105 protein-coding genes, 1 tRNA gene, 1 other RNA gene and 3 pseudogenes (1 of these 110 cut by a window edge) are annotated in these 114097 nt (G+C 63.3%); 55 read left to right on the top strand and 55 right to left on the bottom strand.

What is annotated here, in order from left to right; translation table 11 throughout:
* The 5 genes from BDD21_RS00540 to BDD21_RS00520 all read left to right on the top strand — a co-directional run.
* Positions 1-9: the end of a TrkH family potassium uptake protein gene (locus BDD21_RS00540; RefSeq protein WP_147430943.1), read on the top strand. Its footprint begins 1425 nt before the window's first position; the window shows 9 of its 1434 coding nt (coding positions 1426-1434); its start codon lies beyond the left edge, outside the window; its stop codon occupies positions 7-9.
* Positions 10-287: 278 nt separating this feature from the next.
* Positions 288-932, top strand: a complete 645-nt coding sequence (locus BDD21_RS00535; RefSeq protein ID WP_120795491.1) for a potassium channel family protein — start codon at positions 288-290, stop codon at positions 930-932.
* Positions 933-1147: 215 nt separating this feature from the next.
* Positions 1148-2620, top strand: a complete 1473-nt coding sequence (locus tag BDD21_RS00530; protein WP_120795490.1) for a circularly permuted type 2 ATP-grasp protein — start codon at positions 1148-1150, stop codon at positions 2618-2620.
* Positions 2620-3585: an alpha-E domain-containing protein gene (locus BDD21_RS00525; protein WP_120795489.1), complete on the top strand. Its 966-nt coding sequence runs from the start codon at positions 2620-2622 to the stop codon at positions 3583-3585. The genes BDD21_RS00530 and BDD21_RS00525 overlap by 1 nt, the downstream gene beginning before the upstream one ends.
* Entirely contained in the window at positions 3582-4484 is a 903-nt protein-coding gene (locus tag BDD21_RS00520) for a transglutaminase family protein (RefSeq protein WP_120795488.1), read from the top strand. Before BDD21_RS00525 ends, BDD21_RS00520 begins: the two co-directional genes overlap by 4 nt.
* A 186-nt stretch (positions 4485-4670) precedes the next feature.
* On the opposite strand, the gene nikR is transcribed toward BDD21_RS00520, so the two are convergent.
* Together nikR and BDD21_RS00510 are read right to left on the bottom strand one after the other, a co-directional pair.
* Positions 4671-5108, bottom strand: a complete 438-nt coding sequence (gene nikR, locus BDD21_RS00515) for a nickel-responsive transcriptional regulator NikR (RefSeq protein WP_120795487.1) — start codon at positions 5106-5108, stop codon at positions 4671-4673.
* Between the two features lie 10 nt (positions 5109-5118).
* Positions 5119-5724 (bottom strand): DUF2076 domain-containing protein, encoded by a 606-nt coding sequence (locus BDD21_RS00510; RefSeq protein ID WP_120795486.1) that lies wholly within the window; start codon positions 5722-5724, stop codon positions 5119-5121.
* A gap of 398 nt (positions 5725-6122) precedes the next feature.
* Between BDD21_RS00510 and cbiM the strand changes: the two genes are divergently transcribed.
* The 4 genes from cbiM (at position 6123) to BDD21_RS00490 (ending at position 9969) form a co-directional block, all read left to right on the top strand.
* On the top strand, positions 6123-6776 hold the full coding sequence (gene cbiM, locus BDD21_RS00505) for a cobalt transporter CbiM (RefSeq protein WP_120795485.1): 654 nt from the start codon (positions 6123-6125) through the stop codon (positions 6774-6776).
* Between the two features lie 131 nt (positions 6777-6907).
* On the top strand, positions 6908-8095 hold the full coding sequence (locus BDD21_RS00500) for an MlaE family ABC transporter permease (RefSeq protein WP_245969350.1): 1188 nt from the start codon (positions 6908-6910) through the stop codon (positions 8093-8095).
* Between the two features lie 51 nt (positions 8096-8146).
* On the top strand, positions 8147-8947 hold the full coding sequence (locus BDD21_RS00495; protein WP_120799666.1) for an ABC transporter ATP-binding protein: 801 nt from the start codon (positions 8147-8149) through the stop codon (positions 8945-8947).
* Positions 8944-9969, top strand: coding sequence for an MlaD family protein (locus BDD21_RS00490; protein WP_120795484.1), 1026 nt, complete (start codon positions 8944-8946; stop codon positions 9967-9969). The genes BDD21_RS00495 and BDD21_RS00490 overlap by 4 nt, the downstream gene beginning before the upstream one ends.
* Positions 9970-10079: 110 nt before the next feature.
* Here BDD21_RS00490 and BDD21_RS27660 read toward each other — a convergent pair whose 3' ends face one another.
* Entirely contained in the window at positions 10080-10253 is a 174-nt protein-coding gene (locus BDD21_RS27660; RefSeq protein ID WP_170164652.1) for a hypothetical protein, read from the bottom strand.
* A gap of 286 nt (positions 10254-10539) precedes the next feature.
* Between BDD21_RS27660 and BDD21_RS00485 the strand changes: the two genes are divergently transcribed.
* The 14 genes from BDD21_RS00485 to BDD21_RS00420 all read left to right on the top strand — a co-directional run bounded on the left by BDD21_RS00485 (position 10540) and on the right by BDD21_RS00420 (position 26654).
* Positions 10540-10869, top strand: a complete 330-nt coding sequence (locus BDD21_RS00485; RefSeq protein ID WP_120795483.1) for a sulfur globule protein CV3 — start codon at positions 10540-10542, stop codon at positions 10867-10869.
* Between the two features lie 298 nt (positions 10870-11167).
* Positions 11168-12142 carry a glucokinase gene (gene glk, locus BDD21_RS00480; RefSeq protein WP_120795482.1) on the top strand — a complete coding sequence of 325 codons (975 nt, stop codon included), beginning with the start codon at positions 11168-11170 and terminating at the stop codon, positions 12140-12142.
* Between the two features lie 471 nt (positions 12143-12613).
* Positions 12614-12823 carry a CopZ family metallochaperone gene (locus BDD21_RS00475; RefSeq protein ID WP_120795481.1) on the top strand — a complete coding sequence of 70 codons (210 nt, stop codon included), beginning with the start codon at positions 12614-12616 and terminating at the stop codon, positions 12821-12823.
* A gap of 289 nt (positions 12824-13112) precedes the next feature.
* Entirely contained in the window at positions 13113-14885 is a 1773-nt protein-coding gene (locus tag BDD21_RS00470) for an autotransporter assembly complex protein TamA (protein ID WP_245969349.1), read from the top strand.
* Positions 14882-18931: a translocation/assembly module TamB domain-containing protein gene (locus BDD21_RS00465; protein WP_120795480.1), complete on the top strand. Its 4050-nt coding sequence runs from the start codon at positions 14882-14884 to the stop codon at positions 18929-18931. Before BDD21_RS00470 ends, BDD21_RS00465 begins: the two co-directional genes overlap by 4 nt.
* A complete protein-coding gene (locus tag BDD21_RS00460; protein ID WP_120795479.1) occupies positions 18928-19845 on the top strand; it encodes a lysophospholipid acyltransferase family protein in 918 nt (305 codons plus the stop codon). Before BDD21_RS00465 ends, BDD21_RS00460 begins: the two co-directional genes overlap by 4 nt.
* Entirely contained in the window at positions 19842-20858 is a 1017-nt protein-coding gene (locus tag BDD21_RS00455) for a lysylphosphatidylglycerol synthase transmembrane domain-containing protein (RefSeq protein WP_425470199.1), read from the top strand. The genes BDD21_RS00460 and BDD21_RS00455 overlap by 4 nt, the downstream gene beginning before the upstream one ends.
* Positions 20859-21184: 326 nt before the next feature.
* Positions 21185-21559 (top strand): succinate dehydrogenase, cytochrome b556 subunit, encoded by a 375-nt coding sequence (sdhC, locus tag BDD21_RS00450; protein ID WP_120795478.1) that lies wholly within the window; start codon positions 21185-21187, stop codon positions 21557-21559.
* Positions 21556-21900, top strand: coding sequence for a succinate dehydrogenase, hydrophobic membrane anchor protein (sdhD, locus tag BDD21_RS00445; RefSeq protein ID WP_120795477.1), 345 nt, complete (start codon positions 21556-21558; stop codon positions 21898-21900). The genes sdhC and sdhD overlap by 4 nt, the downstream gene beginning before the upstream one ends.
* 7 nt (positions 21901-21907) lie before the next feature.
* Complete coding sequence (gene sdhA, locus BDD21_RS00440) at positions 21908-23671, top strand: succinate dehydrogenase flavoprotein subunit (protein ID WP_120795476.1); 1764 nt, start codon at positions 21908-21910, stop codon at positions 23669-23671.
* 183 nt (positions 23672-23854) lie between these two features.
* Positions 23855-24547, top strand: a complete 693-nt coding sequence (locus tag BDD21_RS00435) for a succinate dehydrogenase iron-sulfur subunit (protein ID WP_120795475.1) — start codon at positions 23855-23857, stop codon at positions 24545-24547.
* Positions 24548-24554: 7 nt separating this feature from the next.
* Positions 24555-24893, top strand: a complete 339-nt coding sequence (locus tag BDD21_RS00430) for an FAD assembly factor SdhE (protein ID WP_120795474.1) — start codon at positions 24555-24557, stop codon at positions 24891-24893.
* Between the two features lie 131 nt (positions 24894-25024).
* Positions 25025-26107, top strand: a complete 1083-nt coding sequence (locus BDD21_RS00425; RefSeq protein WP_120795473.1) for a cytochrome-c peroxidase — start codon at positions 25025-25027, stop codon at positions 26105-26107.
* Between the two features lie 82 nt (positions 26108-26189).
* On the top strand, positions 26190-26654 hold the full coding sequence (locus tag BDD21_RS00420; protein WP_120795472.1) for a protein YgfX: 465 nt from the start codon (positions 26190-26192) through the stop codon (positions 26652-26654).
* A gap of 1453 nt (positions 26655-28107) precedes the next feature.
* Here the strand turns inward: BDD21_RS00420 and BDD21_RS00415 are convergent.
* From BDD21_RS00415 to BDD21_RS00405, 3 genes are all read right to left on the bottom strand, one after another.
* Complete coding sequence (locus BDD21_RS00415; RefSeq protein ID WP_120795471.1) at positions 28108-28605, bottom strand: riboflavin biosynthesis intermediates N-glycosidase; 498 nt, start codon at positions 28603-28605, stop codon at positions 28108-28110.
* Positions 28606-28920: 315 nt separating this feature from the next.
* Positions 28921-30324 carry a ribonucleotide-diphosphate reductase subunit beta gene (locus tag BDD21_RS00410; protein ID WP_120795470.1) on the bottom strand — a complete coding sequence of 468 codons (1404 nt, stop codon included), beginning with the start codon at positions 30322-30324 and terminating at the stop codon, positions 28921-28923.
* A 210-nt stretch (positions 30325-30534) separates the two neighbouring features.
* Positions 30535-31020, bottom strand: a complete 486-nt coding sequence (locus BDD21_RS00405; protein WP_120795469.1) for a hypothetical protein — start codon at positions 31018-31020, stop codon at positions 30535-30537.
* Between the two features lie 182 nt (positions 31021-31202).
* On the opposite strand from BDD21_RS00405, the gene BDD21_RS00400 reads away from it, so the two are divergent.
* Entirely contained in the window at positions 31203-31466 is a 264-nt protein-coding gene (locus tag BDD21_RS00400; protein ID WP_120795468.1) for a ferredoxin, read from the top strand.
* An 82-nt stretch (positions 31467-31548) separates the two neighbouring features.
* Here BDD21_RS00400 and BDD21_RS00395 read toward each other — a convergent pair whose 3' ends face one another.
* From BDD21_RS00395 to BDD21_RS00380, 3 genes are all read right to left on the bottom strand, one after another.
* The gene (locus BDD21_RS00395; RefSeq protein WP_120795467.1) at positions 31549-33276 is read right to left on the bottom strand and encodes a potassium/proton antiporter; all 1728 of its coding nucleotides are present in this window, start codon (positions 33274-33276) and stop codon (positions 31549-31551) included.
* A 363-nt stretch (positions 33277-33639) separates the two neighbouring features.
* On the bottom strand, positions 33640-33987 hold the full coding sequence (locus BDD21_RS00390; protein ID WP_120795466.1) for a hypothetical protein: 348 nt from the start codon (positions 33985-33987) through the stop codon (positions 33640-33642).
* Positions 33988-34893: 906 nt separating this feature from the next.
* Positions 34894-35247 carry a YMGG-like glycine zipper-containing protein gene (locus BDD21_RS00380; RefSeq protein WP_120795464.1) on the bottom strand — a complete coding sequence of 118 codons (354 nt, stop codon included), beginning with the start codon at positions 35245-35247 and terminating at the stop codon, positions 34894-34896.
* 374 nt (positions 35248-35621) lie between these two features.
* Between BDD21_RS00380 and BDD21_RS00375 the strand changes: the two genes are divergently transcribed.
* The gene (locus BDD21_RS00375) at positions 35622-37403 is read left to right on the top strand and encodes a SulP family inorganic anion transporter (protein WP_120799663.1); all 1782 of its coding nucleotides are present in this window, start codon (positions 35622-35624) and stop codon (positions 37401-37403) included.
* An 89-nt stretch (positions 37404-37492) separates the two neighbouring features.
* A complete protein-coding gene (locus BDD21_RS00370) occupies positions 37493-38950 on the top strand; it encodes an NAD(P)/FAD-dependent oxidoreductase (protein WP_120795463.1) in 1458 nt (485 codons plus the stop codon).
* 329 nt (positions 38951-39279) lie between these two features.
* Here BDD21_RS00370 and BDD21_RS00365 read toward each other — a convergent pair whose 3' ends face one another.
* The 7 genes from BDD21_RS00365 to BDD21_RS00335 form a co-directional block, all read right to left on the bottom strand.
* Positions 39280-40725 (bottom strand): sigma-54-dependent transcriptional regulator, encoded by a 1446-nt coding sequence (locus BDD21_RS00365; RefSeq protein ID WP_120795462.1) that lies wholly within the window; start codon positions 40723-40725, stop codon positions 39280-39282.
* Between the two features lie 405 nt (positions 40726-41130).
* On the bottom strand, positions 41131-41358 hold the full coding sequence (locus tag BDD21_RS00360) for a rubredoxin (protein WP_245969348.1): 228 nt from the start codon (positions 41356-41358) through the stop codon (positions 41131-41133).
* Positions 41355-42215 carry a hydrogenase expression/formation protein gene (locus tag BDD21_RS00355; RefSeq protein ID WP_211334948.1) on the bottom strand — a complete coding sequence of 287 codons (861 nt, stop codon included), beginning with the start codon at positions 42213-42215 and terminating at the stop codon, positions 41355-41357. Before BDD21_RS00355 ends, BDD21_RS00360 begins: the two co-directional genes overlap by 4 nt.
* Before the next feature lie 181 nt (positions 42216-42396).
* On the bottom strand, positions 42397-43065 hold the full coding sequence (locus tag BDD21_RS00350) for a HyaD/HybD family hydrogenase maturation endopeptidase (RefSeq protein ID WP_120795460.1): 669 nt from the start codon (positions 43063-43065) through the stop codon (positions 42397-42399).
* On the bottom strand, positions 43062-43754 hold the full coding sequence (cybH, locus tag BDD21_RS00345) for a Ni/Fe-hydrogenase, b-type cytochrome subunit (RefSeq protein WP_120795459.1): 693 nt from the start codon (positions 43752-43754) through the stop codon (positions 43062-43064). Before cybH ends, BDD21_RS00350 begins: the two co-directional genes overlap by 4 nt.
* A gap of 370 nt (positions 43755-44124) precedes the next feature.
* On the bottom strand, positions 44125-45915 hold the full coding sequence (locus BDD21_RS00340) for a nickel-dependent hydrogenase large subunit (RefSeq protein WP_120795458.1): 1791 nt from the start codon (positions 45913-45915) through the stop codon (positions 44125-44127).
* Positions 45912-46994 (bottom strand): hydrogenase small subunit, encoded by a 1083-nt coding sequence (locus BDD21_RS00335; RefSeq protein WP_120795457.1) that lies wholly within the window; start codon positions 46992-46994, stop codon positions 45912-45914. The genes BDD21_RS00340 and BDD21_RS00335 overlap by 4 nt, the downstream gene beginning before the upstream one ends.
* Before the next feature lie 421 nt (positions 46995-47415).
* Between BDD21_RS00335 and BDD21_RS00330 the strand changes: the two genes are divergently transcribed.
* Entirely contained in the window at positions 47416-47958 is a 543-nt protein-coding gene (locus BDD21_RS00330; protein ID WP_120795456.1) for a DUF1415 domain-containing protein, read from the top strand.
* 222 nt (positions 47959-48180) lie between these two features.
* Positions 48181-48999 (top strand): arsenite methyltransferase, encoded by an 819-nt coding sequence (locus BDD21_RS00325; protein ID WP_120795455.1) that lies wholly within the window; start codon positions 48181-48183, stop codon positions 48997-48999.
* Between the two features lie 230 nt (positions 49000-49229).
* On the opposite strand, the gene BDD21_RS00320 is transcribed toward BDD21_RS00325, so the two are convergent.
* From BDD21_RS00320 to BDD21_RS00305, 4 genes are all read right to left on the bottom strand, one after another.
* Positions 49230-49613, bottom strand: a complete 384-nt coding sequence (locus BDD21_RS00320; RefSeq protein ID WP_120795454.1) for a DUF1640 domain-containing protein — start codon at positions 49611-49613, stop codon at positions 49230-49232.
* Positions 49614-49680: 67 nt separating this feature from the next.
* Complete coding sequence (locus BDD21_RS00315; protein ID WP_120795453.1) at positions 49681-51873, bottom strand: cytochrome c3 family protein; 2193 nt, start codon at positions 51871-51873, stop codon at positions 49681-49683.
* On the bottom strand, positions 51870-52535 hold the full coding sequence (locus tag BDD21_RS00310) for a cytochrome b/b6 domain-containing protein (RefSeq protein WP_120795452.1): 666 nt from the start codon (positions 52533-52535) through the stop codon (positions 51870-51872). Before BDD21_RS00310 ends, BDD21_RS00315 begins: the two co-directional genes overlap by 4 nt.
* The gene (locus tag BDD21_RS00305) at positions 52535-53590 is read right to left on the bottom strand and encodes a cytochrome c3 family protein (RefSeq protein WP_245969347.1); all 1056 of its coding nucleotides are present in this window, start codon (positions 53588-53590) and stop codon (positions 52535-52537) included. Before BDD21_RS00305 ends, BDD21_RS00310 begins: the two co-directional genes overlap by 1 nt.
* Positions 53591-53917: 327 nt before the next feature.
* Between BDD21_RS00305 and BDD21_RS00300 the strand changes: the two genes are divergently transcribed.
* Both BDD21_RS00300 and BDD21_RS00295 read left to right on the top strand, forming a co-directional pair.
* A complete protein-coding gene (locus tag BDD21_RS00300) occupies positions 53918-55780 on the top strand; it encodes a phosphoenolpyruvate carboxykinase (GTP) (protein WP_120795451.1) in 1863 nt (620 codons plus the stop codon).
* 82 nt (positions 55781-55862) lie between these two features.
* Positions 55863-56552, top strand: a complete 690-nt coding sequence (locus tag BDD21_RS00295; RefSeq protein ID WP_120795450.1) for a hypothetical protein — start codon at positions 55863-55865, stop codon at positions 56550-56552.
* 229 nt (positions 56553-56781) lie between these two features.
* Here the strand turns inward: BDD21_RS00295 and ppsA are convergent, their stop codons facing one another.
* Positions 56782-59160, bottom strand: coding sequence for a phosphoenolpyruvate synthase (gene ppsA, locus BDD21_RS00290; protein WP_120795449.1), 2379 nt, complete (start codon positions 59158-59160; stop codon positions 56782-56784).
* A gap of 354 nt (positions 59161-59514) precedes the next feature.
* Positions 59515-61143 (bottom strand): L-aspartate oxidase, encoded by a 1629-nt coding sequence (gene nadB / locus BDD21_RS00285; RefSeq protein ID WP_120795448.1) that lies wholly within the window; start codon positions 61141-61143, stop codon positions 59515-59517.
* A gap of 268 nt (positions 61144-61411) precedes the next feature.
* Between nadB and rpoE the strand changes: the two genes are divergently transcribed.
* The 5 genes from rpoE to BDD21_RS00260 all read left to right on the top strand — a co-directional run bounded on the left by rpoE (position 61412) and on the right by BDD21_RS00260 (position 65735).
* Entirely contained in the window at positions 61412-61990 is a 579-nt protein-coding gene (rpoE, locus tag BDD21_RS00280; protein ID WP_120795447.1) for an RNA polymerase sigma factor RpoE, read from the top strand.
* Between the two features lie 148 nt (positions 61991-62138).
* Positions 62139-62699 carry a sigma-E factor negative regulatory protein gene (locus tag BDD21_RS00275; RefSeq protein WP_120795446.1) on the top strand — a complete coding sequence of 187 codons (561 nt, stop codon included), beginning with the start codon at positions 62139-62141 and terminating at the stop codon, positions 62697-62699.
* Positions 62683-63654, top strand: coding sequence for a MucB/RseB C-terminal domain-containing protein (locus tag BDD21_RS00270; protein ID WP_170164651.1), 972 nt, complete (start codon positions 62683-62685; stop codon positions 63652-63654). Before BDD21_RS00275 ends, BDD21_RS00270 begins: the two co-directional genes overlap by 17 nt.
* 7 nt (positions 63655-63661) lie before the next feature.
* Positions 63662-64141 (top strand): SoxR reducing system RseC family protein, encoded by a 480-nt coding sequence (locus BDD21_RS00265; RefSeq protein WP_120795444.1) that lies wholly within the window; start codon positions 63662-63664, stop codon positions 64139-64141.
* 175 nt (positions 64142-64316) lie between these two features.
* Positions 64317-65735 (top strand): DegQ family serine endoprotease, encoded by a 1419-nt coding sequence (locus BDD21_RS00260; protein ID WP_120795443.1) that lies wholly within the window; start codon positions 64317-64319, stop codon positions 65733-65735.
* Between the two features lie 56 nt (positions 65736-65791).
* Here BDD21_RS00260 and BDD21_RS00255 read toward each other — a convergent pair whose 3' ends face one another.
* Positions 65792-66865: an AI-2E family transporter gene (locus tag BDD21_RS00255; RefSeq protein ID WP_120795442.1), complete on the bottom strand. Its 1074-nt coding sequence runs from the start codon at positions 66863-66865 to the stop codon at positions 65792-65794.
* 577 nt (positions 66866-67442) lie between these two features.
* On the opposite strand from BDD21_RS00255, the gene BDD21_RS27655 reads away from it, so the two are divergent.
* From BDD21_RS27655 to BDD21_RS28975, 4 genes are all read left to right on the top strand, one after another.
* Positions 67443-67793: a hypothetical protein gene (locus BDD21_RS27655; protein ID WP_170164641.1), complete on the top strand. Its 351-nt coding sequence runs from the start codon at positions 67443-67445 to the stop codon at positions 67791-67793.
* Between the two features lie 56 nt (positions 67794-67849).
* On the top strand, positions 67850-68098 hold the full coding sequence (locus tag BDD21_RS29140; RefSeq protein WP_211335173.1) for a type I restriction-modification enzyme R subunit C-terminal domain-containing protein: 249 nt from the start codon (positions 67850-67852) through the stop codon (positions 68096-68098).
* Complete coding sequence (locus BDD21_RS00245) at positions 68095-68364, top strand: hypothetical protein (protein ID WP_120795440.1); 270 nt, start codon at positions 68095-68097, stop codon at positions 68362-68364. The genes BDD21_RS29140 and BDD21_RS00245 overlap by 4 nt, the downstream gene beginning before the upstream one ends.
* Positions 68365-68500: 136 nt before the next feature.
* Entirely contained in the window at positions 68501-68629 is a 129-nt protein-coding gene (locus BDD21_RS28975) for a hypothetical protein (RefSeq protein ID WP_281269111.1), read from the top strand.
* A gap of 270 nt (positions 68630-68899) precedes the next feature.
* Here BDD21_RS28975 and BDD21_RS27310 read toward each other — a convergent pair whose 3' ends face one another.
* Entirely contained in the window at positions 68900-69106 is a 207-nt protein-coding gene (locus tag BDD21_RS27310; protein WP_147430939.1) for a hypothetical protein, read from the bottom strand.
* A gap of 586 nt (positions 69107-69692) precedes the next feature.
* Positions 69693-69896 carry a DUF2177 family protein gene (locus BDD21_RS00235; RefSeq protein ID WP_281269169.1) on the bottom strand — a complete coding sequence of 68 codons (204 nt, stop codon included), beginning with the start codon at positions 69894-69896 and terminating at the stop codon, positions 69693-69695.
* Positions 69897-69970: 74 nt separating this feature from the next.
* On the opposite strand from BDD21_RS00235, the gene BDD21_RS00230 reads away from it, so the two are divergent.
* Together BDD21_RS00230 and BDD21_RS00225 are read left to right on the top strand one after the other, a co-directional pair.
* A complete protein-coding gene (locus BDD21_RS00230) occupies positions 69971-70231 on the top strand; it encodes a hypothetical protein (protein ID WP_120795438.1) in 261 nt (86 codons plus the stop codon).
* On the top strand, positions 70228-70614 hold the full coding sequence (locus tag BDD21_RS00225) for a type II toxin-antitoxin system VapC family toxin (protein WP_120795437.1): 387 nt from the start codon (positions 70228-70230) through the stop codon (positions 70612-70614). The genes BDD21_RS00230 and BDD21_RS00225 overlap by 4 nt, the downstream gene beginning before the upstream one ends.
* A 153-nt stretch (positions 70615-70767) precedes the next feature.
* Here BDD21_RS00225 and BDD21_RS00220 read toward each other — a convergent pair whose 3' ends face one another.
* A complete protein-coding gene (locus BDD21_RS00220) occupies positions 70768-71181 on the bottom strand; it encodes a DUF2177 family protein (RefSeq protein ID WP_120795436.1) in 414 nt (137 codons plus the stop codon).
* Between BDD21_RS00220 and BDD21_RS00215 the strand changes: the two genes are divergently transcribed.
* Positions 71180-71815: an alpha/beta fold hydrolase gene (locus BDD21_RS00215; protein WP_245969346.1), complete on the top strand. Its 636-nt coding sequence runs from the start codon at positions 71180-71182 to the stop codon at positions 71813-71815. The genes BDD21_RS00220 and BDD21_RS00215 overlap by 2 nt on opposite strands.
* 291 nt (positions 71816-72106) lie before the next feature.
* On the opposite strand, the gene BDD21_RS00210 is transcribed toward BDD21_RS00215, so the two are convergent.
* From BDD21_RS00210 to BDD21_RS00190, 5 genes are all read right to left on the bottom strand, one after another.
* Positions 72107-74488, bottom strand: a complete 2382-nt coding sequence (locus BDD21_RS00210) for a nitric oxide reductase activation protein NorD (RefSeq protein ID WP_120795434.1) — start codon at positions 74486-74488, stop codon at positions 72107-72109.
* Between the two features lie 187 nt (positions 74489-74675).
* A complete protein-coding gene (locus BDD21_RS00205) occupies positions 74676-75029 on the bottom strand; it encodes a four helix bundle protein (protein WP_120795433.1) in 354 nt (117 codons plus the stop codon).
* A 38-nt stretch (positions 75030-75067) separates the two neighbouring features.
* Positions 75068-75874, bottom strand: a complete 807-nt coding sequence (locus BDD21_RS00200) for a CbbQ/NirQ/NorQ/GpvN family protein (protein WP_120795432.1) — start codon at positions 75872-75874, stop codon at positions 75068-75070.
* A gap of 125 nt (positions 75875-75999) precedes the next feature.
* A complete protein-coding gene (locus BDD21_RS00195; RefSeq protein ID WP_120795431.1) occupies positions 76000-76356 on the bottom strand; it encodes a ribulose bisphosphate carboxylase small subunit in 357 nt (118 codons plus the stop codon).
* A gap of 146 nt (positions 76357-76502) precedes the next feature.
* On the bottom strand, positions 76503-77921 hold the full coding sequence (locus tag BDD21_RS00190) for a form I ribulose bisphosphate carboxylase large subunit (protein ID WP_120795430.1): 1419 nt from the start codon (positions 77919-77921) through the stop codon (positions 76503-76505).
* A gap of 365 nt (positions 77922-78286) precedes the next feature.
* Between BDD21_RS00190 and BDD21_RS00180 the strand changes: the two genes are divergently transcribed.
* From BDD21_RS00180 to BDD21_RS00165, 4 genes are all read left to right on the top strand, one after another.
* On the top strand, positions 78287-79213 hold the full coding sequence (locus BDD21_RS00180) for a LysR family transcriptional regulator (protein WP_120795429.1): 927 nt from the start codon (positions 78287-78289) through the stop codon (positions 79211-79213).
* A 304-nt stretch (positions 79214-79517) separates the two neighbouring features.
* Entirely contained in the window at positions 79518-80834 is a 1317-nt protein-coding gene (locus BDD21_RS00175; protein ID WP_120795428.1) for a thioredoxin domain-containing protein, read from the top strand.
* A gap of 85 nt (positions 80835-80919) precedes the next feature.
* Complete coding sequence (gene dxs, locus BDD21_RS00170) at positions 80920-82896, top strand: 1-deoxy-D-xylulose-5-phosphate synthase (protein WP_120795427.1); 1977 nt, start codon at positions 80920-80922, stop codon at positions 82894-82896.
* Entirely contained in the window at positions 82893-84290 is a 1398-nt protein-coding gene (locus tag BDD21_RS00165; protein ID WP_120795426.1) for a DUF945 family protein, read from the top strand. Before dxs ends, BDD21_RS00165 begins: the two co-directional genes overlap by 4 nt.
* Before the next feature lie 222 nt (positions 84291-84512).
* Here BDD21_RS00165 and BDD21_RS00160 read toward each other — a convergent pair whose 3' ends face one another.
* The 6 genes from BDD21_RS00160 to BDD21_RS27650 all read right to left on the bottom strand — a co-directional run bounded on the left by BDD21_RS00160 (position 84513) and on the right by BDD21_RS27650 (position 91956).
* Positions 84513-85790: a DUF3322 domain-containing protein gene (locus BDD21_RS00160; RefSeq protein ID WP_120795425.1), complete on the bottom strand. Its 1278-nt coding sequence runs from the start codon at positions 85788-85790 to the stop codon at positions 84513-84515.
* Positions 85787-89224, bottom strand: coding sequence for an ATP-binding protein (locus tag BDD21_RS00155; protein WP_245969345.1), 3438 nt, complete (start codon positions 89222-89224; stop codon positions 85787-85789). Before BDD21_RS00155 ends, BDD21_RS00160 begins: the two co-directional genes overlap by 4 nt.
* Positions 89196-89336: a DUF29 family protein gene (locus BDD21_RS00150; protein ID WP_211334947.1), complete on the bottom strand. Its 141-nt coding sequence runs from the start codon at positions 89334-89336 to the stop codon at positions 89196-89198. Before BDD21_RS00150 ends, BDD21_RS00155 begins: the two co-directional genes overlap by 29 nt.
* A 269-nt stretch (positions 89337-89605) precedes the next feature.
* Positions 89606-90256, bottom strand: coding sequence for a DUF4194 domain-containing protein (locus BDD21_RS00145; RefSeq protein ID WP_120795423.1), 651 nt, complete (start codon positions 90254-90256; stop codon positions 89606-89608).
* 2 nt (positions 90257-90258) lie between these two features.
* The gene (locus BDD21_RS00140) at positions 90259-91713 is read right to left on the bottom strand and encodes a DUF3375 domain-containing protein (RefSeq protein ID WP_120795422.1); all 1455 of its coding nucleotides are present in this window, start codon (positions 91711-91713) and stop codon (positions 90259-90261) included.
* A 69-nt stretch (positions 91714-91782) separates the two neighbouring features.
* Positions 91783-91956: a hypothetical protein gene (locus BDD21_RS27650; protein WP_170164650.1), complete on the bottom strand. Its 174-nt coding sequence runs from the start codon at positions 91954-91956 to the stop codon at positions 91783-91785.
* A 115-nt stretch (positions 91957-92071) separates the two neighbouring features.
* Here BDD21_RS27650 and BDD21_RS00135 point away from each other — a divergent pair, with 115 nt between their 5' ends.
* Positions 92072-93322, top strand: a complete 1251-nt coding sequence (locus tag BDD21_RS00135; protein WP_120795416.1) for an ISL3 family transposase — start codon at positions 92072-92074, stop codon at positions 93320-93322.
* Positions 93323-93412: 90 nt separating this feature from the next.
* Here BDD21_RS00135 and BDD21_RS00130 read toward each other — a convergent pair whose 3' ends face one another.
* The 15 genes from BDD21_RS00130 to BDD21_RS00060 all read right to left on the bottom strand — a co-directional run bounded on the left by BDD21_RS00130 (position 93413) and on the right by BDD21_RS00060 (position 107336).
* Complete coding sequence (locus BDD21_RS00130; protein ID WP_120795421.1) at positions 93413-93748, bottom strand: helicase-related protein; 336 nt, start codon at positions 93746-93748, stop codon at positions 93413-93415.
* Entirely contained in the window at positions 93736-94440 is a 705-nt protein-coding gene (locus BDD21_RS00125; protein WP_211334946.1) for a TOTE conflict system archaeo-eukaryotic primase domain-containing protein, read from the bottom strand. Before BDD21_RS00125 ends, BDD21_RS00130 begins: the two co-directional genes overlap by 13 nt.
* Positions 94424-95488 (bottom strand): type I restriction enzyme subunit R domain-containing protein, encoded by a 1065-nt coding sequence (locus tag BDD21_RS28455; RefSeq protein ID WP_245969344.1) that lies wholly within the window; start codon positions 95486-95488, stop codon positions 94424-94426. The genes BDD21_RS00125 and BDD21_RS28455 overlap by 17 nt, the downstream gene beginning before the upstream one ends.
* Before the next feature lie 3 nt (positions 95489-95491).
* Positions 95492-97468, bottom strand: coding sequence for a type I restriction endonuclease subunit R (locus BDD21_RS28450; RefSeq protein WP_245969343.1), 1977 nt, complete (start codon positions 97466-97468; stop codon positions 95492-95494).
* 50 nt (positions 97469-97518) lie between these two features.
* Positions 97519-97881 (bottom strand): hypothetical protein, encoded by a 363-nt coding sequence (locus tag BDD21_RS00115; protein WP_147430938.1) that lies wholly within the window; start codon positions 97879-97881, stop codon positions 97519-97521.
* Positions 97882-98070: 189 nt separating this feature from the next.
* Positions 98071-98646, bottom strand: coding sequence for an ATPase (locus BDD21_RS00105; protein ID WP_120795418.1), 576 nt, complete (start codon positions 98644-98646; stop codon positions 98071-98073).
* Positions 98643-99395, bottom strand: a complete 753-nt coding sequence (locus BDD21_RS27305; RefSeq protein WP_147430936.1) for a restriction endonuclease subunit S — start codon at positions 99393-99395, stop codon at positions 98643-98645. The genes BDD21_RS00105 and BDD21_RS27305 overlap by 4 nt, the downstream gene beginning before the upstream one ends.
* Complete coding sequence (locus BDD21_RS00095; protein ID WP_120795416.1) at positions 99368-100618, bottom strand: ISL3 family transposase; 1251 nt, start codon at positions 100616-100618, stop codon at positions 99368-99370. Before BDD21_RS00095 ends, BDD21_RS27305 begins: the two co-directional genes overlap by 28 nt.
* Before the next feature lie 71 nt (positions 100619-100689).
* Positions 100690-101448, bottom strand: a complete 759-nt coding sequence (locus BDD21_RS00090) for a restriction endonuclease subunit S (RefSeq protein ID WP_120795415.1) — start codon at positions 101446-101448, stop codon at positions 100690-100692.
* A complete protein-coding gene (locus BDD21_RS00085; RefSeq protein ID WP_120795414.1) occupies positions 101445-101636 on the bottom strand; it encodes a hypothetical protein in 192 nt (63 codons plus the stop codon). The genes BDD21_RS00090 and BDD21_RS00085 overlap by 4 nt, the downstream gene beginning before the upstream one ends.
* A gap of 155 nt (positions 101637-101791) precedes the next feature.
* The gene (locus BDD21_RS00080; RefSeq protein ID WP_211334945.1) at positions 101792-103261 is read right to left on the bottom strand and encodes an ATP-binding protein; all 1470 of its coding nucleotides are present in this window, start codon (positions 103259-103261) and stop codon (positions 101792-101794) included.
* Complete coding sequence (locus BDD21_RS00075; RefSeq protein ID WP_120795412.1) at positions 103258-105417, bottom strand: type I restriction-modification system subunit M; 2160 nt, start codon at positions 105415-105417, stop codon at positions 103258-103260. Before BDD21_RS00075 ends, BDD21_RS00080 begins: the two co-directional genes overlap by 4 nt.
* 293 nt (positions 105418-105710) lie before the next feature.
* Positions 105711-106148, bottom strand: coding sequence for a type II toxin-antitoxin system VapC family toxin (locus BDD21_RS00070; protein WP_211334944.1), 438 nt, complete (start codon positions 106146-106148; stop codon positions 105711-105713).
* A 196-nt stretch (positions 106149-106344) separates the two neighbouring features.
* Positions 106345-106587 carry an antitoxin gene (locus BDD21_RS00065; RefSeq protein ID WP_120795411.1) on the bottom strand — a complete coding sequence of 81 codons (243 nt, stop codon included), beginning with the start codon at positions 106585-106587 and terminating at the stop codon, positions 106345-106347.
* A 374-nt stretch (positions 106588-106961) separates the two neighbouring features.
* Positions 106962-107336 carry a hypothetical protein gene (locus tag BDD21_RS00060; protein ID WP_147430934.1) on the bottom strand — a complete coding sequence of 125 codons (375 nt, stop codon included), beginning with the start codon at positions 107334-107336 and terminating at the stop codon, positions 106962-106964.
* A gap of 281 nt (positions 107337-107617) precedes the next feature.
* Here BDD21_RS00060 and BDD21_RS00055 point away from each other — a divergent pair.
* Positions 107618-108647 (top strand): annotated as a pseudogene (locus BDD21_RS00055) (Fic family protein); the annotation flags it as partial.
* Positions 108648-108726: 79 nt separating this feature from the next.
* On the opposite strand, the gene BDD21_RS00050 reads toward BDD21_RS00055, so the two are convergent.
* The 3 genes from BDD21_RS00050 to smpB form a co-directional block, all read right to left on the bottom strand.
* Positions 108727-109176, bottom strand: a complete 450-nt coding sequence (locus BDD21_RS00050) for an LAGLIDADG family homing endonuclease (protein WP_120795409.1) — start codon at positions 109174-109176, stop codon at positions 108727-108729.
* Positions 109177-109519: 343 nt separating this feature from the next.
* Positions 109520-109855, bottom strand: a transfer-messenger RNA (tmRNA) gene (gene ssrA / locus BDD21_RS00045).
* A gap of 54 nt (positions 109856-109909) precedes the next feature.
* A complete protein-coding gene (gene smpB / locus BDD21_RS00040) occupies positions 109910-110386 on the bottom strand; it encodes an SsrA-binding protein SmpB (protein ID WP_120795408.1) in 477 nt (158 codons plus the stop codon).
* Between the two features lie 273 nt (positions 110387-110659).
* Here smpB and tpiA point away from each other — a divergent pair, with 273 nt between their 5' ends.
* From tpiA to BDD21_RS00005, 7 genes and pseudogenes are all read left to right on the top strand, one after another.
* A complete protein-coding gene (tpiA, locus tag BDD21_RS00035; protein ID WP_120795407.1) occupies positions 110660-111424 on the top strand; it encodes a triose-phosphate isomerase in 765 nt (254 codons plus the stop codon).
* 21 nt (positions 111425-111445) lie between these two features.
* A pseudogene (secG, locus tag BDD21_RS00030) lies at positions 111446-111817 on the top strand (preprotein translocase subunit SecG); the annotation flags it as partial.
* A gap of 182 nt (positions 111818-111999) precedes the next feature.
* Positions 112000-112084 (top strand) — tRNA-Leu (locus tag BDD21_RS00025).
* A gap of 182 nt (positions 112085-112266) precedes the next feature.
* The gene (locus BDD21_RS00020; protein ID WP_120795405.1) at positions 112267-112623 is read left to right on the top strand and encodes an NADH-quinone oxidoreductase subunit A; all 357 of its coding nucleotides are present in this window, start codon (positions 112267-112269) and stop codon (positions 112621-112623) included.
* Positions 112614-113090, top strand: coding sequence for a NuoB/complex I 20 kDa subunit family protein (locus tag BDD21_RS00015; RefSeq protein WP_014780136.1), 477 nt, complete (start codon positions 112614-112616; stop codon positions 113088-113090). Before BDD21_RS00020 ends, BDD21_RS00015 begins: the two co-directional genes overlap by 10 nt.
* 16 nt (positions 113091-113106) lie before the next feature.
* Positions 113107-113820, top strand: coding sequence for an NADH-quinone oxidoreductase subunit C (locus tag BDD21_RS00010; protein WP_120795404.1), 714 nt, complete (start codon positions 113107-113109; stop codon positions 113818-113820).
* A pseudogene (locus tag BDD21_RS00005) lies at positions 113813-114097 on the top strand (NADH-quinone oxidoreductase subunit D); the annotation flags it as partial. The gene BDD21_RS00010 and the pseudogene BDD21_RS00005, both read left to right, overlap by 8 nt.

Genomic DNA, 114097 nt, shown 5'->3' with positions numbered 1-114097 from the left:
AAGCCTTGATCGGCGTTCGTCGCGAAGCGACGACACCTCCCGGGGAGCGCCGCTTCGCGACGACCGTTGGCATCACTTCCGGCCGAATCGTCTGCGCAGTCGGGATGCTGATTCCCGGAAATCACCTAAAGTAACGCCTAAAGGCTAACGGCTAACGGCTAACGGCTGGGCGCTGGAGGCTGGAAGCTGGAAGCTGAAAGCTGAAAGCTGAAAGCTGAAAGCTGAAAGCTGGAGGCTGGAGGCTGGAAGCTGGAAGCTGGAAGCTTTCCCCCAATGAGAGACTCGACATGCGATTCGTCTTCATCGGCAGCGGAACCCTCGCGGTGCTCACCGGCCGGATGCTCGTGGAGCGCGGTCACGAGGTCGTTATCGTCGAGCGCGATCCGGAGACGATCGAGCGGCTTCGTGACGAGCTCGACGTGGGTTTCATTCACGGCGACGGGACTCGGCCGGCGATCCTGCGCGAGGCCGATCCCGAGAATACCGATCTGCTCTTCTGCCTGACCCACGACGATCAGTCCAACATCATCGCCAGCTTGGTGGCGCGCTCCCTCGGCTACCGACGGGTCGTGACCAAGATCGAGGATCCGGACCTGGAGCATATCTGCTCCGAGCTGGGTCTCGCCGACTCGCTGGTGCCGATGCACACCGTCGGCCGTTATCTCGCCGACATGGCCGAGGGTCAGGACATCATCGCCATCTCCGACATCCTGCGCGGCGACACCCGGATCTTTTCCTTCAAGGTCGACGAGGCGTCGGCGACGGCGCTGGAGAAGCTGTCCATCCCGGATGTCGCGCGCGCCATCTGCATCTATCGCAACGGCGAGGAGCTCAAGTTCGCCGATCCCCAGATGCGTCTCCATGTCGGGGACGAAGTGGTGTTGTTGACGCGGGCGCGGAGTCTGAAAGCACTCCGTCAGCGGTTCGGGTAGGGCCTTGCTCGATCTTCGTGCGTGGTGGTCCGATTTTGTGGTTCTTTCCTGTATGGGCGCACCCGGATGGTGCGGGGCTCTGTTGCGACGCCAGCGCTCCAACGGAGAAGTCCCATATGAATAAAGGGGTTGGCGTCGGATCGTGACGAATGCACTGTTGGCGCGTTTCTTGACTGGTTTCGTCCGTTATGGGCCATGTTGTGGGGTTCACGGAGATGCTTAGACAATTCCAATCCGGCGGTGCCGGCCAGATCCAGATGCAACGCGCGGGACAATCGATGGCCTACCACGAGTTCTATCAGGACGACTTTCGTCCGCGCGAACACTACCTGCCGATGTGGGAGCACATCCAGACCACCGGCCAGCAGATCCTCGGGGCCAAGGCACGCGATGCCCATCTGACGCTGCACACCGAAGGGGTGACCTTCACCGTTTACTCCAACGACGAGGAGGGGATCGAGCGCGTCTGGCCCTTCGACATCCTCCCGCGCATCATCACCGCCATCGAGTGGGCGCAGATCGAGGCCGGACTCAAACAGCGTATCCGCGCCTTGAATCTCTTCCTGAAGGATCTCTATCACGGTCAGCGGATCCTCAAGGACGGCGTCGTGCCGCCCGAGCTGATCTACCGTGGCAAGGACTTTCGGCGCGAGATCATGGACATCACCCCGCCGCACGACATCTACACCCACATCAGCGGGGTCGATCTGATCCGCGACGAGGACGGTCGCTATCTGGTGCTCGAGGACAACCTGCGCACCCCGTCCGGTGTGTCCTACATGATCGAGAACCGGATCGTGGAGCGGCGCATCCTGCCCGAGTTCTTCGCGCGCTATCGGGTCCGCCGCGTCGAGCACTATCCGGCGCTGTTGCTGCAGGCCCTGCGTCATCTCTCGCCGCGCGGTGCGGAGGACGCGACCATCGTGGTCCTCACGCCCGGGATCTTCAACTCGGCCTATTTCGAGCACACCTTTCTCGCCAAGGAGATGGGTGTGGAGCTGGCCGAGGGGCGCGATCTGGTCTGCAAGAACGACAAGGTCTATCTCAAGACCACGCAGGGCCTGCGTCAGGTCGATGTCGTGTATCGGCGGGTCGACGACGACTTCCTCGACCCGCTGGTGTTCCGCTCGGACTCCGAGCTGGGCGTGGCCGGGATCATCAACGCCTGGCGGGCCGGCAACGTCGCCTTGGCCAATGCACCGGGGGCGGGCATCGCCGACGACAAGGCAGTCTATGCCTATGTCCCGGACATCATCCGCTACTACCTCGGCGAGTCACCCATCCTGCCGAGCGTGCCGACCTATCAGATGACCGATCACCAGGACCGGATGTATGTGCTCGACAATATGGAGAAGATGGTCATCAAGGCGGTCGCCGAATCCGGCGGCTACGGGATGCTGATGGGACCCTCGTCCACGACGGCGCAGCGCGCGGAGTTTGCCCGCAAGATCGAGGAGAACCCGCGCAACTACATCGCCCAGCCGGTGATCCAGCTCTCGCGCCATATCTGCTATCTCGACGGCGAGCTGGAGTCGCGTCATCTGGATCTGCGTCCCTTCAGCATCTACGGCAGCGATATCGAGGTGGTCCCGGGGGGCTTGACCCGGGTCGCCATGACTAAGGGATCCTTGGTCGTAAACTCCTCGCAGGGCGGGGGCAGTAAAGACACCTGGGTGCTGGCCGACTAATGTTGAGTCGTATTGCGGAGTCGCTGTACTGGATGACCCGGCACCTGGAGCGCGCGGACAACACCGCGCGCGTGCTGGACATCAATGTCGTTTACATGCTCGAGGCCGACGAGGGTGCGACCGAGGAGATGCAATGGCGTCCCTTGCTCACCATCATGGGTGCCGACGAACTCTACGAGGAGCTGCATCCTGACGGGCGCGTGACGGTGCAGCGCGTCATCCATCTGCTTACCCAGGACCGCAACAATCCGGGTTCGCTCCTGCTCAGTCTGAAGCTCGCGCGCGAGAACGCGCGGGTGGTGCGCGATCGCATCTCGAGCGAGATGTGGGAGGCGCTCAACGAGCTGTGGCTCTCCGCCGACAAGCATCTGAAGACGACGCTGCAGCCTTGGCGTGCGGCCGAGTTCTACGCCTTCATCCATCGCCAGGTCGCGGCCTTCTTCGGTCTGACCCAGAGCACCATGATGCGCGGCCAAGCCTATGGCTTCATGGCGCTCGGCAGCCTCCAGGAGCGCGCGGACATGACCGCGCGTATCCTGGATACGCGTTACCACCTGCTGCTGCCGGATCTGAAGCTCGTCGGCTCGCCGTTGGACTACTACCAGTGGGGCGCGCTGCTCAAGTCGCTCTCCGGTTTCGAGGCGTATCGCAGAAAATATCAGGGCGGCATCCGCCCGATCGACGTGGTTGAATTCGTGGTGCTCGACACGGATTTCCCACGTTCGCTCGCCTACTGTGTGGACGGTATGGAACGCGCGCTCGAGCGCATCGGGAACCTACCGGACGGAGCGGTACCCGAGCGTCTCGCGGCGCTGCGTCGTCATCTCGACGGCGCAACCCCTCAAGGGATTCTCGATCTCGGTCTGCACGAGTATCTCGATGACTTCCTGGGGCTCTTGGCCGATCTCGGCGCGGCGTTGCAGAGTGACTATTTCGAGGCGCACCTCGGGGATGATGCTCAGTGAGATATCAGATCGAGCGGGTTTGTCGGATCCACTTCGCGGCCCCTGCACGCGAGCACCACGTCCAGATCCGACTGGCGCCATGGGACGACGAGAGTCAGTCGCTCCTGCAGATCCAGCTCTCGGTGGCACCCGACGCCGGCGTTGCCGCCTGCCGGGACGGGTTTGGCAACCTCTCGCATCATTTCGCGGTGATGGGGGCGCACCGGGAGCTTGCCTTCACCATGCGGGCGGAGGTGGAGACCCTGCGCAGCAATCCTTTCGATTTCCCGGTGATTGCGCAGGCACGCGAACGCGCCTGGATCGACGACGCCCTCCATCAGGCGCCGCGCCTGTGGGACTTCGTCCTGCATCAAGGGCCACTGACCCCCGCGCTGCCCGATCAGATCTGCGGACACCGGGTGCCGATCCTGCGTGATGATCGACCACTCCTGGACCAGGTGCAGGAGGCGAGCGCATGGATTCAGTCGGTGACGCCGTTCGACCCGGAGGTCGAGCGGCCGGTGAGGGCACTGCCGGCGCTGTTCGATGCCGGGCGCGGCTGCGCCGCCGATCTGGCGCACCTCTTGATTGCCCTGATGCGACAGTGGTCCATCCCGGCGCGATTCGTCTCCGGGTATCTGGACGCAAGCTATTTCGACCCGGACGACGAAGATCCGCCGGGCACGGAACCCCGCGAGCAGAGGCTCCATCACTGGGCCGAGGTGCTGATCCCGGGTGGCGGCTGGCGGGGCGTCGACCCGTCGATGGGCCTGCTCGCCGACGCGACCTACATGCGGGTAGCCGTCGGGCGCGATGCAGGCGACGTGCAACCGCTGCGGCAGACCTGCCGCAGCGACGGATCGGTGCCGGAGCTCGAAGAAACCCTAGCCGTCACGCCGATTGAACCGCGTCCGTCATGACCTTTGGACATCTCGGATAGGGTCGCTCTTGTTCCGACTAAAAGACGCCGGAGTCGACGCGGTTCAAGAATTATAAGATATTGCTTTTCTTATCCTAAACCGCGTCGGCTCAAGCGCATCAAGGTTATTTCAGCATCTCTATCGACTCGGCGATCTCCGATAACACCGGACGCGGTTTAGCGCGGTTCAGTTCTGGATGCGCGAGGCCCGCGTCAACTCCGAGAACCGCACCCCCCGCAACCCCCCGATCTCCAGACTCATCCGCTCGATCTCGGCTGGCATGCCGCGGATGATGATGGTCTCCAGACAGTTGTGATGGTCCATGTGGACATGGGTTGTCGCGACCACGTGGATGTACTGGCGATGCTGGATGTCCAGAATGTGCTGGGTGAGCTCGCGTTGATGATGGTCGTAGACGATGGTGAGCACGCCCGCGACCTCCACGTCGCCGCGCTCCCAGGTCTCTTCCACGATCCGCTCCCGGATCAGGTCGCGCACCAGCTCGGAGCGCGAGGCGTAACCCTTCTTGACGACGCGTCGATCAAGCTCGTCCAGCAGGGCGCGGGGCAGGGAGACACTGAAGCGGATGGTCTCCTCGCGATCGGTTTCCTCGACAGTAGACATGTCGGGCCTCTCAGAAGTCATCGAAGCCGTCGAAGTCGCCCATATCGCCGTCGTCCAGCATCTGTTGGTCGTATTCCGAATCCAGCCCTGGGTCCTCGACAGCCCCCTCAGCTGCCTGCGCCTCCTCGGCGGTGAAGAGGCCGGTCAGTAGGTTGGCCATCATGACGCCTCCGGCGACCGCAACCGCGGTCTGGAGAGCCGATCCCAGGAAACCGCCGCCCGCACGGTTGGCTTGGCCGGGCTGCATGCCGCTCGTCTGAAACGCACGCCCCAAGGATCGGCCGGCCGGAATCCCCGGGGCACCCGCACGCGGATTCGGGGCTCCGAACAGGCTGTCGAGGAAGCCGCCCCCGGCCGGTCGGCTCGCCAGCTCCTGCTCGAGCTCCTGTACCCGTTGACCAAGCGTCTCGAGGGCACGTTCCTGGACCAGGATCGCTTGGGCCATGTAATAGGGCGCCGCCGGCTGATGCTCGACCGCCGCGGCGATTTGCTGCTCTGCGGCCGGATCGCGCGCTCCGGTCTGATGCTCGGCCTGCCTCAGCTTGCCGAACAGGTCGTCGATGATCCGCTGCTCGTTGAGTCTCTGCTCGTCTTGGCTGTGCTCGTTCTGGCCCATGGCTCGCCTCCGATGGATGAATCAGGTCGACTTGCTCCTAAACCGCGTCCGGAGCGAGATGCGTCGTTTTCATTTCGTATGGCTTCGGAGATGTCCTCGACCCCGGTGAGACGCGGTTTAGAGTTTAATATTTTTTAAGACTTTAAACCGCGCCAGCTCCGACAGTCGTCGGGGCTGGCGCGGCCAAGCCATTCCAACACATGACGCATATCGCACCGGGCGCGGTTTAACACCAAAGATATCCGGTCGGACACCGAGACTCCAATGGTGAGTCCCGCCGAGGGACTCGCCGTCGCCCCCGGTAGACGCATGCAAGGCCGAGTGCTACCTTCGCGGGTATTACCACTTGCGCCAAGGTACTACGCGCCTTGGCCATGATTCAAACAGCGACAACAGTCATGCACATCGTCGACGGTGTTCTCGGTGCGCCGGTCTTGATCGGCGCATCCATGCTTGCGGTTGCCGGCGTCGCTCGGGGGTTGAGCGCGCTCGATACCGAGTCCATCCCGCGTGCCGGGCTTCTGACGGCCGTCTTTTTCATCGCATCTCTCATCCATGTACCGGTCGGTCCGTCGAGCGCCCATCTGATGCTGACCGGACTGATGGGCTTGCTGCTCGGCTGGGCCGCCTTTCCGGCGATCCTGGTCGGGTTGCTGCTGCAGGCGGTCTTTTTCGGGTTCGGCGGTCTGACCGTGATCGGGGTCAATACACTCAATCTAGCCCTTCCGGCGGTCGTGATCGGCTTGCTCGCGCATCGGTTCTTGGTGCGCTCGGACGTCTCTCCTCGCTCGGCGACGGTGCTCGTCATTGGTTTCCTCGTCGGTGCCTTGTCGTTCGGCGTGTCCGCCGTGTCGGTGGCCGGCGTCCTTGCGCTGAGCGGAAGCGAATTCCTGGTGGCGGCCAAATTGATCCTGATCGTTCAGATCCCGGTCATGCTCGTGGAAGGTGCGATGACCGCTGCGACCTTGCGTCTTCTCTTGACCGTGCGTCCCGAGCTGCTCCCGGTCGTTGCAAGCGATCGCCTTTTGACGGTCGAGCGTACGACCGTGTAGGGGCGATGTAGGGGCGACGTAGGGGCGACGTAGGGGCGACGTAGGGGCGACGTAGGGGCGACTTCAGTCGCCCACCGCGATCAAATCCGGCCTGAACCCCGCGTTCCGGCGCTTGCGCTGCATGGCCCTGCATGCGCATCCTTGTCGGTGCCATGACCGACGTCGTCTCCAATCCCGTCAAGCCGCAGCCCGCCGCGCGGATCGCGCTTGCGCGCGACCAGGCCGGCCGTGTGTGTGTGGCGATCGGCGGCGCTTGGCAGCTCGACGCGGCTCTGCCGGACCTGGATCGGATCGATGCCGAGCTGTTCGCCGAGCCGGTACCCACGGCTATCGCCTTCGAGACCTCCGATCTGGTCGCTTGGGACTCCGGCCTTGTGAGCTATCTGGCGTCCCTGGCATGGCGATGCCGGGAACGCGGCATCGAGGTGCAGGAGGATGGACTGCCCGGCGGGATTCAGGCCCTGTTGCGTTTGGCATCGACCGTGCCGGAGCGTCGCGCCGAGGGTCGCGACGAGCATGCCGATCCCTTTCTGATGCGTTTCGGTCAGGACTTTATTGATCTGGCCCGCTCCACCGGCGAGATCCTCGCCTTCATCGGCGAGGTCGCACTGGCACTGCGCTCGATGCTGTCGGGGCGCGCGCGTTTCCGGCGCTCCGAGCTGTGGCTGCTGGTCGAGGAGGTCGGTGCCGATGCCCTGCCGATCATCAGTCTCGTCAGCTTTCTGGTCGGACTCATCCTGGGCTATATCGGTGACCAGCAGTTGGCCCAATTCGGTGCACGGATCTTCGTGGCCGACCTGGTCGGGCTGGCCATCGTCATCCAGATGGGCGCGCTCATCACGGCGATCGTGCTCGCCGGGCGGACCGGGGCGGCCTTTGCGGCCCAACTCGGGAGCATGCAGGTGAACGAAGAGATCGATGCCCTGCGCACCATGGGGATCTCGCCGGTCGAGTTCTTGGTCTTGCCGCGACTGATTGCCTTGGTGGCCATGACGCCCCTCTTGGCGATCTATGCAAACCTCATGGGGCTTCTGGGCGGTGCCTTCGCCGGCACTGTGGTGGGTGGTCTCAGCCCGACCGAGTACTTCACTCAGACGGTTGCGGCGATCGGCTGGAACCACATCACGCAAGGCTTGATCAGCGCGACCGTCTTCGGGGCGATCGTCGCGGTGTCGGGGTGCCTGCGCGGGATGCAGAGCGGACGCAGCGCTGCCGCGGTCGGCGAGGCGACGACCTCGGCCGTGGTCACTTCGATCGTCTTCATCGTGATCGCCTCGGCGGGCCTCACCATCGTCTTCGACGCGATCGGGCTGTCGTAACCCGCTGCCCCGCCGATGTCGACCCCAGCCGCAGAGGACACGACCGACCGCATGTCTGCCGAGGCTCCGACAACGCTGCCGAGCGCCGCGGCGACATCCCCGCCGGCGGATGCACATATCCTGCTCGATACCGTGTCGGTCGGCTACGGCGAGACGGTGATCCAGCACGATCTGAGCTTTGGTGTCCGGCGCGGCGATGTCTTCATCATCATGGGCGGCAGCGGCAGCGGCAAGAGTACCCTCATGCGCAGCTTGAGCGGACTCCTGGCACCGCAGGCCGGGCGAATCCTGTTCGATGGCGAGAGCTTCTGGGACGCGCCCCTACGCGAGCGCACCCGACGGATGCGTCGCAACGGGGTGATGTATCAAAGCGGCGCCCTCTGGAGCTCCATGACACTCGAAGAGAACGTTGCCCTGCCGCTCGAGCAATACACCGACCTGCGGCGCAGTCAAATCCACGACATCGCGGTCTACAAGCTGGCCTTGGTCGGGCTTGCGGCCTATTGCGACTACTATCCCTCCGAGATCAGCGGGGGGATGCGTAAACGCGTCGGGGTCGCCCGTGCGATGGCGCTGGATCCGGATATCCTCTTCTTCGACGAGCCTTCCGCGGGTTTGGATCCGCTGAGCGCGCGTCTGCTCGATGACTTGATCCTGGAGCTGCGCGAGAGTCTGGGGACAACCATGGTCGTCGTCACACACGATCTGGCCAGCATCTTTGCCATCGCGGACGACTCGGTGTTCCTCGACGCCGCCACGCAGACCATGCTGACCACGGGCAACCCCCGCGATCTGCGCGAGCATTGCGAGATCAAGCTCGTCCGTGATTTCTTGAGCCGAGGAGGCGAATGAGCAAACAGGCCAATCCGACCGTGATCGGCGGCTTCGTGCTCGGGGCTTTGACGCTGGTCGTGATCGCGATCCTGGTGTTCGGCAGCGGTGCACTCTTTCGCGAGCGGGTGCCGATGGTGACCTATTTTCCGGGATCGGTGCAGGGGCTGAGCGTCGGCGCCGGTGTTCAGTTCGAGGGGGTGACGGTTGGGCGTGTGACGGGGATCGAGCTGCGTTTCTCGCCGGAAACCGGGGTCTTCAGCGTGCCCGTGACCTACGAGGTCTGGCCCGACAGCGTGAGCATCCTCGGAGCCGGGTCGGATGATTCGCCGGCGCAGATCCTGCGGCGCTTGGTCACGGAGCGCGGTCTGCACGCCCGGCTCGAGTCGGTGAGCTTCGTGACCGGTCAATACATGATCGCCCTGCAACTGGTTCGCGACCGCCCGCCGCGGCTGATCAAGGATCCCGATGACGTCGTCGAGGTTCCTGCGCTCGAGGCAACGCGCGACCGCATGTCCGAGATGCTCGAGAACCTGCGGCTCGATGATCTGGTCAACGAGGCATCGCTGACCCTGGCCTCCATTCGGCAGTTGATCGGCTCCGGGGAGGTGCTGAGGTTGCTCGAGACCCTGAACGGGACCCTGGACGAGGCCCGGATCCTGTTGGGGGATCTCGATCGGGAGGTGCAGCCGCTCGCTCGACGCTTGGATTCAACCCTCGAGGAGTACAGCGCGATGGCGCGAGCGGTGCAGTCCGGCGTGGTTCCGATCGCGGAGAACCTCGAGGCGGTCACAGCATCGTTGGCCGTATTGGTGCGCCGAGTCGACGAGCAGGTGGTCCCGATCTCGGGCTCGACACAGGCGGCGCTCGCCGAGATGGAGACTGCGATGCGCGCGCTGGGGTCGTTGGCTGGCGATGCGACCGGGTCTCGGATTCAGTTCGAGCGGTTTCTCGTCGAGGCATCGGCTGCGGCCCGATCACTCCGGGTTCTTGCCGACTATCTGGAGCGGCATCCCGAGGCGCTGGTGCGCGGTAAGCGGTAGCGCCGAGACGCTTGCAGCCGGCGCCGCCGATGGCGGATCTCGGCGGCCCTGAAAACAATCAGGCCCGGGACGCAAGCGTCCCGGGCCTGATTTGCCGAGGCTGGACTCGATTAGAAGTCGAGGAAGCTCACGGTTTGGGTCGAGTCGGCGGAAACCGCCTGCACTTCGACGACCGGCTCTTTCGACGCTTCGTTTGCGAGACGCTCCGACTCCGGCATGACCATCGTGGTCTGAACTCCGCCGACGAGCAGAGCGACTGCGGCAAGAACACCTAAGGCACCCATGGTACATCTCCGATTTCGCGTGGTTGCTGATATGTTTATCATTATATAAGCATACTCTAATTAATCAAGTCCTGATTTGGGTGTTGGTGCCTCATCGTTTCCGGTACCCCGTCCGTCCGTCCGCTCGTCGCGTCGGTTTCAAGGGCACTTGAAGTGATCGCTAATATTAGCAATTCTTGATCAAGATCAACCCTCTATCCGGGATTCTGTCCTAATCTTGGCCCCACGTCGGGGCGAATCGTGCTCACGGCGTGCTCAACAGGTTTCTCGAGACGGGAGAAATGTGATGACGACAACAAAACGCGTTGTGCTTGCTGCGGCGGTCGCCGCTGTTTCGGCGTTCGGCTCCATGTCCGCGAACGCCTTCTGGGGTTCCGGCCCCTTCGGGATGTTCCCCGGCGGTTGGGGGGGACCCTGGAACTCGCCTTGGTACGGACCTTACGGCGGCTATCCCTACGGTGGTTACGGATATCATCCCTACGGCCTCTACGGTGCACCTTACGGGGTCGGTGCTCCTTACGGATGGGGCGCACCTCTGTACGGCTATCCGGCCTATGCTTATCCGGCCTATAGCTACCCGACGACCACCACCTCAAGCCCAAGTACCAGCAAGTAAAGCCCCCAATCCACCCGGTTGAGTCCCTGAGGATCCTCGCCCCGACGCCGCTCGGCGTCCGGGCGAGCATCTATCTCGGTGTCCGAGACAGGCGCTCGCATCATCCGATCGCCGGCGGCGCCGTTCACGGCAACCTCGGTCGCCGTATGAGATGGTCGCTCCGTTGAACCTCCGCCGCTGTTGCCCCGGCAGCGTCCCCCGCCTGCTATGATCCGCCTCGGTTGGCCGGCCGACACGGGGTCGGCAGGGGGTCGCGAGCGGATACGCGCCCCGGTAGCCACGTGACCGGAGAAGCGACATGCGTGTACTCGTTGGCGATATTGGGGGAACCAAGACCGCTCTGGGTCTTGCGAAGACGCATCGAGACCAGGTCGATCTCGAGCAGACGAGGCAGTATCCGAGTGCGGATTTCGCCTCGCTCGACGACATCGTACGACGCTATTTGGAGGACACGGCCGTGGGCTGTCGGTTCGCGGCCTTCGCGATCGCCGGACCCGTTCGGGATCGGCGCAGCCAGGCGACGAATCTGCCCTGGACGTTGGATGCCGACGCCATGGAGCAGGCGCTCGGATTTGCCGGAGTGGCCTTGCTCAATGATCTCGAGGCGACGGCTTGGGGGCTTGCGGCTTTGGGGCCGGAGGATCTGGCCGAGATCCATCCGGGCGAGTCGGTCCACGGCAACGCCTGTGTCGTGGCCGCAGGCACAGGGCTCGGCGAGGCCGGTTTGTTCTGGGACGGCCTGCGTCATCACCCCTTCGCGACCGAAGGCGGTCACGCGGACTTTGCGCCGACCGACGAGCGCGAGTGCGCTCTCCACGCCTTCCTGAAGCAGCGGTTCGCGCACGTCAGTTGGGAGCGCGTGGTCTCCGGGCTCGGGATCCGGAATCTCTACGATTTCCTGTCCGAATGGCGCGGTATCGCGTCGCCCCCGCCATTGCGCGAGGCGATCGAGACCGGCGACGCCGCTGCGGTCATCGCTGCGGCCGCTTCGGACAACGCCTGCCCGGTCTGCACCGAGACGATGGAGCTGTTCTTTCGGCTGTACGGCCGCGAGGCCGGGAACATGGCGCTCAAGCAGATGGCGCTCGGCGGCGTCTTTTTGGGCGGCGGCATCGCGCCGAAGAACCTGGACGCCCTGAGCCGAAGCGCCTTCCTGGACGGATTCTTCGACAAAGGTCGGCTGGAGCCCCTGATGCGCGCGATGCCGGTTCGGGTCATCGTGCAGCCGAACGCGCCGCTGATGGGGGCTGCGCTGTTTCTGGAGTCGCAGTAGGGGGAGCCGCCAGCGGCCAGCCTCCGGCTCTCAGTGATAAGGCGATTTCCGGGAATAGTCATCCCGACAGCGAGTGCCTGGAAGGCATTGAGGCCCTGATGCCGTCAGTCTTGAGCAAACCGCCGCAGTATTTGTCGTTGTCGTTGTCGTTGTCGTATTCGTCCGGAATCCGACAACGACAACGACAACGACAACGAGAAGAGCCCTCGACCACTTGTCCTGGTTGCGGCTCTCCCGGGAGATCCTTTTCCGGAAATCACCTAAACCGCGTCCAGAGCGAGATGCTAACTTTCGAGTGAGTTCGAAGTTTGGTGAATCCACGACCCTTGGCGAGGGGTGCGGTTTAAAATTTTATATTTTTTAATACTTTAAACCGCGCCGGCTCCAGCGGTTCTGAAATCCGCCGGGGCCGATCCCATCCAAAAACATCGCATACCGCACTGGGCGCGGTTTAAACCAACGAGGAACCCTATGACACAAACACTCCGCATTACCGGAATGACCTGCGGCCACTGCGTTCGCGCCGTAACCGCCGCACTCGAGTCTGTTGACGGGGTGGAATCCGTTGCGGTTGACCTGGAGTCCGGTCGTGCCGGCGTCGAGGGTCGGGCCGATGCCGATGCCTTGATCGCGGCCGTCGTGGCCGAGGGTTACGGCGCGGAGCCGGCGCCTCTCGAATGACCCTGAAATCGAGTCGACCCGGGAGATGACATGTTCCCCGCGCAGATCGCGTCCCGACTGTCCGTTCGCCCGCGAGGCCGTTTTGGTACTATGATACGTATTGTCTCTTTTGAGATGCGATGTGTTGTAATTTTTAAACATCGGAGTGCCGGCGCCCCGGGGTCTCGATCTTGCGGTTGCGGATTCGAAACCGCGCGTCCGGTCGTCTCCCAGTGTCGAGAGGTCGAGCTTGGATCGAGCGCGGAGAGGTCGGGCGGTGCAATCGAGGACGGCGACTCGGACCGGTGCCGTGTTCACGAGTCCGGGTGCATGCCTGCTCCTTTTTGCGCTGCTCCTCGTGTCCGGCAACGCAGCCGCCATGAAGCTCGATGTGAAGGTGACCGGGCTTGCGGGCGAGCAGGAGACGAACGTCCTCGCCTTGCTGTCGATCCATCAGGAGCGCACGGAGGCGGATCTCACGCCCGCCCGTGTCGAGGCGCTGCACAGATTGGCGCCGGACCAGATCCGCGATGCCTTGGCGCCCTTCGGCCTCTATCAGGTCGAGGTCACGGATCGGCTGGAAGTGCCCACGGATCCCAACGGGACCTGGATCGCGACCTACGCGGTGGTGCCCGGACCGGCGGTGAAGATCGGTCGCGTCGACTACGCGGTCATCGGCGAGGGGGCCGATGACCCTGCCTTTCCGAAGACCTTTCCGATGCAGGTCGGCGACGTCCTGCTCCACGCCAAGTACGAGGCGGCCAAGTCGGATCTGCGCTCGCGCGCCTCTTCGGGTGGCTACCTGGACTACACCCTCGTGCGCCACCGTGTCCTCGTCGACCTGGTGGCCTACGAGGCGATCGTCGAGTTCGAGTTGGAAACCGGACCCCGCTATTATCTCGGCAAGGTGAGCTTCAAGCAGGATCTTCTAAACGACAAGTTCCTGCGCTCCTTCGTGAATTTCGAGCCCGGGGTCGTCTACGACCCGAATCTCCTTCTGTCGCTCCAAGGGCGGCTGCTCGGTACCGAGTACTTCAGCGACGTGGAGATCGTGCCCCGCAAGGATGCGACCGGCGACGACACGCTGGTGCCGATCGAGATCGTCGCGACCCGCAACAAACGCGATAAGTACCGTATCGGTGCGGGCTTCACGACCGATACGGGGCCGCGGGTGAGTGCGGATTGGCGTCGTCGCTATGTCAATCAGTGGGGGCACAATTTCCGAACCGAGCTGCAGCTCTCGCCCGTGCTCTCCCAATGGAGCTTCGATTACCGGATCCCGATTCAGGATCCGACGCGCGACTACATCATCATCAAACCCCAGTCGACCTGGTCCAACGTCAAGACGCAGAAAGGCTGGCTCAATTCGCTTCAGGTTGCGCACTCCACGCTCACGCCGAGCAACTGGCGCCGCACCGTCGGTATCGACTATCTCTACGAGGATTACGAGATCAGTGACATCCAGACCGGCATCACCTCGGAGCTGGCGCCGAACATTTCCTGGTCGAAGACCGTCGCGGACGACCCGATCAACACCAAGCGCGGATACCGAATCCGCTACGGTCTCCTGGGGGCGGTCGAGGGCGTCGTATCGAATGCCACCTATCTGAGCGCAGCCTTGCAGTTCAAGTGGATCCACGGTTTTGCGGAGAAGTATCGCTTTATCACCCGAGCCGATCTGGGTGCGACCCTGGCGGACGACCTGACCGAGCTCCCGGCGAGCCGCCGCTTCTTTACCGGCGGCGACAACACCATCCGCGGTTGGGGCTACAACACACTGGGACCGACCGAGCCCTTCAACGACGACACCGTCGGCGGACGTTTTCTGGGGGTCGGCAGCCTTGAGCTCGAGCGCACCATCCGTGGTCCTTGGAGTGCGGCCGTCTTCACCGATTTCGGAAACGCCTTCGATCCGGACTACGAGAACAAATTTCAGCAGAGCGTCGGCTTCGGCGTGCGCTGGGCCTCGCCCATCGGCCAGGTGCGTGTGGATCTCGCCTTGCCTTACACCCAAGACAACTACGAGTTCGGCGACGGCTGGCCCCCGGCACGCCTTGTCTTCGTCATCGGACCTGATCTATGAGCGAGATCGACACGGCTGCGACAACACCCCCCGAGGGGTCCAAGCCGGCTGAGCCGACGGCCGTCGCACCCGCACCCGCGCAGACGCGGCGGCGTCGGCGTGTGCGGCCGCTGCGTCTGATGCTCGGGCTGCTCGTGTCCTCCGCGCTCCTGTTGGTCCTGATGCTGGGGCTGGTGCTCGGGACCCAGACCGGACTGCGCTTTGCGATCGGTGTGGTGGAAGACTTGGCACCCGGTGTCCTGAGCGTCGAGCGTGTCGAGGGGCGCATCACGGGCCGGTTGACACTCGATCGGCTCGCGATACAGGTTGCGGACTTCGAGATGCGTGCCGGCAGCATCGGCCTGAACTGGTCGCCTGTCGCTGCCCTTCGCGGAGATCTGCCGATCCAGGTGCTGCGAATACACGATCTGGATCTGGTATTGCCGCCGAGTCCGGAAGAGCCCAAGCCGTTCGAGTTGCCTCACGTGGCCTTGCCCCTTCGCATGGAGCTGCACGAGGCCCAAGTCGAGCGGCTGCGTCTCTTCAAGCACGGCGAGGCCGAGCCCTTCTTCGTGATCGAGGACGTGATTCTGTCCGCGAGCCTGCGGGGCAGCGAACTCGATGTCACGCGTCTGGAGGTGGTGCTGCCGACCCCGCGGCTCGCCGCGCGCGCCTTCGGCCGGGTCGAGCTCAGCGGCGACTATCCGCTGGATCTCGATCTCGATTGGGAGATGACGCAGGCCCCCGCGATCGCCCTGCAGGGCTCGGCGCAGCTCAAGGGCGATCTAGCATCCTTGCAGGTCCGACACCGTTTGAGCGGCTCGGCGCAGGCGGACATGGATGTCCGGGTCGACGACCCGCTCGGCGAGCCGGCTTGGGACGGTCGGCTGGAGATCCTCGGCGTGGATCTGCCGGACTTTGGATCGGATCTTCCCGAGGTGACGGTGACCGGCAGCCTGGAGACGCATGGCGATCTCGTCACCGCGTCGGTTGCGGGACAGCTCGACGCCCGTGCCCCGCAACTGCCGGATTTCGGACATCTCGCCGCAGTGCTGGATGTCGTCTGGGCCAACCAAGTCCTTGAGATCCGCAGCCTCGCGCTGACCGAGCAAATCTCCGATGCCCTGCTGAATCTCAGCGGCCAGGTCGATACCGGTGCGACGCCCGGTCGCTTTGCGCTCGCCGGTCGATGGGAGCGCCTGCGTTGGCCTCTGACCGGCGATCTGCTGGCCGAGTCGCCCCGCGGGACGCTCGATGCCTCGGGGGCCTTCGACGCCTTCGACTATGTCCTCTCGCTCGCGGCCCGGGGTCCGGACATCCCGGAGCTGGCCCTGGATCTGAACGGCACCGGCTCTGAAACGGGAACCCGCATCGAGGCCCTGAAGCTCGCCCTGCTCGACGGCGAGCTGCTCGGCGAAGGCGAGGTGGCCTGGTCGCCCGACCTGAGCTGGACGCTGAGCCTCAACGGCAAGGATCTGAACCCGGCGGCACTGGTCGAGGGTCTCGACGATCGGCTCTCGTTTCAGCTCTCGAGCACGGGCGGGTTGGACGGGTTTGAGTACGATCTCGCCGCCCGCTCGGTCGGCCCCGCTCTGCCGCCCTCGCAGCTGCGTCTCGGTGGGCGGGGCGATCGTCGCGAGACGCGGATCGAGACCCTGACGCTCGACATGCTCAACGGGCGCATCACCGGTCTCGCCACGGTCGGTTGGGACCCCGTGGTGACCTGGGAGGCGACCTTGGATGCCGCGGGTCTTGATCCGGGCAGCGTTGCCTCCGAGTGGCCGGGCAACCTCGGCGGGCGCCTGACCAGCCGCGGGTCGCTGGAGCCCGCGGGACCCAACCTGGTCGCCGCCATCGAGCGGTTCGAGGGCATCCTGCGCGGATATCCCGTCGTTGCCTCGGGTTCGATCACCATGGTCGGCGAGACCATCCGGATCGAGGCGCTCAACGCCGCATCCGGCCCCAGCTCCGTGCAGGTCTCGGGACAGATCGATACGACGCTGGATGTGAGCTTCGATCTGGAATCCTCCGACCTCGCCAGCGTGGCTCCCGAAGCGCGCGGCAGTCTCACCGCCCGCGGCACGGTCTCGGGACCGCGCGAGGCGCCGCGTGTCCTGCTCGATCTCTCGGCGCGCGATGCCGAGTGGGCAGGGCAGGGGATCGCCGGTCTGACGGGGACCTTGGATCTCGGGTTGTCGCCGGACGATCCTTTCGAGATTCGGCTCGACGGCACGCGGCTCGTCGCCGGGGATATGACCTGGGAGACACTCTCGGTGCGCGGCTCGGGCCGAATTCCCGATCACCGGCTTGAGCTGGCGCTCAAGGGCGAGCCCGTCTCGGTGACCTTCGAGGGCTCCGGCGGGCTTGCGAGCGACGGTGCCTACAGCGGGCGGGTTGCGCGCCTGGATCTCGACACGGCGACCTTCGGCAACTGGGCCTTGCGGCAACCCAGTCCGGTCTCGATCGCCGGCCCCAAGATCGCCGTCGGCCCTTTCTGCCTCCGCGGGCCGAACGGCTCCGGCGGCTGTGCCGAGCTCAACCGCAGCTCGGCCGAGCGCGCGGTCGCGAGCCTGGACTTCACGTTGGCCGATTTCGCACTCCTCGGATCCGTGATGCCGAGCAATCTCGCCCTGAGCGGCAATGCCGGCATCAGGGGACGCTTCGAGATCGCCGGCAACGTCCTGAGCGGGAGCGCGACCGCCGAGATCCCGCAAGGCGCGATCCAGGTGCTGATGGGCGGCGGTCGGAACGAGACCATCGATTTCTCCGGGACCCGTCTCGGTGTGGAGGCCGGTGCACGCGCTCTCTCCGCCCGACTCGGTGTCCCGCTCGAAGGGCTCGGGCGGGTCGACGGAACGCTTGATCTCACCGGTTGGCGTCTCGACGCCCCGACGCGACCCGGGCAGCCGCTCGCCGGCACCCTGCGCGGCGAGATCCGGGGACTTGATCGGGTCGCCGATTTGGTGCCCGACATCACCGGGATGACCGGCGGTATCGAACTGGACCTGGGGTTGGGCGGCACCTTCGGCGCACCGGCGCTGCGGGGCAATGCGCGCATCCGGGAGGTCGGCTTTACGGTGCCCTTGGTCGGGCTCAACGTGGCCGACCTCAACATCACGGTCAGCGCCCCGGCGGTCGACCGGATGGAGCTGCAAGGTGCTGCGAACGTCGGCGGCGGCCGACTTGACCTGACGGGCGAGGCGCGCTTCGGCGGCGGCGGATTCGCCGCGCAGGCACGGGCGTCGGGCACGAATCTCAGGGTCGCGGATACGCGCGAGTATTTCGCCCTGGTCTCGCCCGACATCGATTTCGAGGCCAATCCGAAGGGCGCGCGTCTGAGCGGCGAGATCACGATCCCCGAGGCACGGATTCGACCCCGTTCCCTCCCGGCCGGGGCACAGACGCCGTCGAGCGACGTCGTCCTCTTGGATCAGGAGCAGACGGAGGCGTTTCCGCTCGCCATCGATCTGCGGTTGATCCTCGGGGATCAGGTGAGTATCGACGCCTTCGGCGTGCGTGGAAGCTTGGCCGGGGAGCTGGCGCTGCTGCAAACGCCCGGGCGCGACATGCTGGGCAGCGGTCAGTTGCAGATCATCGACGGCCAGTATCGGTTGACGACCGGGTTCGGGATTGCCGCGGAGATCGGCGCGCCGCTGAACATTGTCCAAGGCCGCATGATTTATGCGCGCAGTCCGATCGACAACCCCGGTCTCGTGATCCAAGCCGAGCGTGACGGCGGCGCGACCGTTGCCGGTGTCCAGGTGCTCGGAACCTTGCGCGATCCCAAGCTGGCCTTCTTCTCGGAGACGGATCCGGGGATGACCCAGGCCGAGGTCATGAAGTTTCTCCTGACCGGTGTGGCCCCGAGTGCAAGCGGCGATGCGTCGAACGCAGGCCTTGCGGTCGGGACCTATATCGCGCCGAAGATCTTCGTGGAATACGAGAGCGGCATCGGCAACGAAGCGGGCGGTGTGCGGATGCGATATGACCTGACCGACCGGATCGAGATTCAGACCGAAACCGGCGGCAATCAGGGCGCCGATATCTTTTTCACCTTCGAGCGATGAGCCTCTCGCATCCGAAATATTGGCCGAGCTGGTTCGTCGTCGGTCTGGTCTACGGACTCGGCCGACTGCCCTTCCCGCTGATTTGGGCGCTCGGCACCGGCGTGGGGCGCCTGACCTATCTGCTTGCCGGGTCGCGGCGCCTCGTCGGTCGGCGCAACCTCGAGATCTGTCTGCCCGAGGCGACGCCGCGCGAGCGCGAGCGTATCCTGCGTGCCCAGTTCGGCTGGCTCGGGGTGGCGGCCTTCTGCCAGGGCGTAGGCTGGGGTGCGTCGCGTGCGCGCCTGGCGCGCGTGGTGAAGATCCGCAACCGCGAGCGCATCGATGGCTACATCGCCGACGGGCGTCCTGTCATCGTCTTGGTGCCGCATTTCGTCGGACTCGAGCTCGGCGGTGCCGCCTTTACCGCGCTGGTCCACTCGGGCGTCTACATGTATCAGCGCATCCGCAATCCGGTGGTCGATCGCCAGGTGCGGCGTGCGCGTCAGCAATACGGCAGCGTCTCCATCGAGCGCCACGACGATCTGCGCGGCCTGGTGCGCGAGATGAAGAAGGGCACGCCCTTCTTTTATCTGCCCGATCAGGACGGCGGACGGCGCGGTCTCTTCGTGCCCTTCTGCGGGGTCGCGGCCTCGACCGTGCCCATGCTCGGACGGTTCGCGGCCATGACCGGCGCAGTCGTCATCCCGACCTTCGCCCGTTTCCTGCCGTGGGGACGCGGCTTGGAGCTGATCTTCGATCCGCCGTTGGACGACTTTCCCAGCGGGGATCGGACGGCGGATACCGCGCGGATGAACCAGGTCATCGAAGCGCGCATCCACACCATGCCCGAGCAATATTTCTGGGTTCATCGCCGCTTCAAGACACGTCCGCCCGGCGAGGCGTCCATCTATCCGCCAAAGCGGGGTCGGCGATGAGCCTCGGCCCGGACATGGATCCCCGCAGCAAGGGCCTTCAGGCGACCGGCGGTGGCGGCGCCCTGCGCTTCGGTCGCGCGCGTGACTGGGCAATCGGCGGTGCGCTTCTGGCGGCGCTGGTGATCGCCGTCAAATGGACGGTCGGTTGGGGGCTGGTCCTCTCGCCTTGGCGCACGCTGTCGCCGCTGCTCGTGCTCGCGCTCTTCGGCCTGACCGCGCTCAGCTACGTGCTGCGGGCGGTGCGGGTTTACGACTATTTCGGGTCTCGGTTTCGCGGTTGCTTCCCGATCGTCCTGCGTCTGAGCATGCTGCACAACACGGCGAACAACCTCTTGCCGATGCGCGCCGGGGAGATGGTCTTTCCCTGGTTGATGCGGCGTTACTTCGGTCACGGGTTTCTCGATGCCGCCGCGGCCTTGCTCTGGATCCGCATCCTGGATCTGCATTTTCTGGCCTTGATCGGCATCCTGATCCTCTACCTGCGTGACCCATCACCGATCTGGTGGTGGGCGGCGCTGCTCTGGCTCGGCGGACTCCTGCTCTTTCTGCCGCTGCGCGGTCTGGTGTCGGAGTGGAGCGGACAGTCCGAAAGCGGTCTTGCGGCGAAGCTGATCCGGCTCGTTCGACGCGTCCTGAGCGCAGCCCCCGCGCAGCCCGGGATCATCGCACGCGTCTATCTCTGGACGGCACTGACCTGGACCCTCAAGTTCACCGCCTTCGCCGTGCTGCTCGAGCACTTTCTGCCGGTCGAATTCTGGCGTCTGCTCACGGGTGTGATGGGGGCGGAGCTTTCGACCGTGCTGCCCTTCCACGGCATCGCCGGCAGCGGCAGCTACGAGTTGGCGGTGGTGGCCGCTCTCGCGCCGCTGGGCGTGGACCCGAAACTGGCGTTGGCTGGTGCGGTCAATCTCCACCTCTTTCTGCTCGGGTCGACCTTGGTGCTCGGAGCCTTGGCATTACTGCTGCCCAAGACCTCGGTCGGCGCCGCAGGCAAACCGCTTTGCGGGAGCTGACCCGGGCGAGCGTACGACGCCCGTCGAGCCGACGGAGTCGAGGGGCAAACCGCAAGACCCTTGGATATTCTCAAGATTGAATCGCCCCCTGTTGCAGTGCACAATAATGACCCGATTTGACAGTTCGGCGACAGTCCCGCACCTCTGCACACGACAGAAGTCCATGGTCGATGCAAGGCTGCCGCATCCCGGTGAGCGCAAAACACCGGGGCGAATCAGGTGTCGAAGCGGCCGGGCTCGGCCGGGCTCGGCCGGACTCGGGTGGGTCGGGTCGGGTCGGACCGCGGCCGGCGCATCATCGTAGGCGCATCACCAAAGGTTAACGAATGCAAACAACAAGACCTGTATTCCTGGATCTGTGGCGGATCAAGCTGCCGATTCCGGGTGTCGTTTCCATCCTTCATCGCATCAGCGGTGTCCTGATGGTCCTCGCGATCCCGCTCGCGGCCATCCTCTTCCACCAAGCGCTCTCGGGACCCGCGGGGTTCGCACAGGTCGCCGGAATCCTGGACTTTTGGCTGGTGAAGCTGATCCTGCTGGTGCTGGCCTGGAGCCTGCTGCATCACCTCTTCGCAGGGATCCGCTACTTGCTGCTCGATCTGGGGCTCGGGTTGGACCGCCCGGCAGCCCGGCAAAGCGCGTGGACGGCGCTGATCGCGGCGATCGTCGTCTTGATCATCGGCGGAGGGCTGGCGTTATGAGCCGACAAGCATCCGGTCTCATGGCCTGGGTCATTCAACGCGCCACGGCCGTCTATCTGGCGCTCTTCCTGACCTATCTCCTGATCCAGTTCACCTTCAACGCCCCGGCGGACCATGCCGCCTTGGTCGCTTGGGTTGCCCATCCGGTCGTCGGGTTGGGTCTCGTGCTCCTCGTGCCGCTCGTGCTGATCCACGCCTGGGTCGGCATCCGCGATGCCCTGATCGACTACGTGCATGTGCTCGGCCTGCGGATCGGTCTGCTGACCCTCTTCGCCTTCGTCTTCATCGCCTCGGGCCTCTGGGCCTTCAAGGCCATCATCACCGCGGGTCTGCAGGGGTAATCCAGGCATGGGAATTCCAACTCGTCATTTCGACGCACTCATCATCGGCGCCGGCGGTGCGGGCCTGAACGCCGCGCTGCAATTGGCCGGCGCGGATCTGCGCGTCGCCGTCGTCTCCAAGGTCTTTCCGACACGCTCGCACACGGTCGCCGCACAAGGCGGAGTGAACGCCGCGCTCGCCAACATGATGCCGGACTCCTGGCACTGGCACATGTTCGACACCGTCAAGGGCTCGGACTACCTGGGCGACCAGGACGCCATCGAGTTCATGTGCCGCGAGGCGATCCCGACGGTCTATGAGCTCGAGCACGCCGGCGTGCCCTTCTCGCGCCTGGATAACGGCAAGATCTACCAGCGCCCCTTCGGCGGCCAGAGCCAGAACTTCGGCGGCGATCAGGCGGCGCGTACCTGTGCCGCAGCCGACCGCACCGGTCATGCAATCCTGCATACCCTCTATCAGCAGAACATTCGCGCGCGTACCCACTTTTTCGACGAGTTCTTCGCCATCGATCTGGTCCGCGACGCCGAAGGCATCATCTGCGGCGCACTGGTGCTGGAGATCGAGACCGGCGAGCCGCTCCTGATCGAGTCCAAAGCGACCCTGCTCGCCACCGGCGGGTGGGGTCAGGTCTTCCGCACGACATCCAACGCGCACATCAACACCGGCGACGGTGCGGCGATGGCCCTGCGCGCCGGCATCCCGCTGATGGATATGGAGTTCTTTCAGTTCCACCCGACCGGCATCGCCGGCAAGGGGATGCTGATCACCGAGGGGACGCGCGGCGAAGGCGGTTATCTCGTCAACAAGGACGGCGAGCGCTTTATGGAGCGCTATGCCCCGCGCGCCAAGGATCTGGCCAGCCGCGACGTGGTCTCGCGCGCGATCGTCACCGAGGTCAAGGAAGGGCGCGGCTGCGGCGAGAACGGCGACTATGTGATGCTCAAGCTCGACCATCTCGGCGAGGCGGTCATCTCCAAGCGTCTGCCCGGTATCCGCGAGTCGAGCCAGATCTTCGCCGGCTGCGACCCGGTCATCGAGCCGATCCCGGTCTTTCCGACAGCGCACTATGCGATGGGCGGAATCCCGACCGACCGCTTCGGTCGTGTCGCCATGCCGGCGGGTCACGGCTCCGAAGAGGTCGTGGTCGGGCTCTACGCAGCCGGGGAGTGCGCCTGTGCCTCGGTGCACGGGGCCAATCGACTGGGCGGAAACTCGCTGCTCGACATCCTGGTGTTCGGGCGTCTGGCGGGCAAGGACATCATCGAGTACGTCCGCGAAAACCCCTACCAACGCACAGTGGACTCCGCGAGCCTGGAGCAGGCCATGGGCCGTCTGGGGCGGTGGGATCAACAGGGCGACGGCCCCACGGTGCAGCAGCTGCGTGCCGATTTCCGCAAGTGTATGGAAGATCACGCCGGGGTCTTCCGGACCGAGGAGATCATGACCGAGGGCTACAACAAGCTCTGCGAGCTGCGCGACCGACTCCCCGAGGTGCGCCTGACGGATCAGTCCAAGGTCTTCAACACCGCGCGGATCGAGGCGTTGGAGCTGGAGAACATGATCGATGTGGGCATGTCGATCGCGGTCTCCGCGCTGTATCGCCAAGAGAGTCGAGGCGCCCACTCGCGGCCGGATTATCCCGAGCGCGACGACCAGAGCTGGCTCAAGCACAGCCTCTACTACCGGGACGGCGACCGCATGGACTACAAACCGGTGCGGACCAAGCCCTTGACGGTCGAGTCGTTCCCGCCGAAGGAACGGGTGTATTAGCCCCTTACGCAGCAAGTCTTGAACAACCCCTCACAGAACCTCTCATCGTCGTTGTCGTTGTCGTAATCGCATTCCGGACGACAAGGACAACGACCAGAGCCTTCGACCGCGTTGCTTGGTTCCGGCTCTGACGGGTTAGGGTTCAGGATTACAGGGCTTAAAAACAACGAATTCAGGTGCGTTATGAAGATCAGCGTCTACCGCTACAATCCGGACACCGATACCAAGCCCCGGATGCAGGACTACGAGGTCAAGACCTTTCAAGGCATGATGCTGCGCGATGCCTTGCTCGAAGTGAAAAAGCAAGACGAGAGCTTCAGTTTTCGCCACTCCTGCGGTGAAGGCGTCTGCGGTTCCGACGGGGTCAACGTGAACGGACGCAACGTGCTCGCCTGCGTCACGCCCATCACCGAACTGAAGGAGCCGATCCAGGTCCGCCCCTTCCCGGGTCGCCCGGTGATCCGCGACCTGGTCGTCGACATGACCCAGTTCTACGAGCAGTATCGCGCCGTCAAACCCTACTTGGTGCGCAAGGATCCGCTCCCGGAGCAGGAGATCCTCCAGTCGCCCGAGGAGCGCGACAAGCTCGACGGACTCTACGAGTGCATCCTCTGCGGCTGCTGCTCGACCGCTTGCCCATCGTTCTGGTGGAATCCGGAAAAGTTCCACGGCCCCGCGGCCCTGCTGCAATCCTGGCGCTTCCTGGCCGACAGCCGCGACCAGGCGACGGAGGAGCGGCTCGACGCCTTGGATGGCCCCTACAAGCTCTTCCGCTGTCACAGTATCATGAACTGTGTCGAGGTTTGCCCGAAGGGTCTGAACCCCACCCGGGCCATCGGCAAGATCAAGGATCTGATGCTGGACAAGGGTGTTTAGTCCGCCCGTGGCGACCGACTCGACAGCCGATCGCACCTCGCCGACGGATGCCTCCGGGCATGCGTCGGAGACCGAGCTGGAGATCCGACGGTTGCGCTGGCAATGCCGGCGCGGCATGTTGGAACTCGATCATCTCTTGGACCGCTTCCTCGATCTCGGCTACCGAGGGTTGAGTCCGACCCAGCGCCTCGCGTTCGTGCGGCTGCTCGGCGAGCAGGATCAACGGCTCAGCGACTGGTTTATGTCCCGCGCCGAACCGCCGGACGCCGATCTGCGCGAACTCGTGCGGCACATCGTCGAGGTGGTGCGTGAACGACGCAGCGGGTCGATCGACTTGCAGGGGTAGCTGATCGGTCGCATCATCTCCACGCTCGTCAACGGCGCGACAACTCAGGGCCAGAAGCTGGGCCCGGTATCATCCCGCGCGACGGGCCAAGAGCCGCACGCAAGGCCGACTATCATTGGAGGAGACACTGCATGATCGATATCCGCTATCCCATAGCCGGGCTCATTGTGGCCACGTCCTTGTGGATCGTCCACGACCGCAGCAACCAGGCCGTCGAGTCGAGTCTCGAGCCTGGACAGCCGCCGATTGCGGTATCCGAGGCCGACGCTCCCGCGATTGCAGCCGCTCCCGATCTCGCGCCGCTTCGTCCCTCCGCCTTGCCCCCGATGCTCCATCCGGACGACAACCCCGCCACGCCGGAGAAGATCGCGCTCGGAAAACAACTCTTCGTCGATCCGCGTCTGTCGGGCAGCGGCACGATGGCGTGCCAAGGCTGTCACTATCGCCATCTCGGCTGGACCGACGGGCGGACGCTCTCGCCGAAGGACAACGGGGAGCTGAACACACGGCATACCCCGTCGCTGTACAACACGGGTTATCAGAGCGCCTGGTACTGGGACGGCCGTGCGACCAGCCTCGAAGGCCAGGTGTTGGCGGCCTGGAAGGCCCAGATCAATGCCGACCCGGAGCAGGTCGCGCCGCTCATTCAGGCGGTCCCCGGATACGCCGACCAGTTCGAGACCGTCTTCGGCGGCCCGGCCACACCGGAGACGATCGTCAAGGCGCTTGCCGCCTATCTGCGCACCAAAAACAGCGACGATTCGCCTTGGGACCGCTATGAGGCGGGTCAAACGGGCGCGGTCACGCCGGACGCCATCGCCGGACAGGCGCTGTTTGTCGGCAAGGCCGGATGCGTGGCCTGTCATTCGCCGCCTTATTACGGCAACAGCACCTTCTACAACATCGGCTTGGAGTACGGAAAGGAAACCCCCGACCCGGGGCGTTTCAACGTCACCGAGAACGAGGCGGACCGCAGCGCATTCAAGACGCCCTCGCTGCGCTCCGTGGCCTTGAGCGCACCTTATTTCCACGACGGCAGTGCGCCGACCCTAGAGCTGGCGATCCGTTATATGGCCTCCGGCGGTAATCCGGACCCGAACAAGTCCGAGCTGCTGGTCGACCGCGGCCTGACCGACGCCGAGATCTTCCAGCTCGGCGCCTTCCTGCGCGCGCTCACGAGCCGGGAGACCTGGGACATGCCCGAGATTCCGTGATCTGCTTCGGTCGCGCTGCGGGAACACGGCCGATTTCACGCAGCGCGATCGACCGAAGGATTGACCATAATCCGATCGTGCAATGGGCACACACCGGGAACGTCCGCCGCTCCTGATCCGCCCCGGTTTTTCCCTGCGGTTTGCCTGGTTTGTCGGGCTGACCCATCTCGCTGCGGCTGCGGTGATACCGGCACTCCAAGCCGGCCCCTTGTCGTTGCTTCTGCTGATCCCCGTCGCCCTCAGCGCGCTCTACGTGGGCTATGTCGAGGTCTTGCGGCGCGCTTCCTGGTCCATCCGTTCGGTCATCTGGGAGTCGGACGGGACTTGGCGGATTCATTTCGTCTCCGGTGTCGAGCGCGAGGCACGCCTCAGTCCAGCCACCTTCATCACCCTCCCGCTCGTCGTGCTCAACTTCAGATTCGGCCTCCTAAACCGCCGCACACTCCCGGTCTTCGCCGACGCGCTCGATCCCGAGCAGCTTCGGCGCCTGCGCCAGCGACTCCGCACCGAGGGTGCGACACGGAATCGGGACTCCGACGCGACTTGACTGCCGTGAGGCTTGGAGACAGGCGGTCTGGAACACGTCTCGATGCCGGCGCGAATTTCGACATACGTGATGATCGACGTACCCACGTCAACCCGGTGCAGCGATTCGAAACGGGCGGCCACCGAAGCGGGCCGACGTTGAAGGCATGACGCCCGCCGAGCAGAGGGTTCTCTTCGCCTGTTGCTCGCGGGCCTGATCGAACAGCCGGCGTCCCTCCCGGCGACATGGGGGAGAAGCCAATCGGCTAGGTGCCTCGATATCCATGCCGGACCGGGCGCCGCCCGCGAGCGCGTCGCCCGACGTTGCACCCACCGATTTGCCCTAGTATGCAATAGATGCCGGCGGTGCCAATCATCAACAGCAAGAGGGTCTGGCCGGACGGGACCATCGTCCAGATGACGATTTGCAGTCGTCCTCTTCCGCATCGAGCTGATATTCCAATTCCCTACCCGAGTGAGCCATCATCGTGGATCTCTCGCCCGGCCATGTTCCGCCAGGGTTCACGACGCGCAAACCACCCGTCTGCGCCGGCCCGGCGCCGCAAGCTTGGGATCCGCAAGCAGCCTTAGCGACGGAAGCCCGCACAAATCCGCCGCGAGCCTCGGCAAAGTCGCTCCGGTTTGTTGCTGCGATCGATTGTTCCTGCTGTACCCGACTCCGAAATCCTACCTCGGCGCGGTGTGCAACGACTTCAGCGGCCATAAGGTCCGTCATGAGCACCTTGAATGCCTTTTTTCGAGAAGGAGCGCGTTTACTCCTGTTAGCGGTCGCACCAGAGGCCCTGCGCGTGCAGCGAGCTGTCGCATAAGGTGATTTCCGGGAATAGTCATCCCGACAGCGAGTGCCTGGAAGGCATCGAACTCCCGGATGCGGTCAGTCTTGAGCAAATCGTGGCAGAATTTTTCGTTGTCGTTGTCGTTGTCGTGTTCGTCCGGAACCCGATGACGACAACGACGCTGTGGTCATCCTCTCGTCCATGCCTCTTGGGTTCCCCAACCGGACGCAAAACGTCGGCCCCACACCCGGGTACGCCGACTTTAGTCGGCCCCCGGGGAGGCGGACTTCAGTCCGCCGTGCGGGCGTGCTCCGGGGGGGCCGACTGAAGTCGGCGTACCCGGGCGGTCGCGGTCGGCGACCTGGACACTGCCGATGTGGCCGAAACGACGATCGAGGCTGACAACGACAGCGAGTAGAGCGTTCGACCACTTTTCCTGGTTGCGGCGCTTCCGGTAGATCCTTTTCCGGAAATCACCTTAGAAGATCAATGAGTCTTCGGCAGTCAAGGATAGGGTGCTTTTCTCTCGCCATAAGATAGGACTTAATAGCCAGGATAAGCGGGAGTAGATCACCGTCGGTGAACTTGACGAAATCTAGACGCCTTTCGTTGGCATTCGGCATTGCTGCAGTTTCTTCGGGTTGAAATGGATCTGCTTTCGAATCGGTTGCGTCGAACTCAGTCTGGTGGGGCATGAGTTTGGCTGGCCGGCGGAACCGGAGAGACCGCCCCCGCCGACCTAAGCTTCTCCCGAATATCCATGAGCACCTCTCCATAGGTGTTGACTCCACGCCCGTCGCGGCCGCAGCCCCAGTAGTAATCATAGAGGCTGCTCTCGACGATGCGTTTGTCGCCGGTTTCGAGGAGTGCGCGTGCGGATGCGGGGTGGCTGAGGCAACGGGTGTAGATGGCGCGGGTCATGTAGACGCGCCGCACCGACTCCCAGTCGCTGCGGAGGTGGCGTTTATGTCGCTTGGCGAGCTTGCGGGCTTGCTGCGGGTCGAGGACGGATCGGATCTCGGCCCTGAGTGCGGGATCCTCGAACTGCATGGCCAGCACATAATGCTCGGCGGTCGGCCATTCGCCGTCGTCGAGGGAGAATGGTTGAGGCGAGACTGTGGAGAGCGGATTCTCTTCGTCCGTCATCGAGACATAAACGCTCGTTTCAGTGCGCATTAAACCGCGTCTCCCTGTGATGTGCGCTCTGCGCGCTGCTTGGGTGTCGGAGAAATCAGCCAGTCTCCGAGCGGACACGGTTTAGGTCATCAATGATGCCTTGTCCGCAAGTCCGGCCATTATGGTCCGTGGCGCAGAGCGCCACGAGCATGCGTGACACCGCGGAACGGGTGTCACGAGTTCTTTAAGTTTTGGGTGGCCGGTCTAAATGCGCGTAGCCCATCAATGGACTCGAAAACCTTAAACCGCGTGACGCATTGAACCATCTGAAGCTGGCGTCCGCTCAATCCCCGCAAAAAACCGCCAAAACGCGGTTTAATCCCAATTCAGCGCACCACCCGTCTGATACTCCGTGACCCGCGTCTCGAAGAAGTTCTTCTCCTTCTTCAGATCGAGCACCTCGGACATCCAGGGGAAGGGGTTGGTTGCGCCCGGGTACTGCTCGGGCAGGCCGATTTGTGCGCAGCGCCGGTTGGCGATGAACTGGAGATATTCCTCGAACATGGGCGCGTTGAGCCCGAGCACGCCGCGCGGCATGGTGTCGTGGGCGTAGCGCGATTCCATGGTCACGGCATCGCGGATCATGGTGACCAGCTCTTGCTTGAATTCCGGGCTCCACAGATGCGGGTTTTCGATCTTGATCTGGTTGATCACGTCGATGCCGAAGTTCATGTGCATGGACTCGTCGCGCAGGATGTATTGAAACTGCTCGGCGGTGCCGGTCATCTTGTTGCGCCGGCCCATGCTCAGGATCTGCACGAAACCGACATAGAAGAAGATGCCTTCGAAGATGACATAAAAGGCGACCAGCTCGCGCAGCAGCTTGCGGTCGTTCTCGGGTGTGCCGGTCTTGAAGTGCGGGTCGGCCAGGTGCTGGGTGTAGGGCAGGGCCCATTCGGCCTTGCGCGCGACCGAAGGGACCTCGCGATACATGTTGAAGATCTCGCCCTCGTCCAGTCCGAGGCTCTCGACCACGTACTGATAGGCGTGGGTGTGCAGGGCCTCCTCGAAGGCCTGGCGCAGCAGGTATTGGCGGCACTCGGGGTTGGAGATGTGGCGATAGACGGCCAGCACCAGGTTGTTGGCGACCAAGGAATCGGCAGTGGAGAAGAAGCCGAGATTGCGCTTGATGATGGTGCGCTCGTCGTCGGTCAGCCCGTTGGGATCCTTCCAGAGCGCGATGTCCGCGTTCATGTTGATCTCTTGCGGCATCCAGTGGTTGGCGCAGGCGTCGAGGTACTTCTGCCAGGCCCACTCGTATTTGAAGGGGACGAGCTGATTGAGATCGGCGTGGCAATTGATGATCTTTTTGTCGTCGACGCGCACGCGCCCGGCGCCCATCTCGAGCGACTCGAGACCGGTGGCGCCGCCGACGATGCCGTCGTCCGGGTGCTGCGTCTGCGTCCGCGGCTCGTCCGGCAGCAGGGTGTCGGTGATCGGCAGCTCGCTTTGATGCGCGGCGTATGCGGGGAAGGGGTTGGGGTCGACGACGGGGGCCGCGCCGGCGGTCGCCATCAGGTCGGTATTGTTGACCAGGCCGTGGCCGGGGCGCACCTGCGCGGTGGCGCTGGTTGGTCGGGGTGCGCTCGTCGTCCGAGCGTCGGGCGTGGGGCCGTCGGACCAATCCTCGGCGGCGTCGGTCGGATCAACGACAAAGGTCCCTCGGGGCGCGCGGGCGGCGGGTCCGGTCGTGGCGAGTGGATCGTCCCAGTTCAGCATCGTGTGTCTCCTCGATGGGATTCGGTTGACGGCTTCGGCGTGCGGTCGGTTGACGAGGGCTGTCAGCCAAAATGTCGGTGGTCGGTCTGGTCGGCGCGTGACCTGGGAGTTTAGGGCTTTTGTCACGGATGTCCAGTACCGGGACACAAGATATTGTGGGCGATCTGTCAGCTCAATCCCTTATGTTGTGTCGGTTCGCACCGGAGGATCTCAGGCCGCGGACGAGGTGCTGGCCGCTTCGACCCAGAGTTGGAGCGGGGCCGACGTTGCAGGGTCGCTGCGCGCATCGGTTTGCGTGAGCCGCTCGTGCGCCGTACCGCCCGAAGGAACGTCCTCGGCCTCGGCGTCCGGAAGGTAGGCTGCGATCAGATGGTAGAGCTCCGCCGCGGCACTCTTGGCGCGATCGAAGGGTAGACGATCGAAGCCGATCAGGGTCGCTTTGACCCGGAGATAGGACTCGGGAATCGCGTAGCGATCGAAGATGGCGCGCGCATCCTGCTCCAAGGCGGACAGGTTCTCGCGCAGCCCGGCGTCGCACTCCGGCGGCAAGGTGATGTAATCCCAGAGAACATCCGCCGAGTGCTCGCCGCTGCGCACCACGACGAAGGGGGTGTGCGTCTCGCGGCAATGGTGGAACCAGTCGCTGTCGATGAAGCTGTCTTTGGCATCGACGAGCTCGAACGGGGCGTCGGACATGAAGTGTCTCCTGCGTGTCGCCTGAATCTTGAGGACCGCGTAAGGTACACCGACGGGCGTGATTCGTCAGGCTGGCGTCGATGTCCGTATCATTGCGCCATGGCGGCGTGCGGCGTAATCTTTCCGACCGACGCGCGCGGCCCGGGCCGCCCAACGACTCTGAATACGGATTGCTCGCACTTATGATCAGTAAAATCGAGGTTATCGACGTCGCCTGTATCGGCTGCGGCACCTGCTGGGTTGCCTGCCCTCAAGCCTTTAAAGAGCACGATATCGGGGACGACCTCAAGGCACTGCCGACAGGCGGGCTGGGGGACGAGCACATCATGCGAGCCGCTGCAGAGGGTTGTCCTACCCTGGCGATCTCGCTGCTCGACGAGGCGGGCGTGGTCCTGTTTCCGAGCGAGGAGGCCAGGGCCGCACTGAGAGCATCGACCGACTGGTGAGGTCACGCGGCGCCCGATGCCGCGAACCGCTCGGCCGTGCCGCGTAGGTCAATCCGGCGCTTCTGCTTGCGCGATGCTTGACTCAGACGCTGCGCATCAGCTTTAAGCCGACCTTCAGGATGCGGTCGCCTTCGACCTCGCGGACCACGAGATCGACCGACTTGATTTGGAGTCTGTCGCCGACCACCGGGTGAGCCGTGTGCAGGTCGCGCCTGATGAATGCGTCCAGGGTCAGGGCATGGTCCGACGCGGGTAGATCCAGCCCGTAGGCGGCCGCCAGATCGCCGACCCGCGCCTCTCCGTTGAGCACGAACTCCCCGAAAAACACCTGTTCGGACAAGCGCTCGGGCGCCGCGCTTGCGACGAAGAGCCGATCGAGCTCCAGAAGGTCGGCCGGATCGGCGATGAGATACAGATAGTCGTCGGGCTTCAGATCGGACAGGTCGAGGACATCGACCAGGTGTTTCCCGCGCAGAACCGCCACGATGCGCGCGCCCTTGGGGAGCCGCAAAGCGCCACGCCGCTCGACCACGACGGGCGTGTCTTTGGCCAGGCGATAGCCGACCAGCTCGAGTTCGCGCTGACCGGGGATATCCAGCTCGACACGCTGCACCTGATGACTCGTCGGCGGGACCTCCAGCCCCAACCGTCGGGCCGAGGAGGCAACCGTCCACCCCTGGATCAGCAGCGACACCAGCACCACGAAGAAGACGATATTGAAGTACATCGACGCCTGATCCATTCCGGCCAGCAGCGGGAAGAGCGCCAGGATGATGGGCACGGCCCCGCGCAGCCCGACCCAGCCGACGAAGACCTGCTCACGCCAAGGAAAGCGGAAGGGCAGCAGGCAAAGCCAGACCGCGATCGGGCGGGCGAACAGGGTCAGGACCGCAGCGAACAACAAGGCATCCGACGCGACCGGCAACAGCTCCGAGGGCGTCACCAGCAGCCCGAGCATGAGAAACATCCCGATCTGCGACAGCCGAGCGATGCCGTCGTGGAAGCGCTTGATGTACTGGCTCGACTGCAGGGGGCGATTGCCGACCACGAGTCCGGCAAGATAGATGGCCAGGAAACCGCTGCCCTGCATCACCGAAGTGATCCCGAAGATGCTCAGGCCGCCGGCCATAACCGCCAAGGGGTAAAGCCCGGGCGACATCTCCAGGCGATTGATCATCCGCACCAGGCCCAAGCCGCCGAGGATCCCGAACAGGGCGCCGAGCCCCATCTGGCGCACGAATTCCAACAGCAGCACCAGGCCGATATCGTCGCTGCCGCTGATGATCAACTCGATCAGCACGATCGTCAGAAAGATGGCCATGGGGTCGTTGCTGCCGGACTCGATCTCGAGTGTGGCGCCGACCCGTTGCTTGAGCTCGAGCCCCTGGGAGCGAAGCAAGGAAAACACCGCCGCCGCATCGGTCGAGCCGACGATCGCGCCCAACAATAGCCCTTCCATCCAGTGCAGGCCGAGCCACCAGGCCGCGAAGAGCCCCGTCACCCCCGCCGTGATCAGGACGCCGACGGTGGCGAGACCCACCGCGGGCTTGAGCCCGACGCGAAAGTTCCGAAACGGCGTCACCAGCCCGCCGTCGAAGAGGATGATCGCCAGCGCCAAACTGCCGAACAGGTGCGCCATCTGGACGTCGTCGAACTGGATCCCGCCGGGTCCCTCTTCGCCGAGCAGCATCCCGATGAACAGGAAGACCAGCAGCAGCGGCACGCCGAACCGGCTGGTCACGACGCTCGCCAGGATGCTCGCAAGGAACACCAGCGAGACGACCAGGATGATTTGGTTGGTCAGGTCCATCGGGTCTCTCGTCCAAAGCGGTTTGCCTGCGCGGCTTCAAGCGCTGCGCGAGGCCGGTCACGTGGCCGGTTGGGAAACTCTGATCACATCAGCGTCTTCCGCGGCACATGGATGTGTGCTGATTGTTGCCGAGGGTGGCGAATCGCCAGCCTCCTCAGCGCATCGGTCGGGTGATCAACCGCACCGAGCGCGGTATGCGATGTTCTTGGATGGGATCGGTCCCGGCGGATTAGACGACCGCTGGAGGCGGCGCGGTTTAAGATACTAAAAAATATATCATTTTAAATCACGCCTCCGCTAGGGGCCGTGGATGCACCAGACGTCGAACGCACTCGAAAGTGAGCCTCTCGCTCTGGACGCGGTTTAGCCCCGCATCGCATGTTTTCGGCGGGTCGCGAGGTTGCCGCCGAGCAGCCGACGACGCGAAGCCCGGCGCATGCGGAGCATCTGCCACGCGGCCGACCACCAGTCCATGACCAAACCGAGGGCAATCCCGATGTCGCGGTCGGGTCGGCGGTGATCGTGGTCGCCGACGGTGCGTCGCAGTCCCTGCTGTAAGAGTCGCATGGATTGGCCTGCGGCGTGCAAAAGCCAGGCCGGGTATGTGCCGGTGCAGGTCGGTGCCCCGGTATTGTGGCCGCTCGCACCCACGCCGAAGACCATCCTCAGGCGCAGGTACGGCCGCGAGGTGCGGTGAGCCGGGATGATCAAGGATTATATGTCGCAGCCTGCATGCCGGGTTGTATCAGACCTCGGCGACGCGCGCGATGCGCGCAGGCCGATCTCCACGTCTCCGTCCGAGATCAAGCGTTTGCCGATCCGGTCATCGAGAAGCTGCTGCTCGATCCATCCGCGGTGCTCCAGCGTGGTGCGACGCAGGACGATTCCGGCGCCGGCCAGCCAATCCCGGCGCAGCGCTCGGTCCCCGAGTCTTGTCCACCACCAGGATTCCCCGATCCATCGATGGCGGGCTTGCGGCTTCAGGGCCTCAAGGGTCAGCTCCGGAAGGCGGGGTTGTTGTAGGTGCAGATCAGGATGTCGAGTTAGGTGATTGCCGGGAATCGACATCCCAACTGCGCAGACGACGGGTCGGAAGTGACGCCCACGGTCGTCGCGAAACGGCGACACCCCCCGGGGATAGACGACTTGCAGTCGTCCTTTCCCACGGGCCTCGCTCGCACGACCGTCGCGTCGGGCAACACCTGAAAGGAGAGGACGATCGCGAACGGATGAGCAAAACGGAAACCGGTGCCGAAGCGCGTTCGGCGCGGTTCTCAAGTGCGTCGCGTTGACCGCGACGTCGCGGGCCGTCGGTCCGGCTGAAGAGGACGACTGCAAGTCGTCTATCCCGGGGGCGCGCCGCTTCGCGACCTTGCTTCCGGCAGATCGGATGGGCGCGGAAGGATCGGTTCGTCCGGAATCCGATCACGACAACGACAACGACAACGACAACGACAACGAGTAGAACCTTCGACGACTTACTTTGGCTCCGGCTCTGTCGGTAGATCCTTTCCCGGAAATCACCTTAAACCGCGCCCGGTGCGATATGCGTCGTGTGTTGGATCGGCTTGACCGCGCCGGCGCCAACAGTCGTCAAGTCTGCCGGGCCGGCTCGGTTTAGTACCAAAACGGACTGTTCTGCCTGTCACTCTGATAACGTCTGTCTTGTCGACCCTGGTCATAGCCCTGGTCATAACCCCGGTCGTAACCATAGTCGCTGCGGTTTTGCCTTTGATACTGCTCGCGGTCTGCCCTTTGGTTCTGGTCGTAAATGTAGCCGCCCAGGGCACCGGCGCCTGCGCCGATCAATGCTCCCTTGCCGGCGTTTCCGCTCATGGAGCCGATTGCTGCGCCGGTTCCGGCACCCAGCATCGCGCCGGTTCCGGTCCGCGAAGTGGTTGTGCTTCCGCAGGCGCTCAGGGCGAGTGCGGAGGAGAGTGCAACTGCAACTGCAATTGTGATGTGTCTCATCGGACGGTTCCTCGTGCATCGGGCGTCGTGCTGCGCACGACATCCTGCTGACTTAACTTTAGACCATTCGATTACGCAGATTGCAGAGTCGATCAGGAGTCACCGTAGGAAGACTGGCCGCAGGAAACGAGAGGGCAATGTGCGCTCTCCGCGGGGTCTTGCTCATTTTGGATGCCGCGTCGGCTGCGAAGGGCAAACGACTGGGTCGCCGCCGCGCCGCCGCGGCGACCATGCTTGCTCCGGAGGGGTGTCGAGTATACTTGATGGTGCTTTCCACGGACCCCGGGCAATTTGCTTTGCCGCGAACCGGCCGACCGGGCGTCGCGCGCATCCAGCGCGATCGTCTTGGATACCTTCGACGAGATCCATCCCAGATGCAGTCTCCGATCTCCCAACGCTGGTCCTGGTTGATTCCATTCATGTCGTGGCTGCCCGGGGTCGGGCGCACGGAGATCAAGGCGGATGCGCTCGCCGCCATCATCGGGGCGCTGGTCGTGCTGCCGCAGGCCGTCGCCTTCGCGACGATCGCCGGCATGCCGCCCGAATACGGGCTCTATGCCGGGATGGTGCCCGCCATCATCGCGGCACTGTTCGGGTCTTCGCGTCACCTGGTTTCGGGACCGACGACGGCGGCCTCGGTCGTCTTGTTTTCCGCCTTGTCGGTGATGGCGCTGCCGGGATCGCCGGACTATGTGGCCCTTGCACTAACCCTGACCTTTATGGTCGGGCTCATGGAGCTTGCACTCGGTCTCGCGCGCATGGGGACCCTGGTGAACTTCATCTCGCACTCGGTGGTCGTGGGCTTTACCGCAGGCGCGGCGCTCTTGATTGCCGCCAAGCAGCTCAAGCATTTCTTCGGCATCGAGATGGACAGCGGGGGGCACCTGCACGACATCCTGATCCAGTTCGGTCATCATCTGCTCGAGATCAACCCGGCGACCACGCTGGTGGCGGTCTCGACCTTGCTGATCGGTATCCTCTTCAAGCGTTGGCTGCCGAAGATCCCCTACATGATCGCCGCCATGCTCGGCGGCAGTCTGATCGCCGTCGGACTCGATGCCTGGCTCGGCAACGAGGTGACCGGGATCGCGACCGTCGGGGCCTTGCCGACGGGTTTTCCCCCGCTGTCGGCCCCGGATCTGACCTTCGATCACATCAAGGAGCTGGCTCCGACCGCCTTGGCGGTGACCCTGTTTGCGCTTACCGAGGCGGTGTCGATCGGCCGCTCGCTGGCGGCACGCGGGGGCTATCGCATCGACGGCAACCAGGAGTTTATCGGTCAAGGCTTGTCGAACATCGCCGGCTCCTTCTTCTCGGCCTACGTGGCGACCGGTTCCTTCAACCGCAGCGGCGTGAACTATGCCGCCGGTGCACGCACGCCCTTGGCGGCGATCTTCGCGGGCGTGCTGCTGATCGGGATCGTACCCTTGGTCGCGCCCTACGCCAGTTATCTACCGAACGCCGCGATGGCCGGACTGCTCTTTTTGGTCGCTTGGGGGCTGATCGATTTCGAGGAAATCGGGCACATCCTCAAGGCGTCCAAACGCGAGACCTCGGTGTTGGCGGTGACCTTCTTCTCCGCGCTCTTCCTCGAGCTCGAGTTCGCCATCTTCGCCGGTGTTTTGCTCTCGCTGGTGCTCTATCTGGATCGCACCTCCAAGCCGCGCATCGTCAATCTGGCACCGGATCCGCGCCTGCCCAATCGGGCCTTCTCCTGCGAGCCGGACGTCGCGCAATGCCCGCAGCTGAACATCATGCGGATTGACGGCTCGCTTTTCTTCGGCTCGGTCGCGCATGTGGAGAGCGCCTTCGACCGGCTACGCGCGACGCATCCGGGACAGAAGCATCTCGCGATCCTCGCCGACGGCATCAACTTTGTCGATCTGCAGGGCGGCGAGACGTTGGTGCGCGAGGCCAAGCGGCGCCAGGCCGAGGGCGGGGGGCTTTATCTCATCAACGTCAAAGCCGGGCTCTGGGAGGCGCTCGAACGCTGCGGTTGCATCGACGCGACCGGCGGACGCAATGTCTTTCAGGCCAAGAACGCCGCGATTCGCGCGATTTACCAAAAGCTGGACAAATCCGTCTGCGCGACCTGTCCGAAGCCGATCTTCACGGAGTGCGGGTCGGGTCGGTCGAAGCTGCCGGCGACCCCCTGACGGATGTCGAATCCATTGATCCATGTCTTTGTCAGGCGCCGAGCAACTTGTTAGCGTCTGGTCACTGCACCTACCGCGAGACTCAACAGATGGCACGAATCCTTATCCTTGGAGCCGGCATTTCCGGGCACACGGTTGCGCGATATCTCGGCAAATGGCTCGGTCGAGCGCATCCGATCACCGTGGTTTCGCCGAACCCGAAGTGGAACTGGATCCCGTCCAACATCTGGGTCGGCGTCGGCGAGATGACCGAGAAGCAGGTGACCTTTCCGCTTGCGCCCATCTACAAGAAGCTCGGTGTCGACTTTCGTCAGGCGCGGGCCATATCCATTCATCCCGAGGGCGGTGCGGATCGGACATCGCCTTACGTGACCGTCGAGTATACGGACCCGGCCCGCGTCGGGCAGACCGAAACGCTCGAATACGACTATCTGGTCAACGCAACCGGCCCCAAGCTGAACTTCGGCGCGACCCCGGGTCTCGGCCCGGAGGGCGGGCACAGCCTTTCGGTCTGCACCCCGTCGCATGCCTTGGAGGCGAACGCACATCTGCAGGAGATGATCGCCGCCATGAAGGCGGGTGCGACCAAGACCTTCGTCGTCGGTACGGGTCATGGCATGTGCACCTGTCAGGGTGCCGCATTCGAGTACATCTACAACATCGACCACAGCCTGCGCGAGGCCGGCGTCCGCGACAAGGCGAAGCTCGTGTGGATCAGCAACGAATACGAGCTCGGCGACTTCGGTATGGGCGGCGTGCATATCAAACGCGGCGGCTATGTCACGAACGGCAAGGTCTTTGCCGAGTCCATGATGGTCGAGCGCGGAATCGGCTGGGTTACGCGCGCGCATGTGACGAAGGTGGAGCCGGGCAAGATCCACTACGAGTTGCTCGACGGCAGTTTCCACGAGATGGATTTTGATTTCGCCATGCTGATCCCGCCGTTCGCCGGCGTGCCCTTGCAGGCCTTCGACAAGTCCGGCGCCGACATCACGCCGCAGATCTTCGCGCCCAACGGCTTTATGAAGGTGGACGCGGATTATGCTGTCAAGCCTTACGAGGATTGGGGTCCGGAGGATTGGCCGAAGACCTATCAGACCCCCGGCTACAAGAACATCTTCGCCGTCGGGATCGCATTCGCGCCGCCGCATCTCATCAGCAAGCCGATGAAGAGCACCAACGGCACCCCGATCAACCCCACACCGCCGCGCACCGGCATGCCGTCGGCGGCGATCGGCAAGGCCGTGGCGATGAGTATCCGCGACATGATCCAAGGCGCCGCGGGGCCGACCCACACGGCGTCCTTGGCCGAGATCGGCGCGGCCTGTGTCGCCTCGACCGGGTCCGACATCTTCAAAGGGACCGCGGCCACCATGACCGTCTTCCCGGTTGTGCCGGATTACGACACCTATCCCGAATACGGCCGGGATATGGATCTCACCTTCGGCGAGGTCGGATTGGCGGGGCATTGGATGAAATACATCCTGCACCATGTATTCATCTATCAGGCCAAACTGCGACCCGGTTGGTCGCTTCTGCCCGATTGATCCGCCAGTAGACATTCGACAGCCGTCATCCGATATCCGTCATCAGAGATCCGGGAGAAAAGACCATGGGCGCGAAGAATCGAGAACCCTATCAGCAAGCCTATTATCCACCTGTGCCGACACGGTTCACGCGGTATATGCGGACATCACTCCTGTGGCAGCTCATCCGCTTCGTCATCATCAATTTGAAGATTCTGAAGTTGATGATGAAAGCGCATCATGTCCATAAGGCGTAGCGACCGCAGAGCGGTGTCACGAGCACCTGAAGGGTTGGCTTGCCGGTCTCGTGAGCGATGCCTGGCGAACGGCGGACCCTCGCCGCGTGTGATCTATACCGAGCGCTTGGCCAGACCATAGCGCTCGATCTTCGCACTCAGGCCGACCCGCGAGAGACCGAGTTCCGCGGCGGCCTGTGACTTGTTCCAACGGTGGCGCTCGAGCGCCTCGCGCAGGACCCGGGTCTCCAGCGCCTCGATCCGTGCCTTGAGGGTCGGATCAATCGGCTCCGGTGCTTCTGGTTCGTCCGCGTGTGGATCCGCACCCGAGATCCTCGGATCCAGGACCTCGATCCCGAGCTCGTCCGTGTCGGTCATCACCAGCATCCGCTGGATCTCGTTCTGCAGCTCGCGCACATTTCCCGGCCACCGATAGCGTTGGAAGCGGTCGATCACCTCGGCGCTCAGTCCCTTCACGGGTTTGCCGAAGGCCGCCACGGCCGCTTTCAGGTGATGGCGAGCGAGCACCGGGATGTCGGCCGGTCGTTCGCGCAGCGGCGGCAGATGCAGGCGCACCGCGGCGAGCCTGTAATAGAGATCCTCCCGGAACCGGCCCTCGCCGATCTCGGTCTCGAGCGACCGATTGGTGGCCGCCACGACACGCACGTCGACCCGACGCCGCTGGTTGCTCCCGAGCGGACGCACCTCGCCTTCCTGCAGGACGCGCAGCAGCTTGACCTGAAAGGTCCGCGAGACCTCGCCGATCTCGTCGAGGAAGATGGTGCCGCCATCGGCCTGCTCGAAAAGACCGATCCGGTCGTTGACGGCGCCGGTGAAGGCGCCTTTTTTGTGTCCGAACAGCTCGCTTTCGAGGAGTTGATCCGGCATGGCGCCGCAGTTCTCGGCGACAAAGGGCTTGTCGGCGCGGTGGCTGTTGTAGTGCAGCGCGCGGGCGAAAAGCTCCTTGCCGGTGCCGGACTCTCCGGTCAGCAGGACCGGGATGTCGTAGGGGGCAACGCGCTCGACCAGGTCGCAGACCGCGTCGAGCGGCCCTCCGCGGCTGCGCACGATGGCGTCGAGCCGAAAGGTCCGCTTAAGGCGGGCGCGCTGCTCGGCGAGTCGCTGCTCCAAGCTCGCTGCGGTGAGACGGGTTTCGAGCGAGAGCAGGGCATGCTCGCGCTGGAGCCGGTACAGATGACAGGCGTTCCCGACGGTCAGCAGGAGCGTGTCGGGATGCCAGGGCTTGGTGATGTACTGATAGATGCCGGCGCGGTTGATGCCGTCGATGATATCGCCCGGATCCGTGTAGCCCGAGATGATGATGCGCACCACGTCGGGCCAACGCTCGCGGATCCGCGCGAGGAACTCCACCCCGGTCGTCTCGGGCATCCGCTGATCGGTGACGACGACTTGAACCCACTCTTCGGCGAGCAACGCCTCCGCAGCCGCTGCACTGGTTGCCGTCAGCACCTCGAACGACTCGTCGAGCGTCCGGGTCAGGGTTTCGAGGGAGAGCGGCTCGTCGTCGACCAGCAGAACGGTCGGTCGGGTGGCGCTCACGCGGGGGGCTCGGGTGTGGGCATCGTTTCGGCGGCGGATTCGGTCGCGGTCGAGTAGGGACTCTGCACGGATTTGAACCGCAAAGGGGCGGGGCGCGCAAGGTCTGTCGTGTGTCGGGCAGGTCGGGTTCCGCACGCCCGGTACACCACTCGGCTGTGCTGTCGAGGGTGTTGCGCGTCGTCATTCGACATCGACGTCCGCAACCGGTGACCCGGAAAGAGCAGTTGAACCGCAAAGAACGCAAAGGCGTTCAATGCCTTGCTTCAATGATGATGCTCGCCCGGGGGGTGAACGTCCTCGTGTTGCAAATTCTTGTTTTCCTTTGCGTCCTTTGCGCCTTTGCGTTTCCAAATGCCGGATTCAGGCTGACATGCCGCCTGTCGGATGACGCTGCGCTCAACCAACCTACATGGCGGGCAAGAAATGGGACTTGTCGCTGTCGCAACGCGGACAGCACCAGTGGTCCGGGAGGTCGGCGAATGCGGTATCGGGTGGGACCTGCCCGACCGGATCTCCCTCGGCCGGGTCGTAGATGTACCAGCAGATCCGACATTCCATGCGTGAATCGGTGCCCCGTGCGCCGGTATTGACGGGGTCCTCATCCGGCTCGCCGACACACGTACCCGGGTTCAACCCAATGCCTCCAGAATCTCAGCCAGCCGGTCGCGGCTGTCGTCGATGTCTTCCTGTGCGGCCAGAGCGGCGATGGGGACATCCGTGACCTCGAGCGTGCTCAGGATGAGACGATCGTCCGAGTTGAAGTGCTGCACCCACCAGACCTGCCGAATGCCGCCGGCGACGATCCGGCAGCTTCCGTAGCCGCGCGAGAGGATGGTCACATGTCCGCGGCCGAGGCGCTCGTCGAGATAGGCGTGATCCTGCTCGGTCATGGGGAGCAAGGTCAGATTGATGATGTGGGCCGCGGTGCCGGGACGCCATTCGGCGACCTTGGCCTCGATCTCGGCGATCAGCGCCGGGGCGTTCATGACCCCGTCCGGGAGGTCTCCGACGGGTCCGATCGTCTCGGTCGTCCCGAGAAAGGCGCTGTCCCTCACGAAGCTCGGGATCTCGGCCACCTCGATCAGCTCGCGGCCCGCAGAGCCGTCCGAGGCGGGGACGCGCAGCCGCCAGATCCCGGCGAGCCGCGTCTCCTGCGCACGCGTCTCGTCCAGACCCTGTTGAATGACGCTGACCTCGCCCTCGCCGAGGGTCTGGTCGACGAACTGGAGATTGATGATATCGAGCGGGTTCAGGTCCAGGACGTCCGCAGGCTGGCCAACGCAATGCCGTGCCAGGATCGCATGCAGATGCCGCAACTGATCCAGTCCGGCCGCGCAGCCATCGAGTGTCTCCGGCTCGGGTAGCAGAGGGGCTTGGTACGTCGCCATGCCCTTTGGCATCAAGAGATAGTCGGGGCCTTCGTCGACGACCACGCTTAAGGGTGTGCCCGGCATCCGTCGTGTCGTCGTGAGGTCTATCGGTGTCGTCATATTTGTTTGATCTCTATCGATTTGCGGAATCTCTCACGGAGACACGGAGACACGGATGAACAGACATGTGATCGACATCGTCTGGTGCGTTCCCTATCTCTGCCTCTCCGTGCCTCCGTGTCTCCGTGAGAGACAGTCGTGCCGAAGCCGGCGCGCCAACATGATCTACCACGCACCAAAGTCAGGGACGATCTTCAAGGTGGATCGCCGGGCCGGACAGGCCCGCCAGGACGCGCTCGTCGGCGATCCGGCAGGCGACCTCGGGTGCCGGCCGACCGGCTTCGTAGGCGTTCAGATCGAGCGACGGATGGGGCAGATCATGGGTGTCGCTGCTCGAATCGCTGCGCCGCTGCGCCACGACGCCGAACTGTGCCAGGTATTCCAACGCCATCGCGATCGCCGGGGCGATCCGCGCCTTGACCTGCGGGCCCAGGCTGCCGCCGAAGTCATCCAGCTCGACCGGCTGAACGCCGATCAGGAGCAGATGTTCCGGGTAGTCGCCGAGCATGGCCGCGAGCGCGAGCACCTCCTGGAACCCGGTCTGGTGCAGGCTCATCTTCTTGGCACCGAGAAAGCGCGGCACCTCGTCGCCCTCGACCCGCTTCATGGTGCCCGGCGGCAGCCCGTAGTCGACCGCATCGAAGACCACCAGCACATCGGCCGTGCGAACCCGGTCGACCAGATAGATGCCCTGGGTTCCGCCATCCAGCAGTTGGACGTTGGACGGCATGACCCAGTCGCGTTGCATCGCCTCCACCGCCCGCACGCCAAAGCCTTCGTCGGCCCAGAGCAGGTTGCCGATACCCAGGACCAGGACGGCGGCGTCGTTCCCGATGGTTCGATCGCTCATGGCCGGTCATCCTTGAACATCCGCCAGCCGCTGATCATGGTGCTGATCAGGCTCTGGCGCGACATGATGTCCTCGCGAATGGCGGTGTAGACGTGCAGCATCACGAAAACGACGATGACCCACATGCCCCAGTGGTGCCACATGCGCACGTCTTGGCTTTGGCCGACGAAGGGGATGACCCAGCCGAACAGCTGGTCTTGCCAAGTCCCGAGCCCGGTCTGCTCCGAATAGAGCGCAAATCCCGTGACGATCATCACCAGACCGCCGACCGTGATGATGACCACCATGAAGAGGTGAGCCAGCGGATTGTGACCGATATACTTGGCCGGCTCGACCTCCTTGAAGGCATACCAGCGGACCTCGTGAATCAGCTCGTGCCAGAAGCTCGCGCGCCAGAAGGGCAGAGTGAACAATTGGTGAGAATAGCGGTTGCCCACGAAGGCCCAATAGATCCGGAAGAGGAAGGCGATCACGAAGACATAGGCCGCGGCGAAATGCGCGAAGCGGATATAGCCCATCACATAATGATCACTGGCCTCGCCCGGCAAGGTCGGCAGCGGGCTGCCGATCAGATAGCCGCTGATGGCCAGGATCGTGATCGAGAGTGCGTTGATCCAATGCCAGGCCCGCAAGGGCGCCTGATAAACATAGACGGCGGTTCGTCTGACCTCTGGAAGGCTGGTGTTCATGTTGTCGTCCCGAGTGTGAGCGATGAATCCGGGGTGCACAGAGGAAAGCCCCGGGCCTCGTTCGTCATTGCGGCCATCGTGTCACGTGGCGCAGAGCGCCACGGGGCATGCGTGACACCGCGGAGCGGATGTCACGAGTTCCTGACTTCCCGGGGTGGGCGGATCTCGACGTTCCGACGTCGCTTCAGGGCCCGCCTGAGCGGGCGGCCGGCATTCCCACACACGAGCGTGGGCATAAGCGGCCGATCCGAACACCGCCGAGCCTCTTCTCTCTCGAAAATAATCACCTAAAACGCGTCCCCACCAAGTTCGCAAGGGGGCGGCGAGGCTGAGTTCACCTCGACCCCATCAAAGGACGCCAAGACGCGTTTTAGCGGACCTTGACGCGGGTGAGCTCCTCCCCGTCCGGCCCCATGATGTGCGTTGCACAGGCGAGACAGGGATCGAAGCTGTGCAGCGTGCGCAGGATCTCCAAAGGCTCGTCCGCCTTGGCCAGCGGGGTGTTGAGCAGCGACGCCTCGAAGGCCCCGATGTTCCCCGCCGGGTCGCGCGGCGAGCCGTTCCAGGTGGTCGGCACGACCGCCTGGTAGTTCTCGATTTTGCCGTGCTTGATAACGATCCAGTGTCCGAGCGCTCCGCGCGGTGCCTCGGTCGTGCCCACACCGCGTGCCTCCTTCGGCCAGGTCTTGGGATCCCAGTTGTCGACATTCGCCGTCGCCGTATCGCCGGCCTTGATGTTGGCGACCAGCTTGTTCTGGAAATAGCGCATCTTGTGGGCCGCCCAGGAGGCTTCGAGCCCGCGTGCGGCGGTGCGCCCCAGGGTCGAGAAGATTGCCTCGAGCGGCAGTCCGAGATCGGTCAGCAGCTTGTCGACCGGCTCCTTAAACTCAGGGTTGCCCTGGGCGTAGCCGATGACATAGCGCGCCAGCGGACCGACCTCCATCGCGTGACCGCGCCACCGCGGAGCCTTGACCCACGAGTATTTGGCCTGCTCGTCGACCGCCTCGATGCGGGTGCGCGTGCCGACGGCGTTGGGTCCCAGCACGAAGTTGGGCTCGGTTACCCCGTCCCAGGGATGCAGACCGCGCGTCTCGTCCTTGTAGCTGAACCAGGAATGGTCGACGAACTCCTGGATCTCCTCGGGGTTGCGCAGGTCGATCTCGTGGATCTCGTTGAGATTGCCGTTGATGATGGCCCCGCGCGGTAGGAGCAGATTATCGGCCGAGTCGTCGTTCGCATGATCCGGGATGTCGCCGTAGGACATCACCGCCTGACTGCTCAGCCCGCCGCCGTAGGTCCAGTCCTTATAGAAGGAGGCGATCGCGATCAGGTCCGGGATATAGACCTTGTCGATGAACGCGATGGTCTGGTCGATGATGCTGCTGACGAGATTCAGCCGCTCCATGTTGATCGCGCCGACCGCGCCCGTGCCGCCGACATTGATGGCGCAGGGCATCCCGCCGACCAGCCAGTTCGGATGCGGGTTCTTGCCGCCATAAACGGTGTGGATCTTCACGATCTCCTTCTGGAAGTCGAGCGCCTCCAGATAGTGGGTGACCGCCATCAGATTGGCCTCGGGCGGCAGTTTGTAGGCCGGACTGCCCCAGTAGCCGTTCATGAAGGGTCCGAGCTGGCCCGACTCCACGAAGCGCTTGAGCCGATTCTGCACGTCGCGGAAATAGCCCGGCGAGGACTTGGGCCAGTCACTGATGCTTTGCGCGAGCGCGCTCGTCGCTTTTGGATCGGCTCCGAGTGCGGAGACCACGTCCACCCAATCCAGCGCATGCAGATGATAGAAATGCACCAGGTGGTCGTGCGCCTGGAGCGTGAGCTGCATGATGTTGCGGATGGAGTTGGCGTTCTCCGGGATTGCGATCCCGAGCGCATCCTCGACCGCGCGCACCGAGGTCAGGGCGTGGGTGCCGGTGCAGACGCCGCAGATCCGCTCCGTGAAGGCCCAGGCGTCGCGCGGATCGCGGCCGCGCAGGATGACTTCGAGCCCGCGCCACATGGTCCCGGTGCTGACCGCGTTGCGGATCACGTTGTTCTCGTCGAGATTCACCTCGCAGCGCAGGTGTCCCTCGATGCGGGTGACCGGATCGACGACGAGACGTCGTCCGGCGGTATCGAGCTCGAAGCCGTTGGCCGTCGTGACGCTCATGCTTGGTCATCTCCCTTCTTGTCTTGGGCGTGTTTGTAGACGCTGACGGCCGCATGGGCGGCGATGGCCGCACCCACGCCGGTCGCAACCGCGATGCCGGTGCGATCCGCGTTGGCCTCGATGCCGAAGGCGTGGGTATCGGTGACGTGCTGATAGAAGCTGCCCTTGTCCCAGAAGCCGTCCTCGGAGCAGCCGATACAGCCGTGTCCGGACTGGATCGGGAAGGAGACCCCCCCGTTCCAGCGGATCGTCGAGCAGGCGTTGTAGGTGGTCGGACCCTTGCAGCCGACCTTGTAGAGACAGTAGCCGCGGCGCGCGCCCTCGTCGTCCCAGGCTTCGACGAACTGGCCGGCATCGAAGTGCGGCCGGCGATAGCACTTGTCGTGGATGCGCTGTCCGTAGAACATCAGCGGGCGACCCTGGCGGTCGAGCTCCGGTAGACGGTCGAAGGTCAGGATGTAGGTCAGGACCCCGGTCATGACCTCCGCGATCGGTGGACAGCCCGGCACCTTGATGACCGGCTTGTCGCGGATGACCTCATGGACCGGGGTGGCACGTGTCGGATTAGGCCGTGCCGCCTGGACGCAGCCCCAGGAGGCGCAGGAGCCCCAGGAGATGACGGCCTTGCAACTGTCGGCCATCTCCAGAAGCTGCTCGACGAAGGGACGGCCGCCGACAATGCAGCTCATCCCGTCCTGATTGAGCGGCGGGTTGCCCTCGACAGCCAAGATGTAATTCCCGGCGTGCTTGTGGCGAACCTCCTCCAGGATTGCCTCCGCCTGATGCCCGGCCGCCGCCATAATGAGATCGTCGTAATCCAGCGAGATCATCGAGAGGATCACGTCTGACACCAGCGGATGCGCCGAGCGGATGAAGGACTCCGAGCAGCAGGTGCATTCGAGCCCATGCAGCCAGACGACCGGGATCCGCGGCTTGGTCTCCATCGCGTGCGCGATCTTCCCGGCGAAGGCCGGCGCGAGCCCGAGCGCGGTGGCCGTCAGGCTACAGAATTTGAGGAAGCTGCGGCGCGTGATCCCCTGGCGCCGCATGACCTCGTAATAGGTTTCGGTGGTTGGCATCTGTTGGTCGTCCCCGCGGTTCGTCGGCGCCTGGATGGAGCCGGACGGTCGGGGAGCGTAAAAGCAAAAGAGATGCCATGAATAATTTAATAATACATAACAATCGATTATGTGATTTATCTGAAATGTGCTCGGCCCGGAGTGCAAAGACGACTGACAATTCTGGTGGCCGGGCGTAAAGGCGCCTTGCAATCGAGCAGGCACAGCCGAGCGAGGTCACGCCGTCGGACTGCTGCCGGCTTCTGGGCCTTCGCTCGTGTTGCGGACGTTGCCAGGTTTGCCGGATTCGACGTTCGGCGGAACCGGGCGGATGTTCATCGGCTGTCCGGGAGAACGCGTATACTGCACCCATGCTTCGGGGGGTGGCTACGGAACCGCCCGGAATTCACCTTTCCATTCGCCGGAATAAGCTAAATAAATCATGGTTGAATCCGACGACGTCGTCGCGCAGACCAAGAAATGGATATCCGAGATCGTGATCGGATGTCGGTTGTGTCCCTTTGCGGCACGAGAGTTCAATCGCGGTACCATACATTATCAGGTGGAGGACGCCTCCGATCCGGAATCCTGTTTGCATGCGTTTCTTTCGGAATGCCGCCGTCTCGATATGACTCCGTCAATTGAGACAACGCTGCTCATCCTGCCTGCAGCATCTCCGGGTTTCGATGATTTTTTGGACTTGGTCGAAATGGCGGAAGATCTTCTGGAAGCAGAAGGCTATGAAGGTCAGTATCAGGTTGCCGGCTTCCATCCCGATTACCGATTTGCCGATGCGCCCAAAGCTGATCCTGCAAACTATACGAACAGGTCGCTCTATCCGATGTTGCACCTGCTTCGCGAAGAGGGCATCGAACATGTGCTGGAGCGATATCCTGATGCGGACGCTATCCCTGAAAGAAACATCGCATTTGCCCGCGAGAAGGGACTTGACCATATGAAAGCGCTGAGGGATGCCTGTTTTTAAACCGCGCCCGTCACGGTATGCGATGTTTTTGGTTGGGATCAGTTTCGGCAGACGTAACGAGTGTTGGAGTCGGCGCGGTTTAAGAGATTAAAGAATATTAAATTTAAACCGCGTCTCACCGAGATCGAGGGCATCTCCAAAGCCAAATGCAAAATGAAAATGACGCATCTCGCTCTGGATGCGGTTTAGTTCGTTCTCGGCATGACCCGACGGGAGAACAGAATGAAAAATAGCGAGCAAGACAGCCTTCGCCAAGCGGTACGCGATCGCTACGGCGCGACGGCACGAGCGGCGACGGCGGGCGAGGGAGCGGATTGCTGCGCCCCGTCTTCCTCGGGCGGTTGTTGCGCGCCTGTGCCGATCCAATCGACCCTGCTCGGGTACAGCGCCGCGGAGGCCGCCGCCGTACCCGAGGGTGCCAATCTCGGCTTGGGTTGCGGCAATCCCCAAGCGATCGCGGCGCTGAAGCCGGGCGAGACGGTGCTGGACCTGGGCAGTGGTGCCGGATTCGATTGTTTCCTCGCCTCCACACACGTCGGCGAGACCGGTCGCGTCATCGGCGTCGACATGACGCCGGAGATGCTGACCAAGGCGCGCCTCAACGCGCAGGTGCACGCCGAGGCGGTGGGGCACCGCAACGTCGAGTTTCGACTCGGCGAGATCGAGAACCTGCCGCTGGCGGATGGCGCGGTCGACGTCATCATCTCGAACTGCGTGATCAACCTGTCTCCGGACAAGGCCCGTGTCTTCGCCGAGGCATTTCGGGTGCTGAAGCCGGGCGGGCGATTGGCCATCTCGGACATCGTCGCGACCGCGGACCTTCCGGACGATCTCAGGTCTGATCTGTCGCTCTACACGGGCTGCATGGCCGGGGCGGCCCGGATCGATGCGCTCGAGCAGATGCTGCAGGGGGCGGGATTCGAACAGGTGCGCGTGTCGCCCAAGGACGAGAGCAGGGAATTCATCCGGGACTGGGCCCCGGGAACGCCGGTCACGGACTATTTGGTCTCTGCGAGTATCGAGGCGATCAAGCCGGGCTAAACCGCGTCCGGAGCGCCATGCGTCGTTTTCATTGTGCGTTTGGCTTCGGAGATATCCTCGATCCCAGCGAGACGCGGTTTAGAATTTAAGAGTTTTTAATACTTTAAACCGCGCCAGCTCCGACAGTCGTCGGAGCCGGCGCAGCCAAGCCACTCCGACAAATGACGCTTACCACACCGGGCGCGGTTTAGTTGCAATCTGCGCGGGCGCCGCGGGTTCGCGTCGCCCCTTCAAAGGAGCTTGACCAAGGCCGCAAGTGCGGCAACCTGGCCCAGCATCAGCGGAACGATCCACTTCAGCAGATCGACCTTGGTGCGCTCGATGGCGGCATGGACATTGGCGATGTCCTTCTGAACCTCGCCCCGTAGCTTGGCGATCTCCTTATGCATGTCCGCGCGCAGCTCGGCGATGTCTTTCTTGAGATCGCTTCTGATCTGCTCGATCTCCTTTTGGAGACGCAGCTCGGATTCGCGGACATCCGACCGAAGGGCGACATCGCCGGCGCGCGGCCACTGTTGCTCCAAGGCATCGATGGTATCGACGATGAGCCGAAAGCGGGTTGTATCGTCCGGCGCCTCGGTCAGGCTTTCATAGAGTCTTAGGGCGAGTCCCATGCGGTGCTCCCGATGTCGGGTGACCCGGTCGGCGTCATCTTGACGCGTCGGCCGGACAAGCCGTTGCTCAGCTGCCGTCTCGTGCGGAGGCGCTTGCCGCGGGGCGGAGATTCTCGACGATGTCGAGGTTCTCGAGTTCCGCCGCGCGCTTCTCCGAATAGCCCAAGGCACGATAGTTCAGGATCCCGTTCGGGGCATGGCATTCGACGCAGTCGCGGCCCGCGGGTTGAATGCCGTGATTGACCATCAGCGACCCCATCTGACGCATCCACTTGGGCTCGACGTTCTTAAGCTCCCCGTCGACCAGCGGATAATCGGTCTTCCATCCACCGCTGACACCGAAATAGGCCATGAACTCGTCCATCATATAGCGCTTGAACGGCTCCTGATACATGCGCCGTACGATGGGGTCGCGGATCGCCTGTTTGACGGAGGCGGCCGTGTCTCCCGTCTCGTAGTAGGTCGCGTAATCGAACGGCAGGATCATGGCGCCGAACGGACCTTGATTCCCCATGTCTTCGTACATCATGGCGTTGAAGAGCTTGAAGGGATAGATGCGGCTTTCCCCGTCGTTCATGTGCGCACGCAGGTTTTGATCCAGCATCCGGCGCCGCTCCTCCAATTGCTCGGGCGTGAGCTGGGAAAGCGGGTCGGTCGCGGCCTCGACGTAGGCATCCACGTCGATGTCGGGGTAGGTCTTTTTCAGCTCGATCGCCTTCTCGCGCACGGCGGCGACGATCTCCGGATCATCGATGCGGGCCAGTTGCTGCATCAGCGGGTCGTATTCGGTCGAGCCGTTCGGATTGTTGCCCAAGGCGTTTGCCAGGAAGGTTCCGTTGCCGTTGAACCAGAGGAAGGTGAACCCCTTGTTGACCTCGCCGGAGCGATAGATGTCGGTGGGTGTGAAAATGCCTTCCTCCGCATCCCAGGTCGGGTGAACCCAATCGCGGAGCACGACGTTGTTGTCCTGAAGCTCCCTAATATGACAAGTCTCGCAGGCGATCCGATCGAGATGCCCGTTGAGCAACGCCTTGTGCTCGGAGCGGTTGTGCGGTGCGATGCTGTGACAGGTCACGCACGAGACCTCGACATCCGGCAGATCGTTGGCGACGAGATCGACACCCATCCGACCGCGCGGAATCTTGTGGCCTTCCGGGACATGACAATCGGTGCATTGCAGACCCGCCGCGGCATGGACGTCGTCCTGCGGGCTGAAAGGATTGCCGCGCTTGGCGCCGGTATGGAGGAGGCGCTGGTGCTTCTCCCCGAGCGCCTTTGCTGCGTCGTTGTGCAGATAGGCATCCCCGCCCATGTTGTGCTGATGGCAGTTGAGGCAGTTCTTGGTCGTCGAGCGCCCTACGGTGAGGGCGGCGCGCATCGTGCGATCCTGATTCCAGCGCAGCCCGACACGATCTTCGATCACGTACCGCTGATTCATATCGTATTCGGCGGAATGACAGATCAGACAGTCGATGCCCTGTTTGGCGACAGCGGGCACATCACCGATCGGCATCATCTTTTCGGTCGCCGGGTGATAGTTGCCGCCAATATGGCATTGGCCGCAGCCTTCGCTGCGTAACGCGACCTCGCCATGCGTCGATTCAGGTCGACTCTCCACCAGCGCTGCCCAGCCGGTCCAGGAAAAGCTGCCGGGGATGCCGCAGGCCCGGTTGATCTTGCCGACCGGGATCGGACGGCTGCCCTCGGCGTTCACTTGGCGTCCGTCGTAGCCGTAGGTCGAGAAGCCGCCTCCGGCATCGCTCTGGAACTTGAAATGCACCGAGTTGACGATGTCGTCGAGCGTGTCGACCTCGGAGGTACGCCCGTCGTGATGCCGGACTTGGATGGTGGCGTGACACTGCAGGCAGGTCTTGGGGCCTTCGTACTGCAGGATCTTCGCATCACGAAAATATTTGATATGCGTCGGCTCGTGCTTGCGCATGAAGGACTGCGTGTTCATGAGCATTTCGACCTTGACCCGACGGGCGAAGGCATTCTCGTCGGGTCCGACGATCGCCTCGGCGGCCGTGCGGCGCGCACTCAGCGAGAGCTCGGTCGCCATCGCCTCGAGCTCCTGCTCCGTGATCGGCCGACTGTTGGCATAGGTCAAAGGCGCGTTTGATTTCCCCACGTAAGCGTCGAAAGCGATCGGATAGACCACCTTGTAGAGGACGAAGAGGACGAGCAGCCCCACCGCGAACGTGATGAGAAGCCGACGTGCGTTCTTGGGTGTCAGCAGGGTTTTGGCGAATGCGTTCATGGCGTCTCACGCGGGGCCGGAGCCGGGGTCGAAGTCTCGGTACGGGGCGGGTCGGATTCGCGATGCCAACCGGTGATCATGGCGCGGAGATTCGAAAAGACCGTATCGCCGGTGGTGATGATATACATGTGCACCAAAAGGAAGAGGGCCAGAAGATAGCTGACGACGACATGGGTCATGGCGACGACCCAAACGCTGCCGAGGCCGAAGAGGGTCTCCGGCAGATAGACCGAATAGAGAAAGGCCCATCCGCTGAGGATGAGGATCGGCATCAGGCCGTACATGACGCCGAGGTAGCTCAGTTGTTGAAGTGTGTTGAACTTCATGGCCTCGGTGACATGGAACGGATGCGGCTCGAGCCGAAAGATTCCGACCATGTAGTAGCGTGTTTGGGCGGTCAAATCTCCGATGAGTGTACGAAATCGGATGCGATAGTGGCGCGCATTCGCGCTCTTGGCATTGACGACGACGAAGCCGATCCAAGCGATGGTCAGCAAGATCCCGGCGGTATTGTGCACGACCCGCGCGGTGGCAAAGGGCATCAACCAATCGGCGCCGGCGTAATGCATGCTGACCCCGGAGGCGATCAGGGTCAGGAACAAGAGCGCGTTGATCCAGTGCCAGAGCCGCAGCCAGACCGGATAGAGATACAGCGATGTCATCATGCCCTCCTGTTCGCCCGGCGGGCGAGATAGCGACCGACGCCATGCGCGGCCAGCAGCAGGACCATCAGTCCCATAATGATCAAGCTGAGTCGGTCCAGCGCCGGGCTCTTGCTCATGCCGACGACATAGGCCTCGTTGAAGATGGCCTTGGCGAGCAAGCCGCTGCGGGCGATATCTTCCTCGGAGCGGAACTGATAGAGACGTGCGAGGAGCTGCGCGTCGGCGGAGTGACAGCTCACGCAATTCTTCTCGCTTTCCTCGGCCGGAAGAATCTCGTGGTTCGCGAAGAGTGCGACGGGTGTGTGACAGTCGACACACCGCACCGAGCCCCAGTGGGCGTCGCGATTCGGCAGCCAGTCATGGCTCGTGCTGAAGGGTGCGACCAACTCCTCATGGCAAGACACGCACACCGCGTTGTGGTTCCGCACGATCTGAACGAGCGGCTCTCCGACCGCGGCCGGGCGGAAGCGATGCGGGTCGTGACAGGAGTGGCAACTAAAGTCAGCGGCCTCCTGCGAGTCCGAGATCGCGTGGACGCTGCGCTTGAACTCGGCATCGATGTCGACCCAACCCCGGCTCAGATTGTTGTCTTCGTCCTCGTGACAGCCGATACAGTCCAGATCCCCCGGAGCCGGTCGGTCCGGATGCGGATAGCGCCGATAGCTGCGGCGATGACAGTCGATGCAGGCCAGCTCGCCGTGGACCGAGTGCGCGAGCCCCTCGCGATCGATCGACAGATCGACGATGTCGCCGTTTTCAGGGTTACGGTAGGCGAGGGTGGGCATGGCATGGCAGCGCAGGCAGGTGTGTCGATCCGCCGCGGCGTCGGCGAGCTGCCTGTCGACGGCGTCGCCGACCGGCTCGGTGATCGCCGCGGCGGCCTGCTCGGCGCTTGCCCCGAACGCGAAGAGACAGAGCCAGAGCGCAAGAGACCAGCCGAAGCGGACGACGCGGGCCGGCGTCGATCCGGGTCCACCTGTCGGGGTCCGGCGCGGGTCATCGGAGTGAAATTGGGCTCCCTGTCGGGCCGCCCGGTCGCGTGAGGCATTCATGTCGCATCCTGATTGCCGTGATGTTTCGGCCTTCGGATGTCGTTGGTGTCCTCGACACAACAGAGGCCGGCCATGGGGAGAGACGTCGGGAAATCGCCGCTATCGAGGACGATCTTACGCGCGCTCATCACCGGGTTCCAGCATCCACGCCGAGCATCGGCCTGTGTCGGAGCAGGACCGCCGCCGAATCCGCGAGGCGCCGCGCGCAGGAATCCGGCCGAGCGGGTGGCGAGCGCTCGACGATGCGCCGTGATCGTCCCGAATGTATTCTCTTCCGTAGCACAGCCGTTCAGCGCACCCTTCAACGATCACGATGAGGAGCCCGGCATGACCACCAGGCACGACGGGGAGACCCGTACGCAAAATCGTCATCTCCTGGATTGGGTGACGGAGTTGGCCGAGCTGTGCCGACCCGATCGCGTTTATTGGTGCGACGGTTCTCAAGAGGAGTACGACCGACTCTGCGCCGAAATGGTTCATGCCGGTGCCTTCGTCCGGCTCAATGCGGAGAAGCATCCCAACTGCTTCCTCGCACGCTCTCATCCGAGCGACGTGGCGCGGGTCGAGGACAGAACCTTCATCTGCTCGCTGCGCGAGGAAGATGCGGGTCCGACCAACAACTGGCTCGAGCCGCGCAAGGCGAAGGCCCTGCTCAAGGGTCTGTTCAAGGACTGCATGTGCGGGCGCACGCTCTACGTCATCCCCTTCAGCATGGGCCCGATCGGCTCGCCGATCGCGCATATCGGTGTACAGATCACCGACTCGCCCTATGTCGTGGTGAATCAGCGGATCATGACCCGGATGGGGCAGCGCGTGCTGGATACCCTGGGCGAACACGGGGATTTCGTCCCCTGCGTGCATTCGGTCGGCGCGCCCCTGCAACCCGGCGAGCAAGACGTGCCCTGGCCCTGTGCGAACAACATCGAGGACAAATACATCGCCCATTTCCCCGAGACCCGCGAGATCTGGTCGTTCGGCAGCGGTTACGGCGGCAACGCCCTGCTCGGCAAGAAGTGCTTCGCGCTGCGCATCGCCTCGGTGATGGCGCGCGACGAGGGTTGGCTGGCGGAGCATATGCTGGTGATGGGCGTGGAGTCGCCCGAGCACGAGAAGCGCTATGTCGCCGCCGCCTTCCCGAGCGCCTGCGGTAAGACCAACTTCGCCATGCTGATTCCGCCCAAGGGCTTCGAGGGCTGGACGATCACCACGGTCGGCGACGACATCGCCTGGATCAAGCCCAATCCCGCCGACGGGCGCTTCTACGCGATCAATCCCGAATACGGCCTGTTCGGTGTGGCACCCGGCACGAACGACGACTCCAATCCCAACGCCATGGCGGCGCTGCGCGCCAATGCCATCTTCACCAACTGCGCACTCACCGACGACGGCGCCGTCTGGTGGGAGGGCATGACCAGGGAGCCACCCGATCATCTGATCGATTGGAAGGGCGAGGACTGGACGCCGGGTTGCGGTCGGCCTGCGGCCCATCCGAACGCGCGCTTCACCGCGCCCGCATCGGCCTGTCCCTCGATCGATCCGGAATGGGAGAACCCCAAGGGCGTGCCCATCAGTGCCTTCCTGTTCGGCGGGCGGGTCAGTCGGCATTTCCCGCTGGCGTTCCAGAGTTACAACTGGGAGCACGGGGTCTATCTGGCCGCCACCATGGGTTCGGAGGCCACCGCCGCGGCGATCGGGCAGGCGGCCGTGCGGCGCGACCCCATGGCCATGCTGCCCTTCTGCGGCTACAACATGGCCGATTATTGGCGGCATTGGCTGCGGATCGGCCGGCGCTGCGTCTCCACCCCGCCGCGGATCTTCCGCGTCAATTGGTTCCGCAAGGACGAACATGGGCGTTTCGTCTGGCCCGGTTTCGGCGAGAACATGCGGGTGCTCGAGTGGATCGTCAAACGCTGCAGCGACAGCGGCTCGGCCGTGGAGAGCCCGATCGGCTGGATCCCGGACTACGATGCCTTCAACTGGGACGGGCTGGATTTCGATCGCGAGCGTTTCTACTCGATCATGAACATCGAGCGCGAGGCGGCGCGACTGGAGACCCATGATCAGGAGGAGCTCTTCACGCGCTTCGGCGATCACATGCCGCGCGAGTTGGAAAGCGAGCGCGAGCTTCAGCTGGCCCGGCTCTTTCACTCGCCGGCGCTCTGGGATCTGTCCAGCACCAAGAGGATCTGATCGGGTGCCGAACCGATCCTTCGCGGCCGGTCCGTCGAGACTGCTTGCGTCCCTGTCGTCATTGCGGCTTAAGCGATCGGTCATGGACGCAAACGCCGCAAGCCTGCCGGATGGGGCCGTCCGTGTCGTTGCGGCCTTACCGGCCTATCAGGTCGCGCTCTGGCCCGACGGCTGGGTGCTGGGCGGGGACGGCGAGGTGTCTGTGCGCGATACGCATGCGATGGCCGAGGCGCGGCGCTGGTATGCGCTTGCCGATCGTTCGTCAGGGGCGTCATGCATGGATCGGACGATGCGCCTCTATGGCACCTTTGTTCCTCGCCCGGTCGTCGCGCTGGCCGGTCAGCGCTTTCCATCCGAGTCCGTGGCCTCGGTGGCCTTGCAGCTTGTGGCGGGGGATTGGATCACGCAACGGCGGCAGCAGCTCCTCGCGGCGCCCGACGAAGCGATTCGCTTGAGGCGGCTCGGCTGGACCGGCTCGCGTTACGTCGCCGACCCGGGCATCGAGACGATGACGGCCTGTGTTGGTAAGGTCATGGATGACTGCCTGAGGGAAGAGTGCATTCCGGCGGCAGGTTACGACCTGAAGGTGCGCGCGGACGATGGCTTCGGGATTCGTGGCTATCGCTGTCTGATCACCGTGGGTTTGGACGACTCTGCGTGCGCGCGATTTCGCGAGGTCGTTCAAACGGCCTTGGTGCCCTGGAACCGAGCCGTTGTACGCGACGGGGCGGCCCATCCGCTGGTCAAGGTCGAGGTGCGGTCTCGTAGGTGACCGACCTATTCGTCATGCGGCCGGGGACTTCTGTCCGGTGGACGAGCGAACGCGAAGTCCACCGAACCCTGCTCCGGCGCTGGTGGACTGCGCTGCGCTTGTCCACCCTACGGCGCTTGTCCACTCGATGACCTGATGTTCTGAACCGCGTCCCTACAACCGCGCCGGAAGTGACCGAAGGCATGTTGACCCCGGCACCCGCAAGCACGCGCGGGGACGCGGTTCAGCCTCAGAGCGTCTTCGCTTGCTCCGCCAGATAGATCCAGGTATCGATGACGGTATCCGGATTGAGCGAGATGCTGGTGATCCCCTGCTTGAGCAGCCAGTCGGCGAAATCCTTGTGGTCCGACGGGCCCTGCCCGCAAATGCCGACATACTTGCCTTGGGCGCGGCAGGCGGCGATCGACATCGAGAGCATCTTCTTCACGGCGGGATCGCGCTCGTCGAAGCTCTCGGCGACCAGGCTCGAGTCGCGGTCCAGTCCCAGCGTGAGCTGGGTCATGTCGTTGGAGCCGATGGAGAAGCCGTCGAAGTATTCCAAGAACTCCTCGGCCAGCACGGCGTTGGAGGGCAGCTCGCACATCATGATGAGCCGCAGCCCATTCTTGCCGCGCTCCAGTCCCTGCTCGGCGAGCGCCTCGACGACCGCCTTGGCCTGTTTGAGGGTCCGCACGAAGGGGATCATGATCTCGACATTGGTCAGGCCCATGTCGTTGCGCACGCGCTTGAGCGCCTCGCATTCGAGCTCGAAGCATGCCTTGAAGTCCGGTGCCACGTAGCGCCCGGCGCCGCGGAAGCCGATCATGGGGTTTTCTTCTTCCGGCTCGTAGCGCTTGCCGCCGATCAGATTGGCATACTCGTTGGACTTAAAATCCGACATGCGCACGATGACCGTGTTGGGCGCGAAGGCGGCGGCCAGGGTCGAGATGCCCTCGGCGAGCTTGGCGATGTAGAACTCGCGTGGGCTCGTGTAGGCGGCGATGCGCGGCATGATCTGCGCCTTCAGATCCGCCGGGAGCTGGTCGAATTCGAGCAGCGCCTTCGGGTGGATCCCGATCATGTTGTTGATGATGAATTCCAGACGCGCCAGACCGATACCGGCGTTCGGTGTCGCCGCGAAGGCGAAGGCGCGGTCCGGGTTACCGACGTTCATCATGATCTTCACCGGGATCTCGGGCATGGCCGAGAGTTCGACGGTCTTGTAGTCGAACGCCAGCTTGCCGTCGTAGATGAGACCCGTGTCGCCCTCGGCGCAACTCACGGTGACGAGCTGGCCGTCCTTCACCACATCGGTCGCATTGTTGCAGCCCACCACCGCGGGCACGCCCAGCTCGCGGGCGATGATGGCGGCGTGACAGGTGCGGCCCCCGCGGTTGGTGACGATGGCCGCCGCGCGCTTCATCACCGGTTCCCAATCCGGATCCGTCATGTCGGTGATGAGGACGTCGCCGGCCTCGACACGGTGCATGTCGGCGATGCTCGAGACGATCTTGGCCGCGCCGGCGCCGATGCGGCTGCCGATGCTGCGCCCGGTGGTGAGCACCGGACCCTTCTCGCGCAGCACATAGCGCTCGATCACGTTGCCCGAGCGGCTCTGCACGGTCTCGGGACGCGCCTGGACGACATAGAGCTTGCCGTCGTTGCCGTCCTTCGCCCATTCGATGTCCATCGGACGGCCGTAGTGCTGCTCGATCAGCACAGCCTGGCGTGCGAGCTGCTCGATCTCGGCATCCGTGATGCTGAACAGCAGGCGATCGGCCTCCGGGACGTCCTCGGTGCGCACCGGGCTCTTGGTGCCCGCGGTACCGTCGTAGACCATGCGGATCGCCTTGTCGCCCACGCTGCGGCGCAGGATGGCGGGACGGCCGGCGGCGAGCGTCGGCTTATGGACATAGAACTCGTCCGGGTTGACTGCGCCCTGCACGACCATCTCGCCGAGCCCGTAGCTCGAGGTGATGAAGACGGCGTCGCGAAAGCCTGATTCGGTATCCAGGGTAAACATGACGCCGGATGCGGCGAGATCGCTGCGCACCATGCGCTGGATGCCGGCCGAGAGGGCGACATTGCGGTGCTCGAAGCCCTGGTGCACGCGGTATGAGATGGCCCGGTCGTTGAATAGGGAGGCGAAGACCTCCTTGATCCGGTGCTTGATATTGTCCAGACCCTCGACGTTGAGGAAGGTCTCTTGCTGGCCGGCGAAGGAGGCGTCGGGCAGATCCTCGGCAGTGGCCGAGGAGCGCACGGCCCAGGAGACCGCAGCCGTGCCGGCCTCGGCGGTCAGGCGGGCGAAGGCATCGTCGATCGCCGCGTCCAGTGCCGCCGGGAAGGGCTGCTCCATGACCCAGCCGCGGATGCGCGGACCGGCTTGGGAGAGCGCCGTGACATCGTCGACGTCCAGTGCGTCGAGAACCGCTTGGATGCGCTCGTCCAGTCCGTCTTTGGCGAGAAACTCACGGTAGGCGTCGGCGGTCGTCGCGAATCCGCCCGGCACCTGAACACCCACGTCGGTGAGGTTCTGGATCATCTCGCCGAGCGACGCGTTCTTGCCGCCGACGACGGGGACGTCGTCCATTCCGAGCTCGCTCAGCCAGCGGACATAGTCGGTCATCTTGATCGTTCTCCAATTGCGGGGGATGTCGGGCGGGACCGATCGGAGCCGGGCGGAACCGATCGGAGGCGATCGGAGGCGGGCGGAACCGGGGCGGTGCCGTTGTGCCGCAGGTGCGCGACGGTCGGGTCGGGCGACGCATCGAATCGGATAGCGCACTGATGCCCGCAAAGATCTCCGTAAGCGCTCCGACGTAACGCGGCAATATAACCTACTTCGAAAATGGTCGCCTTCGGTCTAAGTCAATCTTGAGTATTGTTTTCCGCGTGTTGCTCGTCATCTCCGCCGGTAGGGTGGACGCGCGAGCGCAAAGTCCACCGAGCCGAAGCCGCTCGGGCTCGAAACGGTGCAGGCTCAGTCGCCGCTGCGTGGTCGGTAGCTGTCCGGGATCAGGATGGTCGGGGTACGCTGGGTCGCGTCCTTGTCCGGATAATCCAGGGTGTAATGCAGCCCGCGGCTCTCGCGCCGGCGCAGCGCCGATTGGATGATCAGGTCCGCCACCTCGAGCAGGTTGCGCAGCTCGATCAGGTCGTTGCTGATTCGGAATTTGCTGTAGTACTCGATGACCTCCTGTTGGAGTAGATCTGCACGGCGTTTGGCGCGGCGCAGGCGCTTGTTGGTGCGCACGATGCCGACATAGTCCCACATGAAACGACGCAGCTCGTCCCAGTTGTGTGTCACCACCACTTCTTCGTCCGGCTCGGTCACTCGGCTCTCGTCCCAGGGCATCACCTCGGGCGGGTGCGGAATCTCGTTCGTCAGGCTTGCGATGTCTTTCGCCGCGAGCTCGGAGTACACCAGGCACTCGAGAAGGGAGTTGCTCGCCATCCGGTTCGCTCCGTGCAGACCCGTGTACGCGGTCTCGCCGCTTGCGTAGAGGCCGGGCAGATCGGTGCGGGCTCGGTCATCCACCATCACGCCGCCGCACGTGTAATGTGCCGCCGGGACCACCGGGATGGGATCCGTGGTGATGTCGATTCCGAGCTCCAGGCAGCGCTGGTAAATGGTCGGGAAATGCTCGATGACGAAGTCGGCCGGCCGGTGCGAGATGTCGAGATAAACGCAAGCGGTACCGAGGCGCTTCATCTCGTGGTCGATGGCGCGGGCCACGATGTCGCGCGGGGCGAGCTCGGCACGTGGATCGAACCGAGGCATGAAGCGCTCGCCGTCGGGCAGCAACAGACGCGCACCTTCTCCGCGCAACGCCTCCGTAATCAGGTAGGATCGCGCCTCCGGGTGATAGAGGCAGGTCGGGTGAAATTGCATGAACTCCATGTTCGCCACCCGACACCCGGCCCGCCACGCCATCGCGATGCCGTCGCCGGTGGAGACGTCCGGGTTGCTGGTGTAGAGATAGACCTTGTTGGCACCCCCGGTCGCCAAGACGACAAAACGTGCAAGGTAGACTTCGACCTGTCCCGTGCCCAAATCCAAGATGTAGGCACCGAGGCAGCGATGGTCTTTCTTGCCGGGGCGATGCTTGGAGGTAATGAGGTCGACGGCGATGTGCTGCTCGAACAGGGTCACGTTCGGCTTGCCGCGCACCTGTGCTTCGAGCGTCGTTGCCACGGCGCGGCCGGTTGCGTCGGCGGCGTGGATGACTCTGCGATGGGTGTGACCGCCTTCGCGGGTGAGGTGATAACCGCCTGTCGATGCGCTCGCCTCGTCGCGTGTAAACTCCACGCCTTGATCGAGCAGCCAGCGGATGTTGTCCGGTCCGCGCTCCACGATGTGCTTGACCACGCGACGGTCACAGAGCCCGGCGCCGGCCTTCAGGGTGTCTTGGACGTGGGATTCGATCGAGTCCGTCGCATCCAGCACGGCCGAGATGCCGCCTTGCGCATAGAGTGTGCTGCCTTCCCTGAGCTCGCGCTTGGAGATCACGGCGACCGAAAGGTCTTCGTGCAGGCGCAGCGCGAGGCTTAATCCGGCGGCGCCGCTGCCGAGGATCAGGACGTCGTAGCGATGAGGCGTGGCTGGCATGTTGGGAACCTTCGTTTGGGGCGCACGGGCGTTGGGGGCGGGCGGGTTGAGGTTCGATCCCTTCGCGATGCTCTCGACCGCGTTCTCTGCGGTTGAGTTGGGCGATCGGGGCGGTTCGCCGTAAACTCACCCATTTCATGGGCGGGATCAAGGTTTGTCGCTTTATTTAGGGGGCCTCGGCCGCACGTGAGGGGGCTCACGAACTTCCGAATCGGGGAATTGTCCATGCCAACGGAATTGCTGGTCAGCAGCGCCAGGGCTTGCGTCCATGTCTGAGCGCACCGCCGATCAGGTGCTCGTTGCGCGCGCCCAGAACGGCGACAAGCGCGCGTTCGACCTCCTGGTGTTGAAGTATCAGCAAAAGGTGGCGAATCTGATCTCCCGCTATATTCGTGATCCGAGCGAGGTGATGGACGTCAGCCAGGATGCCTTTTTGAAGGCTTACCGCGCGCTTCCGGCATTTCGTGGCGAGAGTGCGTTTTACACATGGCTCTATCGCATCGCAGTGAACACGGTGAAGAACCACCTGGTGGCTCAGGGACGCCGTCCTCCGGGGGACGATGTCGAGGCCGAGGTCGCCGAGCAGATGGATATGGGCGTTCGCCTTCGCGATTCGGGCACCCCCGAGCGTCTTGCCCTGACCGACGAGATCGCGCAGACCGTGCAGCGTGCGCTCGACGACCTCCCTGAGGATCTGCGCACGGCGATTGTCTTGCGCGAACTCGAGGGCATGAGCTACGAGGAGATCGCGACCGCGATGGCCTGCCCGATCGGCACCGTGCGCTCGCGAATCTTCCGTGCCCGCGATGCAATCGACAAGCGGTTGAGGCCGCTCCTCGAACCATGACGGCTCTTAGGCGTCAAAACGGCAGCGAGCGGTCTGCGTCATGGGAAGCAGGATCCGTTCGGCGGCTTCATCGACCGACCGCGGCGCTTGAGTTGTTCCCGCGGTGCCGGCCATCCAACACACGAATTCTCAGCCCAGGCATGCAGCAATGAGCGACGAGCTACGACAACGCATTTCCGAGCTTCAGGACGGCGTGCTCGATTCCGCCGGTACCGCGCGCCTCGTCGATGCGATGGTGCACGACCCCGACCTGCGGGGTACGTGGGAGCGCTTTCACGCCATCGGTTCGGCGATTCGCGGCGAGTCCGTCCAAGGATCCTATCGCGGGGTTGCCGATGCGGTTCGCGAGCGGATCGCCCATGAGCCCGTCATCCTTGCTCCACGCCTCCAGGAGCCCGGTCGGCGCAGAGCCAGGCGCCCGATCGCCGGGATTGCGCTGGCTGCAGCGGCCGCCTTTCTTGCGGTATTCGTGGTTCCCAGTCTCTTCGACGGCGTCGGCTCGCTGCCGAATGTTCCCGCTACGGCGCCGACCTTTGCTGCGCAGCCGGCTGCCGTTGCGATCCCCGCGAAGCGTTGGGATCTGGACCATCCCGAGCTGGCCAACAAACTGGATCTCTACCTCGTGACCCATCAAGAGACCGCCCCGACGACCGGGGCCAAGGGCATGCTGCCTTATGCGACCTTCGTTGGCTATGAAGCGGGCCGTTAATCCCTGTTGTCCGGCCCGGCTGGGCCTGTTCCTCGTACTCTCGCTGTTGGCCCAGGCAAGCCTTGCCGATGAGGTGACCCAACGCGCGAGCGACCTTCTTCAGCGCATGTCAGAGGCACTGAGGTCGCTCAATTACGAGGGTACACTGGTTTATTCCCACGACAATCGTCTCGAGGCGCTGCACCTGGTGCATCGCTACGAGAAGGGACAGGTCCAGGAGCGGTTACTCTCCCTGAGCGGTCCGGTCAAGGCCGTGACGCGCGAGCGCGATCGGGTGATGTGTGTGCTGCCCGACGGACATCCGATTTCCGTTAAACGGCCGTCCGGAGCCGGCGGGCTTTTGAACACCGACGGCATCGCCCCGGAGCAGCTCGGCGATCATTATCGCATCGAGATCCAAGGGGTCGCGCGGGTTGCCGGGCGCGACACGGAGGTGGTCGGGATCATCCCACGCGATGACCTGAGGTACGGGTACCGCTTCTATCTCGATCAAGAGACCTTCCTTCCGCTGAAGTCCGATCTGATCGACAGCAATGGCTCTTCGCTGGAGCAGCTGATGTTCACCGCCATTACGATCGATACCGATGCTCCGGCCGTGCCTGCAAGTCTTGATGCGGCCGCCGGGCTGCGCGGCGCCCCGGCAGCCCGGGAGGAGGGCCGCTGGCGTTTCGACGAGCGCCCGCTCGGCTTCCAATTGGTCAGCCACGGCGTAATGGACCACCCGAGCGGTGCGGCGGTGGAGCACTTTCTCTTTACCGACAGACTTTCAGCGTATTCCGTTTATATCGAAGACGATACACGCGACGGCCTGAGCGGATCGACCCACATCGGCGCCGTGCATGCGGCCGGTCGGCAAGTCGACGGCTACCAGATTACCGCTGTCGGCGAGGTCCCGTCCGCGACCGTCGAAGCCGCCGTGCGCGGTGCTCGGCATGTCGAGAGAACGCCGGAGTAGTTCGCCGATGATCGAGGAATCCGGTGTCGTGGTCTCGATCGATGGTTCCTATGCTCGGGTGCGGATCGAGCGGCGCACGGTCTGCGGGGGTTGCGCTGCGAACGGCGCCTGCGGAACATCGCTGATCGAGCGCTTCTTCGGGCGCGGCGCGATTCATGTCGATGCATTGAATCAGGCGCAGGCGTCGGTCGGCGAGCGGGTCATGCTCGGGATCTCCGAGCAGGGTCTGCTTTCGGCCTCTTTTGCGGTTTACTTTGCACCGCTGGCGGGCCTGCTCGGCGGTGCGCTTGCGGGAGACGCACTTGCCGGGATCGCCGAAGGTGGCTTTGCCGATGTGGCGGCGCTTCTCGGTGCGGTGATCGGCTTCGCTCTGGCGCTGCTCTGGCTGCGCGGCTACAGTGCGCGTTCACGGAATCGTCCTGAGCAGCAGGCGGTGGTCTGTCGGGTCGAGCGGGGCGTGCCGGTCGGGATTCCAACGGCGACCTGATTCAGGTCGTTGCAATCCGATCCTTATAGGGCGACCTTCCGGCGAAGCCGCCCGTCAGGACGAGCCTATCAAGCGGCCGACGCGGTTTCGGCAGTCCCCCAACGCGATATCGCAACGTCCGCATTGCTGCGGCCGACGCGGCCGCCCGATTGAACCCGTTCATCTTGGAGCATCCATGCGTCCCATCCCGATCTTCTCCTTCGCCCTCGTGGCATTGGTCTGCGGCGCGTTTCTGCCCGGTCTTGCGGCCAGCCGGATGCTTCCGGACTTCGTGGATCTCGTCGCCGAGAACGGCCCCTCGGTGGTCAATATCAGCACCAAGCAGGCCCCGGTCGCGGCCACGCAGTTGCCTGAGTTCTCCGTTCCGGATCTCCCGGAGGACAGTCCTCTTCAGGATTTCTTTCGGCATTTCTTCGGCGAAGACGGCACCCTTCCGGACGATAGCCTCCAATCGCGCTCGCTCGGGTCTGGTTTCATCATCTCGACCGATGGATCCGTGCTGACCAACGCCCACGTCGTGGAAGGTGCGGAGGAGATCGTCGTACGCACCAGTGATCGGCGCGAGTTCGTGGCCACCGTGGTCGGCACCGATAAGCGCAGCGACATCGCACTCCTGAAGATCGAGGGCGAGGGGCTCCCGGCGGTCAAGATCGGCGTCTCTCAGGACCTCAAGGTCGGCGAGTGGGTGCTGGCGATCGGCTCGCCCTTCGGCTTCGAGTCCTCCGCCACTGCGGGCATCGTGAGCGCAAAAGGCCGCAGTCTCCCGAGCGAAAACTACATCCCCTTCATCCAAACCGACGTGGCGATCAATCCCGGCAACTCGGGCGGGCCGCTGTTCAACCTCGACGGCGAGGTGGTCGGCGTCAACAGTCAGATCTACAGCCGTACGGGCGGCTTCATGGGACTCTCGTTCGCGATCCCGATCGATGTGGTGATGGATGTGGTCGGTCAGTTGCAGACCACGGGCCGCGTCAGCCGCGGCTGGCTGGGCGTGTTGATTCAGGACGTGACCCGGGAGCTTGCCGAATCCTTCGGGATGAAGCAGCCGCGCGGGGCATTGGTCGCACAGGTCTTGCCGGGCAGTCCGGCCGAGGCCGCGAAGGTCCGGCCGGGCGATATCATTGTGACCTTCAACGGACGTGAGATCCCGACCTCGAGCGCCTTGCCGCCGATGGTCGGAATGACACCGGTCGGCGAGCGCGTGCAGATGCAAGTGCTCAGGGTCGGCGAGCTGGTCGATCTCGGCATCGAGATCGGCGAGCTACCGGAAGAGGATCAGATCGCGGCGCGCCCCGGCGAGCCGGAGAAGGTGTCCGCGAATCGGATCGGCCTCTTCGTGGGCGAGATCACGCCGGAGCAGCGCGAGCAGTTGGCCGTCGTCGCCGGCGGTGTGCTGGTCGAAGGGGTCGAGCCCGGACCCGCGGAGCAGGCGGGGTTGATTGCGGGCGACGTGATCCTGATGCTCGACAACCAGCCGGTTCAGGATCTGGTCGGTTTCAATCGGATCCTCGATGCCATCCAGTCGGGTCGGTCCGTTGCAATTCTGGTCCAGCGGGGCGACGGGCGCATGTTTCATGCGGTTCGGGTGCCCTGATTCGGGTGGCCTGAACAGACCGAGCGTACGCGGCGTACTCCGAGGCGTCCGGCGCACTATTGTTTGGATTCGAGCTCGGGCACGGGTTCCGGCTCGGGCTCGATTGCCGGTCCGAGCAAGATCGCGATCGGGCGCGTATGCGGGCTCGCGTCCAACCCGATGATCAGGGCGGCCGTGAGCGGCACCGCCAGGAACATCCCCACCGTGCCGAACAGCCATCCCCAGAACAGCAACGCGATGAAGACGGCCAGCGTCGAGATGCCCAGCCCTTTACCCATGATCCGGGGCTCCAGGACATTGCCGATAACCGTGTTGATGACGAGATAACCGACCGCCACCCAGATCGCGGTCGACACATCCACCTGCACCAGCGCAAGCAGGACCGCCGGGATCATCATCACGATGTTGCCGACGACGGGGATGAAGTTCAGGAAGAAGGCCAGCACCGCCCAAAGCACGGCGAAGTCGATGCCGAGAAACCACAGCCAGAGCCACACGCACACGGCCGTACCGAGACTGGTGAGGCTCTTGATCAGCATATAACGCTTGATCGAGTCCAGCAGGCGCTTCATGCGCGCATCACCCGCCTCCGTCATCCGGAAGGCGACCTTCAGCTTGGCGGGCAGCGTATTCGCCTCAAGCAGGATGAAGGTGACGGCGAGCAGTACCAGGAGTCCGGTGGCGAAGAAACCGCTGGCATTCGACAAAAGATACCGCACAGCGACCGCAACCTTGTTGGGGTCCAGGAGATCCGGGATGGCCTCGCGCGAGCCGCCGACGCCCACACCTTCCATCCAGCCCCCGAGCTGATCGCTCAGCATCAGGAAGCGCTCCTGATAGGTCGGCAGGCTATCTCTGAACCCCTCCAGCGCGCCCGTGGTGACCAGCGCCAGGAGACTCCCGATATCGAGGAGCACAAAGATGATCACCGCGAGCGCGCCCCACTTGGGCACGCCGCGCCGCCGCATCCATTTGAGTGCCGGGGTGGCGATGATCGCGATGAACACAGCCAGCAGGAGCGGTACGAGGATGGGGGCCGAAAGCTTCATGAGGCCGATGACGAGCGCGAAGGCGCCCGCGACGAGGAGGCCACGGGCAGGTGGACTGAAACCGCTCATTGCATTCGTCATGTCGTCGGATCCTCCGGTGAATCGATTCGGTCGATGGTGTCTTGAGCCGGCATCTCGAGCGGGGCCGGGCCAGGGCGTTCTTCGCTGCCTTTTCGGCCGCGGCAATCGTAACCCAGCGGCCCGCGAGTCGCATCATGACGGCTGCGTCATCCGTGCACAGTTGATGGATGGATGATGGTATCCCGTCTCGCAGGGTCCATACTCTTCTTGCGGGAGGACAACATCGTGACAACAGACGAGGAGCACATCGAAGCGTTATGAGCACCATGAAGGCAGTACTGACAGCCGGGATTGCGAGCCTGGTCCTGAGCGGACCGGCATTCGCAGTGGACATGGGCGACATGATGAATCCATCCAAATGGATGGGCGGCAACAAGGACCGCCGCGGGGAGGGTGATTATCCGCCGCCGCCGGGCTACTACCCGCAGGGCGCACCCGGATACGGCGGTGCGCCGGGATACGGAGCGGCACCCGGCTACGGAGCCCCGCAACCGGGGTATGGGGGGTACCCGGCCAAGGCTACGGGCCTCCGCCCGGTTACATGGATCCGCAAACGGGCGGCGCTCCGATGCAACAAATGCCCCCACAGGGATACGGCGGCGCGCCGGGGTACGGCCAGGCTCCGGGGTACGGAGCGGGCACTGCGGAAGGCTATCCGCCCGCTCCCGCCTACGGCCAGGGTTACGGGCCAGGTTACGGACAAGGATACGGTCAAGGATATGACCAAGGCTATGCTCCGCCCCCCGGCGTCGGGCAAGGATACGGACCGGGCTACGGGCAAGGTTATGGCCCTGACTACGGACCCGGCTACGGACCCGGCTACGGACCCGGCTACGGACCCGGCGACGAGGATCGCGGGGGAAGCGGCATGAACCCGATGAAGATGATGCCGAACCCGATGCAGATGTTCGGCGGCGACAAGAACTAAGTCTTACCGGGCGGCCTTGGGCCGCCCGGCGCTAATCGGGCCCGAGCCACCCTTGTATCTCGCTCCGCGTTTCGGGACTGCTCACCCTGGATGCCCTGCTGGACAAGTATGCCGACCGCGGCATCACCGAGATCGAAGACCCCAAGGTGTCGGAGCTACCGCCTTTCAGCCGGCTCGGCAGCAAAACACAGATTCGGCGCCGGGTCCTCGGCGGGCCCGACAAGTTTACCGAGGCCCTCACCGATCTGGAGCATCAACTGTATCGCGACACGGCCAAGACCCGATCTGCGAGGTTCGAACCATGACGACCAGCGAGCTGCGCAACAAACTGCGGGACGAGATCCGGAAGCTTCCGGATTCGCACTTACAAGAGGTGTTCGACATCATTCATTTCTTCCGACTCGGCTTGGAGCGCGAGCCTCCGAAAACCGTTTCCGACGTCATGCGTTTCGCCGGCGCCTGGGAGGACATGGAGGATCCGGACGGATTCGAGGTCGAGCTGGGCGAGCGTCGGAGCTCTACGCCGAGACACGCAAGGCCGGCACGCCCGTCGACGACATGGATACCCTGATCGCAGGCATCGCGCTGGCCCACGGCCGAATTGTCGTCACCTGCAACACCGACCACTTCACCAAGCTACCCGGCCTCACCGTCGAAGACTGGTCGCTTTGACTGTCCGCCCTTAGGGCCGGATCGATACGCATATCATGAATCTCAGCACCACTATCAAGATGGAGGAGGCCATCGATTTCCACGACCTCAAGGTGCGTGGCCAGCTGGGCCCATTTGCCCGAACCTTTTCTTCCGAGTCATTGAAACGAAGCCGCTTGTTCTGAATGATATAGGTGATGTTTTTTTGTTCTGCATCAAAGGCGATGAAACCTTTTTCGAGCCCTTTATCAATGAGCGTAGTCATGCGACATGGCCTTGATCATCGTTTGGTCCAAAACCCAGCGCAAGAGCGAGAATAGCTGCGGTCTTGGCTTGCAAATCAGAATCTTACGCTTGGGCGCCGTACTCTCGCCGGCTAGGTGGACCAAACGATGATCGAGGCCTGCGACATCCTTGGTGAATTCAGTGCCATCAGTCGTATCGAATCGATGGATTCATTTCTCGCTCGTACCGTTGTTTCTCTTTCTGGCGCTCGCATCTTTTTTTTTGTATCTGTGGTTCGGCTTGTTCTGAAATCGCAACGAGATTGCCCCGAGGTAACCGCGGACCAATAGCGTGACCATGTTGCCGGGGCGATGGCCCCCACCGTGCCGCTGCGGGTAGCGCTGCTTCAACGCGGGGTCGGTCCATTTGCCGTCCATGGCCCGACTCAGCGGCGGGCGACGGTCGGACTGCAAGGTACAGCAAAAGCCAGTACCATCCAACGGATTGGCTTTCGTACACGTCAAGGAGGTAGGGATGGCTCGCTACTACTCTATCAAGAATCTGTTCCGTCAGATGCCGAACGCCTTGCTGGCGTTGTACTTTTAGGCCCAAGCTCTGTCCGCCGATCTCGATTTCACGCTCAAGAAGGATGGGCGCCGGGTGCGCTCTTTGAGGCGTGGTGGGATCTGCCGGACTCCCAGCGCAACCCGTGGGCGGTGGAGTTGCGGCAGATCTTCGATATAGGTTGCGAGGGGGCGGCTGTCGATCCCCGACGATAAGCGTTGGCAACTCGGCGCCGAGACGGAAGAACACGTAGCGTTCCGCGACCGGCTTTCCGGTCTTTCCAGTCACGATGCCGCGCGATGATCACCTTCCTCGACTACAGGGTTTGCTGGACGTGTGCGACGCGCTTCGACTACGCGGACATGCTGCCCCGTAGGCGCGAGCGGCGAAACCTTCCCGGCAGAAGGCAGCGGTCGTCGCCATCCACTTTCGGCTTCACTGTGCTCGGGAGCGGGGATATTAAACCCCGCCGAGCCATTTCCCGATCATAAAGCTGCCGGCGGCGACGCTGGCGCAGAGTGCGATGCCCCAGAGTGTATCCACGATCACGACCTTGATGGGCCAGTTCGGGAGCGTGGCCATGTTGGTCGGCTCGTAGGTGATGTAGGTGAAGAAACCGAAGAGTGCATCGTTGAGCAGGGCGCGGCCGAGCGAGCCCTGCAGGAAACCGTGTTCTGCCCCTGGTTTTCTGCCGATTCTCTCGGTCGGCCGCCAACCAACCCAGTGGAGTGAATGCCATGCAAGCCATCGAACTAGAGACCGAAATCGACGAAAACCACGAGATCCGCCTGAAACTGCCGGAGGCGATCCGGGCGCGCAAGGCCAGGGTCGTGGTGCTGTATGAGGAGGCCGAGTCTGCGACCGTCGGGGACATGCCGACTCAACACGATGTCACCAAGTCATCCAGGGAATTCGGTCAGTTTCGCAGCCAGATCTGGATGAGCGATGACTTCGATGCGCCCTTGCCGGATGACTTCTGGCTGGGAGGCCATCCATGAGGCTCTTGCTCGACACCCATTGCTTTCTCTGGCTCAACGGTCAGCCTGAAAAGCTCGGCGCCGTGTCGTTGAACGCCTGCCGAAATCCGGAAAACCCGCTGTTTCTCAGCTTGATCTCCCTGTGGGAGATCCAGATCAAACACCAGCTGGGCAAGCTCGATCTCAAGGTACCCTGGCAACAGATGTTGAATGTGCAACAGGCGCAAAATGACTTGCGGATATTGCCGGTTTCTCTGACCCATATCGTGCAACTCGGCCAACTCCCGATGCATCATGGCGATCCTTTCGACCGGATGCTGATTGCTCAGGCTCAGTTCGAAGGCATGGCGCTGGTCACCGCTGATGCGGCTATGGGGCCTTATGACGTGGAGGTGATTTGGTGACAGGATTGTCGAAGTTCTCCGGGCAACCTACTTACAGCGCCTCAGTTTGAAAGCCTTGAGTTGATTCCAGTGTATCCTCGTGGCGCTGCAGTGTGGCGAAGAGCAAAGACCGAGCGGGCGTTCGAAGGCGGCGCTGTGCGCTCGGTTGGACCATCAAACCCCGCCGAGCCATTTCCCGATCATGAAGCTGCCGGCGGCGACGCTGGTGCAGAGTGCGATGCCCCAGAGCGTATCCACGATCACCACCTTCAGAGGCCAGTTCGGGAGCGTGGCCATGTTGGTCAGCTCGTAGGTGATGTAGGTGAAGAAGCCGAAAAGTGCGCCGTTGAGCAAGGCGCGGCCGAGCGAGTCCTGCGCGAGTGCGGGTGCGACGGCAAAATAGAGGATGCCGGCGATATAGATGAGGTAGAAGCTCAGTGCAGCCGGCCAGTTCACCGTCGGGCTCAGGACGTGGGCGAGGTTGTCGCGATAGAAGGTCTTGGCGACGACGCCCAACCAGAGCAGATCGATGGCGAAGAAGACCGGGACGGTCAGAAGATAGAGCTTTGCGAAGAAGAGGGCTTGCATGATGGATCCTCTGCTGATCGATGGTCGGGCCGATGCGCGTTGCCATCTGATCTTGGCACATGGGGCAGGGCAGGGCGCCGACTCCCCCTTCATGAGCGCGGTTGCACATGCCTTGGTGGCCGCCGGCTTGCGCGTCGTGCGCTTCTCGTTTCCCTATATGGTGCGAAGCGAGAGCGAGGGAAGAAGGCGTCCTCCCGACCGTGAGCCCATTCTGATCGAGACTTGGCTGCGGGTCATCGCCGAGCAGCGTGCAGCCCATGGTGCGAGGAAACGCCTGTTGATCGGAGGCAAGTCGATGGGCGGGCGTATCGCCAGTTTGATTGCGGACGAGGCGGGCGTCGACGGCCTGGTCTGTCTGGGGTATCCCTTTCATCCGCCGGGTCGGCCGGAGCGCACGCGTGTCGCGCATCTGTCGAGGCTGCGCACGCCGACGGTGATCTGCCAAGGCGAACGCGATCCTTTCGGGAACCGGGAGGAGGTTGCCGGCTACGTCCTGAGCCCGTCGATCGAGATCGTTTGGATCGCGGACGGGGAGCACAGCTTCAAGCCGCGTCGGGCGTCCGGATTCACCCCGGAACAGAATCTGAGCATGGCGGCGGATGCCGTCGCGTCGTTCGCAGCGCGGCTCGGGTAGCCTCGTGCGGGCCGGGAGTCTTGTCGCTGCGCGTACGTCGCGATTTTGATGTCTGCTGGACGATTTGCGCGCGATCCATTCTCCACAGCCGAAATTATGCACACGACAATAGGCATGTAGGGTGGACAAGCGAAAGCGCAGTCCACCGAACCCCGCGCCGGCGCTGGTGGGCTGCGCTTTCGCTTGTCCCTACAGCGCGAAACGACTATCTCGCGGCCCCTGAGCCAGGTAGGACTATTTCGCGGCGCCCTGACGGGCATCCCGGTCGACGTTGGGATGCCGACCTGCGGCCTATCCGGTCAGCGCGGCAAAGACCGCCGGGAGCCGCTCGGGCAGGCGCTCGACATGGTCGACGATGGAATACTGGTTCTCGCCGAAGATGCGTGCCACATAACGGTCGGCCTGCGGATCGAGCGTGAGACAGTAGCTGTGGATGCCCTGCATGCGCAGCTCCTCGACCGCCTTCTTGCTATCGTGGCGCAGGTATTGAGGATCGCGCTCGTCGATGTCCGCCGGCTCGCCGTCGGTGATCACCAGGACCAGGCGCTTTTGGGCGGGTTGCCGGGTGAGATGCCAGCCGGCGTGGCGCAGTGCCGCACCCATGCGGGTCGAAAGTCCGCCCTTCATGCCTGCCATGCGTGACTTGGCGTTGTCGTCGTAGGCTTGATCGAAGTCCTTGAAACGGAAGTATTGGACATCGTGTCGGCCGTCGGAGGCGAAGCCATGCACGGCGAAGCGGTCGCCGATGCCGTCGATCGCCCAAGCCAACAACCCGGTGGCCTCGCGGGTCAGGCTGAGGATGCTCGGGGCTTCGTCATAACCGGGATCGTCTTTCTTGACGCCGACCTTTTCGTTGGTCGATTCGGACAGGTCCATGAGCACCACGATGGCGAGATCGCGGATCTGACGCGTGATGCGGATGTTGATGCGCGGATCCGGCATGGTGCCGCGGCGCACGTCGATCATGGCCCGCACGGCGGCGTTCAGATCCAGCTCCTCGCCTTCCTCGTAGCCGCGTCGGCGCACGATGCCTTGCGGCTGGAGTGCGTCGATCAGACGGCGGATGCGGCTCGCGACCGGCTTGTGCTTGACGAGGATCTCGTCCATCAGCGCCGGATCGCCGCGGCCTTGGCGACGCTCGATGACGGTCGCCCAGTCCGGGCGGAAGAGTTGGACCTGATAGTCCCACTCCTGATAGTGATAGGGGTCCGAGACGGGCTCCTTGCCTTCCATCGCGTTGAATGAGATGCCTTCGTCCTCGTAAGGGAAGAACTCGGTGGCGCAGACCCAGATCTCTTGTGCGTCGTCGCCCGCGGTTTCGACATCGACCTCGTTGGCCATCTCGATGGCCGACACATACTTGCGCACCTGTTGCTGCGAGGCGGGCAGATAGTCCACGCCGCGAGTCAGGAAGAGGTTCTCGCCGCAGTCCCAGACATAGCGGTTGTCGTCGCGATAGGGGATCGGCCAGTTTTCGAGGATACGCAGGTTCGGCAGCGCCACGGTCTTGATGGCCTGGTTGTAGAAGGTCACGCCGGCGTCCCAACTGATTCGGTTGTCGTGCGGGCGCTCGGCCAGCGCCGCGCGGAAGGCGACAGCGGTGTCGTCGATCAGCGCGAGTCCGTCGATATAGTCGGGGTCCAGCAGGGCGCGCGCTTGGCGCTGCATCAGATCCATCATCGGATGCAGATCGACGGCGTCGTCCATCGGCCCGAGCTGCGCCGTAAAGAAGGACAGCCAGAGCTTTCTGAGCCCCGGAAAATCGCGGACCGCCAGCGCCTCGACGCGCGCATCCTCGAACATCTCGATCAGCTTCATCTGCGCGGGCATCAGTTGCTCGGCGCTGATGGCGTTGGTGCCGTAGACCATATGGGCCGCGCAATGGGCCGCGGCGGCGCGGTAGGTTTCGATTCCGGAAATGCCGCGGAAGCGATCGAAGGCGTCCGGCAGGTGGATCTGGAAGTCTTCGATGAAGGGGCGCAGACCTTGGCGGGACTCGTAGTCGCCCGAGGTCGGGCGCATGAAGAAGGAGCGTGCCCAGAGCGCACGCAGATAGAAGTTGAGCTTGCGTTGATTGTCGACGAACAGGGTCCCGCGGCGTTCCTTCTGCAGGACGGCACGCGAAGACTCCGTCTGAAGCCCGAAATAGGCCATCTGGCCGTCGAGATCGCGTGCATGGGCCTGAGCACCCCAGAGCGCCCAGCGGCGCAGACCGCCGAGCGTGAGCTTGGAGAGCAGCTCGTCCATGTTCTCCATCATCGGGCGCAGGCCGCGCGGCGATTTGCCCGACAACTGATGCAGCAGATTGAGATAACCGCGCAGCACCTCCGCATCCCCGAGTCTGCTCGCGGCCAGCGGCATACTGGACATAATCAGTGCCACGACGGTCCCCGAGGTGTGCGAGGCGAGCTTCATCAGAGCGCTCACCACCTCGGGGATAATGTCCTCGCCCACCTCCTTGGCGACCCGCGGCATCTCCTGCACATAGGTCAGGACCAGATCGACGCCCTTGTTCAGGCCGCACATCGCCTTGATGCCGGTGAGGTAATGCTCCAGCCCGCGCGGCGACATGATGCGCGCCGCCTCGTGGTAGCTCGCGTCCAACGCTTGGGTGTGCGGATGATCCGCGTCGGCCTTGAGGCAGGAGAGGTATTCGGTGAAGTCGATGCTCATTTGGGGAGCCTCCAGCTTCCTGCCTCCAGCCGCCAGCTTTCAGCCTCCAGCCGCCGGCCTCCGGCCGCCAGCTTGCGGTTGTTTCCAGTTTGCGGTCTCCGGTTGCCTGTGGGTCTGGCCAGCGCCTGCCGAGAATGTTGCGAGGGCCGGTCGGCCGCAATCGGAAATCCGCTGGCCTCTTCCCGGTTCATCGGGACAGGGATTGGAGAAGGCCTGCGAGCATGCGACGGACATCTGAGCATTGATGAAGAAGCCGATCGGCTGATTCGAGCGCCAGATAACCGAGTTCTTTGGAGAGTATGCATTGGTACTCCAGTTCGTTCAGCGAGCCAGCGGCGATGTGCAGGAACCGCGCAAATTCAGCATCACTGGAGCGTCCTCGACCTTCGGCGATATTGGACGGGACGGAGACTGCTGCCCGGCGGATCTGACTTGTCAATCCAAAGCGCTCATCGGAGGGAAACGATAGGGTTTCGCGATAAACGGACAAGGTCAGCGCATGTGCCTTCGCCCAGACATCAAGCCGCCGATAGTCCTTCATCGATGCGTCGCTGGAGGCAGGTGGCTGGAGGCAGGCCGCTAAAAATACGTATTCACCGCCGCATCCAGCGTATCGCGCATATCCGGATCATCCGTCAGCGGCCGCACCAGCGCCATCCGACAGGCGGATTGCGGATCAATACCCTTGCCGATGAGTTGGGCGGCATACACCAGTAGGCGGGTGGACATGCCTTCGTCGAGCCCGTGACCCTTGAGGTTGCGGCTGCGCTGGGCGACCTGGACCAGCTTCTCGGCGGTCTCCTTGTCGATGTGGCCCTCGTGGGCGACGATCTCGGTTTCGATGTCGGCGGACGGGTAGTCGAAGTCCAGGGCACCGAAACGCTGTTTGGTCGACTGCTTCAGATCCTTCATCAGGCTCTGATAGCCGGGGTTGTAGGAGATGACGATCTGAAAATCGGGGTGAGCGTGAATCAGCTCGCCCTTTTTTTCGAGCGGCAGCTGGCGGCGATGGTCCGTCAGCGGATGGATGACGACCGTGGTGTCCTGGCGGGCCTCCACGACCTCGTCCAGATAACAGATGGCGCCGATGCGCGCGGCCACCGTGAGCGGACCGTCTTGCCACTTGGTGCCGTTGATGTCGAGCAGAAAACGTCCGACTAGGTCGGACGCGGTCATGTCTTCGTTGCAGGCAACCGTGATGAGTGGTGCACCGATCTTCCAAGCCATGTACTCGACGAAGCGCGATTTACCGCAGCCGGTCGGCCCTTTGAGCATCACCGGCATGCGGGCGTCGTACGCCGCCTCGTACATGACGACTTCGTTCTGCACGGGGCGGTAGTAGGGCTCGTCCTTGATCAGATATTGGTCGCGGTCGATTTCGCTCATCTCATTGCTCTCTCGTTCACAAGCCGATGACCAAAAAGCCCCTGCCCCGCACGCCAGGACAGGGGCTTTTTCCGTCAATCCCTGTTTGTTAGATCATCGGTTTTCGCCCAAGCGAAAACCGATCGTCAGACCGGCTTGCCGCGGAAAACGACCATCTCGGCGCCCTTGGACTGAGCGTAGTTGTCGTAGCCGACGAGACGCACATGGTTATCCGGGTGCGCCTTGTGGCAGGCTTCCGCCTCGGCCAGGATGGTGTCCACGTCGGTCTCGCCGAACATCGGCAGCTTCCACATGTACCAGTAGTGATCGAAGGCGTTTTCCGGCTCGCTGTGCTCGATAGCCGGGTTCCAGCCCTTGGCGACGATGTACTCGACCTGCTTGCGAATGCGGGCCTGATCCATCTCGGGCAGATAGGAGAAGGTCTCGAACTTGCGGCTGCTCGGATCGTCGAGGCTGGATTGATAGTCCTGCATGGTGCTCATGGGGTGTTACTCCGAAACTGGGTTCGTGGTGAAAATCGATCGTAAGCGTCGCTGGCGTTGAGCTTTCAGCCGTCAGCTCTCAGCAACAGGCCGGCGCTTCGCGCCGATCGCCCATGGCTGATCGCTGACAGCTGATGGCTGACAGCTTACTTGTGCGAAACGTCGAGCTTATCGACGGTATCGAACTCGAACTTGATCTCCTTCCAGGTCTCCATGGCGATCTTGAGCTCGGGGCTGTGCTTGGCGGCGTTGGTGAGGATCTCCTTGCCTTCCTTCTCGATCGCGACACCCTGATTGCGCGCCTCCACACAGGCTTCGAGCGCGACACGGTTGGCCGCGGCGCCGGCCGCGTTGCCCCAGGGATGGCCCAGGGTGCCGCCGCCGAACTGCAGGACGGCGTCGTCGCCGAAGATGTTCACCAGCGCGGGCATGTGCCAGATGTGGATACCGCCGGAGGCGACCGCGAAGGCGCCGGGCATGGAGCCCCAGTCTTGGTCGAAGAAGATGCCGCGCGAGCGGTCTTCCTTGATGTAGGACTCACGGAGCAGGTCGATCCAGCCGAGGGTCGACTCGCGGTCGCCTTCGAGCTTGCCGACGACGGTGCCGGTGTGCAGATGGTCGCCGCCGGACAGACGCAGGATCTTGGTCAGCACACGGAAATGGATGCCGTGGTTCGGGTTGCGGTCGAGCACGGCGTGCATCGCACGGTGGATGTGCAGGAGCACGCCGTTGTCGCGACACCACTGGGCCAGACCGGTGTTGGCGCAGAAGCCGCCGGTGATGTAGTCGTGCATGATGATCGGCGCGCCGATCTCCTTGGCGTACTCGGCACGCTTGAACATCTCGTGCGGGGTCGGCGCGGTGACGTTCAGGTAGTGACCCTTACGCTCGCCGGTCTCGCGCTCGGCCTTGTCGATCGCGTCCATGACGAAGTCGAAGCGTTGACGCCAGCGCATGAAGGGCTGTGAGTTGACGTTCTCGTCGTCCTTGGTGAAGTCCAGACCGCCGCGCAGACATTCGTAGACGGCACGGCCGTAGTTCTTGGCGGACAGACCCAGCTTCGGCTTGATGGTGCAGCCGAGCATCGGGCGACCGTACTTGTTCATGATGTCGCGCTCGACCTGGATGCCGTGCGGCGGGCCGTTGCAGGTCATGACATAGGCGATCGGGAAACGGACATCTTCCAGACGCAGCGCGCGTACGGCCTTGAACCCGAAGACGTTGCCGACCAGCGAGGTGAAGACGTTGACGACCGAGCCTTCTTCGAACAGGTCGATCGGGTAGGCGATGAAGGCGTAGAAGGCGTCGTCGTTGCCCGGGACATCCTCGATGGCGTAGGCGCGGCCCTTGTAGTGGTCCATATCGGTCAGGAGGTCGGTCCAGACCGTCGTCCAAGTGCCGGTGGAGGACTCGGCGGCGACAGCGGCAGCGGCTTCTTCACGCGGAACGCCTGCTTGCGGAGTGATCTTGAAACAGGCCAGGAGGTCGGTGTCCGACGGGGTGTAATCCGGCATCCAGTATGTTTCGCGATACTCTTTGACGCCCGCGCTGTAGGTCTTTGCCATGTTCGCTTGTCCTCGGAAATAGTGAAGAAATTCGCCGGTCCAGATCTGTGCTGGTCCGCAGTCCCGCTCGGTGCGCTGCGCGCTTGGAACCTGGTGCGGCAGTATATTCAAAAACCCTATAATTACTAGTTAATATTGCTTATAGTCGACATAAGTATAGACTTATGTCTATGGTTTAGCCGCCGGCCGCCGGTCGCCGGCCACCAGCCATCAGCCATCAGCTAAAGGATGAAGTCTGATAGTTGACAGCCGGAGGCAGGAGACAGGAGGCAGGAGACAGGAGGCAGGAGGCAGGAGGCAGGAGGCAGGAGGCAGGAGGCAGGAGGCTGGCGGCCGGCGGCTCAGAAGAAAGAGGACCCACGCTCGTGCATGTCTCACTCCGACAGCTCAAGGTCTTCGATGCCGTCGCGCGCCACCTCAGTTACACGCGAGCGGCCGAGGAGCTGCATCTCACTCAACCCGCCGTCTCGATGCAGGTGCGTCAGCTTGAGGAGGAGGCCGGACTGCCGCTGTTCGAGCGTCTCGGCAATCGCATTTTGTTGACCGAGGCCGGTCGGGAGGTCTACGACTATGGCCGTACCGTCAACAGCGCCCTGCAGGAGATGGAAGAGGTGCTCGAGTCACTGAAAGGGGTCAGCCGCGGTCGGCTGCATCTCGCGGTCGCGAGCACGGTCAACTATTTCGCGCCGCGCCTCTTGGCGATCTTCCAGCAGCGCTATCCGGGGATCGGTCTGCAGCTCGACGTCACCAATCGCGAGCAGCTGGTGCGCATGCTGTACGACAATACGGTCGATCTGGTGCTGATGGGCGTGCCGCCGACGGACATGGAGGTCGAGTCCGAGGCGTTCATGGCGAATCCGCTGGTGGTGATCGCGCCGCCCGATCATCCACTCGTGGGCGAGCGGGCGATCGGTCTCGCGCGGTTGGCCGAGGAGGTCTTCGTGATGCGCGAGCCCGGCTCAGGCACGCGGCAGACGATGGAGCGCTTCTTCGGCGAGCGCGGTCTGGCCATCCGTCACGGGATGCAGATGACCCGCAACGAGGCCGTGAAGCAGGCGGTTCGCTCAGGGCTGGGCCTCAGCGTCGTGTCGATGCACACGATCGAGCTGGAGCTCGAGACGCGCCGACTCGTCACCTTGGATGTCGAAGGATTCCCCGACCAGCGCCAGTGGTATCTGGTCTATCGCCGAGGCAAGCGTCTCTCGCCGGCGGCCAACGCCTTTCGGGAGTTCGTTTTGACGGAGGCCGCAGTGATTGCTCCGCCGATCTTTCTCGGGGCCGGGGCGGTTTAAGAGATTAAAAAAGATATGATTTTAAACCGCGTCCCCGCTAAGGGGCGTGGATGCACCAAACGCCGAACTCACTCGAAAACGAGTATTTCGCTCTGGGCGCGGTTTAAACTGCGTCCAGAGCGATATGCGTCATTTTCACCTTGCGTTTGGTTTTGGAGATATCCTGGATCTCAGTGATGCGCGGTTTAAAAGTTAATCTTTTTCAATGCTTTAAACCGCGCCAGCTCCGACAGTCGTAGGAGCTGGCACGGCCAAGCCATGCCAGCAAATGACGCATACCGCTCCGGGCGCGGTTTAGGAGGTGATGATGGCGCTGTTGAACGTCTTGCGGAGCCTAATTCTCGCCGTGCTCTTGGTGTCCTCCGCCTTCGTCCTCGCCGCATCCTCCGATCACTTCGCCGATCCGCGGCCCGAGCAGGCTCCGGATTGGGTCCTGACCGACGTCGAGGGTGAGATCAGGGTTCCGCTCTACGTTTTCTGGTCCAGGACCTGTCCGCATTGTACGGTGGCGCTGGATTTTCTGGAGGGCCTGGGCGAAGCGCAGCCCTGGATCCAGGTGCGGTCCTACGAGTTGGCTGCCGATCGCGCGCATGTCGCGCGCTATGTCGCGATGGCTCGCGCGCTGGGCGAGGAGGCCCGCTCGGTTCCGGCCTTCTTCGTCTGCGGGCGGATGCTGACCGGTTTCGACGATGCCGAAGGAGTCGGGGCGCAATTGCTTGGTCTGGCGCGGTTCTGTCGTCAGGTCGCGAGGCAGGGTGACGCACCGGGTGCCGAGGTCTCGGCGCCGCCTTCGCCGGAGGGCATCCGGTTGCCGCTCTTGGGGGCGATGGACCCAGAGGCCATCTCGCTGCCGGTCTTCACGCTGGTGCTGGCCGGGCTCGATGCCTTCAATCCCTGCGCCTTCTTCGTCCTCTTCTTCCTGCTGAGTTTGATGGTGCATGCCCGCAGTCGGGCGCGGATGCTGTTGATCGGCGGCACCTTCGTGCTCTTTTCCGGGTTGGTCTATTTCTTGTTCATGGCCGCATGGCTGAACCTTTTCCTGGTCGTCGGCGGGGCGGCGGCGGTGACGACGGTCGCCGGGCTGGTCGCGCTCCTGGTCGGCGGGCTGAACGTGAAGGATTATTTTTTCTTTCGTCGCGGACCGAGCCTCTCGATCCCCGACCATGCGAAACCCGGACTCTTCGCGCGGATGCGCGCCCTGCTCGCGGCCGACCGTCTCGGGGCCATGTTGATCGGAACGCTCGTCCTGGCGTTGGCGGCGAACAGCTACGAGCTGCTCTGCACCGCGGGTTTCCCGATGGTCTACACCCGGGTGCTGACGCTGCACGAGCTCTCGGCGCCGGCCTATTACGGCTACCTGGCCCTCTACAATCTGATCTACGTCCTGCCGCTTCTGGCCATCGTGCTGGTCTTCACCTTCACGCTGGGGGCGAAAAAACTCACCGAGCGTCAGGGGCGGATCCTCAAGCTCCTCTCGGGTCTGATGATGCTGGGACTCGGCGGGGTGATGCTGCTGGCGCCCGAGCTGCTCGTGCACCCCGGGGTCGGTGTCCTTCTGCTGCTCTTTGCGCTCGGGGCGACGGCCGTCATCGCACCAAACGTCGAACTCACGCGAAAGTGAGCATCTCGCTCTGGACGCGGTTTAGCAGCCGCGCGGCGATTCGTCTAAACTAGCGCACCGTCTCAGCTATGCGCGAATGCCGACCATGCCCGACCGCCCTTCGAGTGACACCGGTATCACCCTGCACCGCTATCCGTTGCTGGCTTCTATCAACTCCCCGGCGGATCTTCGCGCCTTGCCGGAGCATCTGCTGCCTTCTGTCGTCAACGAGCTGCGGGGCTATCTCGTCGACACCGTCTCGCAAACCGGCGGTCATCTTGCTGCCGGCCTCGGCGTGGTCGAGTTGACGGTCGGACTGCACTACGTCTTCGACACCCCCGCCGACCGGCTGGTCTGGGACGTCGGCCACCAGGCCTACCCGCATAAGATTCTGACCGGGCGGCGCGATCGTATGCCCACCTTGCGCCAGAAAGACGGACTCTCCGGCTTTCCTAAGCGCTGCGAGAGCGACTACGACTGCTTCGGCGTCGGCCATTCCAGCACCTCCATCAGTGCCGCGCTCGGCATGGCTTTGGCCGCGAGACAACAAGGCGAACACCGCGATGCCGTCGCCATCATCGGCGACGGGGCCTTGAGTGCCGGCATGGCGTTCGAGGCGCTCAACCACGCGGGCTCGATGGATATCGATCTGGTCGTCATCCTCAACGACAACGAGATGTCCATCTCCCCGCCCGTCGGGGCCATTACCAACCATCTTGCGCGGCTGCTGTCGGGCAAGATCTACACGACCATGCGCGAGGGCAGCAAGACCGCCTTACGCGGCATGCCGCAACTGCGTCATCTGGTCGGGCGCTGGGAAGAGCACATGAAGGGCATGTTGATGCCGAGCACCCTGTTCGAGGAGCTCGGGTTCAACTACATCGGCCCCATCGACGGCCACGATGTGCATTCCGTGGTCAAGACGTTGCGCAACATCAAGGAGATGCGCGGTCAGCGCTTCCTCCATGTAGTGACCCAGAAGGGCCACGGCTACGAGCCTGCCGAGGGCCAGCCGGTGACCTATCACGGCGTCACGCCGTTCGATCGACGCACCGGCGAGCTGCGCAAGGGCGCCTCCAAAGGCCCGACCTACACGCAGATCTTCGGCAGTTGGCTCTGCGACACGGCCGAGGCGGATCCACGCCTGGTCGGCATCACGCCGGCGATGTGCGAGGGGTCCGGCCTGACGGTCTTCTCCAAACGCTTCCCGGAGCGCTTCTTCGACGTCGGGATCGCCGAGCAGCACGCGGTGACCTTGGCGGCGGGCATGGCCTGCGAGGGCGTCAAACCCGTCGTCGCCATCTATTCGAGTTTTCTGCAGCGTGCCTACGATCAACTGATCCACGACGTCTGCCTTCAAGGGTTGGACGTGACCTTCGCGGTCGACCGCGGCGGCCTGGTCGGCGCGGACGGGGCGACCCATGCCGGCAGTTTCGATCTGAGCTTCAGCCGGCCGCTGCCCCAGCTCGTCATCATGGCGCCGGCCCACGAGAACGAGTGTCGCGCCATGCTTCGGACCGCCTACGAATATCCGGGTCCGGCGATGGTTCGTTATCCGCGCGGCGGCGGGCCAGGCGTGGCGATCGACCCCGAGGCGCCGGCTCTGCCGATCGGGCGCGGCGAGGTCCTCCGGCAGGGGAGTCGGGTGGCGCTGCTCGCCTTCGGCAGCATGGTCACGCCTGCATTGACGGCAGCGGAGACCTTGGATGCGACGGTGGCCAACATGCGCTTCGTCAAACCGCTCGACGGTCCGCTGATCCGGGCGCTGGCCGAGGGGCATGACCTGCTGGTGACCGTCGAGGAGAACAGCATCGCCGGCGGCGCCGGGAGCGGCGTGGCCGAGTGGTTGGCCGCCGAAGGCATCGAGGTCCACTGCGTGCATCTCGGGCTGCCGGATCGCTATATCGATCATGCCGAGCATGCCCAACAGCTCGCCGCCTGTGGTCTGGACGCCGACGGTATCCTCGCCTCCGTGCGCGACGTCTACGGGCTTCGGTTCCCCGATCGTGACCTTTCGATGGTCGCGGACGCTGGATCCGCGGACGGCGTCCGGGTCAGACACCAGGGCGCCGGCGCCGCATGAGGCGATTTCTCGGCGGTGCGGTCCTGACGATCGCGATCCTCCTCGGCCTGGTCCTCGCGGCCGCGCCTCTCGCGCTCGGATACCTTGCCAAGGTCGGCTACGAGGATCTCCTGGCTGATCTCATCGAGGATCTGCCGGACCGGGAGATCCTGGAGAACAGCTACAATCGAGGCTGGTTCGCCTCCAGCGCCGCGTTCGAGGTGCTGATCAACCCCGATTCGGCGCTGCAAACGACGCTGCCGCCCACCCGGATTCGACTGGAGAGTCGCATCGAGCAAGGGCCCGGGATCTGGCTCACAACGCGCTTTCCGCCCGTTCTCGGCCGTGTCCACACCCGGCTCGAGGTTCAGGGGTTCCCCGTCGCCCTTCCTGTGCTGCCGATGACCATCGATCTGTATGCGGACGGCTCCGGCCGGATGGATCTGCGGGTGCCGCCGGGCGAGACCCTGCCGACGACGCAGGTGATGGGGTTGCGACACGGGCCGCTCGACGGCGAGCTGGTGGTGTCCGCCGGGCAGGAGGCCGTCGAGGTTCGGCTGACGCTCCCCGAAGCCGCGCTGACGACACCGACGGGGCCACTCGCGCGCCTGTCCGATCTTCAATTCGAGGCCGATCAGCCCGACGATTCCACCGGCACGGGTCGCTTGCAGGTGGCGTTGGTCGAGGTCGAGGACACCGCGGGCGCGGTTGGCTCGGCGACACCCGCACCGCCGTCGCTGCGGATCGAGGGCCTCTCGGCGACCCTGTCGCGAGCGCTTCGCGATGGTCTCCTGGATCTGCGTCTCGGGCTCTCCGCGAAGCAGCTCGCCACCGATTCCATGACCTACGGTCGATCGGAGCTCGGCCTTTCGGGCGAGCGTCTGGACGCCGAGGCGCTCGCCGACCTGGGCGAGGGCATCCGCCTGCTGGCCACTGACCAGGTCGCGCAGGAGATGCGGGGCCTGGTCACGGCCGGCCTGATCGCGAGTCTCGCCCCGCGTTTCATCGAAAGCGCGACACGGATCGGCGTCGAGCCGATTCGCATCGAGACCCCCGACGGACTTGCATTGGGGCGGCTCGATCTGCGTTTCGACCCGGGCACCGATGCACCGAGCGGGCTGACCTCGGGGGTCGTCGATTGGGTGATCCTGCTGCGGGCCGACGGCGATCTGGAGCTTCCGGAGTCGGTCGCGCTGGACTGGATCGCGCGCTCGCTCGAACCCGGCTTCGAGGACGAGTTTCTGCCGATATCGGCGCCGACGGCCGAACAAATCGCGAGGCAAGAGGCGCAGACCCTGCTCGGCGGGTGGATCCGCGATGGTTGGGTCACGCGGCGCGCCAACAGGGTCTCCTCTGCATTACGCCTAGGCGACGGGCTCTTGACCATCAACGGCAAGACGGTGCCGCTTCGGTAAATGCCTGAACCGCGTCCGGAGCGACATGCGTCGTTTTCATGTTGTGTTTAGCGTCGGAGACTCCCTTGATCTTGGCGAGACGCGGTTTAAAACTTTTAGCTTTTTTAATGCTCTAAACCGCGCCCGCTCCGACGGTCGTCGGATCTGGCGCGGCCAAGCCAATCCAACACACGACGCATATCGCACCGGACGCGGTTTAAATTCGGCGGCACGGGGCTCCGGTCATACCGTGCGACTCTCTTCCGCGTCCCGATAAACCATCGCTTGCAGGAGATCTTGTCGTGTAGGGCGGCCAAGATCACCGCTGTTGTCGAGCAGCGCATCCGCAAGCGCAGTCTCCACCCACCGGAACCCGATCCGCTCCTGCTCTAGACGCAAGCCTTTGCGGATGCGGTTGTCGCGCAGGTCGTCGAATAAGGCATGTTCCGACGCGGTGAGCCGGGGCAGGTCGTGCATGACCTGACCGGGCTCCTCGCCCCAGAGAGTCTCGTGCGCCATGAGGGTGGCGCGATCCATCAGGAAGGAGGCAACTTGGCCGAACCGGCTGCGGAGCTGGTCGAGGATGGCGAAGCCGTGGGTGTCGATGTCGCCCCAGTAGTGCAGGGTGCAGGTCCCGAGCCACTCGGCCCGGGCCAATGCATCCCAGCCATAGCCGGCGCCGAAGACGACAAGCGAGGCGGCCGCGTCCGGGAAGGCGAGAAAGTTGGTCTCGTTCTCGGTGATGAAGACGTGATCGACCGGGATCGCAAGCCGGGCGAAGCTCTCCGCATCCAGGGTGACATCGGCTCGCAGCGGTCCGGGCAGCACGGGAACGGCGTCGTCGAGCAGGCGAAACCGGATCCGGTTGGGCTTGTCGAGAAACCCGTAGCGGGCGGCGAACCCATCGACGCCGACGCGATCGGCATCGACCGCCTCCGCCGGCAGGACAAGATCAAAAAGCTCCGAGAGGACGCGGCGATGCGCCTCGATGAACTTGCTGTGGATGCCGGGGATGTCGACCTGCCGGATGTAGACCCCCGGGCGCGGGTGGTGGCTCAGCCAGTCCACCACGGCCAGCAGGCGCTCCCAATCGTCGGCCAGTGCGATGGTCTGCAAGGGACGCCTGCCGAGCCAGTCGAGCAGTGCCGGTTGTCGTGATCGGGTCATCTCCGCGGATTGGGCGAACCGGGCCGCATCGCCCCGTCGGCCGATCAGGGCGAGCGCGTCGTCGAGCGTGTCGACCCAGATGGCCTCGGGCAGACGCTGAGGGCCGAGCACGCGATGATTGACCGCGCGCCATCCGATGCGCAGACGCGGGACGGCCGTCAGCTCGGCGATCCAGGCCCGCACCGCTTCGAACCGATCGGCCAGATCTGCGGAGCCGGGTCCCTTCAATCGCAGACGCAGCGGGAATCCGCTTGTGCCGGCCACGTCGTCGGCGACCAGCGGGCGCAGCAGCTCGCCGCGATCCCAGAGTCGGTTCAGTTGCGCCTTGAGATCCGCCGCCGTCGTCCAGCTCATGCCGGCACGCTCGCACTCGGCTCGGCCTTGCGGGCTCTGGACTCCTCGCGATACTCCTCGATCGTCAGGTTGCGCAGCTTGGACTCGCGACCGCCTTCGTTGTGCACGAAACCCACGGCCGAGACGAAGGGCTCGATGATGTGGATCTTCTGCAGCGGCGTGACGATCAGCAGCTGCAGGTTGAGCTGTTGGAAGAGCCGCAGACCGTACTGGGCCGACTCGTCCGAGCCGCGCCCGAAGGCCTCGTCGATCACGACGAAGCGGAAGGATCGCGAGCGCACCGCGCCCCATTCCAGCCCGAATTGGTAGGCGAGGCTGGCGGCCAGGATGGTGTAGGCGAGCTTTTCCTTCTGACCGCCGGATTTGCCGCCCGAGTCCGAGTAGTGCTCGAACTCTGTCCCGTCCTCGCGCCAGCGCTCGCTCGCGGCGAACAGGAACCAGTTGCGCACGTCGGTGACCTTGGCGGTCCAACGCCTGTCCTGGTCGGTCTGACCCTCGCGTCCCCGGAAGCGCTCGATGATGGTCTTGACCTGCAGAAATTTGGCCTCGGAATACTGTGCATCCTCGGAGCCGGTCAGTGCACCCTCGGTGCAGGCGCGCAGCTCGGACTGGAAGTCGCGGATCTCGGCGTCCGGGCTGATCTGGGATTCGAGCGCGATATAGCGCCCCGGGTTGTAGTCGATCTGGGTGAGCGACTCGTTGATGCGCCCGATGCGCTCCTTGATGGTCTCGCGTTCGCGGGCGAGCTGGGCATTGAAGTTGGCGATCTCGTTGATGGTGTTGACGTTCAACAGCTCCTTGAAGCGCGCCTCGAAGCGGGGCAGGTCGTCGCGTCCCAACTGGTCGAGCTGTTGTCGGTACTCGAAGGCCGCCTCGACGTTGGCGTCGAGCTCCCGGGTTTCGAGCTCGAAGGCGTTCTTGTAGGCCACCATCGCGGAGATGATCCGGTTGAGCAGGGTATTGATCTTGCCGCTTTCGTTGTTGATCCGGTTCTGGAGCCAGGCGCGCATGTCCTGCTCGCGGTTGTCGCAGGACTCCACGGTCAATTGATGCTCGCCGAGCGCCTCGGCGCGCATGGCCTCTAGCCGCTCGGTCAGCTCGGTCGAGGGCGCGGGTTGGGAAGCGTCCGCGCTCGGCGCGAGGATCGCTTGGGTCTGTGCTTGGAGCGCCTCGGCATCCTCCTGCTTTTGCTCGGTCTTGGCCCGCTTCGCTTTGGCCTCTTCCAGCTCGCCCTCGATGAGCGCAAGCGCTTGGACGGCCTCCACCAGGCGCTGATTGAGCTGCTTGAGCAGATCGGATGCTGATTCCAAGCGTTGCCGCTCGTCGATCAGTGCGGCGACCTCGGTCGCGACCGAGGCCCAATCCAGCTCGGTGAAGTCGACAAACTCTTCCAGTCGCGTCAGTGCGTTCAGGCGGGCACCGAGCGCCTGTCGCTCGGACACGAGTTTGGCCGTCAGTGCGCCGATCTCGGCGAGATGGGCCTCGAGCCGGCGACGCTTGGCCTCCAGTGTTTCGATCTTGGCCGCGTTGGTCCAGCCCAGGACATAGCGGCTGCGGTCGTCGATGCGGTGACGGTCGTCCTTCTCGTGACGTCCGGTCGGGTCCTTGATCTGGCCGGCGCGTGTGATGGCGCGGGTCTCGCGCCTGAACTGCTCCTGCGTGATGCAACAGGCCACGTCGAACCGATGCGCCAGCTCGCGCTCGAGCCAGTCGTAGAAGGGCGAGTCGGGTTTGACGGCGATCTTGCGGACCAGCGAGTCACGGTGCAGGTCGGGCAGGTCGCCCCGGCCTCGGGTGCTCACTGCGGCACGTACATGGAAATAGACGAGCCGACCGCGCAGATGGGCGCTGTCGACCCACTCGGCGACCGTCTTGTAGGCCGTGTCCGGTACCAACAGGGACAGGCCGAAGCCGCGCATCAGCCGCTCGGCCGCACCTTCCCAGTCGCGCTCCTCGTCGCGCACCTGCAGCAGCTCGCCCGCGAAGGGCATCGACTCCTCCGCAAGGCCCAGGGCCTCGCAGAGCGCGGCACGGATTCGGATCTGCTGGTCGTCGATATTGCTGCGGCGACGCTTCAGGCTCTCGATCTCGGCCTGGAGTGCGTCGTGCTCGAGCTGGCCTTGGCGCAGGGTCACGCTGTGCTCGGTCACCGCGTTCTGCAGATCGATGTCGCGCGCCTGCAAACCCTCCCGCATCTCCGCGAGCCGACGCCGTTGCGCGAGGAAGGCCGTTTCGTCCGCGGCCGGGCTCTCGTCGAGACCGGCCGTCAGCTCGGCATAGCGTTGTGCCTTGGCCTGTCGGGTGTTGCGCAGCGCCTCCAGCTTCTTGATCTCGGCGGCCAGGCGTTCGAGCCTGTCCCCGCCGTTTTCGGCCACGGCGCGCTTGAGTTCGTAGACCTGGTTGCCTTGCTCCTCGCGACGGCCCTCCAGGCGCTTGACCAGGGCATCGACGCGCTCCCGGTCCTCCTGCAGGTGCGCCAGACGTTTCCCGAGCAGCGCCAGTTTCAAACCCGCGAAGTGGACACGCAACCCGTCGCGGCAGCCTCTGAGATCCTCGACCTCTCGTGTCAGGCCGGCGTGACGTGCGCAGTCCGCCACCAAGGGCGTGAGCATTTCAACCTGGCGCTTGGCCTTGAGCACCGCCTCGTGCGCGCGGTTGAGATCGTCGAAGTGTACGATCAGCGCCTTGATGCGGGTCTCCACCGCGAAGGGCTCCAGCATGTGTCCGCGCACGAAATCGGTGAGGTTGCCGACGGACTTCATCGAGACCGTCTGATGAAAGAGCTCGAGCGCCTGCTCGCTGTCGATGCCCAGCCGGCGCCGGAACCAGGCTCCGTATTTGGGGAAGCCGTCCTCGATCTCGGCACCGAGCCCGCGCAGCTTCTTGCGCAGTTGGGCGATGTCGGTCCCGAACCGGGAGAAGTCGGTCGCGATCGAGAGATCACGCTCGGCGCAGACGAAGAAGCGGGCCGGCTGACCCTGCGCCTCCTTCATCCAGAAGACCTGGGCGAGCGTGACGGTCTGGTCATAGCCGGCGTTGTGGAAGACGCCGAGGATGACGGAGTAGTTGTTGTGATCGCGCAGACTCACGGGCTTGGCCGCCCCGGTCACCTCGTTACGCTCGGATTTGTAATGCCCGAGCACGTAGGAGCGCAAGGTGCGCTCCTTGCTGTCCGCACCCGCGGCCTTGTTGTAGGCGATGCGCTGAGCCGGGACCAAAAGGGTCGTTACGGCATCCACCAGGGTCGACTTGCCCGAGCCGATATCGCCGGTCAGCAGCCCGTTCTTGCCGTCGAGCGACAGGGTCCAGACGCGGCTGTCGAAGGTGCCCCAGTTGAAGACCTCCAGGCGCGACAGACGAAAGCCGGACAGGCGGTCGTCAGCGACGAAGTCCAGGTCGAGCGATTCAAGCGGCGGCATCGGGCCAGTGATCATCCAGTATCTGTTCGACGGTGAAAGGGCATACGGCGGGAAACTGCGTCTCCTCGACGCCGATCTCCCGTGCGGCCTGAAGTTCGGAAAAATCCTGCTCGTAAAGAGGTGTCATGAATCGCCTCGCACCCTTTGCGTTGAATGATCCCCACATCGTCACGCGATTGCCGAATCGTTTCAACCCTTTGCCTTCGTCGCCCCGGCTTTGGCCATCCTGTCGTCCAGGCCTCTCGGGTTCTCCGACCGGATGCCAAACTCCGGCCGCACGCGCGGGTCCGCCGACTTCAGTCGGCCCCCGGGGAGGCGGACTTCAGTCCGCCGTGCGGCGATCTTGACACTGCCGAGGTGGTCGAAACGATGATCGAGGCCGTCGCCCCTGACAGCTCAAGCGCTTTTGTCCGGATCGACCTGCGCCCGATAGACCGCCAGCCGTGCGTCGAAGTCCGCCAACCATTGGGCATCGACGAAAGCCTTCAGGATCCGCCGCACTTCGTAGCTGTCTGGGCCGCGGGCGGAGCCGCCGGCTGTCTTGAGCCGGCGCAGGAAGCCCAGCTCGACGACCTTGTTGACGTGGGTCTCGATCTGGTCGATGAGTCTCGCCTCGTTGCTGCTTTGGGGCAGGAAGACCCGTACCAGCTCGACGATCTCGTCGCGCGAGAGCACGAGGCGCGTTTCGGCCCCGCCCGCATCGAACTCGGCGAGCTTCTTGCGCAGCAAGGCCAGCAAGAGGCTGACCGGAAACGACAGCGGCCGACGCGCGACCAGACGCGGCAGCTTGGGCGCGGCCTCGTCCTCGGCGGTCTCGGCGCGGCTTTTGAGGAACGCGTACCCTTCCGCCTCGTCGAGCACCAGTTCCAGTCCGAGCACCGACACATAGTCCCGCACCCGCGCCTGCAGATCGAGCAGCGTGCCCCAGAGTCGCTCGTCGCCCTCGCGATAGAGGACCCCTTTGAGCAGACCGATTACCAGCGCGGACAGCTCCGCCCCGGCCGGGACCGCCGGGGTGTCCCGCGCCTGTCCTTGGTCGTCGTCCATCCTCACCTCTCTCTGACAAAGATGACGCGGGGCAGTCGGGCGGTCTTTCGGACCGCCAGGCCGTCGCTCGCGTGCGCCTCCCAGACAATCACCTCCGGGGTCGTCTCGTCCAGCGTCGTCTTGAAGGCGTCGCTGCCCAACTGAAGATAGGCCACGAGCTCCGCGAGGCCCTGCGTCAAGGGCCGCAGCTCGGTCAGCTCGCGCAGCGTGACCTGGGAGCGATCCTGCAAGGCGTGGCGGATGTGGCGCGCAAGCTGCGCGCGGTCGACCACGACCTGCGCATAGAGCGCATCGGCGTCCAGATCGGCGTCGCCCGCCTGCAGCTCCAGATCCGCGATCACCGGCTTCAGGGGCGGGGTGTAGAGCGGACGCTCCATCGGCAGCTCGACCGCGGCGGCGGACTCGGCGATGCGCATCACCTCGCCGCTCGGCTGGTGCTCGCGCAGGGCCAGCGCCTTCGCCTCGATCCCGTGCAGGATGTCCATGATGCGCCGGTTCTCCAGCCACGCCTGATCGTCAAGAAAGCGCCGCAGTTGCTGTGAGAGCTGCGCGACCGTGCGTTGTGTGTGCTCGCCGGCCTCGAGCCAGTCGTAATGCACCCGGCGGGTGCGCGCATCCGGCTTCAGCTCCGCGACCGGGGGCAGGGCGAGCACCCGGTCCAACAGCTCGGTCAGCTCCTCCTGCCGGCGACTGGACATGAGGAAATCCCAAAAGGCCCGGAAGCTGCGCCCTTGGTCGGAGTCGGCGATGGCGTCGCGCTCGCCCATGATCTCTTCCAGGAGCGCGCCCTTCGCCCCCTCCCAGAGCGCGATTCGCTCGCGCACCCGCCGATCGAGCAGACGGAAGTTGTGCTCCACCTCGCGGAAATCGGTCAACAGCTCGCGCGCCAACTGCATAAACTGCTGGAAGCGATCCTTCAGCGCCGTGTCGTCCAGCAGCGGCACGTCGCCGCCCAGCACCCGCGCGATCTCGGCATCGATCTCGTCGCGCCGCTTGACGAGCTCCGCGATGCGCTTCTCGGGATCGGCCTCGCTGCCCTCGCTCATCTGCTTGAGCAGCTCGAACAGGGTCAAGAGCCGCGACTCTGTCCCCACGAAGCTGCGTTCCGAGAGGGTGCCGAGCCAGGCGATCGCCTTCTCGGTCGCCGGTGTCAGATCGAATTGCGGCTCGTCCGAGTCACGGGCGTAGAACTTGCGCAGCCAGCCCTTGTCCGGGCCGGCCCAATCGTTGAGATAGTCCAACGCCGACTTGGGGAAGCTGCCCTCGCCGAGACGCTCGCGTAGTGCATACAACTCGTCTTCGAGCGCCTCGGCCAGATCCGCCGCCGCCATCACCCGAACATTGGGCTGCACGAAGACGCGGTTCAGAAAGCTTGCCACCAGCGGGGCATGATCCGAGCGCAACAGCCGCCACGCGGGGTGGTGGGTGCGCAGGGTGTCGAGGGTGGCGAAGTCCATGATCCGACGATCATGCCTCAGGACCGGATCGGCTGCGACCTTTGATGGATCGAGGGTGGGGATCTCGGATCAGCTCACGCGATCTCCTTCCGCAATCCGATAACCCATCGCCCGATAGCCCTGCCGTCGCCGATCCCACATGCGCAGCAGGACCGGGTGTCCGGTGTCGACGAAATCGTGGATCCGCACGTCGGTTTTGGTGGCATGCTCGCGATGCAGTCTGCCGGCGTACTGCTGCAACATGCCTTTCCACGGCTCTCCCGGATCTCAGGGAACGCCAAGTTTAGTAAAATCAGTGTTCTACGCAGCCAATCTTGGTAAACTTCCATTCGAACGCTTTTAACTCAATGGAAAACCGATGATTGACCAGAGCCAACTCCTGCGCCTGCTCGGACTGCCGCAGATCGCCATCGACCGCGTCGAGATCACGGACGCCGCTGTGCTGGAAATTCATGTGCACAGCACCGAGGAGGGCACGCAGTGCCGGAGCTGCGGCCGACGCATCACTGAGCCGCATGGACTCGGTGAAGAACGGCGGTTGCGCCATCTGTCGATCTTCGAGCATCGCACCGAAATTCTCATTCGTCCCAAACGGTATCGCTGCCCCGATTGCCGGGATCATCCCACCACCACCCAACGGGTGGACTGGTACGACCCGCGCAGCGGCTTCACCCGTGCGTTCGAACACAGCCTGATGCGCGCCCTGATCAACAGCACCCTGGAAGACGTCGCGCACAAGGAGGCCGTCACCCCGGAGCACCTCGACGGTATTCTCGATCGGTGCGTCCCGAGCCAGATCGACTGGACGACGCTCACGGCGCTGCCCGTGCTCGGGCTCGACGAGATCGCCTTGACCAAAGGCCACGGCAATTTCGTGGTGATCGTCAGCGCCAGGGTCGAGGACACCCTGAGCATCCTCGCCGTGCTCAAGGACCGTAAGCGCGCGACCATCGAGGCGTTTTTGCGCACGATCCCAAAATCCTTGCGGCGCACCGTTCGCGTCGTGTGCACCGACCTGTACAGCGGCTTCATCGGTGCGGCCAAGGCCGTCTTCGGCACGCACGTCGCCATCTGCGCCGATCGCTTCCATGTCGCGCGTTTGTATCGCGACGCCGTGGAGACGTTGCGCAAGACAGAACTGCGCCGGCTCAAGCGCGACCTGTCGAAAACCGAGTACGGCGGGCTCAAGAACGTCCATTGGATCCTGCGCAAGCGCGAATCCGACTTGAGCGCCGAGGAACGGCGGATCCGCGCCCGGTTGTTCGCCTATTCCCCGCAACTCGCGCAAGCTCATGCCCTCAGCCAAGCCCTCACCGAGGTCTACGACATGCCCCTGTCCAAAGGTCAGGCCAAGCGCAAACTCAGTGGCTGGATGCGACGGGTCAAGAACGCCGAGATGACGTGTTTTCAATCCTTCCTGAAAACGTTGCGCCGTCATTGGGACGAGATCACCAATTATTTTACCGAACGACACACGAGCGGTTTCGTCGAAGGTCTCAACAACAAGATCAAAGTATTAAAACGGCGGTGCTATGGCTTGAGCAACCTGCGCCGGCTCTACCAGAGGGTGTACCTCGATCTGTGCGGTTATCGGGTTTTCGCGCGCTGATCAATGAAAAACAACCGCTTAAAAATGGCTTGGACGGGGTGCGTCCAGCGATATTTTCAACCAACGTGTTCGGTCAAAATGACTACAACGTCATGTTTTTAAATATTTTAGCGCTTTCCCTGAATTCCGGGAGAGCCCTTTCCACGAGATCGGCATCGCCAAGACCAGGGTATCCAACGGTGGGTGGTCGAAGCCTTCGCCGACCAACTTTCCCGTTGCCAAAAGGATGCGCGGTTCATCTTGCGGCAGCGTACCGAGCTCTGCGATCCGATCGCCACGTTGCTTTCTCGACATTCGGCCGTGCAGGACGATTGGGTCCAAGCCCTTGTCGTGAAGGGCGGCTAAGATCGCGTCGAGGTGAGCCGTGCGCTGGGTCAACACCAAGACTTTGCGTCCTCGGTCGAACGCGCTCTTCACGGCGAACACGATGGCATTCGGTCTTGATTGGGAAACAATCGGTCGTAGGATTTCAGCGTGAGCTGCCGTGTTCGGCCGCAGGTGTGGCTGATGATGGCGGTGCCCAAGCGGCGGGCATCGCGCGCCGACACCTTGTCGGAGAAGAAGAGCCACGCATGCGCGCCCTGACCGGAGCGAGAAATCTCAAGCGTGACCGGCACGCCGAGCTCGTCACATGACCGGACGAAGGCACGGGCATCCTTGTCCCAGTCCTCGTCATCGAAATCGACGGCCAGAAAGTAGCAGGTGCCGTCGTCCAACAGGGGATAGACGCCGACCGTGTCCTTACCGGTCAGATGGTCATGAATCACCTTATCGGATAGCGGGATCAGCCGGCGATGGCCGCAGTCCGAGCACTTGATGCGCGGCTTCTCGCAGACACCCGGACGCCATTCGTTTGCACAGGCCGGCGTGTAACCCGACCTGCCGGTGCGCGGGCTCTCCCAGCGGACCGGGTAGACATCCGTTCGCCCGCGAAAGAGGCGGCGAAAAAGGGCGATCTTGTTGGCGGTCGACAGGCGTGATGGCTCGCGATCGGGAGCCGACGGCGAAGGCTCGGCCGATACGCGCCAATCAATGCCGTGTTGCTCGAGCAGCGAGATCAGGCGGGTGTTCTCGGCGCGCAGGGTCGTCAGCGGGTCTTGTTCATCCTGTCTGCTCATGTTCGTTCATAATTGGCTTTCCCGGAGACAGGCGGCCGTACACTTGGCTGCCGAGCCATTTGGAGATCAGCTCCTGCAGATCCGGCTTGCCCATGTACTCCGTAAACAGCTCTTCGTTCAGCTCCATCCGCTCGATGAAGAGCGATTCCAGTACCTGCCGGAACACCAGCTGGAACTTATCGAGCGAGTTGACTTCGGCGGCCTTCTGTAGAGACTCGTTTTGGCTGGCTGCCTCGGCGATCTGATCGAAGAACAACTGATCCGCTTCGTTGAGCTCGCCGCCGAAGCGTTCGTTGATGATGTCGATCAGACGTGACAGCGAAACATGTTCCTCACGCACGATTCCGGACCCTACCTCACGCGGCCCGTCCAGCGGTTTGGCATAGCCTTCGTTCAGGCTGATCGAGCCTTCGCTGATCTTCTGTAATCGGTAGTAGTCGAGCTCGACGTCTTCATCGAACTGATAGCCGGGTCCGTTCTTGCGCTTGGGTAGCTTGAGCGCGAGATGGCGCAGATAGGTGAAGAGCTTTTCGAGGTCGCTGTCCTGGTAGGGAATCACCTGACTCAGAAAGCTGTAGAGGTTGCGGAAGGCATGCAGTTTGCCGCGCCAAAGCTCGGCCTCCTCCTCTTCCGCGTTCTGCATCCGTGCGAAGCGTGCGACCGCCTGGTCCAGAACGGCATTCATCGCCTTGTGATCGCCTGGGCTTTGCCGGCGCTTCGGCGCGAAGAACACGCGAGCAAACTCGGTCACTTCGGTCTGCAGATAGATGCCCGAGGCATCGAGTTCCGCCTTGACCTCGTAGAGCTTGTCCGGATCGACCTGCTCGCCCATGACCGAGCCTTCGTAATACTGGCGGAAGGCGTCCTGGATTTCGGCGGGGTCATTCACGAAATCCAACACGAAGGTGTCCTCCTTCAAGGGGTGGGTGCGGTTGAGCCTGGAGAGCGTCTGGACCGCCTGAATCCCCGCCAGGCGCTTGTCGACATACATCGTGTGCAGCACCGGCTGGTCGAAGCCCGTCTGGTACTTCTCCGCGACCAGCAGCACGCGTTAATCAGGCTTGGAGAAGGTGTCGGGCAGCTCTTTCTCCTTCACCCCGCCGTTCATCTCCACTTCCGTGTAGGTCTTCTCCGGCGTCTTGTCGTCTTCCACCGTGCCCGAGAAGGCGACCAGGGTCTTGATCGGGTAGCCCTTCTCCTGAATCCTGTGGTCGAACGCCTGTTTGTAACGCACGGCCTCCAGCCGCGAGCCGGTGACCACCATCGCCTTGGCGTGACCGCCGATCTTGTGGCGGGTGAAGTGCTGGAAATGCTCGACCATCACCTCGGTCTTCTGCCCGATGTTGTGCGGGTGTAAGCGCATGAAGCGGGCCAGCGCCTTGGCCGCCTTCTTGCGCTCGACGTTGGGGTCGTCCTCGGCCTTCTTGATCAGCTTGTAGTAGGTCTTGTAGGTGACGTAGTTCTTCAGAACATCCTCGATGAAGCCTTCATCGATGGCCTGGCGCATGGTGTAGCGGTGGAAGGGCTCGCCATCGCGGCCGAAGATCGCCAGCGTCTTGTGCTTCGGCGTGGCGGTGAAGGCGAAGAAACTCATGTTCGGCTGCCGGCCGCGCTTGGCCATGGCGCGGAACAGGCGCTCAAGCTCGACTTCGCCTTCCTCCTCGGCCATCTCTTGAGCCTTGCGGCGCAATTCGGCGCCTCCCAGCACGCCCTTGAGCTCCGTCGCCGTCTCGCCCGATTGCGAGCTGTGGGCCTCGTCGATGATCACCGCGTACTTGCGGGTCGGCAGGTGGCTCTTCGCAGCGTCGCCGCGCTCCTCGCTCAGCTTGGCCAATTGCCCGGACACGAAGGGAAACTTCTGCAACGTCGTGATGATGATCGGCACCCCGGCTTCCAGCGCTTCGGCGAGCTGACGCGAGTCCGCGTCGATCTTCTGCACCACGCCTTGACGGTGGTCGAACTGGTAGATGGTGTTCTGCAACTGGCGGTCCAGCACAACACGATCGGTGATGACCACGACGCTGTCGAACAGGCGCTCGTCGCGTGCGTTGTGCAGGCTGGACAGCCGATGCGCCAGCCAGGCGATGGTGTTGCTCTTGCCGCTGCCGGCCGAGTGCTCAACCAGGTAGTTATGCCCCACGCCCTCGCGGGCTGCCGCCGCCACCATTTGGCGCACCGCCTGCAACTGGTGATAGCGCGGAAAGATCAGGCTCTCCTTGCGCACCTTCTTGCCGTCCTCGGTGACCTTCTCCTGCACGTCCACGTGAAGAAAACGTGCGAGCAGATCGAGCAGACTGTCGCGCTGCAAGACCTCTTCCCACAGGTAGGCTGTCCTGTAGTTGCGCCCGTCGCGGTCGGGCGGATTGCCGGCGCCACCGTCCATTCCCCGGTTGAAGGGCAGGAAGTAGGTCGCGGAACCAGCCAGCCGCGTCGTCATATGCGCTTCTTCGGTGTCCACCGCGAAATGCACCTGGGTGCGCTTGGTGAAGGCGAAGATCGGCTCGCGCGGGTCGCGGTCGTGGCGGTACTGGTGGATGGCGTTGGCCGCGGTCTGGCCAGTGAGCGGGTTCTTGAGCTCCAGCGTCACCACCGGGATGCCGTTGACCGACAGCACCACATCCAGCGATTGCTCCGAGTGCAGGCTGAAATGCAGTTGCCGCGTCAGCCCCAGGCGATTGGCCTTATAGCGCGCCTCCAGGTCCGGATTCAGGCCATGGGCCGGGCGGAAGAGGGCAATCCGCAGCGTCTTGCCGAAACATTTGAAGCCGTGGCGCAGGGTGGCCAGCGTGCCATGGGTGTCCAGCCATTTGCACAGCGATTCCAGCACCCGCGCGCCGGTTTGCTCGCCGTGCAGTGTCTCCAGCTTCTCCCACACCTTGCCCTGGGTGGTGCGGATAAAGGCCAGCGCCTCATCCGGGAAGATCGCCCGCTCGCGGTCGAAGCCCTTGGCATCGAGCCGCAGGTAACCGTCGGCCAGCAAGACGGACTCTATGGCGGTTTCGAAGGCGGCTTCGCTGGTGGTTTTCATCGCTGCATCCTTTGCGTTTCTGGTTGCCTGGTCAAAGAAAGGGTGTGTTCTCAATCCATAGCTTCATTGCTATAAGCCTGATCCACCCGGTTGGGCTTGTCGGGATAGCGCAACCGCAAGCGGCCGTGGGCCACTATGGGAGTCAAAAAACGTGATCTCAGTCCGTCGGGGTTTCTGTCACGCAGTTCCGCCAGTTGGTTTCGGGTCAGCCAACGACCCCGGCAGAGTTCCAGAATAATTTTCTCCATTTCATCGGGTTGCAGACGCTGCTGGTTTCTGGCGGGGGCGGCGATCGTCAGTAGAACGTCGCTATGTACGATGTCACCGGCCTTATGTAGGGAGTCACCCGGCTTATGTACGGAGTCACCGGCCTCGCTCATGATCCGCTTCGGCTGAACACGCTCGCGCAGCATCGGTAGGCTCCGATGATGTGAGGCCCATGCCCGGCGCATCGTCGCCGGTCACCACCGGTCTGCCGCCCTTCCAGGTGACCGCGTACTGGCCCAGTCGCCGCTTTTTCTCCAGCGTCTTGCCGACGGCCTGCCGGAGCGCATCCAGTTGCCTTTGCCCCTCGGCGGATGGACTCGTCTTTCGTGTGGCGTTCATCGTTGGGCCTCCTCGATCAGAAGCTGATAATAAGCCTCGTGCAAAATATCGCGGTTTTCTCCCCGCTGTTCAAAGACCAGCACCGGGCTTTCTCCATCGTTCATGAAACAGGTGCAGCGATCGACCCGATGACTGAAATCATCCAGCAGGTGGCGCAGGCTGCGAGGAAAGCGCCGCTCGATATCCGGCAACGGAATGGCGTGTCCGCCGTGGGAAACCCGCTCGGCGACTCGCAGTTTTGACATCTCGGCGCTGGGCAGCGCCAGATAGATCAACTCGACGCACCAGTCGTCGCGGCGCAGCCTCTCGATCAGCCGCAGATAGGTGCGTCCTGCAAGGGTGGTCTCGAACGCGAAGTTTTCGCGGGCGGCGACCCGGGCTTCCATTTCTCGCAGGAAGAGACGGCTGGCGGCCAGCAACTCCCGCTCCGGGGCGAGCGGCGCGAGCCCGGCGGCAATCAGGTCGGCATTGATGAAATGGGAGCAGCCCGCCACCCTGGGCAGGTATTCGAGTGCAAAGGTCGTTTTGCCCGCGCCGTTGGGACCGGCGATGATCCAGCAGATGGGCGTCATGCGCGCATCGTCTCCAGCGGGATCTGGCCAGTGACGGCGGCGGTGATCAGGGCGGCACGGCGTTCCGATAGCAGAGACAACGAAGAAGAGACATCCCTTGAGATTGAGCGAAGTCGCTCTTCTGCGCGCTGAAGGTGGCGCACAATCTCAGCCTGCTCAGAAACGGGAGGCAATAGCGTCAACCAATCCAATACGTGGCCTTGCGAAACCTTAACCATCGAACCACTTGAACCTCTTGCGTCACGACGAATCTGAACGCGAGCTGCTGCTGTAGCCAGGAAATAGGTGAGATACTCGGGGAGAACTTTCGCCTCTTGAACCCGAAGTCTGTAGATGAGGTCGGGGAGCAAAAGCGTTGGCTCATCGACCGGGACACATGCAACATCAGCCACGAGTCCGGGCGTATTACTGCGAGTAATGAGCACATCACCCGCGCGAAGTGCGAACGCCTGCTCCTGGTCATCCGCTTCACGGAGCGCCTTATTCTCTTCTCGCTTGAATCGACCTTTTGAAACTGCGCTTAGTTTCAAGATGCCGAGTTCGTCTGAACTCGCTGGGATGTTGGCAGCGATCGGCGAACTGCCGGCTCTCCCGGAATTCAGGGAAAGCGCTAAAATATTTAAAAACATGACGTTGTAGTCATTTTGACCGAACACGTTGGTTGAAAATATCGCTGGACGCACCCCGTCCAAGCCATTTTTAAGCGGTTGTTTTTCATTGATCAGCGCGCGAAAACCCGATAACCGCACAGATCGAGGTACACCCTCTGGTAGAGCCGGCGCAGGTTGCTCAAGCCATAGCACCGCCGTTTTAATACTTTGATCTTGTTGTTGAGACCTTCGACGAAACCGCTCGTGTGTCGTTCGGTAAAATAATTGGTGATCTCGTCCCAATGACGGCGCAACGTTTTCAGGAAGGATTGAAAACACGTCATCTCGGCGTTCTTGACCCGTCGCATCCAGCCACTGAGTTTGCGCTTGGCCTGACCTTTGGACAGGGGCATGTCGTAGACCTCGGTGAGGGCTTGGCTGAGGGCATGAGCTTGCGCGAGTTGCGGGGAATAGGCGAACAACCGGGCGCGGATCCGCCGTTCCTCGGCGCTCAAGTCGGATTCGCGCTTGCGCAGGATCCAATGGACGTTCTTGAGCCCGCCGTACTCGGTTTTCGACAGGTCGCGCTTGAGCCGGCGCAGTTCTGTCTTGCGCAACGTCTCCACGGCGTCGCGATACAAACGCGCGACATGGAAGCGATCGGCGCAGATGGCGACGTGCGTGCCGAAGACGGCCTTGGCCGCACCGATGAAGCCGCTGTACAGGTCGGTGCACACGACGCGAACGGTGCGCCGCAAGGATTTTGGGATCGTGCGCAAAAACGCCTCGATGGTCGCGCGCTTACGGTCCTTGAGCACGGCGAGGATGCTCAGGGTGTCCTCGACCCTGGCGCTGACGATCACCACGAAATTGCCGTGGCCTTTGGTCAAGGCGATCTCGTCGAGCCCGAGCACGGGCAGCGCCGTGAGCGTCGTCCAGTCGATCTGGCTCGGGACGCACCGATCGAGAATACCGTCGAGGTGCTCCGGGGTGACGGCCTCCTTGTGCGCGACGTCTTCCAGGGTGCTGTTGATCAGGGCGCGCATCAGGCTGTGTTCGAACGCACGGGTGAAGCCGCTGCGCGGGTCGTACCAGTCCACCCGTTGGGTGGTGGTGGGATGATCCCGGCAATCGGGGCAGCGATACCGTTTGGGACGAATGAGAATTTCGGTGCGATGCTCGAAGATCGACAGATGGCGCAACCGCCGTTCTTCACCGAGTCCATGCGGCTCAGTGATGCGTCGGCCGCAGCTCCGGCACTGCGTGCCCTCCTCGGTGCTGTGCACATGAATTTCCAGCACAGCGGCGTCCGTGATCTCGACGCGGTCGATGGCGATCTGCGGCAGTCCGAGCAGGCGCAGGAGTTGGCTCTGGTCAATCATCGGTTTTCCATTGAGTTAAAAGCGTTCGAATGGAAGTTTACCAAGATTGGCTGCGTAGAACACTGATTTTACTAAACTTGGCGTTCCCTGAGATCCGGGAGAGCCGAACTGCCTTGATCTAATGCGGCAGCGACGAACTTGATACGGCAAGGCTCCCAATGCGCCGGAATCTCGCCCAGCCATTCCTGGCCGGAGGGTTTGAGCGGGGCGTCGGGGTCGAGGCCGCGGGTGACGACCTGGCTGATGAGGGCGGTGCGCTTTTCTTCCAGTAGCGCCAGCATACGTTCCTTCTCGGCAGTCAGCCCGTCGATGCGAGCGGTTTCGCGGTCAAGGTAGTCAGCGATAAGGCGCTGAACACCACGACTTGGAAAGGGCAAAGGATGCCGGCGGATGACATCGGGGGATACTCGCTTGAGGCCGCCTGCACCTGTCATGGATGCCTCGCCGTCCTGTTTGAACGTCGACGATTGGAAGTAGTAGAAGAGAAACCTACCCTCAGCCGCTGTCGGACGGATGACGAACAATTCAGAGCTGCCGAACCCTTTACCTCCTATAAGGCTCTCGGCTATTGCAATGTTGCCATTCTCAAAGCACGGCGTGACCTTAGCTAAAACAATGTCGCCGTCCTCAAAGGCAGCGTATGAAGAACCATATTTCGAAAATTTCTCCGTATTCGGAATGAAGTATCCGCTCTTCACCCTGTCCATTGGCAGAAACGTGAGGTCATCATTCTCATCAAAGACGTCGAAAGTTACCGACGGATACAATTCGCACACGTAGCGCAGCGGGATGGTTTCCCAACCCTCCGGGAGTGGATCAACACCGCTCACTCCGTCACCTCCCGCAACAACGCCAGAATCCGCTTGTCCACCTCGGCTAGCTCGGAATCGATCTCGGCCAGCGGCCTCGGCGGCTGGTACCGGAAGAACACGCGGTTGAAGTTGATCTCATAGCCCACCTTGCCTAGGAGTCCGTCCGGCTCGTCGAGCGTCTCGCGGTCGATCCCGTCCCCGGTCATGCGGGGCTGCGGGCCGGCAGGTTCCGCGCGACGCCCAGTCAAGCAACAGTCAAGCAATCCATCACGATCAAGCGACTGATATTGAGATAAAAAAGGCGTACTCCGTGTCGGACTGGGCGGTTCTGTCAAGCATCGGTCAAGCAACAAGGCCACGGTCATCGCGCCCACCTCGGCAGGTATTTTCGAGCGCGGCTGCCCACGGTGTCGTCGTGGCAGCAAATCAAACCGGCTGCGAGGGTGTCCCTGATGATGCGGGAGACCATGGAGCTGTTCTTTTCGTCGATGCCGAAGCGCTCGCGCAGGGTGGTGTTTGTCATATAGTCCCGCTGGACGTAGCGCAGACAGGCATGCAGGTAGCTGGCGCGGATGCGATCGGCCTTGTCCATTGCCTTGAACTCCCGGTGGGAAAACAGCACGGCGCGGGTATGTTCCTCCGTGGTTTCGAACAAGGGGGCGGGGAGCTGGTAGAACTCGGTCTGGGAGACCACCTTGTCCACGCCACTGCCACGCTCCTCGCAAACGCCGATGCGGCGCATGAAGGAGGCCAGTGCCTCGTTGCGGGAGCGTGGCGGGCTGTCGAGAAAGCGGTCGGTCTGAACCAGCGGTAAACCGGGATTGGTGACTTCCATGCGGCTCGCGAAAATTTCCACCATGGGACCGGTGCCGGTCAGGTGGAAATCCTGGTGGATCAGTGCGTTGGCCACAAGCTCGCGGATCGCTAGCTCGGGGAACATGGGCACCTGCCTACGTAGGGCCCGGCCGATAACCTCGTTGCTGGGCAGCAGCTGGGTAATGAAGCCAATCAGCTCATCAAAACCGACCGCGTACCCCTTGCTGCCTTCCTGCTCGCGCACGGTTTCGACCCGCGTTTCACCCCTATAGAGCACTATCCGCACCGCCTTACGCGCCAGAACGCGGAAGTCGGCTAGGCGCTTGGCGAACAGCACGGCACCTAAATTGGTGATATTCCATCCGCCGGCGTTGCCGCGTGCGATGAGGGTGTCGGCCTCCAAAGCCGATAGGATGGCATCCCGTCCCTCGGGAAGCGGCAGGGAAAGCAAGTCGAAATAGGCCGGGTAGTCCAGCAGTCGGAGCACCTCTTCGGCGGCAACGTCGTCGGCGGCGATCTCCCGTTCGAACGGGATGCGGTCGAACACACGCCACAGCTCCCGCTCTTTCTCCGGAAAGTCCTTCAGTCTCTTCTTATAGGAGCCAACACGGATAAACTCGGTGCCCTTGAACTGCACCGGATGACGGAACGCCGCGCCGATCTCCAATAGCACCACGCTTGCGCCTTCCGCCTGCAGTCCGTGGAAGCGGAAGTTGATCTTGGGTGAGAGCAGGCGCAGCAGCCAGCTTTCCAGCTCCTCATTGCCGATCTTGACGGATGCCGGGTCGAAGGTGGTGCCGAGAATATCGTGGCTGGTGTCATCCAAACCCCATACCGACCAAGCGCTGACCTTGCCAGCCAGCGCGGCGGAGTTCGCAAGGGCAGAAAGGTATTCGCCGATATCCTCCGGATCAGCGCGGTTATGCTTGAACTCGACCCATTCGGTTTCGCGAGGCAGTTTGCGCAGCTCGGCTAAGATGCCGAGCATTGCGTCTTCTGGGCGGCGAATACTCACTCCGTCACCTCCCGCAACAACTCCAGGATCCGCTGCTCCACACCGGCGAGTTCCGCATCGATTTCATGCAGCGGGCGCGGCGGCTGGTACTGGAAGAACACGCGGTTGAAGTTGATCTCGTAGCCGATCTTGCCGATGCCGCCGTCCTGCTCGTCAAGGGTGGTGCGGTCGATCCAGGCATCGGCGACATAGGGGCGCACTTCGCGCAGCACGTAGCTGACGATGTCCTCTTTCAGCGGGATGTTCTCGGCGTCCTTCAGGGCAGGGTCGGATTCGTACTCGATGAAGACCCCCTCTCCCCCGGCCCCTCTCCCGCGTGGGGGAGAGGGGAGTTTGAAGAGGCCAAGCAAGGCGTAGAGATCGTCCTTTGCGAGTTCGTCGGGTAGGGTCTGGTCGGGGAACAGGTCGGCGCGGTCCAGCGCCTCGATCTTGTGGATCTTGGCGATCACCGGTGCGGCCTCGGGGTCCACGCAGGTGAAGCACTCGCGGAAGATCTTCTTCTGCGCCGTGCCTTTGGCGCCCTTAGCCCAACCGTCGACGTTATCGGGCAGGGTCTTGAACACCTGCTGCACGTCATCCCAGACGCGGTTCCAGTCCAGGTGCGGTTCACTGCCGAGCTGTTCCTGCACCGACTGCAGGGCATCGAACAATTCCGGGCAGGTGTTGAGGAAACGCTCGCGGGCTTCGTCCGTCAACTCGAAGCGCAGGCGTAGCGGGCGCAGCACGCTGATGCGGCGGTAGCCGAAGTCGGTGTTGTCGAAGACGCGACTGGTCTTGCTGCTCTCAAGCGCGCCGTGTTCGCGGGTGATGGCGTCGATGGCGGTCTGATCAAGATAGCGGCGTTTGTCGCCGAGGCTGCGCTTCATCGGCGTGTAGCGCTCGCGGGCGTCGATGAGCTGGATCTTGCCCTTGCGGTGGGCGGCCTTGCGGTTGGTGACGACCCAGATGAAGGTGCCGATGCCGGTGTTGTAGAACATCTGCTCGGGCAGGGCGACGATGGCTTCGAGCCGGTCGCGCTCGATGATCCAGCGCCGGATCTCGCTCTCGCCGCTGCCGGCTCCGCCGGTGAACAAGGGCGAACCGTTGAAGACGATGGCGGTGCGCGAGCCGGGCCTGTCGCGGTCGCCCGCTGTGTAGTCCTGGAACTTGCTCATCATGTAGAGCAGGAACAGCAGGGCGCCGTCGTTGATGCGCGGCAGTTTGCCGTTATAGCCACGGAAATTGGGCCAGCGGTCGATGATCTTTTTCTCCGCCTTCCAGTCCACGCCGAACGGCGGGTTGGCCAGCAAGTAGTCGAAGCGGTGATCCGGAAACGGGTCGTCGGTGAGGGTGTTGCCCAGCACCACCTGACCATCCTTGTGGCCCTTGATCAAGAGGTCGGAGGCGGCTACGGCGTAGGAGCGTGGGTTGTAGTCCTGCCCGAAGACCTTGACCGTGGCCTGCTCGTTGTGGGCGCGAATCCAGTTCTGTGCCTCGGCCAGCATGCCGCCGGTGCCGCAGGCCGGATCGCAGATGGTGACGATGATGCCGGCCTGCGTGAGCACCCGGGTGTCGGGCTCCAGCAGCAGGTTGACCATGAGCTGAATCACTTCGCGCGGCGTGAAATGATCGCCGGCCGTTTCGTTGGCGGCTTCGTTGAAGCGGCGGATCAGGTCCTCGAAGACCAGGCCCATGGTGATGTTGTCGACCTTGCGCGGGTGCAGGTCGATCTCGGCGAACTGGGCGACCACCTGGTAGAGCCGATTGGATTCTTCGAGCTTTTCGATCTCCTTGTCGAACTCGAAGCGCTCGAAGATCTTGCGGATGTTCTCGGAGAAGCCGTTGATGTAATCGGCCAGGTGGCGGCCGATGTTGTCCGGGTCGCCCTTGAGCTTCTGGAAATCGAGCTGGCTGTGGTTGTGGAAGCCCAGCGGCTTACCGTCGTCGCCCAAGGCCCGGTTGTTGAGGATGGCGTCGATGTTGGGGATGCCCTTGCTGCGCAGCTCGGCATGGCGCTTGAGCACGGCCTCCTTGCTGGGCGCCAGCACGGCATCGAAGCGCCTTAGCACGGTGAGCGGCAGCATCACGCGCTCGTACTGCGGCGGGCGGTAAGGTCCGCGCAGCAGATCGGCCACGGACCAGATGAAGTTGGCGAGTTGTTGGAAGTTGGCGCTCATTTACGAGTCCTGACGGCGGTCGTTGTGCGGGCGGCGCCATTTTTGGTTTCAATCATTGTTCTTTGTCCATCAATCGAGCACGACCAGGAACTCGGTCGCCAGCGCCTCGGGGCGCACGGAGCGGGTAGCCGGGCTGCGATTCAGGTGCACCAGGCCGTGCCGTCGAGGGGTCGAGTCTTTCCTTTTGCCATCGAGGCAAGACGGGCTGCATTTAGGTGCCTGCTGGCCGCCCTAACGCAGACAATTCTCTACCCGGCGCCGCTGACTGCACCGAAGCCGGACTGTCCGGAGAATCATTTCGCCTCGGACGCCGGGCTGTTCAGCCAATTCTCCACTCGCAGCCCGGCGACTCGCACGAATTCTTCCACATTGTCGGTCACGAGGATCAGACCGGACTCCAGAGCATGCGCCGCGATCAGCAGGTCGTTGGGTCCGATGGGCGTCCCGGCTCGCTCCAGCCGAAGTCGTATGTCCGCGTAGGTCCGATCGGCTTCGGAGTCCAAGGGCAGCACGGGCAGCGAGGCCAATAGGTCGTCGACCTTGTCGGTCAGGGACTTGGAGCCGAGCTTACGGGCACCGAAACGCAGCTCGGCGGCCACGACGATGCTGGTACAGACACTCCCGTAGCCGCGCCGAGCAAGCGTCCCGGCCACCGGTCCCCGGGGTTGACGAATCAGCGCGGAGAGGATGTTGGTGTCGAGCAGGTAGCGCAGGCCCGCAATGTTTGCCATGGCACTTAAACCGCGCCCGGCGCGGTATGCGATGTTTTTCGATGGGATCGGCTCCGGCGGACTTGACGACCGCCGGAGTCGGCGCGGTTTAAGAGATTTAGAAAACAGATCATTTTAAACCGCGTCCCCGCTAACGGCTGTGGGTGCACCAAACGTCGAGCTCACTCGAAAATCAGCATCTCGCTCTGGACGCGGTTTAGAGTCGGATGTCGTCCAAAGGCAATAGCCCTTCGTCGACGTCGGGGAGGGTCTCGTCCAGCGGCTCCCATCCGGCGAGTAGCGTGGCGAGGTCCGGCCGGCGCTTCACCGGCTCGACGATCAGACGCTCGCCGTCCTTGCGGATAATCGCCTCGTCGGCGTCCAGCTCGAGCTCCCTCGGGATGCGTAAAGCTTGATTGCGACCGTTGCGAAAGAGGCGGACGTGGCGTTCAGGGTGCATAGGAGATCGATCCGACGGGTAGGGCGAAGACATACGCGCCAGCATATGCCAATTGCTCGGGTCGCGCGAGATGTCGGGAGCGGCGGTTGTGGAAATGCTCTCCGCGCTCCATGCGCGGAAACCTTTTTGTGTACAGGCCGGGTGAGGCAACAGGGCTACGTGCCGTCGGTCGATGCGCAGAAACACGTTGATAGCGGCAAAGGCGACACGCGTGGTTCCCTACCACGAAAGGATGGTTGATGCCGAGCCTCTTGGGCATCCCGACCGCTTTGGCCAAGGCACAGGCGCCTGCAGTGATCTCGGGCGCCGTGAGTGGCCTTGCGACGCGGCCTTGTCGATCTCCGGTTGGTCACTTCCGTCCGTGGCGACGAGGCTCAGGGCGTCAGCCGAGAGACATCGACCTGCAGGATGAATTCACCTTGATCCGAGGGCAGGATCGCAATCTGACCGCTCTCGATATCCTTGCCCGAAAACAGTAACCGGCCATCGAACAACATGCTCTCGTCGACCGTGTAGCCCTGCTCGGTCAGGGCCGAACCCCAGTCGGCAAAGTGAGGTGCGGGATCACTGGGTAGCTGGATTTGCAGGATATGGGTCCGTGTGCCCAGGGCTTGATCCATGACGATTTCATGGGGCACGGGCAGTTGGATCGCGCTGGGCAGCCATTCGGGTAGTTCCGCCTGGGTCGTGAGCGACACAGCGAAGAGTGTCGAGGCGAAGAGGGCTTTCAAAAGCTTGGGGCTAGACACCTGGCGATCTCCCGGGGGGCGTTGGGTTGTCGGCAGAGCGATGACTCGACCGGTCGCGGTTCTGCGCTGGTGGCCCAACATCGCCACTGCTGCGTTAGTTGAAGTATCGGGCGCGTTCTGACGCCGGGTCAACGGTCGAGCCCCTGGTTTGAGCTGTTATCCCCGGTTTTGCGGCTGGCCCCGATCAGCTTGATGCGGCTTCGCCGTTTGTGACGCGATTGTCCTCGCGGCTGAATGCGACTAAATTGCCCGATGCGGAGAATCCGGCCCATAATCTCCGCATGAACAGCGGTGATTGCAAGTACATCTGGCAGACCAACGACTGGCCGAACTGGCGTTTTGACCTGGCGACATTGGCCGGTCCGATGGCGGACGTGAGTCGCGCCCAGGATCTCTTGATGGGCCGCTTGGCCGATGTCGGCATGGCGCTGCGCGATCAGGCCAGCCTTGGCGCGCTCACCGAGGATGTGGTGAAGACCAGTGAGATCGAGGGTGAGCAGCTCGATGTCGAATCCGTGCGTTCGTCCATCGCCCGTCGTCTTGGCGTGGACATCGGCGCGCTGGCCCCGGTTGATCGTCACGTCGAAGGCCTGGTCGAGATGGTGCTTGATGCCACCGCCAACTGCGATGCGCCGGTGACGCGCGAGCGGTTATTCGGCTGGCACGCCGCGCTGTTTCCCCACCGGCTACTCAGGTCTATCCAAGATCAAGGTCGGAACTTGGCGCGAGGATCGTAACGGTCCGATGCAGGTCGTGTCCGGCCCGATCGGCCGACAGCGTGTCCATTTCGAGGCACCGCCGGCGGGACGTCTGGACGCAGAGACGCGTCGATTCCTCGATTGGGTCAATGACGCCTCGAACGACCCTCCGCTCATCAAGGCTGGGCTCGGCCATTTGTGGTTCGTCACCCTGCACCCCTTCGACGACGGCAATGGCCGTATCCCCCGAGCTATCGGCGATCTGCTGCTGGCGCGCGCCGACGGCAGTCCGCAACGCTTCTACAGCCTGTCGGCGCAGATCCAGCGGGAGCGCAGGGGGTACTACGACATTCTGGAACGGACCCAGAAGCGATCGATGGATGTCACCGAGTGGCTGGCTTGGTTCCTCGACACACTCCATCTCGCCGTCGACCAGGCACAGCACACCCTCGACAACGTGCTCGTCAAGACAGGGTTCTGGCAGCACTGGGCGATCACGCCATTGAACGAACGACAGGTGAAGCTGTTCAATCGGCTGCTCGACGGATTCGAAGGCAAGCTCACCAGCAGTAAGTGGGCGGCGATTGCCAAATGTTCGCCGGACACGTCTCTCTGAGACATCAATGACGTGCCCACGTCTGGCGCACTGCGAAGGGGTCGTTACGGATCGGGCTAAGTCGCTCTCCTGAAAACTACGGCTCGATTGCGAAGAATGCTTCGATAAAGGCAGCCCTTTCCAATGCTCCGGCCAGGGAGTATCGGCCATTGCGCGGGGTGAGCCTGATGTAGTCGGCAAGGAGCAGCTCGGTTCGCCGGGCTTTGTAGGTCCGAAGGTACGGGGAGACCTGCCGAAGCAGATCGAGTGCGTGACGGTTGGTGATGGCGTACGTGAAACTCGGCGTATGCCGGTCGGAATAGGTGCGCTTGCCTGTCGCCTTGCCGGCTCCGATGGTTTCGAGCAGGTAGTTGATCAACGGGCGGTCTGTGTTGGAAATGGAGACGACGACCTGGCGGTTGTCCTGTTTGTGCTTCCGCAGCAGGGAAACGGTGCCCTCGCCGTCGATCAAACCGGCGATATAGGCTGCGTCGATGTCGCTCAGCGCGTTGACTTTACGATAGTTTGCCACAGACTTGCCGAACACAAAAAGAAAACGGACCTTGGAGTGTACTCCAAGGCCCGCTGATTGGTGGAGGCGGCGGGACAGTGATTCCCCACCTTTCGGTGAGGCCTGGACTATGCCTTCATCCGGATCGGATACGACCCGATGGGTCCGGATGCGGAGCGTATTATCCGCGTTGCCGCGGATCCTAGTGGACGCTCCACCGTTGCCGGATCAGCGTCTCTATGAGTCTCTACAGGGCAGGTCTGAGGTTGGCCCTCTTCCTACCCCTCGGCGTTGCCGTGTCGGTCTGAGCCGACTGCAGGGTTCGCCGATGTGAGCCCCGTTTTCACTTTGCCCTTACGAGCAAAGGCGACCTGTGCGTTGATCGAACCCGCGTCCGCAAGCCCTCCGCCCTTGGTCCTACATGCTTAGCCCGTTCTATTATTTTTAGCCTTCCGCCGCCCGAGGGGCAGGGCGATCAGTCGGCGATCTCGAATTAGGTTTTAGCGGATCAGGTCCGAGCCCCCGTCACCGCGATCCCATGTAATGTTACCCCTGGAATCCGCCCCCCATAGGCAGGGAACGGTCAGAGGCTCGCTGGCCTAAGCCGCGAGAGCGTAGTTGTCGTCGTTGGCAACTATAGATTTGCGGTTGGATTTACGAGGTCACCCGCACCTCGGCATGCACCTTAGGTTTTGCGACCCACGTCGAAACCATGTCGCCCCCAGGTATCAGTACGACACTCTAGAGGAACCGCGGTTCCGCGGCAAGCTCAGCCGGTCTTGAAGAGGCGTTCCTTGTCGCGCTGCCAGTCGCGGTCCTTCTCCGTGTCGCGCTTGTCGTGCTGCTTTTTCCCCTTGGCGAGCCCGATTTCGAGCTTGGCCTTGCCGCGCTTCCAGTACATGGCCGTAGGGACCAGGGTGTAGCCGGCGCGCTCGGTTTGGCCGATCAGGCGGCTGATCTCGCTGCGTTTGAGCAGCAGCTTGCGGCTGCGGGTTGGGTCCGGGTTGACGTGGGTGGAGGCGGCGGCCAAGGCGGAGATGTGCGCACCGATCAGGAATGCCTCGCCGTGGAGGATCTTGACGTATCCTTCCTTGAGCTGAAGGCGACCGGCGCGCAGGCTCTTGACCTCCCAGCCTTCCAGCACGAGACCGGCCTCGATGCGTTGCTCGATGAAATACTCGTGCCCGGCCTTCTTGTTGAGCGCGATCGTCGAGCCACCATCGTTCTTCTTCTTTCCTTTTGCCATTGAACCGCGTCCCGGAAGTCAAAACCGTCGTTGGATCTGAGGCCGGTCTGGTTAGCCACACGCGGGCCTCGTACCTGACGCGGTTCAAGAATTGGTAAGAGCAGATCGTTTGAAATGCGTCTGGACGGCGCTCGTCGGTGGCTCCGACCATGGCCAACGGGCTCGGACAAGACACGAAGCACCGGACGCATTTCAAAGTGTAAATCAAACGAGGCTTGATTTCCGCACCGAGGACGGCTAGATTTGCGGGCTCGACTTACCTGGAGGGGTCCGATGCGCCAGCCGCTGATCGCCGGAAACTGGAAAATGAACGGCAGCAAGTCCAGTGCCGAGGCACTGTTGAACGGCGTCGTGGCCGGGTCCGGTGCTCTCTCGAAGACCGAGATCGCTGTGTGCGTGCCCTTTCCGTATCTCTATCTCGGCGAGCAGTTGCTTGCCGGTAGCTCGGTACGGCTCGGTGCTCAAAACCTCTGTACCGAAACCGGCGGCGCCTATACCGGCGAGGTGTCGGGCTTGATGTTGGCCGATTTCGGATGTCACTATGTCATTTGCGGTCATTCCGAACGTCGCGAGTACTACGGCGAGGACGAGGCATCCATCGCGCAGAAGCTGGCGCGCGCGACCGAGAGCGGCCTGACCCCGATTCTGTGTGTCGGCGAGACGCTGCAGCAGCGCGAGGCGGGCGAGATGGAGTCGGTGATTGCCGCTCAGATCGACGGCGTGGTCGAGCGCATCGGGATCGATGCCTTCGCCGGGATCGAGATCGCGTATGAACCGGTTTGGGCGATCGGCACCGGAATGACGGCGACGCCCGAGCAGGCGCAGGCCGTTCATGCCTATATTCGCGGTCGGATCGCTGCACTGAACGCTACGATCGCCGAGAAGCTGCGCATCCTCTACGGAGGAAGTATGAAGCCCGGCAACGCCGCCGAGTTGCTGGCGCAGCCGGATATCGATGGCGGTCTGATCGGCGGCGCATCGCTGAACGCCGATGATTTTCTAGCGATTTCTCTAGCCGGAGAACAGCTCGCAGCCTAAAGCTGCAGCAACGAGAGACTCATGCAAACCATTTTGACCGTCATGCAGGTCTTCCTGTCGCTCGGCTTGATCGGGTTGATCCTGATCCAGCACGGGAAGGGCGCTGATGCAGGTGCCGCTTTCGGGAGTGGTGCATCGGCGACCGTGTTCGGGTCTCGCGGTTCGGGTTCGTTCCTGACGCGCACGACGGGCATCATGGCGACGATGTTCTTCCTTACCAGCATGGCTTTGGCGTATTATGCGACCAAGGGGTCGGAGCCGGTGACGATCATGGATCGGGTGGACGAGCGTACCATCGTCGTCCCGCCGCCTGCAGCCGCGCCTACCTCGGACATTCCGGCCATTCCGGGCGTCGAGGCTGAAGGGCGGAGCGATGTCCAATCCGATGTGCCGGTCGGGTTGGCGCCCGAAGGCGAAGCGCCGGGTGGTGCGATTGTCGAGGAAGAGGTCGTCGAGGAATCGGCCGATGGCACGATCGAAGCTCAAACGACCGAGGTGATACTCGACGGGAGCCCGGTCGAAGAGCAAAATGAAGGGGACGCCGGTGATTCGGCGGCCCCGAGTAAAGAGTAAACGCCGACGTGGTGAAATTGGTAGACACGCTATCTTGAGGGGGTAGTGGCGTAAGCCGTGCCAGTTCGAGTCTGGCCGTCGGCACCATCTGCGGTAAAGCAAACGGCATGCCATTAATGTGGCATGCCGTTTTTTTTGCGCGATGATGGGCGCAAAGGTTTGAAAGACCTAATGATTTGAATTGGCCCTTAGGTTGACACTGTCGTGACGCCTGAACTAGACTCACGGTCCGGAACGACGTCAGAGAATAAGTAGATTCGGGAGGACTGATGCTCGACAATTATCTGCCGATCCTGATTTTTATCATCGTCGGGATCTTGGTTGGCGTCGGCCCGCTCGTTTTGGGTTACTTTTTGGGACCTCGCCGCCCGGACGCGGAGAAAGACTCCCCTTATGAATGTGGGTTTGCGGCCTTCGAGAGTGCGCGTTTAAAGTTCGACGTGCGCTACTACTTGGTGGCGATCCTCTTCATCGTCTTCGATCTGGAGATCGCCTTCCTCTTCCCCTGGGCGGTGGTGCTCGATGAGCTCGGTATGTACGGGTTCTGGGCCATGTTCATCTTCCTGGGGATCCTGGTGGTCGGCTTCATCTACGAGTGGAAGAAGGGGGCGCTGGAATGGGAATAGAGGGCATCCTCGAAGAAGGAGTCGTCACAACCACGGCCGACAAGCTCATCAACTGGGCGCGGACGGGGTCCTTGTGGCCCATGACCTTCGGCTTGGCCTGCTGTGCGATCGAGATGATGCACGCCGGTGCAGCACGCTACGACCTGGACCGTTTCGGGATCGTGTTTCGACCCAGTCCTCGCCAATCCGACGTCATGATCGTTGCGGGTACCCTGGTCAACAAGATGGCCCCGGCGCTGCGCAAGGTCTATGACCAGATGGCCGAGCCGCGTTGGGTGATCTCGATGGGGTCTTGTGCGAACGGCGGCGGCTATTACCACTATTCCTATGCGGTGGTGCGCGGTTGTGATCGGATTGTTCCGGTAGACGTTTACGTGCCGGGATGCCCTCCAACTGCCGAGGCCCTGCTTTACGGCATCCTGCAGTTGCAGAATAAGATTCGCCGTACCAATACCATCGCTCGCTGAGTCGTACCCAATTCCAATGGCAAAAGACATCCTGTCCAACCCCGCCAGGTTGACCGCGCTCGTCGATGCACTCGGGGAGGCGTTGGTCGGCCAGGGGTGCGAGACCATCACCGACCTCGGCGAGGTCACCTTGATCGTGCCGTCGGGGCGCTTGACCGACGTGGCGTGGATTTTGCGGGACCATCCGCAACTGCGCTTCGAGCAGCTGATCGACCTCTGCGGCGTCGACTATGCCGCTTACGGCAAATCCGAGTGGGCGACCGAAGAGGCGTCCACGACGGGTTTTGGCCGCGGTGTCGACCGCGATCAAGAGCTTGCGCTCGATGACCCCAAGCGTTTCGCTGTCGTCTATCATCTCCTGTCGCTGGTACACAATCGGCGGGTTCGCTTGCGGGTCTATGCGGGGAGCAGTCAGCCGATGGTCGACTCGATCGTCCCGGTTTGGGCGGCGGCTAATTGGTTCGAGCGCGAGGCATTCGATCTCTTCGGGATCCTCTTCCGGGGTCATCCGGATCTGCGCCGAATCCTCACCGACTACGGCTTTGTCGGACACCCTTTCCGGAAGGATTTCCCCCTTTCCGGGCATGTCGAGATGCGCTACGACCCGGAGCAAGGTCGCGTCATCTACGAGCCGGTCTCGATCCCGCCGCGTGTTCTGGTGCCGCGCGTGATTCGCTCCGACAGCCGGTATGTGCAAACGGGCGCAAGCTCGGAGTCCGCCGATGCCTGAGATTCGTAACTACACCCTGAACTTCGGCCCTCAGCACCCCTCGGCCCACGGCGTGTTGCGCTTGGTGCTCGAGATGGACGGCGAGGTCATCGAGCGAGCCGATCCGCACATCGGTTTGCTGCATCGCGCGACCGAGAAGCTCGCCGAGTCCAAGCCGTTCAACCAGAGCATCGGTTACATGGACCGGCTCGACTATATGTCCATGATGTGCAACGAGCATGGCTATGTTCGAGCCATTGAAAAGCTGCTCGGTGTCGAGGCCCCGGAGCGCGCTCAG

The sequence above is a fragment of the Thiocapsa rosea genome, assembly GCF_003634315.1.
In the GTDB taxonomy this organism is placed as follows: Bacteria; Pseudomonadota; Gammaproteobacteria; order Chromatiales; family Chromatiaceae; genus Thiocapsa; species Thiocapsa rosea.
Note: the sequence above shows the minus strand (reverse complement) of the source record. Positions and strands in the feature narration are given on the sequence as shown.

Bases quoted from the DNA above. Each gene is read 5' to 3' on its own strand.
- BDD21_RS00135 (WP_120795416.1), top strand. From the start codon at position 92,072: ATGATTGACCAGAGCCAACTCCTGCGCCTGCTCGGACTGCCGCAGATC.
- BDD21_RS00190 (WP_120795430.1), bottom strand. From the start codon at position 77,921: ATGGCAAAGACCTACAGCGCGGGCGTCAAAGAGTATCGCGAAACATAC.
- BDD21_RS00395 (WP_120795467.1), bottom strand. From the start codon at position 33,276: ATGGACCTGACCAACCAAATCATCCTGGTCGTCTCGCTGGTGTTCCTT.
- BDD21_RS00070 (WP_211334944.1), bottom strand. From the start codon at position 106,148: ATGGCAAACATTGCGGGCCTGCGCTACCTGCTCGACACCAACATCCTC.
- BDD21_RS00490 (WP_120795484.1), top strand. From the start codon at position 8,944: ATGAGCAAACAGGCCAATCCGACCGTGATCGGCGGCTTCGTGCTCGGG.
- nikR (WP_120795487.1), bottom strand. From the start codon at position 5,108: ATGTCTACTGTCGAGGAAACCGATCGCGAGGAGACCATCCGCTTCAGT.
- BDD21_RS00325 (WP_120795455.1), top strand. From the start codon at position 48,181: ATGAAAAATAGCGAGCAAGACAGCCTTCGCCAAGCGGTACGCGATCGC.
- BDD21_RS00065 (WP_120795411.1), bottom strand. From the start codon at position 106,587: ATGCACCCTGAACGCCACGTCCGCCTCTTTCGCAACGGTCGCAATCAA.
- BDD21_RS00425 (WP_120795473.1), top strand. From the start codon at position 25,025: ATGATCGATATCCGCTATCCCATAGCCGGGCTCATTGTGGCCACGTCC.
- BDD21_RS00165 (WP_120795426.1), top strand. From the start codon at position 82,893: ATGAGGCGATTTCTCGGCGGTGCGGTCCTGACGATCGCGATCCTCCTC.
- BDD21_RS00020 (WP_120795405.1), top strand. From the start codon at position 112,267: ATGCTCGACAATTATCTGCCGATCCTGATTTTTATCATCGTCGGGATC.
- BDD21_RS00320 (WP_120795454.1), bottom strand. From the start codon at position 49,613: ATGGGACTCGCCCTAAGACTCTATGAAAGCCTGACCGAGGCGCCGGAC.
- BDD21_RS27660 (WP_170164652.1), bottom strand. From the start codon at position 10,253: ATGGGTGCCTTAGGTGTTCTTGCCGCAGTCGCTCTGCTCGTCGGCGGA.
- BDD21_RS27650 (WP_170164650.1), bottom strand. From the start codon at position 91,956: ATGTTGCAGCAGTACGCCGGCAGACTGCATCGCGAGCATGCCACCAAA.
- BDD21_RS00210 (WP_120795434.1), bottom strand. From the start codon at position 74,488: ATGAGCATCGACTTCACCGAATACCTCTCCTGCCTCAAGGCCGACGCG.
- BDD21_RS00380 (WP_120795464.1), bottom strand. From the start codon at position 35,247: ATGAGACACATCACAATTGCAGTTGCAGTTGCACTCTCCTCCGCACTC.
- cybH (WP_120795459.1), bottom strand. From the start codon at position 43,754: ATGAACACCAGCCTTCCAGAGGTCAGACGAACCGCCGTCTATGTTTAT.
- BDD21_RS00405 (WP_120795469.1), bottom strand. From the start codon at position 31,020: ATGTCCGACGCCCCGTTCGAGCTCGTCGATGCCAAAGACAGCTTCATC.
- BDD21_RS00175 (WP_120795428.1), top strand. From the start codon at position 79,518: ATGATGGCGCTGTTGAACGTCTTGCGGAGCCTAATTCTCGCCGTGCTC.
- sdhA (WP_120795476.1), top strand. From the start codon at position 21,908: ATGGGAATTCCAACTCGTCATTTCGACGCACTCATCATCGGCGCCGGC.
- BDD21_RS00300 (WP_120795451.1), top strand. From the start codon at position 53,918: ATGACCACCAGGCACGACGGGGAGACCCGTACGCAAAATCGTCATCTC.
- dxs (WP_120795427.1), top strand. From the start codon at position 80,920: ATGCCCGACCGCCCTTCGAGTGACACCGGTATCACCCTGCACCGCTAT.
- BDD21_RS00085 (WP_120795414.1), bottom strand. From the start codon at position 101,636: ATGACCGGGGACGGGATCGACCGCGAGACGCTCGACGAGCCGGACGGA.
- nadB (WP_120795448.1), bottom strand. From the start codon at position 61,143: ATGCCAGCCACGCCTCATCGCTACGACGTCCTGATCCTCGGCAGCGGC.
- BDD21_RS00010 (WP_120795404.1), top strand. From the start codon at position 113,107: ATGGCAAAAGACATCCTGTCCAACCCCGCCAGGTTGACCGCGCTCGTC.
- glk (WP_120795482.1), top strand. From the start codon at position 11,168: ATGCGTGTACTCGTTGGCGATATTGGGGGAACCAAGACCGCTCTGGGT.
- BDD21_RS00270 (WP_170164651.1), top strand. From the start codon at position 62,683: ATGAAGCGGGCCGTTAATCCCTGTTGTCCGGCCCGGCTGGGCCTGTTC.
- BDD21_RS00415 (WP_120795471.1), bottom strand. From the start codon at position 28,605: ATGCGCACTGAAACGAGCGTTTATGTCTCGATGACGGACGAAGAGAAT.
- BDD21_RS00355 (WP_211334948.1), bottom strand. From the start codon at position 42,215: ATGACGACACCGATAGACCTCACGACGACACGACGGATGCCGGGCACA.
- BDD21_RS00475 (WP_120795481.1), top strand. From the start codon at position 12,614: ATGACACAAACACTCCGCATTACCGGAATGACCTGCGGCCACTGCGTT.
- BDD21_RS00305 (WP_245969347.1), bottom strand. From the start codon at position 53,590: ATGAATGCCTCACGCGACCGGGCGGCCCGACAGGGAGCCCAATTTCAC.
- BDD21_RS00465 (WP_120795480.1), top strand. From the start codon at position 14,882: ATGAGCGAGATCGACACGGCTGCGACAACACCCCCCGAGGGGTCCAAG.
- BDD21_RS00420 (WP_120795472.1), top strand. From the start codon at position 26,190: ATGGGCACACACCGGGAACGTCCGCCGCTCCTGATCCGCCCCGGTTTT.
- tpiA (WP_120795407.1), top strand. From the start codon at position 110,660: ATGCGCCAGCCGCTGATCGCCGGAAACTGGAAAATGAACGGCAGCAAG.
- BDD21_RS00245 (WP_120795440.1), top strand. From the start codon at position 68,095: ATGACGACCAGCGAGCTGCGCAACAAACTGCGGGACGAGATCCGGAAG.
- rpoE (WP_120795447.1), top strand. From the start codon at position 61,412: ATGTCTGAGCGCACCGCCGATCAGGTGCTCGTTGCGCGCGCCCAGAAC.
- BDD21_RS00230 (WP_120795438.1), top strand. From the start codon at position 69,971: ATGCAAGCCATCGAACTAGAGACCGAAATCGACGAAAACCACGAGATC.
- BDD21_RS00225 (WP_120795437.1), top strand. From the start codon at position 70,228: ATGAGGCTCTTGCTCGACACCCATTGCTTTCTCTGGCTCAACGGTCAG.
- BDD21_RS00500 (WP_245969350.1), top strand. From the start codon at position 6,908: ATGCGCATCCTTGTCGGTGCCATGACCGACGTCGTCTCCAATCCCGTC.
- BDD21_RS00215 (WP_245969346.1), top strand. From the start codon at position 71,180: ATGATGGATCCTCTGCTGATCGATGGTCGGGCCGATGCGCGTTGCCAT.
- BDD21_RS27655 (WP_170164641.1), top strand. From the start codon at position 67,443: ATGCCCCCACAGGGATACGGCGGCGCGCCGGGGTACGGCCAGGCTCCG.
- BDD21_RS00150 (WP_211334947.1), bottom strand. From the start codon at position 89,336: ATGACACCTCTTTACGAGCAGGATTTTTCCGAACTTCAGGCCGCACGG.
- cbiM (WP_120795485.1), top strand. From the start codon at position 6,123: ATGCACATCGTCGACGGTGTTCTCGGTGCGCCGGTCTTGATCGGCGCA.
- BDD21_RS00495 (WP_120799666.1), top strand. From the start codon at position 8,147: ATGTCTGCCGAGGCTCCGACAACGCTGCCGAGCGCCGCGGCGACATCC.
- BDD21_RS00140 (WP_120795422.1), bottom strand. From the start codon at position 91,713: ATGGACTTCGCCACCCTCGACACCCTGCGCACCCACCACCCCGCGTGG.
- BDD21_RS00295 (WP_120795450.1), top strand. From the start codon at position 55,863: ATGGACGCAAACGCCGCAAGCCTGCCGGATGGGGCCGTCCGTGTCGTT.
- BDD21_RS00095 (WP_120795416.1), bottom strand. From the start codon at position 100,618: ATGATTGACCAGAGCCAACTCCTGCGCCTGCTCGGACTGCCGCAGATC.
- BDD21_RS00350 (WP_120795460.1), bottom strand. From the start codon at position 43,065: ATGAGCGATCGAACCATCGGGAACGACGCCGCCGTCCTGGTCCTGGGT.
- BDD21_RS00455 (WP_425470199.1), top strand. From the start codon at position 19,842: ATGAGCCTCGGCCCGGACATGGATCCCCGCAGCAAGGGCCTTCAGGCG.
- sdhD (WP_120795477.1), top strand. From the start codon at position 21,556: ATGAGCCGACAAGCATCCGGTCTCATGGCCTGGGTCATTCAACGCGCC.
- BDD21_RS00015 (WP_014780136.1), top strand. From the start codon at position 112,614: ATGGGAATAGAGGGCATCCTCGAAGAAGGAGTCGTCACAACCACGGCC.
- BDD21_RS00125 (WP_211334946.1), bottom strand. From the start codon at position 94,440: ATGAGCAGACAGGATGAACAAGACCCGCTGACGACCCTGCGCGCCGAG.
- BDD21_RS27310 (WP_147430939.1), bottom strand. From the start codon at position 69,106: ATGGACGGCAAATGGACCGACCCCGCGTTGAAGCAGCGCTACCCGCAG.
- BDD21_RS00205 (WP_120795433.1), bottom strand. From the start codon at position 75,029: ATGAAGGACTATCGGCGGCTTGATGTCTGGGCGAAGGCACATGCGCTG.
- smpB (WP_120795408.1), bottom strand. From the start codon at position 110,386: ATGGCAAAAGGAAAGAAGAAGAACGATGGTGGCTCGACGATCGCGCTC.
- BDD21_RS00335 (WP_120795457.1), bottom strand. From the start codon at position 46,994: ATGCCAACCACCGAAACCTATTACGAGGTCATGCGGCGCCAGGGGATC.
- BDD21_RS00275 (WP_120795446.1), top strand. From the start codon at position 62,139: ATGAGCGACGAGCTACGACAACGCATTTCCGAGCTTCAGGACGGCGTG.
- BDD21_RS00220 (WP_120795436.1), bottom strand. From the start codon at position 71,181: ATGCAAGCCCTCTTCTTCGCAAAGCTCTATCTTCTGACCGTCCCGGTC.
- BDD21_RS00265 (WP_120795444.1), top strand. From the start codon at position 63,662: ATGATCGAGGAATCCGGTGTCGTGGTCTCGATCGATGGTTCCTATGCT.
- BDD21_RS28975 (WP_281269111.1), top strand. From the start codon at position 68,501: ATGAATCTCAGCACCACTATCAAGATGGAGGAGGCCATCGATTTCCAC.
- BDD21_RS00340 (WP_120795458.1), bottom strand. From the start codon at position 45,915: ATGAGCGTCACGACGGCCAACGGCTTCGAGCTCGATACCGCCGGACGA.
- BDD21_RS00530 (WP_120795490.1), top strand. From the start codon at position 1,148: ATGCTTAGACAATTCCAATCCGGCGGTGCCGGCCAGATCCAGATGCAA.
- BDD21_RS00410 (WP_120795470.1), bottom strand. From the start codon at position 30,324: ATGCTGAACTGGGACGATCCACTCGCCACGACCGGACCCGCCGCCCGC.
- BDD21_RS28450 (WP_245969343.1), bottom strand. From the start codon at position 97,468: ATGAAAACCACCAGCGAAGCCGCCTTCGAAACCGCCATAGAGTCCGTC.
- BDD21_RS00460 (WP_120795479.1), top strand. From the start codon at position 18,928: ATGAGCCTCTCGCATCCGAAATATTGGCCGAGCTGGTTCGTCGTCGGT.
- BDD21_RS00155 (WP_245969345.1), bottom strand. From the start codon at position 89,224: ATGATCACTGGCCCGATGCCGCCGCTTGAATCGCTCGACCTGGACTTC.
- ppsA (WP_120795449.1), bottom strand. From the start codon at position 59,160: ATGACCGACTATGTCCGCTGGCTGAGCGAGCTCGGAATGGACGACGTC.
- BDD21_RS00255 (WP_120795442.1), bottom strand. From the start codon at position 66,865: ATGACGAATGCAATGAGCGGTTTCAGTCCACCTGCCCGTGGCCTCCTC.
- BDD21_RS00370 (WP_120795463.1), top strand. From the start codon at position 37,493: ATGGCACGAATCCTTATCCTTGGAGCCGGCATTTCCGGGCACACGGTT.
- BDD21_RS00105 (WP_120795418.1), bottom strand. From the start codon at position 98,646: ATGACGCCCATCTGCTGGATCATCGCCGGTCCCAACGGCGCGGGCAAA.
- BDD21_RS00310 (WP_120795452.1), bottom strand. From the start codon at position 52,535: ATGACATCGCTGTATCTCTATCCGGTCTGGCTGCGGCTCTGGCACTGG.
- BDD21_RS00435 (WP_120795475.1), top strand. From the start codon at position 23,855: ATGAAGATCAGCGTCTACCGCTACAATCCGGACACCGATACCAAGCCC.
- BDD21_RS00145 (WP_120795423.1), bottom strand. From the start codon at position 90,256: ATGGACGACGACCAAGGACAGGCGCGGGACACCCCGGCGGTCCCGGCC.
- BDD21_RS00160 (WP_120795425.1), bottom strand. From the start codon at position 85,790: ATGAGCTGGACGACGGCGGCGGATCTCAAGGCGCAACTGAACCGACTC.
- BDD21_RS00115 (WP_147430938.1), bottom strand. From the start codon at position 97,881: ATGCTGCGCGAGCGTGTTCAGCCGAAGCGGATCATGAGCGAGGCCGGT.
- BDD21_RS00510 (WP_120795486.1), bottom strand. From the start codon at position 5,724: ATGGGCCAGAACGAGCACAGCCAAGACGAGCAGAGACTCAACGAGCAG.
- BDD21_RS00400 (WP_120795468.1), top strand. From the start codon at position 31,203: ATGATCAGTAAAATCGAGGTTATCGACGTCGCCTGTATCGGCTGCGGC.
- BDD21_RS00375 (WP_120799663.1), top strand. From the start codon at position 35,622: ATGCAGTCTCCGATCTCCCAACGCTGGTCCTGGTTGATTCCATTCATG.
- BDD21_RS00075 (WP_120795412.1), bottom strand. From the start codon at position 105,417: ATGAGCGCCAACTTCCAACAACTCGCCAACTTCATCTGGTCCGTGGCC.
- sdhC (WP_120795478.1), top strand. From the start codon at position 21,185: ATGCAAACAACAAGACCTGTATTCCTGGATCTGTGGCGGATCAAGCTG.
- BDD21_RS00195 (WP_120795431.1), bottom strand. From the start codon at position 76,356: ATGAGCACCATGCAGGACTATCAATCCAGCCTCGACGATCCGAGCAGC.
- BDD21_RS00315 (WP_120795453.1), bottom strand. From the start codon at position 51,873: ATGAACGCATTCGCCAAAACCCTGCTGACACCCAAGAACGCACGTCGG.
- BDD21_RS00260 (WP_120795443.1), top strand. From the start codon at position 64,317: ATGCGTCCCATCCCGATCTTCTCCTTCGCCCTCGTGGCATTGGTCTGC.
- BDD21_RS00485 (WP_120795483.1), top strand. From the start codon at position 10,540: ATGACGACAACAAAACGCGTTGTGCTTGCTGCGGCGGTCGCCGCTGTT.
- BDD21_RS00200 (WP_120795432.1), bottom strand. From the start codon at position 75,874: ATGAGCGAAATCGACCGCGACCAATATCTGATCAAGGACGAGCCCTAC.
- BDD21_RS00525 (WP_120795489.1), top strand. From the start codon at position 2,620: ATGTTGAGTCGTATTGCGGAGTCGCTGTACTGGATGACCCGGCACCTG.
- BDD21_RS00330 (WP_120795456.1), top strand. From the start codon at position 47,416: ATGGTTGAATCCGACGACGTCGTCGCGCAGACCAAGAAATGGATATCC.
- BDD21_RS00535 (WP_120795491.1), top strand. From the start codon at position 288: ATGCGATTCGTCTTCATCGGCAGCGGAACCCTCGCGGTGCTCACCGGC.